The organism is Micromonospora sp. NPDC006431 (genome assembly GCF_042870725.1).
Taxonomy (GTDB): domain Bacteria; phylum Actinomycetota; class Actinomycetes; order Mycobacteriales; family Micromonosporaceae; genus Micromonospora.
Genome location: NZ_JBIAHQ010000002.1, coordinates 500,844 through 603,169, shown reverse-complemented (window position 1 = coordinate 603,169; position 102,326 = coordinate 500,844). Strand labels below are relative to the sequence as shown.

The 102,326-nt window shown below is 73.5% G+C and carries 101 protein-coding genes, 1 rRNA gene and 1 riboswitch (1 of these 103 only partly in view); of the genes, 68 read left to right on the top strand and 34 right to left on the bottom strand.

The window, feature by feature from the left end; genetic code table 11:
- Positions 1-134: 134 nt before the first annotated feature.
- Positions 135-251 (top strand): 5S ribosomal RNA (gene rrf, locus ACFYM6_RS06345).
- A 109-nt stretch (positions 252-360) separates the two neighbouring features.
- Here the strand turns inward: rrf and ACFYM6_RS06340 are convergent.
- A complete protein-coding gene (locus ACFYM6_RS06340) occupies positions 361-1,038 on the bottom strand; it encodes a hypothetical protein (RefSeq protein ID WP_387272772.1) in 678 nt (225 codons plus the stop codon).
- 69 nt (positions 1,039-1,107) lie between these two features.
- Here ACFYM6_RS06340 and ACFYM6_RS06335 point away from each other — a divergent pair, with 69 nt between their 5' ends.
- The 3 genes from ACFYM6_RS06335 to ACFYM6_RS06325 are packed head-to-tail and all read left to right on the top strand — an operon-like array spanning position 1,108 to position 5,497.
- A complete protein-coding gene (locus tag ACFYM6_RS06335) occupies positions 1,108-3,726 on the top strand; it encodes a valine--tRNA ligase (RefSeq protein WP_387272770.1) in 2,619 nt (872 codons plus the stop codon).
- Positions 3,723-5,057, top strand: a complete 1,335-nt coding sequence (locus ACFYM6_RS06330; RefSeq protein ID WP_387272768.1) for a bifunctional folylpolyglutamate synthase/dihydrofolate synthase — start codon at positions 3,723-3,725, stop codon at positions 5,055-5,057. The genes ACFYM6_RS06335 and ACFYM6_RS06330 overlap by 4 nt, the downstream gene beginning before the upstream one ends.
- Positions 5,054-5,497, top strand: coding sequence for a DUF4233 domain-containing protein (locus ACFYM6_RS06325; RefSeq protein WP_387272766.1), 444 nt, complete (start codon positions 5,054-5,056; stop codon positions 5,495-5,497). The genes ACFYM6_RS06330 and ACFYM6_RS06325 overlap by 4 nt, the downstream gene beginning before the upstream one ends.
- A 25-nt stretch (positions 5,498-5,522) precedes the next feature.
- On the opposite strand, the gene ACFYM6_RS06320 is transcribed toward ACFYM6_RS06325, so the two are convergent.
- Positions 5,523-6,767, bottom strand: coding sequence for a VOC family protein (locus ACFYM6_RS06320; protein ID WP_387272765.1), 1,245 nt, complete (start codon positions 6,765-6,767; stop codon positions 5,523-5,525).
- Positions 6,768-6,909: 142 nt separating this feature from the next.
- On the opposite strand from ACFYM6_RS06320, the gene ndk reads away from it, so the two are divergent.
- Positions 6,910-7,335, top strand: coding sequence for a nucleoside-diphosphate kinase (ndk, locus tag ACFYM6_RS06315; protein ID WP_387272763.1), 426 nt, complete (start codon positions 6,910-6,912; stop codon positions 7,333-7,335).
- A gap of 53 nt (positions 7,336-7,388) precedes the next feature.
- On the opposite strand, the gene sigJ is transcribed toward ndk, so the two are convergent.
- Together sigJ and ACFYM6_RS06305 are read right to left on the bottom strand one after the other, a co-directional pair.
- Positions 7,389-8,276, bottom strand: coding sequence for an RNA polymerase sigma factor SigJ (gene sigJ, locus ACFYM6_RS06310; RefSeq protein ID WP_387272761.1), 888 nt, complete (start codon positions 8,274-8,276; stop codon positions 7,389-7,391).
- Positions 8,273-8,713, bottom strand: coding sequence for a carboxymuconolactone decarboxylase family protein (locus ACFYM6_RS06305; RefSeq protein WP_387272759.1), 441 nt, complete (start codon positions 8,711-8,713; stop codon positions 8,273-8,275). Before ACFYM6_RS06305 ends, sigJ begins: the two co-directional genes overlap by 4 nt.
- Positions 8,714-9,185: 472 nt before the next feature.
- On the opposite strand from ACFYM6_RS06305, the gene ileS reads away from it, so the two are divergent.
- Both ileS and ACFYM6_RS06295 read left to right on the top strand, forming a co-directional pair.
- On the top strand, positions 9,186-12,374 hold the full coding sequence (gene ileS, locus ACFYM6_RS06300) for an isoleucine--tRNA ligase (protein ID WP_387272758.1): 3,189 nt from the start codon (positions 9,186-9,188) through the stop codon (positions 12,372-12,374).
- Positions 12,375-12,507: 133 nt separating this feature from the next.
- On the top strand, positions 12,508-13,206 hold the full coding sequence (locus ACFYM6_RS06295) for a lysophospholipid acyltransferase family protein (protein WP_357444006.1): 699 nt from the start codon (positions 12,508-12,510) through the stop codon (positions 13,204-13,206).
- A 4-nt stretch (positions 13,207-13,210) separates the two neighbouring features.
- On the opposite strand, the gene ACFYM6_RS06290 is transcribed toward ACFYM6_RS06295, so the two are convergent.
- Positions 13,211-13,579 (bottom strand): hypothetical protein, encoded by a 369-nt coding sequence (locus ACFYM6_RS06290; protein WP_387272756.1) that lies wholly within the window; start codon positions 13,577-13,579, stop codon positions 13,211-13,213.
- A gap of 136 nt (positions 13,580-13,715) precedes the next feature.
- Positions 13,716-15,443, bottom strand: coding sequence for a hypothetical protein (locus tag ACFYM6_RS06285; protein WP_387272754.1), 1,728 nt, complete (start codon positions 15,441-15,443; stop codon positions 13,716-13,718).
- A gap of 205 nt (positions 15,444-15,648) precedes the next feature.
- Between ACFYM6_RS06285 and ACFYM6_RS06280 the strand changes: the two genes are divergently transcribed.
- From ACFYM6_RS06280 to ACFYM6_RS06235, 10 genes are all read left to right on the top strand, one after another.
- Positions 15,649-17,634, top strand: coding sequence for a TIGR03960 family B12-binding radical SAM protein (locus ACFYM6_RS06280; protein ID WP_387272752.1), 1,986 nt, complete (start codon positions 15,649-15,651; stop codon positions 17,632-17,634).
- 201 nt (positions 17,635-17,835) lie between these two features.
- Positions 17,836-18,279, top strand: a complete 444-nt coding sequence (locus ACFYM6_RS06275) for a hypothetical protein (RefSeq protein WP_357443998.1) — start codon at positions 17,836-17,838, stop codon at positions 18,277-18,279.
- A gap of 11 nt (positions 18,280-18,290) precedes the next feature.
- The gene (locus tag ACFYM6_RS06270) at positions 18,291-19,742 is read left to right on the top strand and encodes a hypothetical protein (RefSeq protein ID WP_387272750.1); all 1,452 of its coding nucleotides are present in this window, start codon (positions 18,291-18,293) and stop codon (positions 19,740-19,742) included.
- 10 nt (positions 19,743-19,752) lie between these two features.
- The gene (gene mycP / locus ACFYM6_RS06265; protein WP_387272748.1) at positions 19,753-21,165 is read left to right on the top strand and encodes a type VII secretion-associated serine protease mycosin; all 1,413 of its coding nucleotides are present in this window, start codon (positions 19,753-19,755) and stop codon (positions 21,163-21,165) included.
- A gap of 284 nt (positions 21,166-21,449) precedes the next feature.
- Positions 21,450-22,145, top strand: coding sequence for a TIGR03936 family radical SAM-associated protein (locus ACFYM6_RS06260; protein WP_387272828.1), 696 nt, complete (start codon positions 21,450-21,452; stop codon positions 22,143-22,145).
- A gap of 129 nt (positions 22,146-22,274) precedes the next feature.
- Entirely contained in the window at positions 22,275-25,304 is a 3,030-nt protein-coding gene (locus tag ACFYM6_RS06255; RefSeq protein WP_387272746.1) for an Rne/Rng family ribonuclease, read from the top strand.
- Positions 25,305-25,621: 317 nt separating this feature from the next.
- Positions 25,622-25,936 carry a 50S ribosomal protein L21 gene (gene rplU, locus ACFYM6_RS06250; RefSeq protein ID WP_073838296.1) on the top strand — a complete coding sequence of 105 codons (315 nt, stop codon included), beginning with the start codon at positions 25,622-25,624 and terminating at the stop codon, positions 25,934-25,936.
- 11 nt (positions 25,937-25,947) lie between these two features.
- Positions 25,948-26,202, top strand: coding sequence for a 50S ribosomal protein L27 (gene rpmA, locus ACFYM6_RS06245; protein WP_073838295.1), 255 nt, complete (start codon positions 25,948-25,950; stop codon positions 26,200-26,202).
- Between the two features lie 88 nt (positions 26,203-26,290).
- Complete coding sequence (gene obgE / locus ACFYM6_RS06240; protein WP_387272744.1) at positions 26,291-27,751, top strand: GTPase ObgE; 1,461 nt, start codon at positions 26,291-26,293, stop codon at positions 27,749-27,751.
- 70 nt (positions 27,752-27,821) lie between these two features.
- Positions 27,822-28,271, top strand: coding sequence for a GNAT family N-acetyltransferase (locus ACFYM6_RS06235; RefSeq protein WP_387272742.1), 450 nt, complete (start codon positions 27,822-27,824; stop codon positions 28,269-28,271).
- A 52-nt stretch (positions 28,272-28,323) separates the two neighbouring features.
- Here the strand turns inward: ACFYM6_RS06235 and ACFYM6_RS06230 are convergent, their stop codons facing one another.
- The gene (locus tag ACFYM6_RS06230; RefSeq protein WP_387272740.1) at positions 28,324-28,983 is read right to left on the bottom strand and encodes a DUF6766 family protein; all 660 of its coding nucleotides are present in this window, start codon (positions 28,981-28,983) and stop codon (positions 28,324-28,326) included.
- A gap of 120 nt (positions 28,984-29,103) precedes the next feature.
- On the bottom strand, positions 29,104-29,586 hold the full coding sequence (locus ACFYM6_RS06225; protein WP_387272739.1) for a DUF4383 domain-containing protein: 483 nt from the start codon (positions 29,584-29,586) through the stop codon (positions 29,104-29,106).
- Between the two features lie 212 nt (positions 29,587-29,798).
- On the opposite strand from ACFYM6_RS06225, the gene ACFYM6_RS06220 reads away from it, so the two are divergent.
- The 3 genes from ACFYM6_RS06220 (at position 29,799) to ACFYM6_RS06210 (ending at position 33,948) form a co-directional block, all read left to right on the top strand.
- A complete protein-coding gene (locus ACFYM6_RS06220; protein WP_387272737.1) occupies positions 29,799-30,437 on the top strand; it encodes a cyclase in 639 nt (212 codons plus the stop codon).
- Complete coding sequence (locus ACFYM6_RS06215; protein WP_387272735.1) at positions 30,434-31,612, top strand: zinc-dependent alcohol dehydrogenase; 1,179 nt, start codon at positions 30,434-30,436, stop codon at positions 31,610-31,612. Before ACFYM6_RS06220 ends, ACFYM6_RS06215 begins: the two co-directional genes overlap by 4 nt.
- Positions 31,613-31,725: 113 nt before the next feature.
- A complete protein-coding gene (locus ACFYM6_RS06210) occupies positions 31,726-33,948 on the top strand; it encodes an NACHT domain-containing protein (protein ID WP_387272733.1) in 2,223 nt (740 codons plus the stop codon).
- Here the strand turns inward: ACFYM6_RS06210 and ACFYM6_RS06205 are convergent.
- A complete protein-coding gene (locus tag ACFYM6_RS06205) occupies positions 33,945-34,649 on the bottom strand; it encodes a response regulator (protein ID WP_387272731.1) in 705 nt (234 codons plus the stop codon). The two genes, ACFYM6_RS06210 and ACFYM6_RS06205, sit on opposite strands and share 4 nt — an antisense overlap.
- On the bottom strand, positions 34,598-35,905 hold the full coding sequence (locus ACFYM6_RS06200; protein WP_387272729.1) for a sensor histidine kinase: 1,308 nt from the start codon (positions 35,903-35,905) through the stop codon (positions 34,598-34,600). Before ACFYM6_RS06200 ends, ACFYM6_RS06205 begins: the two co-directional genes overlap by 52 nt.
- Positions 35,906-36,038: 133 nt before the next feature.
- Here ACFYM6_RS06200 and ACFYM6_RS06195 point away from each other — a divergent pair, with 133 nt between their 5' ends.
- Both ACFYM6_RS06195 and ACFYM6_RS06190 read left to right on the top strand, forming a co-directional pair.
- The gene (locus tag ACFYM6_RS06195) at positions 36,039-36,773 is read left to right on the top strand and encodes an ABC transporter ATP-binding protein (RefSeq protein ID WP_387272728.1); all 735 of its coding nucleotides are present in this window, start codon (positions 36,039-36,041) and stop codon (positions 36,771-36,773) included.
- The gene (locus tag ACFYM6_RS06190; RefSeq protein ID WP_387272726.1) at positions 36,767-39,265 is read left to right on the top strand and encodes an FtsX-like permease family protein; all 2,499 of its coding nucleotides are present in this window, start codon (positions 36,767-36,769) and stop codon (positions 39,263-39,265) included. The genes ACFYM6_RS06195 and ACFYM6_RS06190 overlap by 7 nt, the downstream gene beginning before the upstream one ends.
- Here ACFYM6_RS06190 and ACFYM6_RS06185 read toward each other — a convergent pair.
- On the bottom strand, positions 39,237-40,484 hold the full coding sequence (locus tag ACFYM6_RS06185; RefSeq protein WP_387272724.1) for a cytochrome P450: 1,248 nt from the start codon (positions 40,482-40,484) through the stop codon (positions 39,237-39,239). The two genes, ACFYM6_RS06190 and ACFYM6_RS06185, sit on opposite strands and share 29 nt — an antisense overlap.
- A gap of 245 nt (positions 40,485-40,729) precedes the next feature.
- Between ACFYM6_RS06185 and ACFYM6_RS06180 the strand changes: the two genes are divergently transcribed.
- Entirely contained in the window at positions 40,730-41,125 is a 396-nt protein-coding gene (locus tag ACFYM6_RS06180; RefSeq protein WP_387272722.1) for a hypothetical protein, read from the top strand.
- Positions 41,126-41,135: 10 nt separating this feature from the next.
- On the opposite strand, the gene ACFYM6_RS06175 is transcribed toward ACFYM6_RS06180, so the two are convergent.
- Positions 41,136-41,354: a DUF397 domain-containing protein gene (locus ACFYM6_RS06175; RefSeq protein WP_387272720.1), complete on the bottom strand. Its 219-nt coding sequence runs from the start codon at positions 41,352-41,354 to the stop codon at positions 41,136-41,138.
- 66 nt (positions 41,355-41,420) lie between these two features.
- Here ACFYM6_RS06175 and pepN point away from each other — a divergent pair, with 66 nt between their 5' ends.
- On the top strand, positions 41,421-43,937 hold the full coding sequence (gene pepN / locus ACFYM6_RS06170; protein ID WP_387272718.1) for an aminopeptidase N: 2,517 nt from the start codon (positions 41,421-41,423) through the stop codon (positions 43,935-43,937).
- A 50-nt stretch (positions 43,938-43,987) separates the two neighbouring features.
- Here pepN and ACFYM6_RS06165 read toward each other — a convergent pair whose 3' ends face one another.
- The gene (locus ACFYM6_RS06165; protein ID WP_387272716.1) at positions 43,988-45,199 is read right to left on the bottom strand and encodes an FAD-dependent monooxygenase; all 1,212 of its coding nucleotides are present in this window, start codon (positions 45,197-45,199) and stop codon (positions 43,988-43,990) included.
- Between the two features lie 157 nt (positions 45,200-45,356).
- Positions 45,357-46,004, bottom strand: a complete 648-nt coding sequence (locus ACFYM6_RS06160; protein WP_387272714.1) for a PadR family transcriptional regulator — start codon at positions 46,002-46,004, stop codon at positions 45,357-45,359.
- Between the two features lie 151 nt (positions 46,005-46,155).
- Between ACFYM6_RS06160 and nadD the strand changes: the two genes are divergently transcribed.
- From nadD to ACFYM6_RS06110, 10 genes are all read left to right on the top strand, one after another.
- Positions 46,156-46,752, top strand: coding sequence for a nicotinate-nucleotide adenylyltransferase (gene nadD / locus ACFYM6_RS06155; RefSeq protein ID WP_073838284.1), 597 nt, complete (start codon positions 46,156-46,158; stop codon positions 46,750-46,752).
- Positions 46,753-46,862: 110 nt separating this feature from the next.
- Positions 46,863-47,267 (top strand): ribosome silencing factor, encoded by a 405-nt coding sequence (gene rsfS, locus ACFYM6_RS06150; RefSeq protein WP_387272712.1) that lies wholly within the window; start codon positions 46,863-46,865, stop codon positions 47,265-47,267.
- The gene (locus ACFYM6_RS06145) at positions 47,264-47,893 is read left to right on the top strand and encodes a histidine phosphatase family protein (RefSeq protein WP_387272711.1); all 630 of its coding nucleotides are present in this window, start codon (positions 47,264-47,266) and stop codon (positions 47,891-47,893) included. The genes rsfS and ACFYM6_RS06145 overlap by 4 nt, the downstream gene beginning before the upstream one ends.
- Before the next feature lie 48 nt (positions 47,894-47,941).
- Positions 47,942-48,790, top strand: a complete 849-nt coding sequence (locus ACFYM6_RS06140) for a DegV family protein (protein WP_387272709.1) — start codon at positions 47,942-47,944, stop codon at positions 48,788-48,790.
- Positions 48,791-48,936: 146 nt separating this feature from the next.
- The gene (locus tag ACFYM6_RS06135) at positions 48,937-49,704 is read left to right on the top strand and encodes an SDR family NAD(P)-dependent oxidoreductase (RefSeq protein WP_387272707.1); all 768 of its coding nucleotides are present in this window, start codon (positions 48,937-48,939) and stop codon (positions 49,702-49,704) included.
- Positions 49,705-49,706: 2 nt separating this feature from the next.
- Positions 49,707-50,216, top strand: coding sequence for an alpha/beta fold hydrolase (locus ACFYM6_RS06130; RefSeq protein WP_387272705.1), 510 nt, complete (start codon positions 49,707-49,709; stop codon positions 50,214-50,216).
- A gap of 88 nt (positions 50,217-50,304) precedes the next feature.
- Positions 50,305-51,183, top strand: coding sequence for a helix-hairpin-helix domain-containing protein (locus tag ACFYM6_RS06125; RefSeq protein ID WP_387272703.1), 879 nt, complete (start codon positions 50,305-50,307; stop codon positions 51,181-51,183).
- Positions 51,180-53,570, top strand: a complete 2,391-nt coding sequence (locus tag ACFYM6_RS06120; protein ID WP_387272702.1) for a ComEC/Rec2 family competence protein — start codon at positions 51,180-51,182, stop codon at positions 53,568-53,570. Before ACFYM6_RS06125 ends, ACFYM6_RS06120 begins: the two co-directional genes overlap by 4 nt.
- Positions 53,571-53,701: 131 nt before the next feature.
- A complete protein-coding gene (gene holA, locus ACFYM6_RS06115; RefSeq protein WP_387272700.1) occupies positions 53,702-54,682 on the top strand; it encodes a DNA polymerase III subunit delta in 981 nt (326 codons plus the stop codon).
- On the top strand, positions 54,679-55,206 hold the full coding sequence (locus ACFYM6_RS06110) for a hypothetical protein (RefSeq protein WP_387272698.1): 528 nt from the start codon (positions 54,679-54,681) through the stop codon (positions 55,204-55,206). Before holA ends, ACFYM6_RS06110 begins: the two co-directional genes overlap by 4 nt.
- A gap of 279 nt (positions 55,207-55,485) precedes the next feature.
- Here the strand turns inward: ACFYM6_RS06110 and rpsT are convergent, their stop codons facing one another.
- Both rpsT and ACFYM6_RS06100 read right to left on the bottom strand, forming a co-directional pair.
- Positions 55,486-55,752, bottom strand: a complete 267-nt coding sequence (rpsT, locus tag ACFYM6_RS06105) for a 30S ribosomal protein S20 (RefSeq protein ID WP_387272697.1) — start codon at positions 55,750-55,752, stop codon at positions 55,486-55,488.
- A 113-nt stretch (positions 55,753-55,865) separates the two neighbouring features.
- Complete coding sequence (locus tag ACFYM6_RS06100; RefSeq protein WP_387272695.1) at positions 55,866-56,843, bottom strand: phosphotransferase family protein; 978 nt, start codon at positions 56,841-56,843, stop codon at positions 55,866-55,868.
- Positions 56,844-56,900: 57 nt separating this feature from the next.
- Between ACFYM6_RS06100 and ACFYM6_RS06095 the strand changes: the two genes are divergently transcribed.
- The 8 genes from ACFYM6_RS06095 (at position 56,901) to ACFYM6_RS06060 (ending at position 64,679) form a co-directional block, all read left to right on the top strand.
- Positions 56,901-57,506: a DUF4240 domain-containing protein gene (locus ACFYM6_RS06095; RefSeq protein ID WP_387272826.1), complete on the top strand. Its 606-nt coding sequence runs from the start codon at positions 56,901-56,903 to the stop codon at positions 57,504-57,506.
- Entirely contained in the window at positions 57,503-58,039 is a 537-nt protein-coding gene (locus ACFYM6_RS06090) for a DUF4240 domain-containing protein (RefSeq protein ID WP_387272694.1), read from the top strand. The genes ACFYM6_RS06095 and ACFYM6_RS06090 overlap by 4 nt, the downstream gene beginning before the upstream one ends.
- Positions 58,040-58,133: 94 nt before the next feature.
- Positions 58,134-60,011: a translation elongation factor 4 gene (gene lepA / locus ACFYM6_RS06085; RefSeq protein WP_387272692.1), complete on the top strand. Its 1,878-nt coding sequence runs from the start codon at positions 58,134-58,136 to the stop codon at positions 60,009-60,011.
- Positions 60,012-60,326: 315 nt separating this feature from the next.
- Complete coding sequence (locus tag ACFYM6_RS06080; RefSeq protein WP_073839853.1) at positions 60,327-60,608, top strand: GlsB/YeaQ/YmgE family stress response membrane protein; 282 nt, start codon at positions 60,327-60,329, stop codon at positions 60,606-60,608.
- Between the two features lie 227 nt (positions 60,609-60,835).
- A complete protein-coding gene (locus tag ACFYM6_RS06075; protein ID WP_387272690.1) occupies positions 60,836-62,128 on the top strand; it encodes a sugar ABC transporter substrate-binding protein in 1,293 nt (430 codons plus the stop codon).
- On the top strand, positions 62,125-63,108 hold the full coding sequence (locus ACFYM6_RS06070; RefSeq protein ID WP_357443931.1) for a sugar ABC transporter permease: 984 nt from the start codon (positions 62,125-62,127) through the stop codon (positions 63,106-63,108). Before ACFYM6_RS06075 ends, ACFYM6_RS06070 begins: the two co-directional genes overlap by 4 nt.
- Positions 63,108-63,938: a carbohydrate ABC transporter permease gene (locus ACFYM6_RS06065; protein WP_073839850.1), complete on the top strand. Its 831-nt coding sequence runs from the start codon at positions 63,108-63,110 to the stop codon at positions 63,936-63,938. Before ACFYM6_RS06070 ends, ACFYM6_RS06065 begins: the two co-directional genes overlap by 1 nt.
- Positions 63,939-64,034: 96 nt before the next feature.
- Positions 64,035-64,679 carry an MOSC domain-containing protein gene (locus ACFYM6_RS06060; protein ID WP_387272687.1) on the top strand — a complete coding sequence of 215 codons (645 nt, stop codon included), beginning with the start codon at positions 64,035-64,037 and terminating at the stop codon, positions 64,677-64,679.
- A gap of 43 nt (positions 64,680-64,722) precedes the next feature.
- Here ACFYM6_RS06060 and ACFYM6_RS06055 read toward each other — a convergent pair whose 3' ends face one another.
- On the bottom strand, positions 64,723-65,589 hold the full coding sequence (locus tag ACFYM6_RS06055; protein ID WP_387272685.1) for a hypothetical protein: 867 nt from the start codon (positions 65,587-65,589) through the stop codon (positions 64,723-64,725).
- A 131-nt stretch (positions 65,590-65,720) separates the two neighbouring features.
- Positions 65,721-66,506: an enoyl-CoA hydratase-related protein gene (locus tag ACFYM6_RS06050; RefSeq protein ID WP_387272683.1), complete on the bottom strand. Its 786-nt coding sequence runs from the start codon at positions 66,504-66,506 to the stop codon at positions 65,721-65,723.
- A gap of 19 nt (positions 66,507-66,525) precedes the next feature.
- Between ACFYM6_RS06050 and hemW the strand changes: the two genes are divergently transcribed.
- Entirely contained in the window at positions 66,526-67,749 is a 1,224-nt protein-coding gene (gene hemW / locus ACFYM6_RS06045) for a radical SAM family heme chaperone HemW (RefSeq protein ID WP_387272681.1), read from the top strand.
- Positions 67,750-67,792: 43 nt separating this feature from the next.
- Here the strand turns inward: hemW and ACFYM6_RS06040 are convergent, their stop codons facing one another.
- Positions 67,793-68,431: a DUF4870 domain-containing protein gene (locus ACFYM6_RS06040; protein ID WP_387272679.1), complete on the bottom strand. Its 639-nt coding sequence runs from the start codon at positions 68,429-68,431 to the stop codon at positions 67,793-67,795.
- A gap of 258 nt (positions 68,432-68,689) precedes the next feature.
- Here ACFYM6_RS06040 and hrcA point away from each other — a divergent pair, with 258 nt between their 5' ends.
- From hrcA to ACFYM6_RS06025, 3 genes are all read left to right on the top strand, one after another.
- The gene (hrcA, locus tag ACFYM6_RS06035; RefSeq protein ID WP_387272677.1) at positions 68,690-69,712 is read left to right on the top strand and encodes a heat-inducible transcriptional repressor HrcA; all 1,023 of its coding nucleotides are present in this window, start codon (positions 68,690-68,692) and stop codon (positions 69,710-69,712) included.
- Between the two features lie 73 nt (positions 69,713-69,785).
- Positions 69,786-70,928, top strand: a complete 1,143-nt coding sequence (dnaJ, locus tag ACFYM6_RS06030) for a molecular chaperone DnaJ (protein WP_387272824.1) — start codon at positions 69,786-69,788, stop codon at positions 70,926-70,928.
- 1 nt (position 70,929) lies between these two features.
- Positions 70,930-71,664: a 16S rRNA (uracil(1498)-N(3))-methyltransferase gene (locus ACFYM6_RS06025; RefSeq protein WP_387272822.1), complete on the top strand. Its 735-nt coding sequence runs from the start codon at positions 70,930-70,932 to the stop codon at positions 71,662-71,664.
- Between the two features lie 181 nt (positions 71,665-71,845).
- On the opposite strand, the gene ACFYM6_RS06020 is transcribed toward ACFYM6_RS06025, so the two are convergent.
- Complete coding sequence (locus ACFYM6_RS06020) at positions 71,846-72,607, bottom strand: SDR family NAD(P)-dependent oxidoreductase (protein WP_073839361.1); 762 nt, start codon at positions 72,605-72,607, stop codon at positions 71,846-71,848.
- A gap of 93 nt (positions 72,608-72,700) precedes the next feature.
- On the opposite strand from ACFYM6_RS06020, the gene ACFYM6_RS06015 reads away from it, so the two are divergent.
- From ACFYM6_RS06015 to ACFYM6_RS05980, 8 genes are all read left to right on the top strand, one after another.
- Positions 72,701-73,051, top strand: a complete 351-nt coding sequence (locus ACFYM6_RS06015) for a histidine triad nucleotide-binding protein (RefSeq protein WP_387272675.1) — start codon at positions 72,701-72,703, stop codon at positions 73,049-73,051.
- 21 nt (positions 73,052-73,072) lie between these two features.
- Complete coding sequence (locus tag ACFYM6_RS06010) at positions 73,073-74,443, top strand: serine hydrolase domain-containing protein (protein WP_387272673.1); 1,371 nt, start codon at positions 73,073-73,075, stop codon at positions 74,441-74,443.
- Between the two features lie 138 nt (positions 74,444-74,581).
- Positions 74,582-75,640, top strand: coding sequence for a PhoH family protein (locus tag ACFYM6_RS06005; protein WP_357443913.1), 1,059 nt, complete (start codon positions 74,582-74,584; stop codon positions 75,638-75,640).
- Positions 75,641-75,658: 18 nt separating this feature from the next.
- Positions 75,659-76,132, top strand: a complete 474-nt coding sequence (ybeY, locus tag ACFYM6_RS06000) for an rRNA maturation RNase YbeY (RefSeq protein WP_357443910.1) — start codon at positions 75,659-75,661, stop codon at positions 76,130-76,132.
- Positions 76,108-77,514, top strand: coding sequence for a hemolysin family protein (locus ACFYM6_RS05995; protein ID WP_387272820.1), 1,407 nt, complete (start codon positions 76,108-76,110; stop codon positions 77,512-77,514). The genes ybeY and ACFYM6_RS05995 overlap by 25 nt, the downstream gene beginning before the upstream one ends.
- Complete coding sequence (locus ACFYM6_RS05990) at positions 77,507-77,893, top strand: cytidine deaminase (protein ID WP_357443908.1); 387 nt, start codon at positions 77,507-77,509, stop codon at positions 77,891-77,893. The genes ACFYM6_RS05995 and ACFYM6_RS05990 overlap by 8 nt, the downstream gene beginning before the upstream one ends.
- Before the next feature lie 5 nt (positions 77,894-77,898).
- Positions 77,899-78,798: a GTPase Era gene (gene era / locus ACFYM6_RS05985; RefSeq protein ID WP_387272818.1), complete on the top strand. Its 900-nt coding sequence runs from the start codon at positions 77,899-77,901 to the stop codon at positions 78,796-78,798.
- A gap of 206 nt (positions 78,799-79,004) precedes the next feature.
- On the top strand, positions 79,005-80,171 hold the full coding sequence (locus tag ACFYM6_RS05980) for an acyltransferase (RefSeq protein WP_387272670.1): 1,167 nt from the start codon (positions 79,005-79,007) through the stop codon (positions 80,169-80,171).
- Positions 80,172-80,199: 28 nt separating this feature from the next.
- Here the strand turns inward: ACFYM6_RS05980 and ACFYM6_RS05975 are convergent, their stop codons facing one another.
- Complete coding sequence (locus tag ACFYM6_RS05975; protein WP_387272668.1) at positions 80,200-80,973, bottom strand: DUF4097 domain-containing protein; 774 nt, start codon at positions 80,971-80,973, stop codon at positions 80,200-80,202.
- 102 nt (positions 80,974-81,075) lie between these two features.
- Between ACFYM6_RS05975 and recO the strand changes: the two genes are divergently transcribed.
- From recO to ACFYM6_RS05955, 4 genes are all read left to right on the top strand, one after another.
- Complete coding sequence (recO, locus tag ACFYM6_RS05970) at positions 81,076-81,951, top strand: DNA repair protein RecO (protein WP_387272666.1); 876 nt, start codon at positions 81,076-81,078, stop codon at positions 81,949-81,951.
- Positions 81,952-81,959: 8 nt separating this feature from the next.
- Entirely contained in the window at positions 81,960-82,760 is an 801-nt protein-coding gene (locus ACFYM6_RS05965; RefSeq protein WP_387272664.1) for an isoprenyl transferase, read from the top strand.
- A gap of 68 nt (positions 82,761-82,828) precedes the next feature.
- Positions 82,829-83,014: a hypothetical protein gene (locus tag ACFYM6_RS05960; RefSeq protein ID WP_387272662.1), complete on the top strand. Its 186-nt coding sequence runs from the start codon at positions 82,829-82,831 to the stop codon at positions 83,012-83,014.
- Between the two features lie 126 nt (positions 83,015-83,140).
- Entirely contained in the window at positions 83,141-83,425 is a 285-nt protein-coding gene (locus tag ACFYM6_RS05955) for a thioredoxin reductase (RefSeq protein WP_387272660.1), read from the top strand.
- Positions 83,426-83,506: 81 nt separating this feature from the next.
- Here the strand turns inward: ACFYM6_RS05955 and gndA are convergent, their stop codons facing one another.
- Positions 83,507-84,949 carry an NADP-dependent phosphogluconate dehydrogenase gene (gene gndA, locus ACFYM6_RS05950; RefSeq protein ID WP_387272658.1) on the bottom strand — a complete coding sequence of 481 codons (1,443 nt, stop codon included), beginning with the start codon at positions 84,947-84,949 and terminating at the stop codon, positions 83,507-83,509.
- 404 nt (positions 84,950-85,353) lie between these two features.
- Here gndA and ACFYM6_RS05945 point away from each other — a divergent pair, with 404 nt between their 5' ends.
- Positions 85,354-85,596 carry a hypothetical protein gene (locus ACFYM6_RS05945; protein WP_387272656.1) on the top strand — a complete coding sequence of 81 codons (243 nt, stop codon included), beginning with the start codon at positions 85,354-85,356 and terminating at the stop codon, positions 85,594-85,596.
- A gap of 155 nt (positions 85,597-85,751) precedes the next feature.
- Here ACFYM6_RS05945 and ACFYM6_RS05940 read toward each other — a convergent pair whose 3' ends face one another.
- On the bottom strand, positions 85,752-86,447 hold the full coding sequence (locus ACFYM6_RS05940; protein ID WP_387272654.1) for a hypothetical protein: 696 nt from the start codon (positions 86,445-86,447) through the stop codon (positions 85,752-85,754).
- A gap of 154 nt (positions 86,448-86,601) precedes the next feature.
- Here ACFYM6_RS05940 and ACFYM6_RS05935 point away from each other — a divergent pair, with 154 nt between their 5' ends.
- On the top strand, positions 86,602-87,801 hold the full coding sequence (locus tag ACFYM6_RS05935; RefSeq protein WP_387272652.1) for a sensor histidine kinase: 1,200 nt from the start codon (positions 86,602-86,604) through the stop codon (positions 87,799-87,801).
- Positions 87,798-88,448, top strand: coding sequence for a response regulator (locus ACFYM6_RS05930; RefSeq protein WP_387272650.1), 651 nt, complete (start codon positions 87,798-87,800; stop codon positions 88,446-88,448). Before ACFYM6_RS05935 ends, ACFYM6_RS05930 begins: the two co-directional genes overlap by 4 nt.
- A gap of 9 nt (positions 88,449-88,457) precedes the next feature.
- Here the strand turns inward: ACFYM6_RS05930 and ACFYM6_RS05925 are convergent, their stop codons facing one another.
- From ACFYM6_RS05925 to ACFYM6_RS05915, 3 genes are all read right to left on the bottom strand, one after another.
- A complete protein-coding gene (locus tag ACFYM6_RS05925) occupies positions 88,458-89,258 on the bottom strand; it encodes an energy-coupling factor transporter transmembrane component T family protein (RefSeq protein WP_387272648.1) in 801 nt (266 codons plus the stop codon).
- A 34-nt stretch (positions 89,259-89,292) separates the two neighbouring features.
- Positions 89,293-90,708: an ABC transporter ATP-binding protein gene (locus ACFYM6_RS05920; RefSeq protein WP_387272816.1), complete on the bottom strand. Its 1,416-nt coding sequence runs from the start codon at positions 90,706-90,708 to the stop codon at positions 89,293-89,295.
- A 123-nt stretch (positions 90,709-90,831) separates the two neighbouring features.
- Positions 90,832-91,416, bottom strand: coding sequence for an ECF transporter S component (locus ACFYM6_RS05915; RefSeq protein WP_387272646.1), 585 nt, complete (start codon positions 91,414-91,416; stop codon positions 90,832-90,834).
- Between the two features lie 73 nt (positions 91,417-91,489).
- Positions 91,490-91,596: riboswitch (TPP riboswitch) on the bottom strand.
- An 88-nt stretch (positions 91,597-91,684) separates the two neighbouring features.
- Here ACFYM6_RS05915 and ACFYM6_RS05910 point away from each other — a divergent pair.
- From ACFYM6_RS05910 to ACFYM6_RS05890, 5 genes are all read left to right on the top strand, one after another.
- Positions 91,685-92,509 (top strand): alpha/beta fold hydrolase, encoded by an 825-nt coding sequence (locus ACFYM6_RS05910; protein ID WP_387272644.1) that lies wholly within the window; start codon positions 91,685-91,687, stop codon positions 92,507-92,509.
- Positions 92,506-93,318 (top strand): aminoglycoside N(3)-acetyltransferase, encoded by an 813-nt coding sequence (locus ACFYM6_RS05905; RefSeq protein ID WP_387272642.1) that lies wholly within the window; start codon positions 92,506-92,508, stop codon positions 93,316-93,318. The genes ACFYM6_RS05910 and ACFYM6_RS05905 overlap by 4 nt, the downstream gene beginning before the upstream one ends.
- Positions 93,315-94,064 carry an SIS domain-containing protein gene (locus tag ACFYM6_RS05900; protein WP_357443874.1) on the top strand — a complete coding sequence of 250 codons (750 nt, stop codon included), beginning with the start codon at positions 93,315-93,317 and terminating at the stop codon, positions 94,062-94,064. The genes ACFYM6_RS05905 and ACFYM6_RS05900 overlap by 4 nt, the downstream gene beginning before the upstream one ends.
- A gap of 181 nt (positions 94,065-94,245) precedes the next feature.
- Positions 94,246-94,749, top strand: coding sequence for a DUF6328 family protein (locus tag ACFYM6_RS05895; protein ID WP_387272640.1), 504 nt, complete (start codon positions 94,246-94,248; stop codon positions 94,747-94,749).
- A gap of 120 nt (positions 94,750-94,869) precedes the next feature.
- A complete protein-coding gene (locus tag ACFYM6_RS05890) occupies positions 94,870-96,918 on the top strand; it encodes an acyl-CoA dehydrogenase family protein (protein WP_387272638.1) in 2,049 nt (682 codons plus the stop codon).
- A gap of 132 nt (positions 96,919-97,050) precedes the next feature.
- Here ACFYM6_RS05890 and ACFYM6_RS05885 read toward each other — a convergent pair whose 3' ends face one another.
- From ACFYM6_RS05885 to ACFYM6_RS05850, 8 genes are read right to left on the bottom strand one after another with little or no spacing between them, the layout of a single operon-like run.
- Positions 97,051-97,221, bottom strand: coding sequence for a hypothetical protein (locus tag ACFYM6_RS05885; protein ID WP_357443870.1), 171 nt, complete (start codon positions 97,219-97,221; stop codon positions 97,051-97,053).
- 9 nt (positions 97,222-97,230) lie between these two features.
- Entirely contained in the window at positions 97,231-97,836 is a 606-nt protein-coding gene (locus ACFYM6_RS05880; RefSeq protein ID WP_387272636.1) for a hypothetical protein, read from the bottom strand.
- Positions 97,837-97,883: 47 nt separating this feature from the next.
- Positions 97,884-98,276 (bottom strand): Fur family transcriptional regulator, encoded by a 393-nt coding sequence (locus tag ACFYM6_RS05875; protein WP_387272634.1) that lies wholly within the window; start codon positions 98,274-98,276, stop codon positions 97,884-97,886.
- A gap of 43 nt (positions 98,277-98,319) precedes the next feature.
- Positions 98,320-98,622: a metalloregulator ArsR/SmtB family transcription factor gene (locus ACFYM6_RS05870; RefSeq protein ID WP_073839383.1), complete on the bottom strand. Its 303-nt coding sequence runs from the start codon at positions 98,620-98,622 to the stop codon at positions 98,320-98,322.
- Positions 98,623-98,665: 43 nt separating this feature from the next.
- Positions 98,666-99,538, bottom strand: a complete 873-nt coding sequence (locus ACFYM6_RS05865; protein WP_387272632.1) for a metal ABC transporter permease — start codon at positions 99,536-99,538, stop codon at positions 98,666-98,668.
- A 1-nt stretch (position 99,539) separates the two neighbouring features.
- Entirely contained in the window at positions 99,540-100,304 is a 765-nt protein-coding gene (locus tag ACFYM6_RS05860) for a metal ABC transporter ATP-binding protein (protein WP_387272630.1), read from the bottom strand.
- Complete coding sequence (locus tag ACFYM6_RS05855; protein WP_387272628.1) at positions 100,301-101,239, bottom strand: metal ABC transporter substrate-binding protein; 939 nt, start codon at positions 101,237-101,239, stop codon at positions 100,301-100,303. The genes ACFYM6_RS05860 and ACFYM6_RS05855 overlap by 4 nt, the downstream gene beginning before the upstream one ends.
- Before the next feature lie 54 nt (positions 101,240-101,293).
- The gene (locus tag ACFYM6_RS05850) at positions 101,294-101,542 is read right to left on the bottom strand and encodes a DUF6703 family protein (RefSeq protein WP_387272626.1); all 249 of its coding nucleotides are present in this window, start codon (positions 101,540-101,542) and stop codon (positions 101,294-101,296) included.
- Positions 101,543-101,569: 27 nt separating this feature from the next.
- Between ACFYM6_RS05850 and ACFYM6_RS05845 the strand changes: the two genes are divergently transcribed.
- Positions 101,570-101,911 carry an antibiotic biosynthesis monooxygenase family protein gene (locus ACFYM6_RS05845; RefSeq protein WP_387272624.1) on the top strand — a complete coding sequence of 114 codons (342 nt, stop codon included), beginning with the start codon at positions 101,570-101,572 and terminating at the stop codon, positions 101,909-101,911.
- 25 nt (positions 101,912-101,936) lie between these two features.
- Positions 101,937-102,326, top strand: the 5' portion of a protein-coding gene (locus ACFYM6_RS05840) for a hypothetical protein (RefSeq protein WP_387272622.1). Its footprint extends 171 nt past the window's final position; the window shows 390 of its 561 coding nt (coding positions 1-390); its start codon is at positions 101,937-101,939; the stop codon falls past the right edge of the window.

The following is a 102,326-nucleotide window of genomic DNA, read 5'->3' as shown; positions in this document are numbered from 1 at the left end:
CGGGTTCAGTTGACCGGTACTAATAGGCCGAGGACTTGACTACTAAGCTGCTACGCGTCCACTGTGCAACTCCCGACAAACGAACAATCACACCAGTGGTTTTGGTGGTTGGTTGTTTGACATGTCGATAGAGTTACGGCGGTCATGGCGGAGGGGAAACGCCCGGTCACATTCCGAACCCGGAAGCTAAGCCCTCCAGCGCCGATGGTACTGCACTCGGGAGGGTGTGGGAGAGTAGGACACCGCCGGACAATCTTTCCAGTCAGGGTCACCCGAATTCGGGTGACCCTGACTGCGTTTCCGGCGGGGGAATCGCTGGCCGCCGGCCGCCCGCCGTGAACGGTGTCCCGCAGCCCCTGGTCAGCGGCTCTGAATACCCTCGCGCAGCTGCCGGAACAGCACGGCCGAATCGTCCACCGGACGGCCCGCGAACATCGCCATCACCACGCTGCCGTGGTCGGCCCAGCCGCAGACCGCGAAGTCGCCGCCGTCGCCGCTGGTCAAACCGCACTTCATCACCCCGCCCAGGCGGCCGGCGTCCACCTCGTGCAGCCCGCTCACCTTTCCGGTCTCGTCGGCCATCAGCCCGAAGAGGGTGTCCAGGTCCCGCTCCGGCTGCCAGAGCAACGTGGTGCCGCCGAACACGAGCACCGCCCGCTTGGCGTCGGCCGGGTCGCTGTAGACGGTGCCGAAGCTCCGGTCCAGGTCGATGTCGGCGGCGAAGCCGTTGCGCAGGTAGTCCGCGGTGGTGCGGGCGCCCTCGCTGTCGTCTCGGGTCAGCCCGGCGACCTTCGCCGGCGTATCCAGCGTGGTGGCCTTCTGGGCCAGCACCCGCCAGCCGCCGACGCCGAGCGCCCCCAGACCGGCTAACCCGACGGCCAGCGCCGCGCCCAGCACGATGCGGCGCCGGCGCGAGGCGGGACGCCGTTCGGGCTCCATCGCCGGATCCCGGCGGCTCAGCTGGATCGGCTCGTCGGTCAGGTCGACCGGCTCGGACCCGTCGTCCACCGGGCGCTCGGTGAGATGTGCGTCGGACATGTCCGCCACCGTACGCGAACAAGAGGTGGCGCACGTCAGGTCTCCAGAAGCGCTCCGTAGACTTTCAGGGTGACCGAGAGACTGGATGCCCGACGCCCCGACGCCCCGACCCTTGCCGGCCAGTACCAGCCCGGCGAGGTAGAGCAGCGACGGTACGAGCAGTGGGTAGCCGCCGGCCACTTCCGGGCGTCGGCGGAGAGCGACAAGCCCCCCTTCACCATCGTCATCCCGCCGCCGAACGTCACCGGCTCGCTGCACATGGGCCACGCGTTCGAGCACACGCTGATGGACGCCCTCACCCGCCGCAAGAAGATGCAGGGCTTCGAGGCGCTCTGGCTGCCCGGCATGGACCACGCCGGCATCGCCACCCAGAACCTGGTCGAGCGGCAGCTCGCCACCCAGGGACTGTCCCGCCACGACCTGGGCCGGGAGAAGTTCGTCGAGCGGGTCTGGCAGTGGAAGGCGGAGTCCGGCGGCGCCATCCTGGGCCAGATGCGCCGGCTCGGCGACGCGGTCGACTGGGACCGCGAGCGCTTCACCATGGACGCGGGCCTGTCCCGGGCCGTGCAGACCATGTTCAAGAAGCTCTTCGACGCCGGGCTGATCTATCGGGCGAACCGGATCATCAACTGGTGCCCGCGCTGTCTCACCGCGCTGTCCGACATCGAGGTGGAGCACACCGACGACGAGGGTGAGCTGATCTCGATCCGCTACAGCGACGAGGTCGTGGTGGCCACCACCCGGGCGGAGACCATGCTCGGCGACACCGCGGTGGCGGTGCACCCGGAGGACGAGCGCTACCGGCACCTGATCGGCACCACCGTGGCGCTGCCGCTCACCGACCGGCGGATCCCGATCGTCGCCGACGAGCACGTCGACCCCAGCTTCGGCACCGGCATGGTCAAGGTGACCCCGGCGCACGACCCGAACGACTTCGAGATCGGGCAGCGGCACGACCTGCCGGCGCTGACGATCATGGATGAGCGGGGCATCATCACCGCGCCGGGCCCGTTCCAGGGACTCGACCGGTACGAGGCCCGCCCGGCGATCGTCGCCGCGGCGCGCGAGCAGGGGCTGATCGTGGCCGAGAAGCGGCCGTACCTGCACGCGGTGGGGCACTGCTCGCGGTGCAAGACCACGGTCGAGCCGCGGCTGTCGCTGCAGTGGTTCGTCAACACCGCCCCGCTGGCCAAGGCCGCCGGCGACGCGGTCCGCGACGGCCGGGTGCGGATCGAGCCGGCCGAGCTGGCCAAGCGTTACTTCGCCTGGGTCGACAACATGCACGACTGGTGCATCTCCCGGCAGCTCTGGTGGGGCCACCGCATCCCCGTCTGGTACGGCCCGGACGGCGAGATCGTCTGTGTCGGCCCCGACGAGGAGCCCCCGGCCGGCGAGGGCTGGCGGCAGGACGAGGACGTCCTGGACACCTGGTTCTCCAGCGGCCTGTGGCCGTTCTCCACCCTCGGCTGGCCGGAGCAGACCCCCGACCTGGCGAAGTTCTACCCGACCAGCGTGCTGGTCACCGGGTACGACATCCTCTTCTTCTGGGTTGCCCGGATGATGATGTTCGGCCTGTACGCGATGGACGGCGTGCAGCCCTTCGACGTCGTCGCGCTGCACGGCATGGTCCGCGACGAGCACGGCAAGAAGATGTCCAAGTCGTTTGGGAACGTGGTCGACCCGCTGGACTGGATCGACCGGTTCGGCGCCGACGCCACCCGGTTCACCCTGGCCCGAGGCGCCAATCCCGGTCAGGACGTGCCGGTCAGCGAGGAGTGGTGCCAGGGCTCCCGCAACTTCTGCAACAAGCTCTGGAACGCCACCCGGTTCGCCCTGCTGAACGGCGCACACACCGAGGGGCCGCTGCCGGCGGCGAGCGAGCTGTCGACGGTCGACCGGTGGATCCTGTCCCGCCTGGCGCATGTGACCGCCGAGGTGGACGAGCAGTTCGAGGCGTACGAGTTCGCCAAGGTGTGCGACCTGCTCTACCACTTCGCCTGGGACGACGTCTGCGACTGGTACGTGGAGCTCAGCAAGCCGGTGCTCGCCGAGGGCGGGGCGGCGGCCGTCGCCACCCGCCGGGTGCTCGGGCACGTGCTGGACCAGCTGCTGCGCCTGCTGCACCCGGTGATCCCGTTCGTCACCGACGAGCTGTGGAGCGCGCTGACCGGCGGGGAGACGGTGCTCACCGCGACCTGGCCGGTGGCCGACCGTACCGGAGTCGACGACGCCGCGGAGAGCGAGGTCGGCACCCTGCAGCGGGTGGTGACCGAGATCCGGCGGTTCCGCTCCGACCAGGGGCTGCGCCCGACGCAGCGGGTGGCGGCCCGGCTCGACGGCCTCGGGCCGGCGGGCCTCGCCGCGCACGAGCCGCTGATCCGGTCGCTGGTGCGGCTGGACGCCCCCGGCGACGACTTCCAGGCCAGCGCCACCCTCGCCATGCCCGGCGAGGTGAGCGTCGCGCTGGACACCCGGGGCTCGATCGACGTGGCCGCCGAGCGGGCGCGGCTCACCAAGGACCGGGCGGCCGCCGAGAAGGAGGTCGCCCAGGCGCGGGCGAAGCTGGACAACCCGGCGTTCGTCGGCAAGGCGCCCGAGCCCGTGGTCGCCAAGATCCGTGAGCGGCTCGCGGTGGCCGAGGCGGACCTGGTCCGGATCGACGCCGCGCTGGAGGCGCTTCCCTCGTGACCGACCGTACCGAATTCGCCGCGGTGGATGCCGCGCTCGGCGAGCGCGGCTTCACCCGCATGCATTTCGAGCTGGAGAAGATCGAGAGCCTGCTCGACCTGCTCGGCAGCCCGCAGCGGGCGTACCCGTCGATCCACCTGACGGGCACGAACGGCAAGACCTCGACGGCCCGGATGATCGACTCGCTGCTGCGGGCGTTCGGGCTGCACACCGGCCGCTACACCAGCCCGCACCTCGAGACCGTCCGGGAGCGGATCAGCCTGGACGGGGAGCCGGTCAGCGAGGAGCGGTTCGTCGCCACGTACCGGGAGGTGGCGCCGCTGGCCGAGCTGGTCGACCAGCGTTCCGCCGAGCCGCTGACCTACTTCGACATGACCACGGCGCTGGCGTTCGCCACGTTCGCCGACGCGCCGGTCGACGTCGCGGTGGTGGAGGTGGGGCTCGGCGGCGCCGAGGACTCGACCAACGTGATCCAGGCCGGGGTCGCGGTGATCACCCCGATCGGGCTGGACCACACCGAGTGGCTCGGCGACACCGTCGAGGACATCGCGCTGCACAAGGCGGGCATCATCCACAAGGGGGCCACCGTGATCGCGGCGGCGCAGGAGGAGGAGGCCGCCCGGCCGATCCTGGAGCGCTGCGCCGAGGTCGGCGCGACCATCGCCCGCGAGGGAGCCGAGTTCGGCGTGCTCCGCCGGGCGGTGGCGGTCGGCGGCCAGGTGCTCACCATCCAGGGCCTCGGCGGGGTGTACGAGGAGATCTTCATCCCGCTGCACGGCGCGCACCAGGCACAGAACGCGGCCGTGGCGCTCGCCGCGGTCGAGGCGTTCCTCGGCGCGGGCACCAAGCGGCAGCTCGACATCGAGGCCGTCCGGGAGGGCTTCGCCTCGGCCACCTCGCCGGGACGGCTGGAGAAGGTGCGTACCGCCCCGACGATCCTGCTCGACGGCGCGCACAACCCGCACGGGATGGCCGCCACGGTCACCGCGCTGCAGGAGGAGTTCGCGTTCAGCAAGCTGGTCGCCGTGCTCGCCGTGCTCGGCGACAAGGACGCGGCCAGCCTGCTGGAACTGCTGGAGCCGGTGCTCGACTCGATCGTGGTCACCCACAACAGTTCGCCCCGGGCCATGCCCGCCGACGCGTTGGCCGCGCTGGCCCGGGAGGTCTTCGGACCGGACCGGGTGCAGGTCGCCGAGGAGATGCCGGACGCCATCGAGGCGGCCGTCGCCGAGGCCGAGTCCGACGTACCGGGCGAGCTGGCCGGGGTCGGCGTGCTGATCACGGGATCGGTGGTGACTGTGGCCGACGCCCGCCGGCTGCTCAAGCGATGACCGGCCCGGTGGAGGAGCGCCCCGGCGCCGAGGACCACCCGGCCAGGCCTGCCACGTCCTCGCCCGGTGGTCCGGGCGACGGCGAGCCGGGCCCGGGGGAGCGCCGGTCCGGGTTGCGGAACCCGGACAAGGCCGTCCGCGGGCTCGGCGCGGGGACGCTGGCGCTGGAGGCGTTGGTGCTGCTGCTGGCCATCCAGCCGATCCGGGTGGTCGGCGGGCACCTCAGCGGCACCGCGGTCGGGGTGATCGTGGCGCTGGCGGTGGCCTGCGTGGTGCTCGCCGGACAGATGAAACGGTCGTGGGCCTGGCACGCCGGGACCGTGCTCCAGGGGTTGCTGATGCTGTCCGGGCTGCTGCACTGGTCGCTGCTCGTGCTGGGGGTCATCTTCGCCCTGGTCTGGGCGTACGCCCTGCACGTGCGGCGGGTCGTCCTCGGCTGAGCGCCCCGGTCGGGCCCCGCTCGGCTCAGGCGTCGGCGAGGGTGCGCCACTGGGTGAGGGCGACGCCGTGGCCGTCCGGGTCACGGAAGGCCGCCGCCCACACCTCCAGCTTCGTGCCCCGGTTGACCACCCGCGGGGCGTACGTGAAGCGCACGCCGGACCCGCGCAGCCGCTCGTACGCGGCCTGGATGTCATCGACCTCCAGGTTGACGTGGACCAGCCGCCGGCTGATCGGCGCGGCCCCGCTCACCTGGCGCAGCACCAGGCGGGTCGCCCCGGAGGAGAGGACGGCGTTGCCGGTGCCGCGGTCGAACTCCTCGAAGCCGAGGCGTCGGTAGAAGTCCAGCGACCGGTCCAGGTCGGTGACGAGCAGGGTGATTCCGACCCCGCTGATCGGGGTGGCCAGCTCGGCCGGCTCGTCCCCGGCCGGGCCGAAGATGGCCTCGTCCAGCTCCTCGGGGGTGGGCGGCGCCTCGGCGGCCGGCTCGTCCAGCGGGACGTCGATCGGGTCGACCGGCACGGTGTCGAACCGCTCATCGGCCGGCGTGCGCGGGGCCGGGGTGGCCCGGCGGGGCAGCGGGCCGCCGGCCGCCGGCTCGACGAGCTGGCCCTCCAGGACCACCGGGCCGCCCGGGCGCTGGTGCACCACCACCGGCTCGCGCGGCTCCGGCGGCGCCGTGACGTCGTCGAGGACCGGATCCGGCGCGGGCGGGAAGTCGTCCCGGAAGTCCTCCTCCGGGCGGTCCGCCCACGGCGGGGCCTCCTGCGCGATCAGCACCTCGTCGACCGGGTCGGGACCGGCGTACTCGGGCGGGAGGTCGGCGACCGCGGCGGCCGTCTCGGCGTGGGTGGGCACCTCGTCCCACAGCACGCGGACGTGTCGCTGGTCGTCGAGGGCGACCCGGACCGGCAGGGCCTGGCCCAGGGAGGGCCACTTGGCGACCGGGACCCGCGGCTCGATGATCTTCTTGGACCGGGGCGGCAGCCCGGGCGCGTCGATCACCAGCTGGAGCTCGCAGCGGCCGAACGCGTACTGGGTGGGCGGCTCGGAGGCGCTGTGCACGTGGCCCAGGCCGACCACCCAGGTGCGCCCGCCACCACGTACGGTGGCCAGGGCGATCGCCAGCACGAGCAGCGCGATGCCGAGCGCCACGATCGCCCAGCTCGTCATGCCCAGCCCGAACAGCACGATGAAGGTCGCCACGGTGCCCAGCACCGCGCCGATCAGCTTGCGCACCGGCGCGATGGGTCGGTTCCCGCCATTCGCCACAGTGGACCTCCCGGGGTCTAGGGCCAGGCTAGGCCGTGTCGGCGACCGGGGGAAAGAGCAGCCGCCGCGTCGGCGCCGGGACCGGGTCGCTACGCTGACCGTACCCAGCCCGACCCGCTTCCGCGCACAGGAGGAACCCAGCGTGTCCAGCAGCAGCCCGGACGAGCGCACGCTCGTACTGATCAAGCCTGACGCGGTGCGCCGCGGTCTGGTGGGCGAGATCCTCGGCCGTTTCGAGCGCAAGGGCCTGCGGATCGACGCGTTGGTCTCCCGGACGATGGACGGCGACTTCGCCGACCAGCACTACGCCGAGCACGTGGAGAAGCCGTTCTACCCGCCGCTGAAGACGTTCATGACCGGTGGTCCGCTGGTGGCCCTGGTGCTCTCCGGCGACCAGGTGATCGAGGTGGTGCGCGGGATGATCGGCAGCACGGACGGCCGCAAGGCCGCCGCCGGCACCATCCGCGGCGACTTCTCCCTCTCCAACCGGGAGAACCTGGTGCACGCCTCCGACTCGGTCGACAGCGCCAAGCGGGAGATCGCCCTCTGGTTCCCCGAGCTGGGCTGACGTCCTCGCCGACGGCCCTCGTCCCCCGCTGGGACGGGGGCCGCCGCGCGTGTTCAGCCGGGGACGCGGGTCAGCTTGTCGGGGTTGCCGACCAGGTAGACGCCGGTGATCCGGCCGTCGGCGGCGGCCACCGCGAGGGTGTAGCGGGTCCCGGCCGGCCAGCGCAGCAGCAGCGCCGGCGCGCCGTTCAGCTCGGCCGGCGTCGTCCGGATGCCGGGGCGGCGATCGCGGGCGTAGATGCCGGCGAAGAAGCGGGCGATCCGGTCCGCGCCGTGGACCGGGTTGCGCGCCGCGCGGACCCGGCCGCCACCGTCGGACCAGGCGGTGGCGTCGGCGGCGACGAGGTCGGTCAGCCGGGCCAGGTCGCCGTCGCGCGCCGCGGCGAGGAACGCCTCCAGCAGCCGCCGCTGCTCGGCCGGGCCCGCGGTGAACCGGCGCCGGTCGTCGGCGATCCGCGCCACGGCCCGGTGGTGCAGTTGCCGGCAGTCCGCCGCCGACCGGCCGAGCAGATCCGCGATCTCGGCGTACGGCAGGGCGAACGCGGTGTGCAGCACGTACACCGCCCGCTCCGGCGGGGTGAGCCGCTCCAGCAGGTGCAGCAGCGCGGTGGAGAGGGTGTCCCGCAGTTCGACGGTGTCCAGCGGCCCGAACGGCGACGGTGCGGTCGGCACCGGCTCGGGCAGCCACGGACCGACGTACGTCTCCCGGGCCGCCTGCCGGGCGCGTAGCCGGTCCAGCGCCAGCCGGGTCACCACCCGGGACAGGTAGCGGCGCGGCTCGGCGACCGACTCCCGGTCGACGTCCAGCCAGCGCAGGTACGTCTCCTGCAGCACGTCCTCGGCGTCGTGCAGGCTGCCCAGCAGCCGGTACGCCAGCCCGAGCAGCATCGGCCGGTGCGCGGTGAGCGCACCGGCCGCCTCCGCCGCCCCGGTCGTGGTCACACCTCGAGCGGCGGTTCGTTCCGGGTGCTCACCGAGATTCGGTTCCACACGTTGATTGTGGCGATCGCGACGAGCAGGTCGGCCAGTTCCTTCTCCGACCAGACCTTCGCGGCGGCGTCCCACACGTCGTCCGGCACGCCGTGCTCGCCGAGCCGGGTGACCGCGTCGGTCAGCGCCAGCGCGGTCCGCTCCCGCTCGTCGAAGAACGGCGCGTCCCGCCACGCGGCGACCGCGAACAGCCGCCGGCTGGACTCGCCGGCGGCGAGCGCGTCCCGGCTGTGCATGTCGACGCAGTACGCGCAGCCGTTGAGCATCGACGCCCGCAGCTTCACCAGCTCCAGCACGGTGTGGTCCAGGTTCTCCCGGACGTACTTCTCCAGCCCGAGCACCGCCTGGTACGCCCCCGGCGCCACCGCTGGCATGTTGATCCGACTCATCTCGGCCTCCTCGTGTCGTCGGTACGCCTACCCGACGGATCGGGGCCCGGGCGGCGTGACGATGCGGCCCTGTGACGGTGGTCATGCAAGCGGCCCGACCCCACCCGCTGACCTTCGTCGATCATGAGGTTGGCGGCGGTGACGATCTCGGGATCCGCCGCCAACCTCATGATCAATGGGGGTGGGGTGATACTCGGGGGCGGAGCGGCCGCGGGGTCGAGTACGCTTGTCGGGACACAGGCGACGACCCGGCCATCACCGGCGAGCCTCCGGAAGAACGGCCGGGTGACCGGCCCAGTAGAACCGGACGGGACCGGCCCGTCACAGCCGGCCAACGAGCGGGCGGTCGCACCTTGACCGCCAAGCGGGGTGGTACCGCGGGCCTTGCCCGGGCACGCCGGTGACGGCGTACCGGAAGGGTTCGTCCTCGCAGACCACACGACGAGTGAGCTGCTGAGGAGAGCGACCCCCGATGGCCTATCCGTTGCACGACCCGACCGCCGCCGGTGTCCCGGCGAGCCCGGACCTGCCCGCGGTGGAGCGCCGGGTCCTGGAGCACTGGACGGCCGACAAGACCTTCGAGGCCTCCGTCGAGGCAAGGCCGGCCTCCGGCCGGCAATCGGACACGGCGGCGGGCTCCGCTGGCGGCGGCGGAGCCGCCGACAACGAGTACGTCTTCTACGACGGCCCGCCGTTCGCCAACGGCCTGCCGCACTACGGCCACCTCTTCACGGGGTACGTCAAGGACGTGGTGCCGCGCTACCAGACCATGCGCGGCCGCCGGGTGGAGCGGCGCTTCGGCTGGGACTGCCACGGCCTGCCGGCCGAGGTGGTGGCCGAGAAGCAGCTCGGCATCACCAGCAAGGCCGAGATCCTCGACCTGGGCGTGGCCCGGTTCAACGAGGCGTGCCGCACCTCGGTGCTGGAGTTCACCCAGGACTGGGAGCGGTACGTCACCCGGCAGGCCCGCTGGGTGGACTTCGCCAACGACTACAAGACGCTCGACCTGGACTACATGGAGAGCGTCATGTGGGCCTTCAAGACCCTGCACGACAAGGGTCTGGTCTACGAGGGCTTCCGGGTGCTGGCGTACTGCTGGCGGTGCGAGACGCCGCTGTCGAACACCGAGACCCGGATGGACGACGTCTACAAGGACCGGCACGACCCGACCGTGTCGGTCTGGTTCGAGCTGACCCCCGACGAGGGCGCGCCGGAGCTGCTGCGCGGCCCGGTCCGGGTGGGCGTCTGGACCACCACGCCGTGGACCCTCCCGTCGAACCTGGCGCTCGCCGTCGGCCCCGACATCGAGTACGCGGTGCTGGAGCGCGACGGCGCGCGGTACGTCGTCGGCGCCGCCCGGCTCGGCGCGTACGCCAAGGAGCTGGAGGGGTACGCGCAGGTCGGCACGGTGTCCGGCCGCGATCTGGTCGGGCGCCGCTACGTGCCGCTCTACGACTTCCTGGTCGAGCAGGCCGGGCCGAACGCATACCAGGTGCTCGGCGCGGAGTTCGTCACGACCGAGGACGGCACCGGGATCGTGCACCTGGCCCCGGCCTTCGGTGAGGACGACCAGAACGTCTGCAACGCGGCCGGCATCCCGACCATCGTCACCGTGGACGACCACACCCGGTTCACCGCGCTGGTCCCGCCGTACCAGGGCGAGCAGGTCTTCGACGTGAACAAGTCGGTGATCCGGGAGCTGAAGGAACGGGGGGTGCTGCTCCGGCAGGACACGTACACCCACTCGTACCCGCACTGCTGGCGCTGCGACACCCCGCTGGTCTACAAGGCGGTGTCGTCCTGGTTCGTGGCGGTGACCCAGTTCAAGGACCGGATGGTCGAGCTCAACCAGCAGATCAACTGGACGCCGGGGCACATCAAGGACGGCTCGTTCGGCAAGTGGCTGGCCAACGCCCGCGACTGGTCGATCAGCCGGAACCGGTTCTGGGGCTCGCCGATCCCGGTGTGGAAGTCCGACGACCCGAACTACCCGCGGGTGGACGTGTACGGCTCGCTGGCCGACCTCGAGCGGGACTTCGGCGTACGCCTGACCGACCTGCACCGGCCGGCGGTGGACGACCTGGTCCGCCCCAACCCGGACGACCCTACGGGTGCGTCGATGATGCGCCGGGTGCCGGAGGTGCTGGACTGCTGGTTCGAGTCCGGCTCGATGCCGTTCGCCCAGGTGCACTACCCGTTCGAGAACCGCGAGTGGTTCGAGCACCACTACCCGGGCGACTTCATCGTGGAATACATCGGACAGACCCGCGGCTGGTTCTACACCATGCACGTGCTGGCCACCGCGCTGTTCGACCGGCCGGCGTTCCGCAACTGCCTCAGCCACGGCATCCTGCTCGGCTCGGACGGGCGCAAGATGTCCAAGAGCCTGCGCAACTACCCGGACGTGTACCACGTCTTCGACTCGTACGGGTCGGACGCGATGCGCTGGATGCTGATGTCCTCGCCGGTGCTGCGCGGCGGCGACATGTCGGTCACCGAGGCGGGCATCCGGGACGCGGTACGCCAGGTGCTGCTGCCGCTGTGGAACGTCTGGTACTTCTTCTCGCTCTACGCGAACGCGGAGGGCTACCAGGCGAAGCGGCGGGTGGATTCCACCCACCTGCTCGACCGGTACGTGCTGGCGAAGACGAACGAGCTGGTGTCGACGGTCCAGGCGCAGATGGACGCGTACGACATCTCCGGCGCCTGCGCCACCGTCCGGTCCTACCTGGACGCGCTGACCAACTGGTACGTGCGTCGCTCGCGGGACCGGTTCTGGTCCGGTGACGCGGAGGCGTTCGACACGCTGTGGACGGTGCTGGAGACGCTCTGCCGGGTGGTGGCGCCGCTGGCGCCGCTGACCGCGGAGGAGATCTGGCGCGGCCTCACCGGCGAGCGGTCGGTGCACCTGACCGACTGGCCGGCGGCGGCCGAGTTCCCGGCCGACCACGAGCTGGTGACCGCGATGGACGCCACCCGGGCGGTCGCCTCGGCGACGCTGTCGCTGCGCAAGGCCAAGGGGCTGCGGGTGCGGCTGCCGCTGTCGAAGCTGACCGTGGCCTCGTCGCGGGCGGACCAGTTGCGGCCCTTCGCCGACCTGGTCGCCGACGAGGTGAACGTCAAGCAGGTGCAGTTCACCGACGAGGTGTCCGCGTACTGCCAGCAGGTGCTGACGGTGGTGCCCCGGGCGCTCGGTCCGCGGGTCGGCAAGGCGGTCCAGCAGGTGATCAAGGCGGTCAAGGCGGGGGAGTGGGAACTGGTCGACGGTGCCCCGGTCGCCGCCGGGGTCACCCTCGCCGAGGGCGAGTACGAGCTGCGCCTGGTCGCCGCCGACGCCGAGCACTCCGCGCCGCTGCCCGGCGGCGAGGGCGTGGTCGTGCTGGACACCGAGGTCACCCCGGAGCTGGCCGCCGAGGGGCTGGCCCGGGACGTGGTCCGGGTCGTCCAGCAGGCTCGCCGGGACGCCGACCTGGACGTGTCGGACCGGATCGTGGTGGCGCTGTCGGCGTCCGATGAGGTGCGCGCGGCGGTGACCGCGTACACCGACTTCGTGGCCCGGGAGGTGCTGGCCGACACGGTCGACTTCGCCGAGGGGATCGAGGGCTTCGCCGGCGAGGTCGGCGAGGGCGAGCGGGTGACGGTCGCCGTGCGGCGGGTATGACCTGCTGAGGGTGGTGGTCCGGCGGGTTGAGATCCGGCGGACCACCACCCGGGCGGCCGGCCACCCGAGAGGGCCGGCATGGGGCCGTCCGCTACCGTGACACCGCCTGTCCCGTACGACCGCCGGAGGACCCGTGCCCCTGCTCTACACCATCGGCAAGCTCGCCGTGGCGCCCACGATCCGGTTGGCCTTCCGTCCAACCGTCGAAGGGCTGGAGCACATCCCGGCGACCGGTGGCGCCATCTTCGCGGGCAACCACCTGTCGGTCGCCGACGAGTTGCTCCTCGGCACGGTGGTGCCGCGGCACCTGGCCTTCTGGGCGAAGTCGGAGTACTTCAAGGGCACCGGCGTGAAGGGTGCGTTCTCGAAGTTCGTGCTCACCGGGCTGGGCGCCATCCCGGTGGAGCGGGCCGGCGGCCGGGCGGCGCTGTCGGCGTTCGACGCCGCCATCCCGGTGCTCAAGGCCGGTGACCTGGTCGCCGTCTACCCGGAGGGGACCCGCTCCCCGGACGGTCGGCTCTACCGGGGCCGCACCGGCGCCGCCCGGCTGGCGGTGGCGGCCGGCGTGCCGATCATCCCGGTCGGCGTGACCGGCACCGACAAGGCGCAGCCCATCGGCACGCGGGTGCCCCGGCCCGGCCGGGCCGAGATCGCCATCCGGTTCGGCAAGCCGCTGGACGTCACCGGCCGGTCGGACGACCGGACCTCGCTGCGCGCGATCACCGACGAGCTGATGAGCGAGATCCAGAAGCTCACCGGCCAGGAGTACGTGCCCCGCTACGCCCCGCCCCGCGCCCAGCCGGCGGTCAGCGGCGAGCCGCCGACCGCCTGAGCCGTCACGGCGGGTCGTTGCCGCGGCGCTTCTCCTGAACGACCACCGCGTTCAGGTCGCTGAGGCCTTCCAACTGCTTGATGGTCCGGGCCAGCCGGGCGTTGGCCGGGATCCGGGGGCGGTTGGTGGACAGGAACGCCCAGTAGCCGGCGGTGAACGGGCACGCGTTCTCGCCGAGCCGCTCTCTCGGGTCGTAGCGGCAGCCGCCGCAGTAGTGCGCGTTGACCACGTCGGCGTCCAGCTCGTTCCACCAGGCCGGCAGCGACCGCCGCGTGGCCAGCTCGTTGCGGTTGCGCCGGGCCGGCTCGAAATACCAGTACATGTGCCAGACGTAGTCCCGCCAGCCCATGATCTGCCGGACGAAGCCCTCCACGCCGGCCAGCGGCGCGCCCTCCGTGCGGTACGCCTGCTCGGCCCCCTGGACCGTCGCGTTTGTGAGTCAATCACCCATTATGGGCGGCGCGACGCGAGGAGCCTTTATGTGATCGATACCTTGCGCAGCGTGAGACTCACGACTGCTTCGGGGTCACCACCTGCTGTCGTAGGTCGTTCAGCAGGCGGCCGCTGTCGTCCACGGAGAGCCGGGTGAAGACGCCGGTGGTCAGGCTGCCGTGGTCGACCGAGGTGCACACCACCACCGCGTCGCCGTCCGACCGGCCGACCGCGCAGCGCTCGTACCGGCCCCGGACACCGGTCTCCACCGCTACGGCGTCGCCCAGCGCGTACCGGTCCCGGAGGCGGTCGATCTCGGCGTCGGCGTCCGCCTCGGGGCTCAGCCGGAACCCGGTGCCGCCGAAGAGGGTCACCCGCTTGCCGTCCTTGTTGGTGTAGATCCCGGCGAAGGTGTCCTCGGCGAGCAGGTGCGCCTGGCGTACCTGGGTCTCCAGCTCGGCCGCGTCGGCCTGGCTGCGCTGGTCCTGCCGCAGCTGCAGGTCCCTGATCTGGTCCGGCAGGGCCGCGCTGGCCGGGTACTGGGCGCGGAGCGGCTGGGCCCACCAGAGGGGCAGGCCGCAGCAGCAGGCGACGGTCAGCAGCAGCACCCAGGGCCAGCGGCGCCGGCGGCGGACCGGGACGGCCACGTACCCCTTGGGAGGTTGGAACCCGGGCGGCGGTGCGGCCGGGCGGCGGCGCTGCTTCGGCGGCGCGGGCCGGGGCGGCGACACCGGGGCCGGCGACGGCGACACCGGGCGGGCGGCGACCGGCGGCGGTGGGGTGACCGGCGGGCGTGCCTGTGGGTACTGGGCGTGCGGGTGCGCGACCGGTGGGTACGGGGCGTGCAGGTGGGCGACGGGCGGCACCGGACTGGCCGGCGGTGCGGCCGGATGGGGCAGGGTGTGGGCCGGCGGCGGGTAGGACAGGGTCGGCGGCAGCGCGGGGAAGTCGGCCGAGTGCAGGTCCCAGCCGGTGGTGTCGACACCCTCCCAGGGGTCGACCGGGACCAGGTGTTCGGGCGAGTCCACCGGCGGCGGGGTGGGCTCGGCGGATTCGCCCCAGGACCGCTTGCGGGGCGGCGGGGCCGGCACCGGCGCGGACCCGCTCCACCGGGGCGCGGGCGGCTCGGCGCGGGTCTCCACCCGGGTCGGGTCCGGTCGGTCCGCCTCCCGCGCCGGGTCGGGGCGGTCCGTCTGCCGCGTGGGGTCGAGGCGGCCGGGGACCGCGGCCGAGCCGGCCGGGCGGTTCGCGGCGGCCGGGCGAGGCGGTACGGCGGCCGAGCCGCGCGCCGGGGAGACCGGCGGGTCGGCAGGCGGCGCCGGTGCGTCCTCGGTGCCCGCCGACGCGTCGTCGCTGCTCGTTGGCGGCGTCGGCGCCCCGGCGGCCCGGTCGTCGATGTCCGGGTCGCTCGACGCGGGCTCGTGCGGGTCGAGGGGCACCGGTTCGTCGCCGGTCGGGGCCGGTTCGTTGGTGGCCGCCGGGGTGGCGGCCGGTGCCGGTTCGCGGGAGGCCGCGGGCGGCTCGTCGGGTCCCGGCTCGGCAGGGTCGCCGGCCGGGTCGGTCGGGGCCGGTTCGCCGGTGGTCGTGGCCCGGTCGGTCGATGCCGGTTCGTCGGTGGCCGGGGGTGGCTCGCCGGCGGGCGTGCCGCCGTCCGGTGCCGGCGGCGGCGGCGCGACCGGATCGGTGGCCGGGGTGGCCGCCGGTGCGGGGGCGCGGCTCGGCCCGTCGGTGCCCGGATCCCCGCCGCCCGTGGCCGGGGTGCTCCCGTCGGCCGGCCGGTCGGTGCCCGGCTGCGGCTCCGGCATCGCGGCTGTCTCCTCTCGCGCCGGTTGCGAGGCTAGTACCGGCGCGCCACCGCCGACGAATCCGCTCGTCAGCCCGTCCCGTCGCCGATCTCGGACGGCTGCGGTGCGCTGCGGACGGGACGTATCCAAGATCCAGAAGAGCCGGGCGGTGGGCTGCTGCGGTGCGCCGTGGTGGCCGGTGGCGCACCGCGTACCCTTGGGCATCATGAGTGCCCCGTCCACGACGCCGCGTCCTGCCGCGGCTCATTCCGTTTGGCCCCGGCTGGAGCCGCTGCTGCCGCAGGTGACCAAGCCCATCCAGTACGTCGGCGGCGAGCTGGGTGCGGTGGTCAAGGACTGGGACGCCGCGGTCGTCCGGTGGGCGCTGATGTACCCGGACGCGTACGAGGTGGGCCTGCCCAACCAGGGCGTGCAGATCCTCTACGAGGTGCTCAACGAGCTGCCCGACGTGCTCGCCGAGCGGACGTACGCGGTCTGGCCGGACCTGGAGAAGCTGATGCGCGCCCACGGCGTGCCGCAGTTCACCGTCGACGCGCACCGCTCGGTGCGCGACTTCGACGTGTTCGGCGTCTCCTTCGCCACCGAGCTGGGCTACACCAACCTGCTCACCGCGATCGACCTGGCCGGCATCCCACTGCTCGCCGCCGACCGCACCGACGCCGACCCGGTGATCGTGGCCGGCGGGCACGCCGCGTTCAACCCGGAGCCGATCGCCGACTTCGTCGACGCCGCGGTGCTCGGCGACGGTGAGGAGGCGGTGCTGGAGATCACCGGCATCGTCCGGGAGTGGAAGGCCGAGGGCTGCCCGGGCGGGCGGGACGAGCTGCTGCTGCGGCTGGCCCGCACCGAGAGCGTCTACGTGCCGCGCTTCTACGACGTGGACTACCTGCCGGACGGCCGGATCCAGCGGGTCGTGCCGAACCGCCCCGACGTGCCGTTCCGGGTGCACAAGCGCACGACCATGGACCTGGACGCCTGGCCGTACCCGAAGAAGCCGCTGGTCCCGCTCGCCGAGACGGTCCACGAGCGGTACGCGGTGGAGATCTTCCGGGGTTGCACCCGCGGCTGCCGGTTCTGCCAGGCCGGCATGATCACCCGCCCGGTGCGGGAGCGCTCGATCACCACGGTCGGCCAGATGGTGCAGCAGGGGCTGGAGTTCTCCGGCTTCCACGAGGTGGGCCTGCTGTCGCTGTCGTCGGCCGACCACTCCGAGATCGGCGACATGTGCTCCGGCCTCGCCCAGCAGTACGAGGGCACCAACGTCTCGCTCTCGCTGCCGTCGACGCGGGTGGACGCGTTCAACATCGACCTGGCGCAGGAGCTGTCCCGCAACGGCCGGCGTACCGGGCTGACCTTCGCCCCCGAGGGCGGGTCGGAGCGGATCCGCAAGGTGATCAACAAGATGGTGTCGGAGGACGACCTCATCCGCACCGTGGTCACCGCGTACACCAACGGCTGGCGGCAGGTGAAGCTCTACTTCATGTGCGGCCTGCCGACGGAGACCGACGAGGACGTGCTCCAGATCGCCCGGATGGCCCACGAGGTGATCAAGGCCGGCCGGGCGGCGACCGGGTCCAAGGACATCCGGTGCACCGTCTCCATCGGCGGGTTCGTGCCGAAGCCGCACACCCCGTTCCAGTGGGCGGCGATGGAGCGGCCGGAGGTCATCGACGCCCGGCTCAAGCTGCTCAAGCAGGCGATCAACGCCGACCGTTCGCTGGGCCGGGCGATCGGCTTCCGCTATCACGACGGCGAGCCGTCGCTGATCGAGGGCCTGCTGTCCCGAGGTGACCGCCGGGTCGGCGCGGTGATCCGCAAGGTCTGGGCGGACGGCGGCCGGTTCGACGGCTGGAGCGAGCACTTCTCCTACCAGCGCTGGGTGGACGCCGCCGCCGCGGTGCTGCCGGCCTTCGGCGTGGACCTCGACTGGTACACCACCCGGGAGCGCGACGAACTGGAGGTCCTGCCCTGGGACCACCTGGACTCGGGCCTGGACAAGGACTGGCTCTGGCAGGACTGGCAGGACGCCCTGTCCGAGTACGAGCAGGACGACTGCCGGTGGACCCCGTGCTTCGACTGCGGGGTCTGCCCGGCCATGGACACCGAGATCCAGATCGGCCCGACCGGTCGTAAGCTGCTGCCGCTGACCCCGGTCAACGGCCTGAAGCTGCCCACCGGCGCCCCGCAGTAGCGCCGCCGACGCGTCCGGAGCGCCGGGACCTCACCAAGGTCCCGGCGCTCCGCCGTTTCCGGCGCCCGTCAGCAGGGCCCGTCGCCGGCGATCCCATCTGGTGCCGTGACCCCGGGGTGGGGGTGCCTGGATTGGCGGCGACTCGATACGCTGCGTCCGACATGGACCGATCGGCGGGTCGGCAACGGGGAGGACAGCAACATGGGTGACATCAGGCCGCCGGCCACCGGCGACCTCCACGTCAGTGTCGAGGACCTGGACGCCGCGGCGGAGTACGTCGAGCGCTTGAAGCAGTACGTCGACGACACCATCGGCTACGAGATGGAGCGCATCAAGGAGCGGATGAAGGGCGACAGCAACAACGCCCAGACCGTTCCGAACGGCACCCCCTTCGGCGCGTACGAGGACGCCCGCATGCAGTGGCAGGCCCTGACCAGGTCGACGGCCAACATGGAACTCCACCTCAAGGCGATCTCCAACAAGCTCGCCGGGCTCAAGAAGGGCACCGAGGACATCGCCAAGGCGTTCCGGGACGCCGAGGCGCGCAACGCCGCCAACGGCAAGGAGATCGAGCGGATGCTGGAGTCCGCCACCCCGCCGCCCGCGCCCGGCGGCACGCCCACCACCTACCCGTACACGGCCTGAGGGGAACGGTCATGGCAGGAGGAACCTGGGAGAGCTGCGTCCGCGAGGTGACGCTGTCGGCGGACCCGGAGACGGTCGGCTCGGTGAGCGTGGGGTGGAACAACCTCTCCACGGCGCTGGGCTACCTGCGGGACTCGCTGGTCGGGCGGTCGTTCGTCGGCCCGATCGCCTCCGGCCAGGAGCGCCCGCACAGCGGCGGCCTGCCCGGCCTGCTGGCCGGCTGGAAGGGCAGCGGCGGCGACGCCTACCGGGAGCACCTCGGTGACATCGGCAAGGACATCGAGAAGCTGATCACCGACGCGAGCAACGTCAGCGGCGCGCTGTCCCGGATCGAGGGCGACATCCGCAAGTCGGTCGCCAGCATCCCGATCCCGCTGATGGACGACTTCGGGTGGAACGAGTGGAGCCTGCCGAACGGCACCGAGCTCGACGACGCCCGGGACGGCGAGAGCGCGTCCGGCTTCCTCGCCGCGCTGCGCAAGGACTACCAGAACAACCCCGCCTCGTACGCCGACGGCGCGTTCCGCGACAAGGCCGATGACCTCGAGGCGACCATGAAGGTCGACGGCAACGCCGAGGACCACAAGCGGGGCGGCTGGTGGGACACCAAGTCCCACCTGGACAACTGGTATCGGGACAACCAGCAGGCGGCCAACACCGCGATGTCGCCGCTGCCCACCGCGGTGGAGACCGAGCGGCCCAGGCTGGTCGTGTCGGCGCCCGAGGAGACCGGTTCGGACGGCTACACGCCCGACGACCGGAAGTCCCCGTCCAGATACCCCGGTGGGGGTGGTGGCGGCGGAGGGGGCGGCGGCTTCGGTGGCGGCGGCCCCTCCATCGGCAGCACGGGCATCGGCGGCGGTGGCGGCGGTTCATACGGTGGCGGCACCACGTCCATCGCGCCGCCCACCGGTGGCGGCTTCGGGGGCGGCCACGGCGGCGGAGGCGCGGGCTCCCTGACGCCGCCGTCGACCGGCTCCGGCTACCCGGGCACCGGCAGCCCCGACTACGGCAGCGGCCTGGCCGGCGCCGGTGGCCCGACCACCACCGCCGGCAGCGGGTACGGCGGCCCGAGCGGCCTGGGTAGCCCGGCGCTCGGCGGTGGCAGCGGCTTCAGCGGGGGCGGCCCGGGCGTGGGCTCGGCCGGCGGGTTCGGTGGTGGCGGCGTCGGCGCGGCCGGCGGGATCGGCATGGGCGGCATCCCGGGCATGGTCGGCGGCGGCAACGGCAAGGTGCCGCCGATGACCAGCGCGGCCAGCGCGCTGCGCAACGCGGCCGGCGCCGGCGGCGCGGGTGGCCCGCGGGGCGCGGGGATGATGGGCGGCGGCATGATGGGCGGTGGCATGGGCGGCCATGGTGCCGGCGGGCATGGTAGCGGGGCTGCGGAGCACTCGTCGTGGTTGACTGAGGACGACGATCCGTGGGGCACCGGCGACGCCGGGTCCCCGGGCATCCTGCGATGAGGACGGACGGATGAGGTTGCACGTCGGCGCGCTCCGGCCGGCCGTGGCCGGCCTGCTGGCCGGGCTGATGGTGCTGGGGGCCGCCCAACCGGCGGCCGCCGCGCCCCGCCGGGCCGAGCAGTGGTACCTGGACGAGCTGCGGATCGAGCAGGTGCACAAGCTCTCCACCGGGCGGGGCGTGATCGTCGGGGTGGTGGACAGCGGCGTGGACGCCACCCACCCGGACATCCGGGGTCAGGTGCTGCCCGGTGGCCGCAGCTACGGCGCCTCCGGCGACGGGCGCGCCGACGAGGAGGGTCACGGCACCCACATGGCCGGCATCATCGCGGCCACGAACGCCAGCCGCGACGGCGTGGACGGCGTCGCCCCGGGCGCGAAGATCCTGCCCATCAAGCTCAAGGCGGGCAAGGGCGCCAACCCCACCGGGGCGTCGGCCCGTGGCATCCGGATGGCCGTCGACGGCGGCGCGAAGGTGGTCAACCTCTCCTACGGTGGGCCGGGCTACGCCGACCCGGACGTGGAGAGCGCGATCAAGTACGCGCTGGACCGGGACGTGGTCGTGGTGGCCGCCGCGGGCAACACGGCCAAGGGGAGCGTCGCCGTCGACCAGCCCGCCAACGTCCCCGGTGTGATCGCGGTGACCGGCACGACCCGGGGCGGCGCCTTCTGGGGCGGCTCGGTCCGGGGGCCGGAGGCGGTGATCGCCGCGCCCGGCGACGGCATCTACAACGTCGGTCCCGAGCACGGCTACGGCTGGGGTGACGGCACCTCGGATGCCAGCGCGATCGTCTCCGGCATCGCGGCGCTGATCCGGTCGAAGTACCCGAACCTCGACGCGCCCAACGTGATCAACCGGATCATCGCTACCGCCCGGGACGCCGGCCCGCCCGGTCGCGACCCGGAGTACGGCTTCGGGCGGATCGACCCGGTCGCCGCGCTGACCGCGAACGTGCCGACCGTCTCCGCGAACCCGCTGCTCGAGGCGGCCGCCCCGGCCAGCCAGGCCCCCGGCCAGGCGGCCGAGGACGACAACTTCGACGTGACCAAGTACGGCGACCGGGGTGGCCCCACCGACCAGCAGGTGATGGTGATCGGCATCGGCATCGCCGTGGTGCTGGTGGTCCTGCTGGCGCTGGCGATCTTCCTGATCTGGAACCGGCGCCGGTACCGGCGTGACGCGGCCCGCGCGGCCGGCGCGGCGGACGAACTGCACAACGGGATCCCGCTCGGCGGCGGCTACGGCCCGCCCGGCGCCCCGCCGGTTCCGGCCGGCTACCACCCGCCGGGCGCTACGGCCGCCCCCGGCTACCCACAGCCGGGTGGCCCGCCCGCCCCGGGCGGCTACGCCCCGCCCCCCGGCAACATCCCGCCACCGGGACCGCCGGGGACGTATCCGCCGCCCGGGGGCGGCAACCGCTCCTGATCGGCGCACCGTTCACCGTCGTGGCCGGCCGGGTGACCTGCGCGTCACCGGCCGGCCACCGGCGTGTCCGGGGTGGGCGGTAGGAGCCCGGCTGCCTGGTTCGGACCGGCTTTCCGGACTCCTCCGGCCGCCCCGGCTGCGTACCGCCTGGGGGGCTGCGCCAGGATGGGACGGACACGCAGCCAGCACCCGAGGAGTTCACGATCGCCAGAAAGCCTCAACCCGAGGGCGGCCAGGCGCCGGTCGTCCAGCGGGTCCGGATCCGGTACGCCAAGCGCGGGCCGCTGCGGTTCACCTCGCACCGGGACTTCGCCCGAGCCTTCGAGCGCGCGCTGCGCCGGGCCGGCGTACCGATCGCCTTCTCCCAGGGCTTCACCCCGCACCCGAAGATCTCGTACGCCTCGGCCGCGCCGACCGGCGTCGCCAGCGAGGCCGAGTACCTGGAGATCGGCCTGCGCGAGCCGGTCGACCCGGAGCAGCTGCGGATCGCCCTGGACGCCGCGCTCTCGCCCGGGCTCGACGTGCTCGACGCGGTGGCGGCCACCGGCGGCAGCCTGCCCGACCGGATCGAGGTGTCGCGCTGGCGGATCGAGCTGCCCGAGGTCGACCCGGCCGAGCTGGAGCGGGCGGTGGCGGCCTTCACCGCCGCCGAGGAGATCCAGGTCGAGCGGATGACCAAGCAGGGCCGGCGGACCTTCGACGCGCGGGCCGCCGTCATCAGCATCGATGTGCTGGCCCCGTCCGAGACGCCTTCCGGGGCGACGGCCGTACCGTGTGCGATACTCGAAGTGGTCGTACGGCAGGTCACCCCGTCCGTACGACCCGATGACGTCCTTTCCGGCCTCCGCGTGGTGGCCGACCTGGAGCCGCCGGTCTCACCGAGGGTGATCCGGCTGGCACAGGGCACGCTGACCGCGCAGGGCGAGATCGTCGATCCGTTGGATGCGGATCGCGACGGGGCAGCCATCGGAGAGCGCTGACCGACGGTCGGCGCTCTGGCAGGCAGACTTCGGCGGTCGCGCACCTGCGCCCGGCGGAAACACCTTTTGCGGCGACCCTGCGTGGCAGCGCTCACCCGCGCCCGGGGTAGCCAGAACTGGAGAACGTCCATGCTCGAGAACGAGCCCGAGGGCGGCGAGCGGACCGGTTCGGAACCGGCCGAGGCAACCGCCAACAGCACCGACAGCACTCCCGAGGCCAAGCCGGCGCGCAAGCGGACCAGCCGGCGCAAGGCCGCCCCGCTCAACCAGCCGGAGCAGATCGACGCGCCGGCCGAGGCCCCGACCGGCGCCGGCACCACCAGCGGGGAGGCCCCGCAGGCCGAGGTCTTCGCCCCGGTCGCCGGCGAACTGGACGCCGCGCCCAAGACCACCCGGCGGCGCCGCAAGGCGACCAGCGCGAAGGCGGTCGAGGAGCCGATGGTCGCCACCGGCGTGGAGGCGACCTCGGACGAGGTCGTCCCGCCGGTCAAGGTGACCCGCAGCCGTCGACGGAAGGCCACCCCGCCGCCCGCTGAGACCCTCGAGGAGTCGCCCACCGAGGCGCCGGCCGAGGCCGCCGCGGCCGCCGAACCCGAGCCGCAGCGGGACGAGGAGGGCGGCGAACCCGCCGAGCCCTCGGCCGTCGCCACGCCGGCGGAGGACGAGGAGGTCGAGGGCGAGCCGGCCCCGGCCCGCGAGCTGGCTGCCGCGCCCACCCCGACCGCGGAGGGCGTGGCCGAGGTGCCGCCGGCCGCCGAGGCGACGCTGGCCCGCGCCGGTGGGCCGGAGGACCGGACCGGCGAGATCGCGCCGGGCGCCGCCGTACCGGGGGCCGGGCAGCCGGCCGAGGAGGAGCCCGCGCCGACCACGCGTCGCCGCCGGGCCGCGCTGTCCGCGCCGACCGTCCTGTTCATGGCGCCGCAGCCCGAGGAGGCGCCGATCGTCCGGACCACCGCCCCGGCCGCCGAGGAGCCGGCCGAGGAGCCGGTGGAGACCGGCCGGCGGCGCCGCCGCGGCCGCCGCGAGGCGGAGCCGGTCGAGGTCGAGGCCGAGGAGGAGCCGACCGCCGAGGCCGAGGAGGCCGCCGAGGCCGAGGAGGACGAGGACGAGACGGCCGCGGGCCGTCGCCGCCGCCGTCGGGGGCGCCGCGGCCGGGGCCGGGGCAAGGGCGGCGTGGAGGACCTCGAGGAGGAAGAGGCCGAGGAGGCCGTCCAGGCCGAGAGCGCCGAGGCCGAGGCGGACGAGGCCGAGGAGGAGGCCGAGGAGGAGGAGACCGAGGGCGACGGGATGACCCGGCGCCGGCGTCGCCGTCGCCGCCGTGGCGCGGGCGACGTCGAGGTCGCCGCCGAGGACGGTGTCCCCACGGTCGTCAAGATCCGCGAGCCGCGCCGCCCCGTGGACGAGGTGCAGGGCGTCTCCGGCTCGACCCGGCTGGAGGCCAAGCGGCAGCGCCGCCGGGACGGCCGGGAGCAGCGGCGTACCCGGCCGCCGATCCTCAGCGAGTCGGAGTTCCTGGCCCGCCGGGAGGCGGTCGACCGGGTGATGGCGGTCCGCCAGCGCGGCGACCGGACCCAGATCGCCGTCCTCGAGGATGGCGTGCTGGTCGAGCACTACGTCACCCGGAACTCCGCCGGCACCATGGCCGGCAACGTCTACCTGGGCAAGGTGCAGAACGTCCTGCCCAGCATGGAGGCGGCGTTCGTCGACATCGGCCGCGGCCGCAACGCCGTGCTGTACGCCGGCGAGGTCAACTGGGACACCACGGGCCTGGCGGGCCGGGCCCGCTCGATCGAGCAGGCGCTCAAGTCCGGCGACTCGGTGCTGGTGCAGGTCACCAAGGACCCGATCGGGCACAAGGGCGCGCGGCTGACCAGCCACATCGCGCTCTCCGGCCGGCACCTCGTGTACGTGCCCAACGGCAACGCCTCCGGCATCAGCCGGAAGCTGCCGGACACCGAGCGCAAGCGGCTGCGGGACATCCTCAAGAAGCTGGTGCCGGACGGTGCCGGGGTGATCGTGCGGACCGCCGCCGAGGGCGCCAGCGAGGACGAGCTGGCCCGGGACGTCAAGCGGCTCCAGGCGCAGTGGGAGGACATCCAGGCCAAGTCGGCCGAGGGCGGCGCCCCGGTGCTGCTCTACGAGGAGCCGGACCTGGTCATCCGGGTGGTCCGGGACCTGTTCAACGAGGATTTCCGCGATCTGGTCATCGAGGGTGAGCAGGCGTACGGCATGGTCGAGTCGTACCTGTCGCACGTCTCGCCGGACCTGGTCGCCCGGCTGCGCCGGCACGCCGGCACCACCGACGTCTTCGCCGAGTACCGGATCGACGAGCAGATCCTCAAGGGGCTGGACCGCAAGGTCTTCCTCCCCTCGGGCGGGTCGCTGGTGATCGACCGGACCGAGGCGATGACCGTCATCGACGTCAACACCGGCAAGTACACCGGCTCCGGCGGCAACCTGGAGGAGACGGTCACCCGCAACAACCTGGAGGCGGCCGAGGAGATCGTGCGCCAGCTGCGGCTGCGCGACCTCGGCGGCATCGTGGTCATCGACTTCATCGACATGGTGCTGGAGTCGAACCGGGAGCTGGTGCTGCGCCGGCTCACCGAGTGCCTCGGCCGGGACCGGACCAAGCACCAGGTCACCGAGATCACCTCGCTGGGCCTGGTGCAGATGACCCGGAAGCGGATCGGCGCCGGCCTGCTCGAGGCGTTCAGCGAGACCTGCGAGTGCTGCAAGGGCCGCGGCGTGATCATCCACACCGAGCCGGTGCCGGAGAAGCCGCGCGGCGGCGGTGCGGGGGAGAAGGTCAAGGCGGTGGCCTCGGCCGTCACCACCCCGGCCACCGAGGAGAAGGGCGGGCCCTCCCGGCGCCGGGGCCGCAAGGCCGAGCCGGAGAAGACCGTCGCCGAGGTGACCGACGCCCAGGCGGACGCCGACTACCACGACACGATGGGCTACGACCTGTCCCGGTACGAGACCGAGATGCCGGCCGCCCCGGCCGTGGCGGACAGCCAGGAGGGCGACTCGGCCCGGCTGGCCGCGCCGGACGACCCGGACGCGCTCGGCGAGGGCGAGACCGACGAGGAAGGCGCCGAGACCGGCATCGGCCGGCGGCGCTCCCGGCGGGGCGGCGCCCGGCGGCGTACCCGCCCGTGAGGCGCTGACCAGCGCGGCGTACGGCAGGGCCCCTTTCCCGGCAACGAGAGTCCGGGAGAGGGGCCCTGCCGTTCCGTCGCCCCGGTCGGGACGGCGCCGGGACGGCGTTCGACCGGCTCCGGCAGCGCCGCGATGAGCTGTGTGCGGGCTGACGGGCGGCCCGGTTTGGGTGCCGGGCCTGGTATGGCGTACGCTGGCCTGCGGCGCACTTTGGTGTGCCGAGTTCCCGCGTGCCCGCGCCGCCGGTGTCACGGCTACCCGGCGAGTCGCCGTGGGAACGACCGCCAGCAGCCTCAACGACAGGGAGTCCGCCTCCGATGTACGCGATCGTCAAGACCGGCGGCAAGCAGTACAAGGTCGCCGAGGGCGACGTGATCGAGGTCGAGAAGCTCGCCGGTGTCCCCGGCGACGCGGTGAAGCTCACCGCGGTGCTCCTCGTCGACGGTGACGACCTGGTGACCGACGCGGCGCAGCTTGCCAAGGTTGCGGTGTCCGGCGAGATCGCCGCGCACACCAAGGGCCCGAAGATCCGGATCCACAAGTTCAAGAACAAGACCGGCTACCACAAGCGCCAGGGTCACCGCCAGCCGCTGACCCAGGTCAAGGTGACCGGCATCTCCAGCGGGAAGTAGGTCGTCCTCCAATGGCTCACAAAAAGGGTGCGTCCAGCTCGCGTAACGGTCGTGACTCCGCGGCCCAGCGGCTCGGCGTGAAGCGCTTCGGTGGTCAGGTCGTCAACGCCGGCGAGATCATCATCCGGCAGCGTGGCACCAAGTTCCACCCCGGTGACCTGGTCGGGCGCGGCGGCGACGACACGCTCTTCGCGCTGGCCGCCGGTGCGGTCCAGTTCGGCACCAAGCGCGGTCGCAAGACCGTCAGCATCGTGCCGCAGCAGTAGTTCGCAGGCGTCGCGGGCCGTGGACCTCGGGTCCCGGCCCGCTTCGCTTTTCTCATGCGGGGTGGGCCCCGCTGGAAGGATTGAGATCGTGGCGATGTTCGTTGACCGGGTCGTCCTGCACCTGCAGGCCGGCGACGGCGGGCACGGCTGTGTCTCGATCCACCGGGAGAAGTTCAAGCCCTTCGGTGGCCCGGACGGCGGCAACGGCGGCCACGGCGGCAGCATCTCGCTGGTCGTCGACCCACAGGTGCACACGCTGCTCGACTTCCACTTCCGGCCGCACGTGAAGGCCGAGAACGGCAGGGGCGGCGCCGGCTCGAACCGGGACGGCGCCAACGGCCATGACCTGGTCATCAAGGTGCCGAACGGCACCGTCGTGCAGACCCCCGACGGTGAGGTGCTGGCCGATCTGGTCGGCGCGGGGACCACCTTCGAGGCGGCCCGGGGTGGCCGGGGTGGCCGGGGCAACGCCTCGCTGGCCAACGCCCGGCGCAAGGCACCCGGCTTCGCCGAGCTGGGCGAGCCCGGCGACCGGCTGGACGTGGTGCTGGAGCTGAAGAGCGTGGCCGACGTCGGCCTGGTCGGCTTCCCGTCGGCCGGCAAGTCGTCGCTGATCTCGGTGATCTCCGCCGCCAAGCCGAAGATCGCCGACTACCCATTCACCACCCTGGTGCCGAACCTGGGCGTGGTCCGGGTGGACAACCACACCTTCACCGTCGCCGACGTGCCGGGCCTGATCCCCGGCGCGGCCACCGGCAAGGGGCTGGGCCTGGAGTTCCTCCGCCACGTCGAGCGCTGCGCCGTGCTGGTGCACGTGATCGACACCGCGACGCTGGAGCCGGGCCGGGATCCTCTCGCGGACATCGACGCCATCGAGGCCGAGCTGGCCGAGTATGGCGGCCTCGCCGACCGGCCCCGCCTCGTCGCGCTCAACAAGATCGACGTACCGGACGGCCGGGACCTCGCCGAGATCGTCCGGCCCGACCTGGAGGCGCGCGGCCTGCCGGTCTTCGAGGTCTCCTCGGCCACCCGCGAGGGGCTCAAGGAGCTGACGTACGCGGTGGCCGAAGTGGTCGAGCAGGCCCGCAGCGCGGCGCCGCCGGCCGAGCCCACCCGGATCGTGATCCGCCCCAAGGCGGTCGACGACGCCGGCTTCACCATCGAGGCGGAGGAGGACGGCTCGTTCACCGTCCGCGGCACCCGCCCCGAGCGGTGGGTCCGGCAGACCAACTTCGACAACGACGAGGCGGTGGGCTACCTGGCCGACCGGCTCGCCCGGCTGGGCGTCGAGGAGAAGCTGGCCAAGGCCGGCGCCAACCCCGGCGACCTGGTCCGCATCGGCGACCGGGAGTTCGACTGGCAGCCGACCCTCTACGCCGGCGTCGACTTCGTCCCGGGCAACCGGGGCACCGACATCCGGCTGGAGGAGAAGTCGACCCGCGCGTCGGCGACCGAGCGGCTGGAGGCTCGCAAGGCCCGCCGGCAGCGCCCGGCCGACGAGATCGAGGCGGCGGCGCAGGACGCGGACGACGACGAGGACTGGGAGTAGTCCCTTTCCGTCCGTGATCGGGTCGTTGGCCGGAAACCTCCGCGAAAGCCGGCCGACCTACCGTGACGGAATGCTGATCGAAGCCCGTCCCGCCAACGATCCCGAGCTTGCCGCCTTGGTCGTCGCCCAGCAGCGTGAACTGCGGGACGTCGACGGGGGGCCGGCCGGCCAGGTGACGGTCACTCACGACGACATCCGTTACCTGGTGGTGGTGGTCGGCGGGCGGGCAGTCGCCTGCGGTGGGATCCAGTCGCTGGATGCCGAGACCGGCGAGCTGACGCGGATGTACGTCCGGCCGGCGTGCCGGGGGCGGGGCATCGGGCGGCAGTTGCTGGCCGCCCTGGAGGAGTTGGCCTTCCGGCAGGGGCACACCACGCTGTGCCTGCAGGCCGGCACCTACCTTCCGGCCGCCATCGGCCTCTACCGGTCCTGCGGCTACCAGCCCATCCCGGGGTACGGGGAGTACCTCCACAACCCGTACCGCGTGTGCTTCGCCAAGCAACTGCCGGTGGCCGCCTGACGGCTGGCGGCGGTGGCCGCCGGACGGGTGGCGGACCCGCGCGGCGGCCCGGTCAGGCGCCCGTCTCGGCGTGCGCGGCGGTGACCGGCTTCGACTCGGGGCTGGCGTGCTGGCGCAGGACGACGCTCAGCAGGATCAGCACGCCCACGGCGAGGAACTCGCTCTGCCAGTTCTGCATGGACTGGAACCAGAAGTCGCTGGTGCCGAGGAACTGCCAGGCGCTGATCGGGGCGGCCCCGCTCTGCAACGCCTGCTCCTCGTTGTACTGGGCAACGCCGCCGAACAGGTGGCCGAGGAACGAGCCGACGAAGATCAGCAGCAGGGCGAGGGACAGGCTGTTGCGGTAGACCACGAGTGGGAGGCCCCCGGCGCGGACCGGCCAGGGCGAGTCGGGCGTGGCCCGGCGCTCGTCGTCCTCCGGGCGGTCGCCCTGGTCCTCCGGCTTCGACTCGGCCGACCCCTTCTGCACCAGGTACGCGGTGAGCAGCACGTAGCCGCCCATCTGGAGGAACTCCGACTCCCAGTTCTCGAACACCGCCTCGGCGAAGTGCCCGGTGCCCAGGTACGCCCACCAGGTCAGCGGCGCCGCCCCGTACTGGGTCAGCTCCTCGTTGTGCGTCTGCCAGCCGAACACGCTCTGCAACAGCAGGAAGATCAGGAACGCGCCGAGCATGGCGACCGTGAGCGCGTTCTCCCGCAACCACCGCGGCATCGCTGGACCTCCTCGTCCCGGGGGCACTCCCCGTGGCGGTCCTCCTGCCCCGGCCGGTGACCGCGCAAACCCCCGCGGAGGGGGTCGCGCCAGCCGCCCCCGATCGGGTGAACGCACAGGTCAGGGCCGGTCGAACGGGGTGTCCAGCCGGCCGCCGGTGCCCGCGCGGGGGGACAGCAGCAGCCCCAGGAGCAGCATGCCGAAGCCGAGGAACAGGTGCAGCCAGTTGTCGGCGTCGTTGAACGGCACGAAGTTCGCCGGGCTCTCCCGGTCGACGCCGAAGCCGTACAGCCAGACCACCAGATAGATGGCGCCGCCACCGGCGAGGAACAGCCGCGCCCCGCCGACCCGGCGGGCCAGCACCAGCCCGACCAGGCCGAAGACCAGATGGATGAGGTTGTGCAGGATCGACACCTGGAACAGGTAGAACAGCTTCGCCTGGGAGTGGTGGCCGGCGAACGCCAGGTCGCCGGAGTGCTCGGTGACACCGGGGATGAAGCCGAGCACGCCGATCAGCACGAAGACGGCGGCCACCAGGAGGGCGAAATTCTGGATCGCCGGCCGCTGCCCGGCCGGGGCGGGTCCGCGCACGTCACGTGCCATCGCTGTCACCTCCGTTGCTCAGCCGCCGCCCGCGCGGGGCAGACCCACCATTGTGAGATCGGGGCGGGGCGGCTCCGCAGAGAAATGACGAATCAGGGCGTGGGCCGGACGCCGGGTAGGTCGATGGCACATCGGCCGCCGTTTCGACGCCTTCTCGCCGGGTAGCGCTGCGGGACGCGGGCGCGCTCCGGCGCCCGGGTGGAGGAGGCGTGATGACCAGCAGTGGGATGAGGTGGGTGCTCGGCGGCGCCGCCACCGTGACCGGGTTCGGGGTCGGCCGGATGGTGGCCCGGCGGCGGCGCCGGCACCAACCCGACCGGGAGGGGGGCTGGTACGTCGTCCACCGGGGGATCACCGTGCACCGGCCGAGGGATGCGGTGATCGGCTTCTGGACGGATCAGGAACGGCTGGACCGCGGGCTGGCCGAGTGGGCGACCCTGGAGCGGCTCGACGACAACCGGTGGCGCTGTGTGGCCAGCGACCCGGCGGGCGGCGGCACCGAGTGGCGCGCCGAGCTCACCGTCGAGGGTCCGGGCCGGCTGACCTGGCGGGTGACGGAGGGGCCGGTCGCCCAGCGGGGCCGGGTCGAGCTGGTCCCGGCGCCGCAGGACCGGGGCACCGAGATCCGCGCCGAGCTGCGCTGGCGGTCCGGCCGGATACGCAGAGTGCTCGGCCTGGCCAGCCGGCACGACCCCGACCTGGCCCTGCGCAGCGCACTACGCCGGATCAAGTCGCTGATCGAGACCGGCCAGGTGCTGGACACCCGGCACGACCCGTCGGGACGCAGCCCGAAGCAGGAGCAGGCGACGGACCGGATCCGGGAGACGCTGATGGTGGGGGGTCGACCGTGAAGGCGCTGTGCTGGGAGGGCGTCCGCAAGCTGGCGGTACGCGACGTGCCGGAACCGACGATCCGCTCGGCCGGCGACATCATCGTCAGGGTCCGGGCGAGCAGCGTCTGCGGCTCGGACCTGCACCTGATCAACGGCTACCTGCCGGCGATGCGGGAGGGCGACATCCTCGGCCACGAGTTCATGGGCGAGGTGGTGGAGACCGGCCCGGACGTACGCCGGATCAAGGTCGGTGACCGGGTCGTGGTTGGCTCGGTGGTGGCCTGTGGCGGCTGCTGGTACTGCCGTACCGAGCAGTACTCGCTCTGTGACAACTCCAACCCGCAGCCGGTCTTCAGCGAGAAGCTGTGGGGCCACGCGCCGGCCGGCATCCTCGGCTACTCGCACGCGGCCGGCGGCTACTCGGGCAGCCATGCCGAGTACATCCGGGTGCCGTTCGGCGACGTCGGGGCGTTCACCGTCCCCGTGGGGGTGCCGGACGACTCGGTGGTGTTCGCCTCCGACGCCATGCCGACCGGCTGGATGGGGGCCGATTTCTGCGGCCTGAAGGGCGGCGAGGTGGTCGCGGTCTGGGGCGCCGGCGGGGTGGGCCAGATGGCCGCCCGGTCCGCGCAGATCCTCGGCGCCGAGCGCGTGATCGTCATCGACCGGCTGCCGGATCGGCTCGCCGCCGCAGCGCACCGGTGGGGCGTCGAGACGATCAACTACGCGGATACCGACGTGCTGGAGGCGCTGCGTGAGCTGACCGCCGGGCGCGGGCCGGACGCCTGCATCGAGGCGGTCGGCATGGAGTCGCACGACGTGGGGCCGAGCTACGCGTACGACAAGGGGAAGCAGACGACCCGGCTGACCACCGACCGGCCGACCGCGGTCCGGCAGGCGATCATGGCCTGCCGCAAGGGCGGCACGGTGAGCATCGTCGGGGTGTACGGCGGTCTGGTCGACAAGTTCCCGCTCGGCGCGGCCATGAACAAGGCGCTGGTGCTGCGGATGGGGCAGATGCACGCCCAGCGCTACATCCCGATGCTGCTGGACCGGATCGCGGTCGGCGAGGTCGATCCGGGGTACCTGGCCACCCATCCGATGTCCCTGGAGCAGGGGGCCCGGGGCTACGAGATCTTCGAGAAGAAGGAGGACGGCTGCCTGCGTACCGTCCTGCACCCGCAGGCGGCCTGAGCAGACCCCTCCACGTCGACCACCTGGCGGGCCGATCGATCGTCCACGCGCATGGGCAGCCCGGAGCGCAGCCCGCGTCGATACAGTTAGGGTCCGCTGACCGGGAGATGTACATGCGGCGATTCCTTCTCGCTCTGGCTGCGGCCTCGCTGTCCGCCGTGCTCGCCGTCGTAGTCAACCTGGCCACCACGGCGATTCGCCTACCGTCCTGGTTGGACAAGGCCATCTGGATCCCGTGTGGCCTCGTGGTACTCGCCTATGCGGTGGTGGAGTGGCGGCGCGGTTCTGAGGAGCCGCAGCTACCGGCGGCGGAGCAGCTCGTGGCGGCAGCCGACGTACTGGCCCGGGCCACCCTGTCGCTGTGGTCGGCGCAGTCCGATGCCTGGGGCATCGGGACGGCCGCCGACCCGGTTCGGGTCACCTGGCACTGGGACCACGAACGGTCACTGCCGATACACGAGGTGTTCGACCGCCTCAGTGGGAAAGATCGGCGGATTGCGCGCCGTCGAAACGCTGGCCGCCGGAACCGGGCCGAAGACAGTCGGGGCGAACAGGGCGTCGTCAGCGACCTACATGCAGACCTTTACCGGCGGATCCAGCGCCAGCAACTGGTCCTGCTCGGTCCGGCGGGTAGCGGGAAGACCGCGGCGATGCTGATGCTACTGGTGAAGGCGGCCGAGGAGTGCGTCAAACCGATCTTGACAGGGGGGCATGCCGGCACGCCGGTGCCGGTCTGGGTCACCCTCGGCGGCTGGATCCCGGACGAGAGGTCGCTGGTTGACCACCTGGTCAGAGAGATGGAAGCGAACTTCCGGGCCCTGCGGCACCCGCGTTACGGCGCGCACGCCGCACGCCGCCTGATCGAGGAGAAACGGGTGGCGCTCTTCCTCGACGGCCTCGACGAGATGCCGGCGGCGGGGCAGCGGGACGCGCTCGCCGCGATCGCGCGCGAGGCTGCCGGGCTGCGGGTCGTACTCACCTCCCGGATCGAGGGGTACGACCGTGCGCGCGCCAGCGGGCGGTTGCCGCGCCCGGTCGTCCTCCAGCTCGACCCGGTTGAGCCAGACACTGCCGCCGAGTACCTGCGCCGTGGCCATGACAGCGACCGGCAACGTCGGCTCTGGCGGCGGCTCACCGAGCAGCTGCGCAGCCAACGTGACTCGCCGGCCGCGGAAGCATTCGCCATCCCGCTGATCCTGAGTTTGGCCCGGGACGCGTTCGACGGGCCGGACGGTGAGGCATCCGACCCGGCGGAGCTGATCGAGCTCTCCTCGGTGGCGGAGGTGAAGGCGCGCGTGATCGGCCAGTTCCTGGAGCGGGCCTACCCGTCTGATTCCGGCCCGCGCGGTAGGCGCGACCGGCGGCGGAACCGGCGCCACCTGTTCTACCTATCCTGGGTCGCCTACCACCTGCGGGGGCGCCGCGACCTGCGCTGGTGGGAGCTTCCGACCTGGGTTCCCGTCGGGCCCCTGTCGATCGCGGTCGGAATCGGATTCGGACTGCCGACGGCCGTGCTGGCTGGGGCATGCGTGGCGTTGGCCCACGGGGCTGGGTCCGACCTGTTGTGGGCGCTGCTGGGCGCGTTTCTCGCGGCCGTCGGCACCGCCGCCGTGTTTGCCCTACCGTCTACCCCTCCCGGCTCGGCGCCGGCGCCGGCCCAACCGATCGGCATGGACCTGCGGTGGCCGACCCGGGCGGAGATGCGGACGCTGTTGGTGGTCGGGTCGGGACCGCCGCTGACCATCGGCGTAGCCACCGGACTCCTCCTCGGCCCGTTCGCCGGGGTGCTGGTCGGGTCGAGTCTGATGGGCCTCTTGATCGTCGGTACGTCGATCGGCCGAGCCAACGTGGCGTCCGGTCTGCTCGGCATCTGGCTGAAGCCATTGGCCGACTCACCAGCGAGCACCCCGGACGGTACGTTCCGGGCCGACCGCCGCCGGACGGTGGTGACGGTCACGTCTGGTGTCGTCCTCGGTGGAGTCCTGTTCACGCTGTTCAACGTCGTGGATCCGCCTCGGCCCGGGATGTGGTCGGTCGGACCGGAGTTCGGCATCGTGGCCGGCATGATGTACGGCATCGCCAGCGGCCTCGGCCCGGCGGTCTTGACCGGCTTCGCTCAGGTTGTGCTGCTGCCTGGGCGTCCGCCGGTACGGTTTCCGGTGCTGTTCCGGGAGGCGCTGCGGCGGCAGGTGCTGCGCCAGGCTGGCGTGGTTTACCAGTTCCGGCACGCCGAACTCCAGGACCATCTAGCCGCCGCCTACCAGCGACGGCAGGATGCAGGACCGGCCCGCCGGATGAAGCAGGCGGCCCCGCAGGCGCTCGTGGTGGCCGACTAGCTGTTCTGTCCAGTGCGGTTGGGGACGCGGCCGGCGGGTGGTTGGCCGCGCAGGTAGGCGAGGACGGCGAGGACTCGCCGGTTGTCCTCCTCGGTCGGTGGCAGGTCGAGCTTGGTGAAGATGGTGGTGATGTGTTTGCCGATCGCGGCCTCGCTGACCACCAGCGTCCGCGCGATCGCCGCGTTCGACCGGCCCTCCGCCATGAGCGCCAGCACGTCACGCTCCCGTTCGCTGAGCCGCTGCAACGGATCCCGGCGCCGACGGAGCAACTGCTGGACCACCTTCGGGTCGATGATCGTGTCACCGGCGGCGACGCGGCGCACCGCCTCGGCGAACGTGGTGACATCGGCGATCCGGTCCTTGAGCAGGTAGCCGACCCCGGCGTCGCTGCCGATGTCCAGCAGCTCCCCGGCATAGGTCAGCTCGATGTACTGGCTCAGCACGAGCACCGCGAGATCCGGGTACGTCGTGCGCAGGGTGATCGCCGCGCGCAGCCCTTCGTCCGTGAAGTCGGGTGGCATCCGTACGTCGGTCAGCACCAGGTCCGGCCGGTAGGCCGAGACGGCGGAGGCGAGCGTTGCGGCGTCCCCCACGGTCCTGACCACGTCGTACCCGAATCGGCTGAGCAGGCCGGCGATGCCCTCCCGGATCAGGACACCGTCCTCGGCGAGGACGACTCGGATCGGCTGGTCCGATGGCATGGCAGCTCCACGCGTAGCAGGGTCGGCCCGCCGGGCGGGCTGGTCAGCGTCAGTCTGCCGGCCACCACCGCGATCCGGTCGGCGAGGCCGGTCAGCCCGCTGCCCCGGGCCGCGTCGGCACCGCCGCAGCCGTCGTCGCCCACCTCGACGACCAGCCGGTCCGCCTGCATGCGACCGCTGACCTGGATCCGGGTCGCGCCGCTGTGCTTGGCGGCGTTCGCCAACGCCTCGCAGACCACGAAGTAGGCGGCCGTCTCGACGGCGGATGGTGGGCGGGTCGGCAGCGCGACGTCCACCTCGACCGGGATCGGCGAGCGGTCGGCCAGTTCGGCGACGGCGGCGAGCAGGCCCCGGTCGGTGAGGATCCGCGGATGGATGTCCCGGATCAGGTCACGCAACTCCTCCAGTGCCAGGTTCGCCTGGTCGTGCGCCCGCTGCATCAGCGCTGGCACCTCGGCGGGCGTGGCCAGCCGGGCCAGTCCGAGGGTGATGCCGAGGGCAACCAGCCGCTGTTGCGCGCCGTCGTGCAGGTCGCGCTCGATGCGGCGCCGCTCGGCGTCGAACGCGTCGACGAGCCGCGCGCGTGACCGGGTCAGGTCCTGTACCCGCCGGACGAGTTCGTTGTCGCGGGGTGCCAGCAGCGCCCGGGCGAGGGCGGCGCGCGCCGCACCGTACCCGGTGACCAGGTAGGCCGCGGGCACCAGCAGAACCACGCCGATCGGCACCGCCGCCCACGCGGCGGCGGGCGAGGTCAGCAGTATGGCCTTGAGCAGCTTCACCTCGCCGTCTCCGCCGAGGGCCTGCGCGGCGGGCGCGGTGAGCAGTGAACCGGGTACGCCGAGCGCGCAACCGACCACCAGCAGATCGAGCGGCCAGAGCAGGGTGGCCAGCAGGACCGTGTAGCCCAGTTCGCGCCAGGTGGCCGGCTCGCGGTACCGCTGGCGTAGCCAGGCGCGCAGTCCAGGGCGTTCGGGCACCTGGTGCGGGTCGGCGATCGGCTCGGCGTCGACCAGCCACAGCCGGCGGCGCTCCACCGCTCCGACGGGAAGCCCGACCAGCGTGGCGGCGACCAGCAGCGGCACGCCGACCAGCGCGACGGCCGACACCACACCCAACACGATGAGGGTGGCCAGGACCGCGAGCACGACGACGCCGACCGGCAGCCCGCTCAGCAGGTACGCGGTCGCCCGCCACGGCCAGGTCGACGCCATCAGGTCGCGGCGGTACATGGCCTTTCCGGCGCTCCGAACGGGCATGCGGGTGACGGTACGGCCGGTCGACGCCGGCTCGGAAGCCGGCCAGCCCGACGGTGGGGGTAGCAGAAGTTCTACCCCGAGAGTCGATCGTGACCTACTGCCCCGGCCTCGGCGAACCGGTGTGCTTGCCGACATGGATGAAACAGTGCGGCTGCGGTGCGTGCGTCGGACGTACGGCACCGGGGCCGGCGCGGTCACCGCGCTCGACGGCGTCACGATCGGCTTCGCCGCCGGGACCTTCACCGCGATCATGGGTCCGTCCGGCTCCGGCAAGTCGACCCTGCTGCAGTGTGCGGCCGGCCTCGATCGGCCGGACAGCGGCAGCGTCGTGGTAGCCGGTGTGGAGCTGACCGGGCTCAGCGAGAAGCGGCTGACCCTGCTACGGCGGGAGTCGATCGGGTTCGTGTTCCAGACGTTCAACCTCCTGCCGATGCTCACCGCCGCGCAGAACGTGGCACTGCCGGCGCGGTTGGCCGGCCGGCGACCCGACCGCGCCGCGATCGCCCGGGCGCTCGCCGAGATGGGGCTGGCGGGGCGGGAACGCCACCGGCCCAGTGAGCTGTCCGGGGGTCAGCAGCAGCGGGTCGCCATCGCCCGCGCGCTGGTCACCCGGCCCGCGGTGGTGTTCGCCGACGAGCCGACCGGCGCCCTGGACAGCGGCGCCAGCCGGGACGTACTGGCCAAGCTGCGCGACCTCGTCGACACCCAGCGACAGACGATCATCATGGTGACCCACGATCCGGTCGCCGCCGCGCACGCCGACCGGGTCGTGTTCCTCGCCGACGGCAGGCTCGTCGGCGAGCTGACCGCACCGACGGCCGAGACCGTCGCCGCCCGGATGACCCGGTTGGAGCTCGCCCCGTGCTGAGCCTTGCCGTGCGCACCCTCGTCACCCGGTGGGTCACCCTGGTCAGCACCTTCATCGCGCTCGCCGTCGGGGTCGGCCTGGTGGGCGCGACAGGCCAGGTCATCGGGGGTACGCTCGCCGCGCCGCCGCGCCCCGCCCAGCGGTACGCCGCCGCGCCCGTGGTGGTCAGCCCGGTCGACGAGTTGCGGGTGACCACCGTCAACGGCGCCGCCGCCAGGCCCCTGGCCGAGCCGCGCGGATTGCCGGCGGAGCTGGTCGCCCGCCTCGGCGCGCTCGGGCCGGTCGTCGTCGACCGCACGTTCTACGCCCAGCTCCCCGACGGTGGTGCCGACCAGGTCGGGCATCCGTGGTCGGCAGCGGGCTTCACGCCGTACCGGATGATGGCCGGACGCCCACCGGCGGCGGCCGGCGAGATCGTGGTCGCCGAGCGGGCCGCCCCGGTCGGAGCCCGGGTGACCGTGCTGACCGGCGCGGGTGCCCGCGCGTACACGGTGGTCGGCGTCACCGCCGCGGTGCCCTTCGAACGCGCCGTCTTCTTCACCGACGCCGAAGCCGCGCGGATCTCGCCCCGGATCGACGCGCTGGTGGTGTCCGCGCCCGCGCAGCGCGTCCGGCAGGCGATCGGTGCCGCCGACGCGGTGCTGCACACCGGGCCGGGGCTGCGCCGGCTCGACCCCGACCTGCGCCGCGACGCCGAGGCGCTGACCGCAGCGAACGCGCTCGCCGGTACGGCCGGGGGGATCGCGGTCTTCGTTTCGATCTTCGTGGTCGCCGGCACGTTCGCGTACGCGTTGGCCCAGCGCCGGCGGGAACTCGCCCTGCTCCGGATGGCCGGTGCCACCCCCGGGCAGGTACGCCGGCTGATCTTCGCCGAGGCGGCGGTCGTCGCGATCCTGGCGTCCGCCGCAGGCTGGCAGCTGGCCCGGCTCGGCGGCCCTCGGCTGGCCGGCTGGCTGGTCGAGCTCGGCCTCGCACCGCCCTGGTTCACCGCGTCCCAGTCGCTGATCCCGCTGGTCATCGCGTTCGCGGTGGGGATGGCCGCCGCGGGGGTCGGAGTCTGCTCCTCCGCCTGGCGGGCCGGGCGGATCCGGCCGGTGGAGGCGATCCGCCAGGCTGTGGTCGAATCGGGGGCGATGAGCGTGGGGCGCTGGATCGGCGGACTCGGCGTGCTCGTCGGGGCCCTGGCCATGCTGCTCTGGCCGCTGCTCGACGCGCCGGCCGATGCGCTGAAACGCAAGCAGTACACCCCCATGATCATGCTGTTGGTGGTGGCCTTTGCGCTGCTCGCTCCGGTGCTCGTACCGTGCGTGGCGCGGCTGTTGGCCGGCCCGCTGGCGAACCGTGGCGGCGTCACCGGGACAGTGGTGGGCCAGACCGTGCTGACCGCGGCCCGGCGCGCGGCCGCGGCAGCGGCACCCGTGCTGCTCACCGTGGGCCTGGCCGCCGGACTGCTCTCGGTCACCGCGACCGTGGACCGGGCCCGGGCCGTCGAGCGGCGGGCGCAGCTCGCTGGTGACTACCTGATCCTGCCCGCCGGTACGCCGGGCCTCAACCGCGAGGTGGTCGACCGGGTGCGCCAGATCCCCGGCCTGCGAACCCGGGTGGTCTACCCGACCTCGGTGTACGACGTGGAGGACGGCGAGGCGCTCATCCGACACGGCGCCCACGCGACGACCGGGGACGCCCCGCTCGACCTGCTGGCCCTCCCGGTGCTCGACGGATCCCTCGACGATCTGCGCGACGACACCATCGTGGTCGACCAGGAATGGGACCGCCGGGTCGGGGAACCGGTACGGATCTGGCTCGGCGACGGCACTCCCGTGTCGCTCCGGGTCGCGGCGGTGATCCGGGACGGTGCGGGCGGCAACGGCGCCTACCTGACCGGCCGCTACGCCGGCGCCGCGCTCGCCGAGCGCGTACAGGTGCAGCTGCCGACGGACGTCGACCGGGCGGCGGCGGAGCGGGCCCTGCGAGCGGCGATCGCCGGGCTGGGGGCGACCGTGACCACGCCGGACCAGTGGTCGACCGCGACCGCCGCGCACCGCAACCGGGCCAGCGCGGTCGGGCTGCGGGTCGTGCTCGGAATCGCGCTGCTCTACGCGATTCTCGCCATCACCGGCACCATGCTCATGGCGGCCCGGGACCGCGCACGTGACCTGGCCCTGCTGCGGCTGGCGGGCGCGACGGCGCGCCAGATCCTCTGGATCGTCGCCGCGGAGGCCCTCCTCGTGGTGGCGTTGGGCGTGGCGCTCGCCGGCGGCGTCGCCGGACTCACCCTCGGCGGCCTGTGGGTGGCACTACTGCAACTGGTCGGCCCGGCCGCGGTCGTAGTGCCCTGGCAGCCGGTCGCGGGGGTGGTGGCGGCCTCGGCGCTGGTCGCGCTGCTCAGCTCGGTGCTGCCGGCCGCTCTCGGTCGGCGGCGACCCGGGCCACGGCGGCCGGCTCCCGCGCGCGGCCGGAGGTTCATTCCGCCCGGCGTATCCCGTCGATGAGGAACCCGCTGGGCGGCTGGGCGGGCATCCGGGTCAGGTCGAGCGCCAGGTCCTGCGGCGGGACCCGGTAGCTCATCGCACAGGTCAGGTTGATGACCGCCCGCTTCATCAGCTCGATGGTGAGCCACTCGCCGGGGCAGCGGTGGCCGGTGAAATGGTCTCCACCGCCCTGCGGGATGAAGCTGAACGGGTCGCCCCGCCAGCCGGTGAACCGCTCCGGCCGGAACTGTTCCGGCTCCGGCCACAGCTGAGGGTGGTGGTTGGTGGCATACAGGTCGAGCACCACCCGGCGACCCTGCGGGAAGTGGTGCCCCTGCCACTCGAAGGAGCGCCGGACCCGGGCGATCACCACCGGGAAGAAGGGGTAGTAGCGCCGTACCTCCTGCACGAAGTTCTCGGTGGCCGCGTCGTCGCCGCGGACCCGTTCCCGCCACTGCGGATGGTCGTGCAGGGCCAGCGCGGCGAACATCACGAAACGCCTGACCGCGACGGTCGGGCGGAGGACGTTCAGCAGCTCCACCGCGGCGATCCGGCGGGGCAGCAGCTGCCCCTGCTCGTCGCGGTGCCCGGCGACCATCCGCAGCGCGCTGCCCTCCGGCGCGGGCAGGGCCCCCGACCGGGTCCGCTCGATCAGGTCGCCGATCCAGCGTTCGGCGCGGCGGCGGCCCAGCAGACCCCGCCAGTGCCGCGGACCGACCGCGGCCGGCGCCTCGATCATCGCGTGCAGGTCGTCATTGCGGCGCACCACGTCGGCGCCGGCCAGCGGCACGCCCGTCCAGGCGCAGACCGCCCGGGTCAGCATCCGGTCGACCTCCTCGCAGAGCGCCACCGGGCCGGCTTCCGCCCAGACCGGGATCCGGGCCCGCCACTCGTCGTCGAAGAGCTGCCCGAGTTGCCGGATGGCGGCGGACGTCATCATCGACATGAGCATCGCCTTGCGCGCCTGGTGAGCCGCACCGTCGAGCCCCTGGACGCCGCCGACCCCGGTGAGGGTGAGCTGCCCCCGCATCGGCATGGCCCCCCGGCGGACGAACCGGTCGTTGTCGTAGAACAGCTCGGCGCCCGGGCGGCCGCGCAGGCAGATGGTGGGTTCCAGCAGCAGCCGGGTCTGGAAGATGTCGCTGCCGTACCGGTTGCAGCGGTCGCCGACGAACCGGTACCCCTCGCGGAGAAAGGCCAGCGTGCTGTCCGGACTGCGGTCGGTGGGGATGGTGCTCATCTGCTGCTCCTGACGCGGCTCGGCGACGGTGCCCGTCTACCCGTGCCGGGGCGGGCGAATCCCGCCCGTTGAGGCGTTGGTGTAGCAGCTGCGGCGGGCCCTGGGAGGGGCCAGCCGAGAGCACCGGAGCTGGCCCCTCCCAGGGCGCGGAAAAGCTGGTTCGCTCAGCCCGGAGACCGGCGGCGGGCCGGTCGCGGATCCGCCGGGCACGACCGGCGGTGGTCACCGGCGACGGGGGAGGACGGATGCGGGACAACAGGGCGGCGCACTGGCGGCAGCGGCGGGCGGTGACCGGGCTGAGCCTGCGCCCCGGCGACCGCGAGGAGCCACTGATCGCACCGCCCCGGCGGTCCGGGGCCCGACCGCCCCGGTTCTTCACCGTGCACCTCGGCTTCGAGGCCGTCGATCCGGCTGTCGCCCGGGAGTTGGCCGTCGCGTACGCCGAGGCGCTGGGGCTGCTCCGCCCGGAGTTGGCGCTCGGTGCCGCGGCGCTCTCTCCGGCCGACGCCTGGCACCGCGCGGAGCGGCTGTTCTGCGGGGCGCTCGGGCCCGACGGCGAGCGGTGCGCGGATGTGGCCGGCCACCCGGGCTTCCACCACGCGCCCGGCCTCGGCGGTCTGGGTTGGGGCGACGGTGACTGAGCGCCGGGGCTCACTCCAGGTCGAACTCGCCGTCCTGGGCACCCGCGACGAAGGCGTCCCACTCGCCCTGGGTGAAGACCAGCACCGGCCCGTCCGGCTCGGCCGAGTTGCGCATCCCGATCAGGTCGTCGACGAAGGCCACCTCGACCGCGCCGTCGGAGGCGTCACCCTCGGCCCGCTGCCAGATCGCCCGGGAGAGGTCGAAGTCGCCCTTGGGGTGCTGACCCATGTCGTTCCTCCATCGCCACGCGTCACCGGGGAGCCCGTCCGGATCCCCATCGGGCAGGATAAGCGGATGCCGAGCCTGACCCGTGTAGAGGCGACCGCGCGTGGCGCGTTGATTACCGTCGAGTCCTACCAGGTGGACCTCGACCTGACCGGTGCCGGCGAGCGGTTCCGCTCGACCGTCACGATCCGGTTCCGGGCGACCCCCGGCGCCGACACCTTCGCCGAGTTGAAACCCGTGAACCTCCTCGGCGTACGCCTCAACGGCCGGGACCTCGACCCGACCGTCCTCGACGACAACCGGTTGCCGCTGACCGGGCTGGCCGCGGAGAACACCCTGACGGTCAGCGCCGAGATGGCGTACTCGAACACCGGCGAGGGCCTGCACCGGTTCGTCGACCCGGCCGACGGCGAGACGTACCTCTACGCCATGTCCTTCCTCGACGACGTGCAGCGGATCTTCGCCGCGTTCGACCAGCCCGACCTGAAGGCGCCGGTGACCCTCTCGGTCACCGCCCCGCCGGAGTGGACCGTGGCCGCCAACGGGCGGCTCGCCGAGCGTCCGGCGCCCGGGCGCTGGGAGTTCGCCCCCACCGAACCCCTGGCCACCTACTTCTTCACGCTGATCGCGGGCCCCTGGCACGTCCGCCAGGACGAGCACGACGGCATCCCGCTCGGCCTCTACTGCCGGCGGTCGCTGGCCGCCCACCTGGACGCCGACGCCGACGAGATCTTCACGGTCACCCGGCAGTGCTTCGACCGGTTCCACCAGCTCTTCGCCGAGCGCTACCCGTTCGGCAAGTACGACCAGGCGTTCATGCCGGAGTTCAACGCCGGAGCGATGGAGAACCCGGGTCTGGTCACCCTGCGCGACGACTACATCTTCCGCTCCGCGGTCACCGACACCCAGCGGGAGCTGCGGGCCACCACGATCGCGCACGAAATGGCGCACATGTGGTTCGGCGACCTGGTCACCATGCGCTGGTGGGACGACCTCTGGCTGAACGAGTCCTTCGCCGAGTACCTGGGCACCCGGGTCACCGCCGAGGCCACCCGGTTCGACCGGGCGTGGACCACGTTCGCGATGCGCCGCAAGGCGTGGGGGTACGCGGCCGACCAGCGCCCGTCCACCCACCCGGTGGCCCCGGCGGAGGTGGCCGACGCCGCCCAGGCCCTGCTCAACTTCGACGGCATCTCCTACGCCAAGGGCGCCAGCGTGCTGCGCCAGCTCGTCGCCTGGGTCGGCGACGACGCCTTCCTCACCGGCTTGAACGCGCACTTCGCCAAGCACCGGTTCGGCAACGCCACCCTCACCGACCTGCTGGAGAGCCTGAGCACAGCGAGCGGGCGGGACCTGGCCGACTGGGCCGCCCGCTGGCTGCGCCGCCCGCAGGTGAACACGCTGCGGATGGTGACCGCGGTGGACGCCGACGGCCGGTGGAGCGAGGCGGCGGTGGTGCAGACCGCGCCGGAGGCGTACCCGGTGCTGCGCCCGCACCGCATCGGCGTGGCCCGCTACGCTCCCGACGCCCCGGTGCACCGCTTCGAGGTGGACCTGGACCCGGACGCCGACGGCGGGCGCACCGAGCTGACCGAGCTGATCGGGCAGCCGGCCGCCGGCCTGCTGCTGCCCAACGCCGGTGACCTCACCTTCGCCAAGATCCGGCTCGACCCCGCCTCCGCGGACGCGGTGCCGATGCTGCTCGCGGGGCTGGACGACCCGCTGGCCCGGGCGCTGCTCTGGGGCGAGGCCCTGGACGCCGCCACCGACGGCGAGCGTCCGGTGGCCTCGGTGATCTCGCTCATCGCGGCGGCGCTGCCGGCCGAGACTGAGGTGATCATCGCCGAGGACGTGCTCGCCCTCAGCCGTGGCCTGGTCGACCGCTACCTGGAGCCGCTGGCCCGGGACGCGGCCCTGCTCCGGATCGCGGAGGCGTGCGCCGCGCTGTTGGCCGGCGCTCCGTCCGGGGGCTCGCTGCAGCTCGCCGCGGCCCGGGGCCTGATCGGCGCCACCGCCGACGCCGGGCTGCTCGCCGGTTGGCTGGCCGGCGACGGCGTGCCGGAGGGGCTGGCCGTGGACGCCGACCTGCGCTGGGCGCTGCTGCACCGGCTGGTCGTGCTCGGTGCGGCCGGCGAGCCGGAGATCGCCGCCGAGGCGGCCGCCGACCGCAGCGCCACCGGCGCCGAGCGGGCCGCGAGCTGCCGGGCGGCGCTGCCCGACGCCGACACCAAACGGGTCGCCTGGGAGATCATCACCAGCAACACCGAGCTCTCCAACCGGCTCGTCGAGGCGACCGCGGAGGGCTTCTGGCAGCCGGAGCAGGCCGAGCTGACCGCCGGATACGTCGAGCGGTACTTCGCCGACATGCCGGCGACGGCGCGGCTGCGTACTCCCTGGATGGCCGACCGGGTCGCCGCCCTGGCCTTCCCCCGCTACGCCGTGGCGCGGTCCACCCGGGACCTGGCCGCGGCGCTGCTGGCCCGCGACGACCTGACGCCGGGCCTGCGTCGGCAGGTCGTCGACCGGGACGACGATCTGCGCCGCGCGCTGGTGGCGCGCACGGCGGTGGCCGCCGCCTCGGCCTGACCGGTTCGTGGGCGGCGCGCCGAAACGGGCGCGCCACCCACGGCGCGGGTTCAGCGTGCGGCCGTCGTCACGGGGGCGTCCCAGTCGATGGCGTACCGCTGCTCCGGGCCGAGCGTCTTCTCCGGGTTCATCGCGATCCGCATCAGCATCGGCATGAGCACCGGCATGAGCACCGGCATCAGCGCCCGGGCCACCGGGCCCGGTGCCTTCGTGCGGTTGATCTTCGCCGCTCGCGCGGCGACCGCTTCCACCCGGCCGCGGCGCAGCTGCTCGTAGGCGGCGAACGCGGACGGGATGTCCGGCAGGTCGCGCAGGCAGCGGGCCAGCTGCACGGCGCTCTCGATGGCCAGCGAGGCACCCTGGCCGGAGCTGTTCGACGGCGCGTGCGCCGCGTCGCCGACCAGCACCATCCGCCCGCGGTGCCAGTGCCGCACCGGCGGCATGATGTGCAGCGAGCCCACCACCTGCAGCTCGTCCTCGCGGCTGGTGAGCATGAGTTCGCGACCCGGGTCGTCGTCGGCGTACGCGGCCCGAAGCGTCCGCATCCAGTCGGCCGGCGGCACGGCGCGGGCCTCGGTGAGGCTCATCGGCCGTTGCTGCGGCAGGTTGACGCCCCACCGGGTGCCGCCGCCCGGCTCCGGCCAGTAGAGGTAGTAGCCGCCCCGGCCGAAGGCGAACGTCATGGTGCCTGGTTCCACCTCGACCTCGTGCCGGGCCACCGCCTCGAAGCCGAGCAGCCCGGTGAACTTCGGTCCGACGGCGTCCGGGTCGATCAGGGCGCGCACCGCCGACCGGATGCCGTCGGCGCCGATGAGGACATCCGCCGTCGCCGTGCTGCCGTCGGCGAACCGGGCGGTGATGCCGCTGCCCGTCTCCCGCACGTCGACCAGGCGCTTCCCGTGCTCGATGACCACCCCGTCGGCGTGGGCGCGGTCGTGCAACACGCGGTGCAGTTCGTTGCGGTGCACCACCTGCAACGGCGGCACACCCGCCAGACCCGGCAGGGCGATGCGCTTGCGCCCTACCGCCATCACCATTCGAACCATCGGATTGCCGATCGCGGTCACGGCCCGGTCCGCGTCGACGGCGCGCAGCGCGGCGACGCCGTTGGGCGCGAGCCCGAGCGTGCCGCCGGCGCCGTCGGTGGTGCTCGGGTACGCCTCGTACACGGTCGCGGTGATGCCCGCCCGGTGCAGCGCCAACGCGGTCACCGGGCCGGCGATGCCGCCGCCGATCACGATCGCTGTTCTCACTCTGGTCACGGTTCCCTCCCAGGGATCGTCGGTTGCGATGCGTGCGAACCGACGTGGAGGGAGCCCAGCTATCCTCGTGGTTGCCGCTTCGGGCCGGGCACCTTCGGGTGTCGGTTCGAGGTAAGGGCCCCGGCCTGGTGTTGGCGCACCGTGCCGGGGCCGTCCATCACGGTGCGGAGCCGCTCCTCTCCCCGGGCCCGTCCGGCTCGGCCGGCAGCACGCCGGTCTCGTGGAAGGCCCGCCACTCGGCCAGGCCCGGGTAGCTGCCCGAGCCGAGCTCGGCCAGCAGGGCGCGGACCCAGGCCACCTCCGCCTCCCGGATGGCCATGTCGTATTCCGACTCGACCAGGAACAGGCGTGGCAGGGTGCGCAGGTGCTCCGCGAGGGCGGCGCGTTCGGCCCCGACCTCCTCCTCCAGCAGCGCCAGCCGCCGGCGCAGCAGGGCCGTCGCCTCCTCGGGATGCAGCACGGCGAGCACCGAGAGGCCGGCGCGGAAGCGGGACTGCTCGGCGACCGGGGTCGAGACCAGCTCGCGGGTCCAGTCGACCAGCTCCGCCCGGCCGGCGTCGGTGATGCGGTAGACGGTGCGCTCAGGGCGCCGCCCCGCGCGGACGCTCTCCACGGCCGCGATCAGGCCGTGCCGCTCCAGGTTGCGGACCACGGTGTAGAAGGACCCCCACTTGATGCCCATGTCGTGGTCCTTGCCCCAGCCGCGGAGCGTGGTGGCGATCTCGTACGGGTGCATGGGCCGCTGGACGAGGGCGGACAACACGGCCAGGGCCAGCAGGTTGCCGACCTTCCGCCGCCCCGACATGCCGCCCTCCCGTGATGCTCGCTTCCGATTACTCGCAGGCGAGTATATGGCCAACCGGACGATCGGGGAAGCCCGGCCGGAACCGCCCCGAAGCGCGGGCGCCGGCAAGGGGCGAGACTGCCGACACCCCGCACCGGCCTACGATCGCGGGGTGGAGGAAGACATCAGGCGGATCGGGATCATGGGCGGCACCTTCGACCCGATCCACCACGGTCACCTGGTGGCGGCCAGCGAGGTGGCGGACCGGTTCGGCCTGGACGAGGTGGTCTTCGTCCCCACCGGCCAGCCCTGGCAGAAGGCGGACGAGGTGGTCAGCTCCGCCGAGGACCGCTACCTCATGACGGTGATCGCCACCGCCTCCAACCCCCGCTTCCAGGTGAGCCGGGTCGACATCGACCGCGGCGGCCCGACGTACACCGTCGACACCCTGCGCGACCTGCACGCCGAGTACGGCCCGAAGGTCCAGCTCTTCTTCATCACCGGTGCGGACGCGCTGGAACGCATCCTGTCCTGGAAGGAAGTGGACCGGATGTTCGAGCTGGCCCACTTCATCGGGGTGACCCGCCCCGGGTTCGAACTCTCCGACAAGCACCTCCCCGCGGACACGGTCAGCCTGGTACAGGTCCCGGCCATGGCCATCTCCTCGACCGACTGCCGCGCCCGGGTGGCCCGGGGTGAGCCGGTCTGGTACCTGGTGCCGGACGGTGTGGTGCAGTACATCGCCAAGCGGCGCCTCTATCAGCGGTGAAATCTTCCCGAACGCGAGCGTTTGTCCGGGTAATCGGCCAGAACTGACAAGTCGTCGCGCGGCCCGGTGTGAGAGGCTTGGAGGATCGCACGGTTGATCGAAGGAGTACGGTGACAGTTTCCGAACGCGCTCACGAGCTGGCGATGGCCGCCGCCCAGGCCGCGGCCGACAAGAAGGCGCAGGACATCGTCATCATCGACGTGGGCGACCAGCTCGCCATCACCGACGCGTTCCTGCTGGCCGCCGCTCCGAACGAGCGCCAGGTGCTCGCCATCGTCGACGCCATCGAGGAGCGTCTGCTGGAGCTGCCGGAGAAGGCCAAGCCGGTCCGGCGCGAGGGCGAGCGGGGTGGCCGCTGGGTGCTGCTCGACTACGTCGACATCGTGGTGCACGTGCAGCACACCGAGGAGCGCGAGTTCTACGCCCTCGACCGGCTCTGGAAGGACTGCCCGCAGATCCCGTTCGTGGACCGGGACCTGGCCGACTCCACCGCAGGCACCGTCAGCGCGGAATGACCCGCCTGATCATCTGGCGGCACGGCAACACCGACTGGAACGCCGCCGACCGGGTCCAGGGGCAGACCGACGTCCCGCTCAACGACCTCGGTCGTGAGCAGGCCCGCGCCGCCGCGCCCGTGCTGGCCGCGCTGCGCCCGGACGCCATCGTCGCCAGCGACCTGCGCCGGGCCGCCGACACCGCCGCCGCCCTCGCCGCGCTGACCGGGCTTCCGGTACGCACCGACGCCCGACTGCGGGAGCGTCACTTCGGCCAGTGGCAGGGCCTTGCCCTCACCGAGGTCGCCGAGCGCTTCCCCGACGAGTACGCCCGCTGGCGCGCCGGCGACCCCGACCCGGGCGCCGGCATCGAAAACCTCGACGACCTGGGCAAGCGCCTCGGCGCCGCCATGCAGGACGCGGCCGACCTGGCCCTCGGCGGCACCGTCGTGGTGACCACGCACGGCGGCGGCGCCCGGCAGGGCGTCGGCCACCTGCTCGGCTGGGACCACGCCGTGCTGCGCAGCGTCGGTTCGCTGGCCAACTGCCACTGGACCGAGCTGCGCAACAACGACGTCCGGGGCTGGCACCTGCGCGCGCACAACGTCGGGCTCATCACGCAGCCGGCGCTGACCGACGCGGTCTGACTCATCCGGCCCGGGCGTGCCGGGCCGGCATCGGCTAGCGTGCCGGTCATGCCCGTCGCGGTCGTCACCGACTCCACCGCCTACCTCCCGCCCGAGCTGGTGCGCGCGCACCGGCTCACCGTCGTCCCGTTGACCGTCGTGCTCAACGGCGTCGAAGGGCGCGAAGGGGTCGAGACGTTCCCGGACGACGCCGCCCGGGCGCTGAGCGGCCGGCGGGTCTCGGCCAGCACCTCCCGCCCGGCCCCGGAGCAGTTCGCGCAGGTCTACCGCGAACGGCTCGCCGCCGCCGACGGCGTGCTCTCGGTGCACCTGTCGGCCGAGCTGTCCGGCACGGTGGAGGCCGCCCGGCTGGCCGCCGCCGAGTTCGGCGACCGGGTCGCCGTGGTCGACAGTCGCTCGACGGGGATGGGCCTGGGCTTCTCGGCGCTCGCCGCCGCCGCGGCCGCCGCCGGGGGCGCGGACCTGTCCGGGGTACGCCAGGCGGCGGTCGACGCCATCGCCCGGACCACCATCTTCTTCTACGTGGACACCCTGGAGTTCCTGCGTCGGGGCGGCCGGATCAACGCGGCCGAGGCCCTGCTCGGTACCGCCCTGTCGGTAAAGCCGATCATGCACATGCCGGACGGCACGATCGCGCTCCGGGACAAGGTCCGTACCGCCAGCCGGGGTGTGGCCCGCCTGGTCGACCTGGCTGTGGAGGCGGCCGGCGACGCCGAGGTGGACCTGGCGGTGCACCACCTCGCCGCCCCGCAGCGCGCCGAGCAACTGGTCGCGGCGCTGACCGAGCGCCTCGGCGCCCGCGTGCACGACACGTACGTCACCGAGGCCGGGGCGGTCGTGGCGGCGCACGCCGGACCGGGACTGGCCTGCGTGGTCATCCATCGCCGCCCGTCCTGACCGACGCCGCCTCGGCGTGGTACCGGCGCCACCCGGCGAGTGCGCGGCTTCGGTGAGGTGGCGGCATCCAGTGCACCCGGACACCGCAGTTTCCCCGATGCGGCTCCGGATGGCGCGCGGCCATCCGGGCCCGGGAGAATGACGTCGTGTCGTACGTGGTGACCGGCGGGGGCCGGGGCGTCGGACGGGCCATCGTGGAGCGGCTCGCCACCGACGGCGGCACCGTGGTGGTCGTCGAGCAGGACCAGGACGCGCTGCGCTGGCTGGCCGAGGATCCCGCCGCCGACCGGCTGCGGCCGGTGCTCGGCAACGCCGCCGACGAGGAGGTCGCCGGGCGGGCCGCCGACCTGGCCGAGGCGGCCGACCCGCTGGCCGGCTGGGTCAACAACGCCGCCGTGTTCCGGGACGCCGCCCTGCACACCGCGCCCGCGGCCGAGGTGTTCGAGCTGATCGCGCGGAACCTGCGCCCCGCCGTGGTCGGCGCCGGCACCGCGGTACGCCGGTTCCTGGCCGCCGGCATCGGTGGCGCGATCGTCAACGTCTCCTCCCACCAGGCCCGCCGGGCGGTGCCGGGCGCCCTGCCGTACGCCACGGCGAAGGCCGCCCTCGAAGGGCTCACCCGCTCGCTCGCCGTCGAGTACGGCGTCCGGGGCGTACGGACCAACGCCGTCGCGCTCGGCTCGATCCACACCGAGCGGCACGCCGCCTTCCTCGCGGGAAGGGAGCCGGCCGAGGCGGAGTGGATCACCGCCGAACTGGCTCGGCTGCACCCGCTGGGCCGGATCGGGCGTACCGGGGAGGTGGCCGAGGTGGTGGCGTTCCTGCTGTCGGAGCGGGCCAGCTTCGTCAACGGGGCGACGGTGCCGGTGGACGGCGGCCGGGCGGTGTTCGGCATCGACCCCGAGGCGAGGTGAGCATGGCCCGACCACCGATCGTCCTGGTGCACGGCACCCGCTTCGCGCGGGGCCAGTGGCAGCCGCAACTGGCCGCGCTCGCCGCGGAGTTCCCGGTGGCCGCGATCGACCTGCCCGGGCACGGTCGCCGGTCGGCCGAGCCGTGGGACCTGGACCGGGCCGCCGACGTGGTGGCCGAGGCGGTCCGTGACCTCGACGCCGGTCCCGCCCTGGTGGGTCACTCGCTCGGCGGGTACGTCTCGCTGCACGTCGCCCGACGGCACCCGGACCTGCTGGCCGGGCTGGTGCTGATGGGAGCGAGCGTGGCCACCACCGGGCCGCTGACCGTGCCGTACCGGCTGATCGCGGCACTTGTCGCGCGGCTGCCGGCGGCCCGGCTCACCGCCTGGAACGACCGGCTGCTGCGCCGCCTGTACCCGCCGGAGGTCGTCGGGGCCACCGTCGAGGCGGTACGCCGGTTCGCCCGCGAACTGTCGCCTGCCGCCCCGCCCGATAGCACGGTTCGGGCATGATCAGGTCGTCGTCCACAGGGGATCCGTCTGTCCACAGCCTGCCTGGTCCTTCCTGAACACCACCCGTCGTGCGACCTAGCCTCGCGCCGTGTCAGACGACGACGAGAGCGCGGTGCGCCGGCGGCTGTCCCGGCTGTTCACCCGGGACGCCCGCCGCGAGCCGGACTGGCCGACCTTCGACCTGCTCCCGGCGGCACCCGCCACGCCCCGACCGCGCGTACCCGGGGAGCCGGGCCGGCGTTCCGATGCGGTCGTGCCGCCGGTCACCGGCTCCGCCGAGGCGGACGGGCCGGAGCCCAGCCCGGACCCGTCGTCGCGGCTCTCCCGGCTGCCCGGGCCGGGCGCGTTCGATCCCGGTCGGCGGGGTGTCCGGGCGCTGGCCGTCGTCGCCGTCGTCGTGGTGCTGGTGGCCGGGGTCTGGGCCTGGCGGTCCCGCCCGCACGCCGAGCCGGTCCGGCCGGTGTCGACGGTGGCCGCCGCGGACGAGCCACCGCCGTCCCCGGTCGCCTCGTCCGGGGCGAGCGGCGAGGTGGTGGTCGCGGTTGCCGGCAAGGTACGCCGACCGGGCCTGGTCCGGCTGCCCGCCGGCTCGCGGGTCGGCGACGCCCTCGAGGCGGCCGGTGGCGCGCTGCCCGGTGTGGACGTGGCCCTGCTCAACCCGGCCCGCAAGGTCACCGACGGCGAGCTGATCCTGGTCAGCGTGGCCGCACCGCCCGGCCAGCCGGCGCAGCCCGACCAGGCGGCGGGCCCGGCGGCCCAAGGTGGGGCGCCCGCCGGTCCGGTCAACCTGAACACGGCCACGCTGGCCCAGCTCGACGCGCTGCCCGGCGTCGGCCCGGTGCTCGCCCAGCGGATCCTCGACCACCGGGAGCGGCACGGCGGCTTCCGGTCGGTCTCCGACCTGCGCCAGGTCGAGGGCATCGGCGATGCCCGGTACGAGCAGCTCAAAGAACTGGTGACGGTGTGAACCCCGCGACCGACACCGAGGCTCGCGAGGTACCCGATCTGCGGCTGGCCGGGCTGGCGGTGGCCGCCTGGCTGGCCGCCCTGGCCGGCCTGCACCTCACCGCGGCGGCGACGGCCACCGTGGCCGCGGTCGCCGGCGGCCTGGCCACCCTCCTCGGCCTCCACCTGTGCGGCCTGCTGGGCCGGCCGGCCGTCCCGGTCCGCCGGCTCGGCTGGATCGCGGTGGCCGTGCTGCTCGGGGTGGTCTGCGGCGCAACCGTCACCGCGGCCCGGGTCGCGGTCCGCGACGCCGCCCCGGTGCGGGCGCTCGTGCAGGAGCGGCCCCTGGTCACCGTCGAGCTGGTGGTCCGGGACGACCCGCGCCCGATCCGGGGCGTCGCCGGCCGGCCGGCCACCGTGCTCCTCCGCGCCGACCTGCTCCGTCTGACCGACTCCACCGGCCGGCAGGTGGCCGGATCGGTGCGGGGCCTGGTGCTGGCGAGCGATCCGGCCTGGCGGACCCTGCTGCCGGGGCAGCGGGCGACCGCGCGGGGACGGCTGATGGCCCCGCGCGGCGGGGACCTGACCGCAGCCGTGCTCTCGGCGACCGGGTCGCCCACCCTGCACGGCCCACCGCCCTGGGTGCAGCAGGCCGCCGGCGCCCTCCGGGCCGGGCTGCAACGCGCGTGCGAGCCGCTCCCCGACGAGCCGGGCGGGTTGCTGCCCGGCCTGGTCGTGGGCGACACCAGCCGCCTGCCGCCGGCGGTGGAGGAGGACTTCCAGACCACCGGGATGACCCATCTGAACGCGGTGTCCGGCTCGAACGTGGCCATCGTCGTCGGGGCGGTGCTGCTGCTCGCCCGCTGGGCCCGGGCCGGTCCCCGGACCGCCGCCGCGCTCTGCGTAGTCGCCCTGGTCGGGTTCGTGATCCTGGTTCGGCCGTCGCCGAGCGTGGTCCGCGCCGCGGCGATGGGAGCCATCGGCCTGGCCGCGCTCGCCGCCGGCCGATCCCGGGCCGCGCTGCCGGCCCTCGCCGCCGCGGTCACCGTGCTGGTGCTGGTCGACCCGGAGCTGGCCGGGGACCCCGGTTTCACGCTCTCCGTGTGCGCCACCGCCGGGCTGCTGCTGCTCGCTCCCGGGTGGCGGGACGGCCTGCGCCGGCGGGGCGTACCGGCAGGGCTGGCCGAGGCGCTCGCCGTGCCGGCCGCCGCCCAGCTCGCCTGCGGTCCGGTGATCGCCGGCCTGTCCGGCACGGTGAGCCTGGTCGCGGTGCCGGCGAACCTCCTGGTGGTGCCGGCCGTCGCGCCCGCCACCGTGCTCGGCGTGCTCGCCGCCGTGGCGTCGCCGGTCTGGCCGGCGGGTGCCGAGTTCGCCGCCTGGCTGGCGAGCTGGCCGGCCTGGTGGTTGGTGACGGTGGCCCGGCAGGGGGCCCGGTTGCCCGCCGGGACGCTGCCCTGGCCGGGCGGGGTGACCGGCGCCCTGCTGCTGGCCGCCCTGAGCGTGGCCCTGCTGCTCGCCACCCGCCGGCCGCTGCTCCGGCGGCTCGTCGCGGTCGGCGCGGTCGCCGCGGTGCTCGGCGCGCTGCCCGTCCGGCTGCTGGCCGCCGGCTGGCCACCGGCCGGCTGGGTGGTGGTGGCCTGCGCGGTGGGGCAGGGCGACGCCGTGGTGCTGCCGGTGTCCGCCGGCCGGGCGGTGGTGGTTGACGCCGGCCCGGACCCGGCCGGGGTGGACGGGTGCCTGCGCCGGCTCGGTGTACGCGAGGTCCCGCTGCTGGTGGTCAGCCACTTTCACGCCGATCACGTGGGCGGCATCGCCGGGGTGTTCCGGGGCCGACGGGTGGCGGACGTGGTGACTCCGCAGTGGGCGGAGCCGCCCTACGGCGTGTCCCAGGTACGCGCCGCCGCGCGCGATGGCGGCGCCGCGCTGCGTGCCGTCCCGGCGGGCTGGCGGTGGCGGGCCGGGGGAGCGGAGCTGGCCGTGCTCGGTCCGCCGTACCCGCTGCGGGGCAGCCGGTCGGATCCGAACAACAACTCCCTGGTGCTGGCGGCCACGGTGGCCGGGGTGCGGATCCTGCTGCCCGGCGACGCCGAGACGGAGGAGCAGCGGGCCCTGCTGGAGAGCCTGCCGCCCGGTGGCGTCCGGGCCGATGTGCTGAAGGTGGCCCACCACGGGTCGGCCTACCAGGATCCGGAGTTCCTGGCGGCGGTCCGGCCCGCCGTCGCCCTAGTGTGCGTGGGCGCGGACAACGACTACGGGCACCCCAACCCGGGCCTGCTGGACCGGCTAACCCGGGCCGGCGCGCGGGTGCTGCGGACCGACACGGACGGGGACGTCGCCGCGGTCCGGGACGGGTCCGGCCTCGCGGTGGTGGCTCGGGGCGTGGGGCCGGGACGCCGGGGTGGCCGGTGACCCCGGCGGATCGAAGCGGATTGTTGGCATAGCAGGCGGATCGACTCAAATGTCTGGATTCGCGCTGAGTGCAGGCTGTGCCGTCACAGTCACCGATGAGCAGGCACGATCCGGTCGGGGGCCGTGCGAATATGGGCGACGTGACCCCCGCCAGCCTGCCTCCTATTCTGCTCGTTCTCGGCGACGAGGAACTGCTCGCCACGCGAGCGGTCTCCGAAGCCGTCGCCCGGGCCCGCAGCGTCGACCCGGACGTGGACGTCCGCGAGTACCAGGCCGGCTCCCTGACGGTGGGCGAGATCGCCGAGATGCTCAGCCCGTCGCTGTTCGGCGGCTGCCGAGTGCTCGTGCTCCGCTCCGGCCAGGACGCCCGCAAGGATCTGGTCACCGCGCTGCTGGCATACGCGAAGAACCCGGACCCGGACGTGCAGCTCGTGGTGTTGCACCTCGGTGGCGCGAAGGGGAAGGCGTTCGCCGACGGGCTGCGCGCGGCGGGCGCGACCGTGGTGCCCGCGGCGAAGCTCAAGGGGCACCGCGAGCGGGTGGCCTTCGTGCGGGACGAGATCCGCCGCAGCGGGGGCAGGTGCACCGAGGACGCGGCCGAGGCGCTGATCGCCGCCGTCGGCACCGACCTGCGGGAGCTGGCGGCCGCCTGCGCCCAGCTCGTCGCCGACACCGACGGCCGGATCGGGGCGGACACGGTGGCCCGCTACTACCGGGGCCGGGTGGAGGTGACCGGCTTCACCGTCGCCGACGCGACCATGGTCGGTGACGTCCCGGCCGCCCTGGAGGCGTTGCGCTGGGCGCTGCACGTCGGTGTCGACCCGGTGCCGATCGCCGACGCGCTCGCCGACGGGGTCCGGACGGTGGCCCGGGTCGCCTCCGCCGGGCGGGGCAGCCCCTATCAGCTGGCCAGCAGCCTGGGCATGCCGGCGTGGAAGATCGAGCGGGCCCAGCGGCAGGGGCGGGGCTGGACCCCGGAGGGCCTGGTGGCGGCCATGCGGGCGGCCGCCGAGTGCAACGCGGCCGTCAAGGGTGGCTCCGACGACCGGGCGTACGCGCTGGAGCGGGCGGTCTTCTCGGTCGCTGCGGCCCGCCAGGGTGGCGCCCGGTGACCCGACCCGCCCGGTCCTGGGCGACGGTCCCGGCCGACGCGGAGCGGTACCGCCCGCTCTATGCCCGGGTCCTCGGGCTGCGCTTCGTCAACCCGGGCGGGGTGCTCTGCTTCCTCTTCTTCGAGGGGGCGGTGGCGCTCGCCGTGCTGCTCGCCCTCGCCGAACTGGTCACCTGGTGGGCCGTGCTGGTGCTGCCGGCGGCGGTGGCGTTGATGGTGAAGCTCAACGACATGGTCGCCGAGATGGTGATCCACACCGCGGCCCAGGTGCCGGAGCAGGAACGGGACCGCTTCCGCCGGCAGATCGAACCGGTGGTCGGGCGGGCCCGCGTGCCGTCGACGGCCCGGGCGCTGCCCGGCGCGGCCCACCCGGGCGACCTGACGCTGCGAGCGGCCCACCCCGGCGACCCGGCGCTGCGAGCGGCCCACCCGGGCGACCCGGCGCTGCGAGCGGCGGCCCACGCCGGCGACCCGCTGCGCCGCCCAGAGGGAGCGGACCCCACCCGCCCCGACCCGTTCCGCTGACCAGCCCGCCCGTCGCGCCGACCCGCCCCGACGCCCCGCCGGCCGCCGGCGTTCAGGCAAGGTCCGGGCAACTTCCCTGAACCTGCTGCCTCCCAGCCTGGTGAGACGGCAGGTTCCCTGATGTTGCTGAGGCGGCAGGTGCCCGACCGTTGCCGCCTCGCCGAGACGGCGGCAGGGTCCGGTGAGATGGGCGGAAGGCCGCCGAGGGCCCGGAACGCGGACAGCCGGAAGCCCCGGGGCGGGTGCCCCGGGGCTTCCGGTCAGGTCTGAAGGCGCTCGTCAGGCCGAGAACGTGGCGACGCGCTGGGCGATCGCCGACTTCCGGTTGGCCGCCTGGTTGGCGTGGATGACGCCCTTGCTGGCAGCCTTGTCCAGCTTGCGGGTGGCATCCCGCATCAGGGTGGTGGCCAGCTCGGTGTCGCCAGCCTCGGCAGCCTCGTTGAACTTTCGGATGGCGGTCTTCAGCGACGACTTGACCGACTTGTTACGCAGCCGGCGCTTCTCGTTCTGCCGGTTGCGCTTGATCTGGGACTTGATGTTCGCCACGCGACAGCCTCGTCTTGATAGCTCGGGTTGGTCTGCTTTCGCGCACGACGAGCATGCGTCATCGCCGCGCGAAAAGCCAGGTTACCAGGTCGGCCGGGACGAGCCAAAACGGCTCAGGTCCAGCCCCGCCGTGCGGCCAGCCAACCGAGTGCCTGCTCGCCGCTCCACCGCTGGTGGGCGCGCATGTGCGGGGAGGCGGTCGACGGGCCGGCGGCGGCGCTGGTCAGGAAGTATCCGGACAGCGCCGCGAGGGTCACGTCCAGCGCGTCGGCGGGGGCGTCGGCGGCCGCCGGGTGGGTGGCGAAGGCGACGTCCACGGCCAGGCCGCTGGCGTACCCGGTGATCAGCAGGCTGACCAGATCGAACCAGGCCGGCCCGTGACACAGCCAGGTCCAGTCGCAGAGCCACGCGCGGCCGGCCGGGTCGATCAGGAGGTTGTCCACCCGCAGGTCGCCGTGGACCAGCCCGCCGGTGGCCGCGTACCCGGGAAGGCGGGACTCCAGCGCGACCAGCGCCGGGAGCGGGGCCCAGGCCGGCAGCTCCGGCGCGGGCTCGCGGCCGGCGGCCACCTCGCCCCACCAGAGGATGTCGTCCCGGGCCAGGTCGGCGAGGCGGGGCAGCCCGAGCGCCACCAGCTCCGCCGGCGGCTCGGCGAGCGCGGCGGCCACCTCGGCGTACGCGGCGAGGGCGGCGTCCAGCTCGGCCGGGTCCCAGGGCAGCCGGGGGATCCGCCCGTCGACGGCGTCCAGGGCGAGCGCGTACCAGCCGGCCTCGGTCAGCGCCCAGCGCGGGCGGGGGACCGGCAGCCCGGCGGGGAGCCGGGCCAGGATCGCGGCCTCGTGGAAGTACCAGCCGGCCAGCTGCCGCTGGGTGTCCAGCGCCGCCGCCTTGACGAAGGTCCGGCCGCCGTCGGGACCGGTGAGCACCGCGGCGAAGCCACGGGTGAAGCCGGCGCCGGCCACCCGGACCGCCACCGGGGGCCCGCCGAGCCGGGCGGCCACCGCCTCCCGCAGCCCGGCCGGCAGCCCGGCCCAGTCGGGGCGGACGGCGGTCGCCTCGTACGGCACCGGGGGCAGCGAGATCGGTGGCACGTTCCCATGCTGCCGGACGGAGTGTCGTACCGCGCTGGCAGCATCCGGGCCGTGGAGATGGACGAGTTCTGGGCGCTGGTCGAGGCGTCCGCCGACGGCGCTCGGACGCCCGACGAGCGGCTGGCCTGGCTCACCGACCGGCTGGCCGGCCGGCCCGCCGCCGAGGTGGTCGACTTCGCGCTGCGGCTGGACGAGCTGCGGGGTCCGGTCGACACCTGGCGCCTCTGGGGTGCCGCGACGCTGATCTTCGACGGGTTCTGTTCTGACGACAGCTTCCACTACTTCCAGCCGTGGCTGATCGGCCTCGGCCGGGGGGCGTACCACCGGGTGGTGGCCGATTCGGACGCGCTCGCCGACCTGCCGCAGGTCCGTCGGCTGGCCGGCCGTCCTTCGCGGGACTGGGCCGACGACGAGTGGCCGGACTGGGAGTGCCTCGACTACGTGGCCGACGAGGCGTACGAGCGGATCACCGGCGTGCCGGAGAGCCTGGACGACGCGGTGTCGGCCCGGGGTCGTGAGCTGCGCAGTTCGCCGCAGCCGGTGGACGAGGCGTGGGCCGTGTCGGACCCGGCCGAGCTGAGTCGCCGGTACCCACGACTCGCCGCGCTGTTCCCGCTGCCCGGCCGGGGCCGGGGGTCGGTCTGGGAGACTGCCACGCCATGAGGACCGACGACTTCTGGCAGCTGATCGACCGCGCCCGCGCCGGCGGTGGGGGCGAGCCCGCAGCGGTCGCGGCCCGCGCGGTCGCCCTGCTCGCCGAGCGGGACCCGACGGAGATCGTCGGGTACGCCCACCACCAGCGGCGGGTGCTCGCCGCCTCCTACCGGGTCGACCTCTGGGGCGCGGCCTACCTGATCAACGGGGGCGCCTCCGACGACGGCTTCGAATACTTCCGGGGCTGGCTGATGACCCAGGGCCGGGCGGTCTTCGCCAAGGCCGTCGCCGACCCGGACTCCCTGGCCGAGCTGCCGCAGGTCCGGGCCGCCGCGCTCAGCGGCGAGGAGTTCGAGTGCGAGGACATGCTGGCGGTGCCCTGGGAGGCGTACCGGAAGGCAACCGCGACCGAGCTGCCGGCGGACCGTGACCCGGTGCCCGTGCCCGACCTGAACGACTTCTGGGACTTCGACGACGAGGAGGAGGCGCGGCGGCGGCTGCCCCGGCTCGCCGCCCTCTTCGTGGAGCCGCCGGAGGAGTGACCGGGGGAGGACCGGCTTTCCCGGCGACGTGGGAGCATAGAGGGGGCCGGCGTCGCGCCGGCCCGCTCACGTCAGCCGACCAGAACGGACCGCTGTGCCACCGACGCTCGATCCCGGCGCGAACGCTCCTGGTGCCACCGACCCGGCGCGCATCAGGAATTTCTGCATCATCGCCCACATCGACCATGGGAAGTCGACCCTGGCCGACCGGATGCTGCAGCTCACCGGCGTGGTCGATCCGCGGCAGATGCGTGCCCAGTACCTCGACCGGATGGACATCGAGCGCGAGCGCGGCATCACCATCAAGAGCCAGGCCGTCCGCATGCCGTGGACCGTCCGGGAGGGCGACCGGGCGGGCGAGAGCGCCGTGCTCAACATGATCGACACCCCGGGCCACGTGGACTTCACGTACGAGGTGTCCCGGTCCCTCGCCGCGTGCGAGGGCGCGATCCTGCTGGTCGACGCCGCGCAGGGGATCGAGGCGCAGACCCTGGCCAACCTCTATCTGGCCCTCGAGAACGACCTGCACATCATCCCGGTGCTCAACAAGATCGACCTGCCGGCCGCCCAGCCGGAGAAGTACGCCGAGGAGTTGGCCCACCTGATCGGCGGCGACCCGGCGGACTGCATCAAGGTCTCCGGCAAGACCGGCGAGGGCGTGCCGTACCTGCTGGACGAGATCGTCCGGCAGTTCGTGCCGCCGGTCGGCGAGGCGGACGCCCCGGCCCGCGCGATGATCTTCGACTCGGTGTACGACGTCTACCGGGGCGTGGTCACCTACGTCCGGGTGATCGACGGCCGGATCGAGGCCCGCGACCGGATCAAGATGATGTCCACCGGCGCCGTGCACGAGCTGCTGGAGATCGGCGTCATCTCGCCGGAGATGGTGAAGGCCAACGCGCTCGGCGTCGGCGAGGTGGGCTACCTGATCACCGGCGTGAAGGACGTGCGCCAGTCCCGGGTGGGTGACACGGTCACCATCAACACCCGGCCGGCGACCGAGGCGCTGGGTGGCTACAAGGACCCGAAGCCGATGGTCTACTCGGGCCTCTACCCGATCGACGGGTCCGACTACCCCAACCTCCGTGAGGCGCTGGACAAGCTCAAGCTCAACGACGCGGCGCTGACGTACGAGCCGGAGACCTCGGGGGCGCTCGGCTTCGGCTTCCGCTGCGGCTTCCTCGGCCTGCTGCACCTGGAGATCATCCGGGAGCGGCTGGAGCGGGAGTTCAACCTCGACCTCATCTCCACCGCGCCGAACGTGGTCTACCGGGCCATCCAGGAGGACGGCGAGGAGATCGTGGTGACCAACCCGAGCGAGTACCCGACCGGCAAGATCGCCGAGGTGTACGAGCCGACGGTCCGGGCCACCGTGCTCACCCCGAACGACTACGTCGGCGCGGTGATGGAGCTGTGCCAGGGCCGCCGGGGCAGCCTGCTCGGCATGGACTACCTCTCCGCGGACCGGGTGGAGCTGCGCTACACCCTTCCGCTGGCCGAGATCATCTTCGACTTCTTCGACCAGCTCAAGAGCCGCACCAAGGGGTACGCCTCGCTGGACTACGAGCCCTCCGGCGAGCAGGCCTCCGATCTGGTCAAGGTGGACATCCTGCTGCACGGCGAGCCGGTGGACGCGTTCAGCGCCATCGTGCACAAGGACAAGGCGTACAACTACGGCACGACGATCGCGGCCAAGTTGCGCACCCTGATCCCGCGCCAGCAGTTCGAGGTGCCCATCCAGGCCGCCATCGGCAGTCGGGTGATCGCCCGGGAGACGATTCGCGCCATCCGTAAGGACGTGCTCGCGAAGTGCTACGGCGGTGACATCAGCCGTAAGCGCAAGCTGCTGGAGAAGCAGAAGGAAGGCAAGAAGCGGATGAAGATGGTCGGCCGGGTGGAGGTTCCGCAGGAGGCCTTCATCGCCGCCCTCTCCTCCGACTCCGGCGACGGCAAGCCCGCCGGCAAGAAGTAGGCCCTCGCCGTACGCCGACGCATGGCCGGCGCCCCGCCACGGTGACCTGTATCCGGGTCCCGCGGGCGGGGCGCCGGCCTTTTCGCGTACCCGGAGGTGAATTTCCGTCCCGGGGACGCCGCACCGTCCGATCGGGTCGGCACCCCACGCCACCTGCGCAACCGTCCCGTCGGGGAAACGGATCCGGGCCCAGGTATCGACCGGGTGCCATCGGTCGGGCGGCAGATCGGTTTGGGTTTTCGGCCGGTCGGGAACTTAGCGGTCACGACAGACAACACACGACAACGTGTGGCAGATATTAGGAGGAGAGCGACCATGACCGTCACCGGAATCATCACCGCGCTCATCGTCGGTCTGATCGTCGGCGCGCTGGGTCGCCTGGTCGTGCCGGGCCGCCAGAACATGCCGATCTGGCTGCACATGCTGATCGGCGTGGGCGCGGCGCTGCTCGGCACGGTGCTGGCCCGGGCCCTGGGCATCGCGACCGAGACCGCCGGCGTCGACTGGATGGAGTTGCTGGTCCAGGTGGTGCTGGCCGCGATCGCCGTGGCCCTGGTGGCCGGGATCGGTGGTCGGCGCAGCGTCTCGCGCTACTGACCCACACCCCCGACCCCCGGAAACGCTGAAGCGGGCGCCCGACCTGGTCGGGCGCCCGCTGGCGTGTCCGGCCTGACCTGCCTGGACGTCACCCCTGCCGCCGGAGCCGCGGGCTGCGATACCGTCGCCAGGCCCCGCCCGCACACTGCCCCCTGTCGTAAAGGAATTTTTCCTACTAAGGTGCGGCGGAGAAGGTTAGTGCCAAACGGCGCGAGGGAGATATAGGCGTGAACAGGTGGAAGCGGCTGGCGCCGGTCACCGCCATCGTGGCCTCGGCCGCGATGGTGCTCGCCGGTTGCGGTGGCTCCGGGGACGACGAGAAGGCCGCGGACAACAGCAAGCTGACGGTCTGGATGATGGGCGAGGGCGGCGACGCCCAGACCAAGTTCCTCGACAGCGTCGAGGCCGAGTTCAAGAAGAAGCACCCCGAGACCGACGTGGTGGTGCAGTACATCCCCTGGCTGGAGGCGCCGAAGAAGTTCCAGGCCGCCCTGGCCGGCGGTGAGGGACCGGACGTCACCGAGCTGGGCAACACCGAGACCCAGGGCTGGGCGGCCCAGGAGGCGCTCGCCGACGTCACCGACAAGTTCAACGGCTGGGCCGAGGGCAAGGACATCCTGCCCGACCTGGTGAAGAACGCCCAGCTCGACGGCAAGCAGTACGGCGTGCCGTGGTACGCCGGCGTACGCGCCATCTACTACCGCACCGACTGGTTCGCCGAGGCCGGCGTGCAGCCGCCGACGACCTGGGAAGAGCTGGTCGCCGCCGCCAAGACGGTGCAGGCCAAGAAGCCGGGCAAGTACGGCATCGCCCTGCCGGGCAACTCGGAACTGCCGTTCTACTCCTTCCTCTGGGCCGCCGGCGGGGAGATCGCCACCAAGCAGGGCGACACCTGGAAGTCTGGCTACAACACCCCGGAGGCGCAGCGGGCGGTCAAGTTCTGGACCGACCTGGTGACCGTGCACAAGGTCGCCCCGCCGGCCGCCGCCGGCTGGAACGAGGTCGACGCCCGGACCCAGTTCGCGACGGGCAACGCCGCCATGGCGTTCGCCGGTAGCTGGCAGGGCGGCGCGATGAAGAAGGACAACCCGGACATCGAGAAGGTGTGGGGCACGTTCCCCATCCCGGGTCCGGACGGCAAGCCGGCCCCGGCCTTCGCCGGCGGTTCCGACATCGCCCTGTGGAAGGACAGCAAGCGGCAGGCCCTGGCCTGGGACTACCTGACCGTGCTGCTGAGCAAGCAGAAGGACCAGGAGTTCGCCAGCAGCCTCGGCTTCTTCCCGGTCTACAAGGACCTCGTCGGCGGCGGCAACTACGCCAACGACAAGGTGATGGGGGCGTTCGCCACCGCCATGCAGAACACCAAGCTGACCCCGCTCACCCCGAAGTGGGTCGAGGTCAGCCGGACCAAGACGGTGACCCAGGCCATGAACAGCTCGGTCATCAAGGGCCAGAAGACGGTCGAGAAGGCCACCGCCGACGCGGCCACCGAGATGGAAAGCATCCTCAACGCCAAGTGACGACGCTGACCGAGGCCACCGGGACGGGCGCCGCGCGGGAGACCCCCGCGCGGCGCCGCCGCCGGGTGGACCATCTCCCGTACCTGTTGCTCCTGCCCTGTCTGGCGGTCATCGCGGTACTGCTGCTCTGGCCGCTCGGTCAGGTCGTGATGATGTCCTTCTACAAGTTGGACAGTGTCCGACAGTTGCGGGGGGACCGCGAGTGGCCGTGGGTGGGCCTGGCCAACTACGCGCAGATCCTCGGCGATCCGTTCTTCCGTACGGTGCTGCGCAACACCGTGCTCTTCGCCGTGGTGACCGTGGTGCTCACGATGATCATCGGCACCCTGGTCGGGCTGCTGCTCAACCGCCTCGGCAAGAAGATGGCGACCTTCGTCGCCAGTTGCGTGATGCTCGCCTGGGCCACCCCGGCGCTGACCGGCACCATCGTCTGGAAGTGGATTTTCGACGACACCAGTGGCCTGGTCACCTGGCTGTTCAACAAGCTGCCGGACGGGCTCTCCACCACGCTCTTCGGGCGCAGTGACTGGACCGGCTACGGCTGGTTCAACGACCCGCTGCTGTTCTTCGCGATCCTGACCCTGGTGGTCGTCTGGCACTCGTTCCCGTTCATCGCGGTGAGCGTGCTGGCCGGGCTGAAGAGCGTGCCGAGCGAACTGCAGGAGGCGGCCCGGGTGGACGGGGCCGGGCCGTGGCGGGTCTTCTGGTCCGTCACCTTCCCGATGCTGCGCCCGGTCTTCGGCATCCTGGTGGTGCTCTCCACCATCTGGGACTTCAAGGTCTTCACCCAGCAGTTCGTGCTGGCCGGCGGCACCCAGGACCGGTCGACGTTCATGCTCTCGATCTACTCGTACGCGGAGGCGTTCTCGCCGCCGCCCAAGTACGGCCTCGGGTCGGCGATCGCGGTCATCCTCACCCTGATCCTGCTCGCGGTGACCGCCCTGTACGTCCGCATGGTGCTCCGGCAGGAGGACGAGTAGTGAAGAAGATCGCCCTCAACGGTGCCGGCCTGCTGGTCGCGCTCTTCGCGGCCTTCCCGGTCTACTGGATGGTCGCCACCTCGCTGAAGCCCAACCGGGAGATCTTCTCGGCGACCCCGCGTCCGGTGCCGGCCGAACCCACCCTGGAGCACTACCGGGAGATCCTCACCGGGAACCTGATCCCGGGCGTGACGTTCACCGACTTCTTCCTCAACAGCGCGCTGGTCGCGGTGGCGACCGTGCTGCTGAGCGGACTGGTCGCGCTGCTCGCGGCGACCGCGGTGGCCCGGTTCCGGTTCCGGCTGCGGACCACCTTCCTGATCCTGCTGCTCGTGGTCCAGATGATCCCGCTGGAGGCGCTGGTCATCCCGCTGTTCCTGATGATCCAGCGGCTCGGGCTCTACAACACCCTGCCCAGCCTGATCCTCACGTACCTGGGCTTCTCGCTGCCGTTCGCGGTGTGGATGCTGCGCGGCTTCGTGGCCGCGGTGCCGAAGGAACTGGAGGAGGCGGCGGCAATCGACGGCGCCAGCCGGGCCCAGACCTTCCGCCGGATCCTCTTCCCGCTGGTCGCGCCCGGGCTGGTGGCGACCAGCATCTTCTCCTTCATCACCGCCTGGAACGAGCTGATCTTCGCGCTGACCTTCGTCAACGACCAGCACAAGTACACCCTGCCGGTGGCGATGACGTTCTTCTTCGGCCGGGACGACACCGCCTGGGGTTCGGTGATGGCCGCCTCCACACTGTTCACCCTGCCGGTGATCGTCTTCTTCCTGCTGGTGCAGCGCCGGATGGTCTCCGGCCTGGTCGCCGGGGCGGTCAAGGGCTGAGGGGCACGGAACGCGCCCTGCTTGACGCGTCCCGTCGAGCAGGGGCCCCGCTCGGCGCGGTTCCTGCGCCGGGAGTGTGCCCGTAGGCTGACCGCCATGACGGGCAGGCTGGCGGCGGTGAACCTCGGCGTGGTGACCGAGGCGGAGTGGGCGGGCGACCCGAGCGGCCGTAGCGGGATCGACAAGCGGCCGGTCGACGGCCCGGTGCTGGTCCGGTTCGACGGGGTCGCCGGCGACTTCATCGGCGAGCGGGCCCACCACGGCGGCCCCGACCAGGCGGTGTACGCGTACGCCGCGGAGGACGCCGGCTGGTGGGCCACCGAGCTGGGCCGGCCGCTGCGTCCGGGCGCCTTCGGCGAGAACCTCACCACCTACGCGGTGGACGTCACCGGGGCGGTCATCGGCGAGCGGTGGGCGGTCGGCTCCGCCCTGCTGGAGGTGACCAAGCCGCGCACCCCGTGCACCACCTTCGCCGGTTTCTGGGGCGTACCGGACCTGATCAAGCGGTTCACCGTCCGGGCCGCGCCCGGGGCGTACCTGCGGGTGCTGCGCGAGGGGGAGACCGGCGCGGGCGACCTGGTGGAGGTGGTGGAACGCCCGGCGCACGGGGTGACCATCGGCGAGATGTTCCGGGCGACCACGCTGGAGCCCGAGCTGCTGCCCCGGCTGGCCGACGTGCCGGAGCTGCCCGAGCCGATCCGGGCGAAGGTCCTTCGCCGCCTCGGCGCCGCCGGCCGCTGACCGGCGTCGGCCCCGGCTGGCGGCCGCGCTGCCCGGGCCCGGGTCACGTGGCGGCGAAGACCTCCGCCAGCACCTGGGTCGACGCGGTCCGGCTGCCCTTCACCTTGTCCCAGGTGCCGTGCTCGGCGGTCCACTCCAGGTCGCCGAAGCGGACCCGCTTCACCCCGTGGTCGTCGGCGTGGGAGACCAGCCAGTGGGCGTACCGCCAGCCGTTGCGGCTGTCCGCCGCCGGGACGGCGAACCCGGTCAGGTCGGTCGGTGGGGTGAGGCCGGACAGCCCCCAGTCCAGGGTCAGGCTCTCCACCAGGGCCGTCGCCGCGGCCGGCCCGCGCATCGTCGGCGTCAGCCCGACGGTGCAGGCCACCGCGGCGGTCGCGTCGCCGAGCAGCGCGCGGGTGAGGACCTCCGACTCGTCGGCCCACTTCTGGTACGCCTCGGGGTAGGCCGACCGCTGCACCCGCTGCGCGGCCTCGGTGACCCGCATCTCCTCCCAGCCCCGGACCTTCTTCAGCGCGGCATAGAACTTCCTCGCCGCGTAGCGCGGGTCCTGGACCTGCTCGGGGGTGCCCCAGCCCTGGCTCGGGCGCTGCTGGAACAGGCCCAGCGAGTCTCGGTCGCCGTGCGCGATGTTGCGCAGGTGCGACTCCTGGTACGCGGTCGCCAGCGCCACCACCACGGCCCGCTCGGGCATCCGCCGCTGCACCCCGATCGCCGCGATCGTGGCCGCGTTGGCCATCTGCTCGGCGCTGAGCACCACCCGCCCGTCGGCCTGCACGGTGCAGGTCCGGCTGGCCATCGGCAGGCGGAGGTGCTGCCCGAACTGCTTCGTGACGAACCAGACGCCGAGCAGGGCGACGACCGCCACCACCACACCGCCTGCCACGACTGCAACCCGAGTTCGCACCCGCACCCCCTGTCCCGACAGTCCGACAAGCGTACGTCCCGCGCCGCACCAACCGGGTCGTCCGACCGGTTGTCTCCCGTTCCGTCACCGCCCCGCCACCGACCGCGTCCGGCCCCACGTGCGGAGGCCCGTCGGCCTCAGTCTCCGGTGGGCACCCAGGCGGCGGGCCGCTTCTCCCGGAACGCAGCCACGCCCTCCCGGCCCTCCGCCGAGAGGAAGTACCCGGTGGACAGCGTGGCCAACTCGGCGATCTCCGCGCGCAGGTCGGTCGCGGCCGGCCGGCGCAGCAGCTCCTTGGTGCCGGTGAGGGCGGTCGGCGCCCCCTTCACCAACGAGGCGCAGTAGCCTGCCACCGCGGCGTCTAGGTCGTCCGCCGGCACTGCGGCGGTGACCAGGCCGATCTCGGCGGCCCGCCGGCCGTCGAAGGTGTCGCCGGTCAGGTACAGCTCGGCGGCGGCCCGGGGGTGCAGCCGCGGCAGCACGGTCGCCGAGATCACCGCCGGGATCACCCCGATCCGGACCTCGGTGAAGGCGAACGTCGCCGCCTCGGCGCAGACCGCCAGGTCGGCCGCGGCGATCAGCCCCAGCCCACCGGCCCGCGCCGGCCCGGCCACCTTCGCCAGCACCGGCTTCGGGCACTCCCGGACCGCCACCAGCACGTCGCCCAGCATCCCGGCCGGCACCGTCCCGCTGGCGTACGCGGCGGCGGTCTCCTTGAGGTCCGCCCCGGAGCAGAAGACCGGCCCGGTGTGGTCCAGCACGATCACCCGGACCGCGTCGTCGGCGACCGCCGCGGCGAGCCCGGCCAGCAGCTCGGTCATCAGCGGGGTGGAGAGCGCGTTGCGGTTGTGCGGGCTGTCCAGGGTGAGGGTGGTCACCCCACGGGCCGTGGCGACCCGCACGAGAGCGTCCGGAGAGGTCATGCCGGGCACACTAGTGGCCATGCCCGGCGTCCTTCCAGAAGGCGAATCCGTCCCGCGTGACGGATCGCTGCCCGCTGCCGCCCGCCGCGCCGTCGGCGCCCACGGCTTCGGGGTTTACGTGCACGTCCCGTTCTGCGCCAGCCGGTGCGGTTACTGCGACTTCAACACGTACACGACGGCCGAACTGGGCGGCGGGGCCAGCCGGGAGAGCTACGCCGACAGGGTCCTGGCCGAGCTGGCCCTCGCCGGCCGGGTGCTGGGCGACAGCCCGCCGCCGCGGGTGGACACCGTCTTCGTGGGCGGCGGCACGCCCACCCTGCTCCCCGCCGACGACCTGGCCCGGATCCTCGACGGCATCGACCGCACCTGGGGGCTGGCCGCCGACGTCGAGGTGACCACCGAGGCCAACCCCGAGTCGGTCACCCCGGAGTCGCTCAAGGCGCTGCGGGCGGCCGGCTACACCCGGATCTCGCTCGGCATGCAGTCCGCCGCGCCCGGGGTGCTGGCCGTCCTCGACCGGCGGCACAGCGCCGGCCGGGCCACCGCCGCCGCCCTGGAGGCGCGGGACGCCGGATTCGACCACGTGAACCTGGACCTGATCTACGGCACGCCGGGGGAGACCGCCGAGGACTTCGCCGCCTCGCTGGAGCAGGTGGTGGCGGCGGGCGTGGACCATGTCAGCGCGTACGCCCTGATCGTGGAGGACGGCACCCGGCTGGCCGCGCGGATGCGCCGCGGCGAGCTGCCGTACCCGAGCGACGACGTGGCGGCGGACCGCTACCTGGCCGCCGAGGCCGCCCTCCACGCGGCCGGCTTCTCCTGGTACGAGGTCTCCAACTGGGCGCGCTCCGCGGCGGCCCGGTGCCGGCACAACCTGCTCTACTGGACCGGTGCCGACTGGTGGGGCCTCGGCCCGGGGGCGCACAGCCACGTCGGCGGCGTGCGCTGGTGGAACGTCAAGCACCCCACCGCGTACGCGCAGCGCCTGGCCGCCGGGGAGTCGCCCGGCCTGGCCCGGGAGGTGCTCACCCGGGACGAGGCGCACATGGAGGACGTGATGCTGCGGCTGCGGCTCGCCGCCGGCCTGCCGCTGGACGTGCTGGACCCGGCCGGCCGGGCCGGCGCCGAGCGGGCGCTGGCCGAAGGCCTGCTGGCCCCCGACGCGTACGCCGCCGGCCGGGCCGTGCTGACCCTGCGCGGCCGGTTGCTGGCCGACGCGGTGGTCCGCGACCTGCTGCCCTGAGCGATGCCGGACCCGGCCGACCCGGAGGCCGGCCGGGTCAGGGTCACTTGATCAGGCTGAGGCTCATCGGATACTGGTAGAGCTGGCCCTCGTTGGCCTTGACCCCGGCGAGGATGCCGAACACCACCCCGAGGATGACGGCCGCGCCGACGCCGAGGAAGCCGATCAGGATGCAGCTCAGGATCCAGCCGACCAGGCCCACGATCGACCAGAGCAGCTGGAAGTTGAGCGCCGCGACCGCGTGCTGGCGCACGGTCGGGGACTGGTTGCCCCGGGCCAGCATCGAGACCAGCGGCGGGAGCCAACCCAGCACACCGGCGCTGATGAACATCGCCGCCGCGCCGCCGAAGTGCGCGACCAGGGCCCAGGTCTTGTCTTCGTTGTTGGCGTAGCCGGCGGGCGGCCCGTACCCGCCGCCGGTCGGGTAGCTGGCGCCGGGCGCGGCGTGGCCGCCCGGCGGAGGATGACCACCCGGAGGTGGGTAGCCACCCGACGGCGGCTGGCCGCCGGAGGGCGGCGGATAGCCACCGGGCGGGGGATAGTCGCCCCCCGCCGGTGCGCCGGACAGTGGTGCGGTGGGGGGCTCGTCCGCCGACGAGCCGAACGGTGCCGACGGCGGGGGCGCCTCCGGCGGCTGGGCGCCGGAGTCCCCCGCTCCCGGAGGGCGAGGAGGTTCAGTCATGGACGTCACGGTAGGTCCCGTGGGCAAGGGCGCGCCAGGGGGAGATCGCCCGGGATGTCCGGCTGTTCGGCCCAGGGGGCGTGACTGCGTGGCGGCCCGCACCGGGGGTCCGTCGCTGATCATCGCGTCGGCGGGCACGCCGACGTAGACTGGCACTCGCTACAGTCGAGTGCCAGACGCTCAGTCGGCACCGCGTGCCGCTGATCCGATCGGGTGGCGACGCGCGCCGGCGGGCCGAGGCGCGTCAGGAGGTGGGAGATGGGTCTCGACGACCGCAAGCTCGCCGTGCTGCGCGCGATCGTCGAGGACTACGTCGCCACGCAGGAGCCCGTGGGCAGCAAGGCCCTGGTCGAGCGGCACCAGCTGGGCGTCTCCCCGGCCACGGTCCGCAACGACATGGCGGTGCTGGAGGAGGAGGGCTACATCCGGCAGCCGCACACCAGCGCCGGCCGGGTGCCCACCGACCGCGGCTACCGGCTCTTCGTCGACCGGCTCTCCCGGGTCAAGCCGCTCAGCCCCGCCGAGCGCCGGGCCATCGAGCGCTTCCTGGTCGGCGCGGTCGACCTGGACGACGTGGTGCACCGCACGGTCCGGCTGCTGGCCCAGCTCACCCGGCAGGTCGCCGTGGTGCAGTACCCGAGCCTGGCCCGCTCCAAGGTGCGCCACCTGGAACTGGTGCCGATCTCCACCACCCGGCTGATGGTGGTCATGATCGCCGACACCGGGCGGGTCGAGCAGCGGCTGGTCGAGCTGCCCGGGCCGATCCCCGCCGAGGACGTCACCGACCTGCGCCGGCTGGTCAACGAGAAGCTGGTCGGCACCCTGCTGGCAGACACCCCGCCGCTGGTCCAGGCGCTGGTGGACGAGTCCTCGCCGCAGCTGCGCCCGGCCATGGCCACGCTCTCCAGCGTGCTGCTGGAGACGCTGGTCGAGCGGCACGAGGAGCGCCTCGCGCTGGCCGGCACCGCCAACCTCACCCGCGGTGGTCTGCTGGACTTCCAGGGTTCGCTGCGCCCCATCCTCGAGGCGCTCGAGGAGGAGGTCGTGCTGCTCAAGCTCATCGGCGAGGCCGAGCCGAGCACCACCCGGGTGCTGATCGGCGACGAGAACGAGGTCGACAACCTGCGCGCCGCCTCCGTGGTCAGCACCGGCTACGGCCCCGGCAGCACCATCGTCGGTGGACTCGGCGTGCTCGGACCGACCCGGATGGACTACCCCGGCACCATCGCCACAGTGCGGGCCGTGGCACGCTACGTGGGCGATCTGCTGGCCCAGAACTGACCAGTCAGGGCCGCCGGCCGGAAAGTGGCCGACGACCGCGCAACGCGAGACGAACATGAGGACACGGAACGCAGTGGCCAGGGACTACTACGGCATTCTCGGCGTGAGCCGGGACGCCTCCGACGACGAGATCAAGCGCGCCTACCGCAAGCTGGCGCGGCAGTTCCATCCGGACGTCAATCCGGATCCGGAGGCACAGGAGAAGTTCAAGGACATCAACGCCGCGTACGAGGTCCTCTCGGACGACCGGAAACGGCAGATCGTCGACCTGGGCGGCGACCCGCTCGCGCCCGGCGGTGGGGGCGCGGGTCCGGGCGGCCCGGGCGGCGCCGGCCCGTTCGTCGGGTTCCAGGACATCATGGACGCCTTCTTCGGCGGGGCGGCCGGCGGCAGCCGGGGGCCGCGCCCGCGTACCCGGCCGGGCGCCGACGCGATCCTGCGGCTGGAGCTGGACCTGCACGAGACCGCGTTCGGCGTCGAGGCCCCGATCACCGTCGACACCGCGGTGCTCTGCACCACCTGCTCCGGCGCGGGCACCGCGGCCGGCACCCACCTGGCCACCTGCGAGGCGTGCGGCGGCCGGGGTGAGGTGCAGTCGGTGCAGCGGACCTTCCTCGGCCAGGTGGTCTCCGCCCGGCCGTGCACGGTCTGCCAGGGCTACGGCACCACCATCCCGCACCCCTGCCCGACCTGCGCCGGCGACGGCCGGGTGCGGACCCGCCGCTCGCTCACCGTCAAGATCCCGGCCGGGGTCGAGGACGGCATGCGGATCCGGCTGGCCCAGCAGGGTGAGGTCGGCCCCGGCGGCGGCACCGCCGGCGACCTCTACGTGGAGATCCACGAGCGGCCGCACGACGTCTACTCCCGCAAGGGCGACGACCTGCACTGCCGGGTCACCGTGCCGATGACCGCCGCCGCGCTCGGCACCCGGCTGACCATCAAGACGCTGGACAGCGAGGAGACCTTGGACGTCAAGTCCGGCACCCAGCCGGGCAGCACGCTGCGGCTGCGCGCCCGGGGCGTACCGCACCTGCGCGGCACCGGCCGGGGCGACCTCTACGTCCACCTCGACGTGCGCACCCCGACCAAGCTCGACGCCGAGCAGGAGCGGATGCTGCGCGAGTTCGCCAAGACCCGCGGCGAGGAGGTCGCCGAGCTGACCAAGCAGGGCGGCTTCTTCTCCCGGATGCGTGACGCCTTCAACGGGCACGCCTGAGGTGTCGGCGCCGCTGTTCCTGGTCGAGGCGCTGCCCACCGGTGACACGCTGACGCTCGACGGCCCGGAGGGGCACCACGCCGCCACCGTGCAGCGGCTGCGGGTCGGCGAGGAGGTGCTGCTCGCCGACGGCCGGGGCGGCACCGCCGCCGCGGTGGTCACCGCCGTCGGCCGGGGCACCCTCGACCTGGCGGTCACCTCCCGGGGGTACGTCGACGCGTCCGTCCCCCGGCTCGTGGTCGTGCAGGGCATCGCCAAGGGCGACCGGGGCGAGCTGGCCGTGCAGGCGATGACCGAGGTCGGGGTGGACGAGATCGTGCCCTGGGCGGCGTCCCGCTCGGTCGTGCAGTGGCGGGGCGACCGGGGCGTACGGGCCCGGGAGAAGTGGGCGGCCACCGCCCGGGAATCGGCCAAGCAGGCCCGCCGCGCCTGGCTGCCGATCGTGGCCGGTACGCCCGACGAGTCGACCCCGACGGTGGCTCGGCGGATCGCCGGGGCGGCCGCCGCGGTCGTGCTGCACGAGGAGGCCGAGGAGCGGCTGGCCACCGCCGAGCTGCCGGAGACCGGCGAGATCGTGCTGGTGGTCGGCCCGGAGGGTGGCATCGCCCCGGCCGAGCTGTCCGCCTTCCGCGAGGCCGGCGCGCGTACCGTCCGGCTCGGTCCCTCGGTGCTGCGCACCTCCACCGCCGGCGTCGCCGCCCTCAGCGTGCTCGCCGCCCGACTCGGCCGCTGGTAGTTCGCGAGTCGTTCTCCGCCGCGGCGCGGGTCGCGGCACCCGCGGGATGCCCCTCGCCCGCCTTTGCTCTGCGGCCACGGGCGCAGCACTCCCGACGACGGGCGGTGCTGCGCGGATGGCTGCAGAGCAAAGGCGGGCGGCGGAGGGTGTCGGGCCGGCCCGGGATCGGGCTCTGCCGCGGTCAGCTGCGCAGGTAGGAGGCGCCGTTGAGGTCGACGATGGTGCCGGAGGCCCACTCGGCCTCGGGGCTCGCCAGCCAGTGCACCGCGGCGGCGATCTCCTCGGGGCGCGCCACCCGCCGGAACGGGCTCTGCGCCCGGATCGCGTCGCCGCGCTCGCCGCTGAGGTGGGTGGTGGTCATGTCCGTCTCGACGAAGCCGGGCGCCACCGTGGCCACCGCGATGCCGTACGGGGCCAGGGCCAGCGCCAGCGACTGACCGAGCGCGTTCAACCCGGCCTTGCTCGCCCCGTACGCGGGCTGCTCCGGCTCGCCCCGGAAGGCGCCCCGCGAGGAGACGTTGACGATCCGACCACCCCCCGCACGCATGTGCTGGGCGGCGCACCAGGTGACGTTGGCGGCCCCGGTCAGGTTGGTCTCCAGCACCAGCCGCCACTGCTCGCGCCACTGCTCGTAGGTGTTGCCGAAGACCGGGTGCGGCAGGTCCCGGGGGCCGTACACGCCGGCATTGTTGACCAGCACGTCCAGCCCGCCCAGGCGTTCCGCCGCCGCGTCGACCATCGCCCGGACGGCGTCCGGGTCGGTCAGGTCGGCGCGGACCACCACGTGGCCCTCGCCGGGCAGTTCGGCGCGTACCCGCTCGGCCAGCTCCGCCGAGTCCCGGTGGTGGATCGCCACCCGGTCCCCGCCCGCCGCGAACGCCCGCGCCACCGCACGCCCGATGCCGCGCGAGGCCCCCGTCACCAGTACCGCCCGTCCCGTCATGCGCGCCATCGTGCCGCACCGGGCGCGCCGGCTGACAACGGGGCCCGCCCCAGGCGGAACCCGTCAACAGGGCCGCTTCCTTACACTGCCCGAATGGGAACCGACTGCCTGTTCTGCCGGATCGTCGCCGGGGAGATCCCGGCCACCATCGTGCGGGAGACCGCCACCACCCTCGCCTTCCGGGACATCAACCCCCAGGCGCCGACGCACGTGCTGGTCATCCCCAAGGAGCACTACGCGGACGTGGCCACCCTGGCCCAGGGCGACCCGGGGCTGGCCGGCGAGGTGCTCGCCACGGCCGCCACGGTGGCCGAGGAGGAGGGGCTGCTCGCCGACGGCTTCCGGCTGATGTTCAACACCGGGGCGTACGCCGGCCAGGAGGTCTTCCACGCGCACGCGCACGTGTTCGGCGGTGCGCCGCTCGGCCCGATGCTCTGCCGCTGAGGCCGTCCCTAGACTGCACGCATGATCACGGTGCATGACCGGCTCGACCGGATGGTGCGGCAGGCGCAGGTCCAGGGGCGGATCCCGGCGGTCTCGGCCGCCCTGCACCGGGCGGACCGGCCGCTCTGGACCTGCACGGTCGGCGGGACCGGCAACGACAGCCCGCTCGGCCCGGAGACGGTGTTCCGGATCGGCTCGGTCACCAAGACCTTCACCGCCGTGCTGGTCATGCAGTGCCGCGACGACGGGCTGCTGGACCTGGACGACCCGATCGGGCGGCACCTCGACCTGCCGGCGCACGGCGAGCTGACCGTACGCCGGCTGCTGTCGCACACCGCGGGCCTGCAACGCGAGCCGCACGGCGACGTCTGGGACAGCCTGCGGGCGCCCGGCGTCGACGAGCTGCTTGCCGACCTGGCCCGGGTGGAGCGGGTGCTGCCGACCGGCCGCCGTTACCACTACTCCAACCTCGGCATGGCGCTCCTCGGTGAGCTGGTCGCCCGGCTGCGCGGCGGCACCTGGGCGGAGGTGCTCGCGGAGCGGGTGCTCGCCCCGCTCGGGTTGACCTCGACCGGCCGTACGCCCGGTGAGCGGGCGGCCACCGGGTTCCTGGTCGACGCGTACTCCGACGAGGCGCACCCGGAACCGCCGACCGACTTCGGCGCGGTGGCCCCGGCGGCGCAGCTGTGGAGCACCGCGCCGGACATGGCGCGCTGGGCCGCCTTCCTGGCCGACCCGGCGGCGCTGGACCCGGCCGGCGCGGTGCTCGCCCCGGCGACCCTCGACGAGATGCGCTGGCCGCTCACCACGACCGACGAGACGGTGTGGGCCGCCGGCTTCGGGCTCGGCCTGATCCTGGTGCCGCAGCCGCAACGGGTGGTGCACGTGGGGCACGACGGGGCGATGCCCGGTTTCCTGGCCGCCGTCTACGGCCGGCGTGGCGGGGACGGTACGGCGGGCGCGATGGGCTGCGCCGTGCTCGGCTCGTCCGGCACGGGCGTGCCGGTGTTCGAGCTGCCCCACCAGCTGCTCTCCGCCGCCGCCGAGCACGACCCGGCGGAGATCGAGCCGTGGCGGCCGGGCCCGCCCGCCCCGGCGCACCTGCGCGGGGTGCTGGGCCGCTGGTGGGGCGAGGGCTTCGAGTACGTCTTCTCCTGGCACGACGGGACGCTGCGGGCCCGGGGCGCGGACGACCCGGCCGGCAAGCCGCCGGCGGTCTTCGCCCCGCTGCCCGACCGGCCGGACGTGTTCCGGACCGTGGCCGGCCGGGAGGTGGGCGAGCTGCTCCGGCTGACCCGCGACGAGCGGGGCGCGGTAATCCGGATGCACTGGGCCACCTACCGCTTCACCCGCCACCAGGAGACCTTCGACCGGTACGACTTCCGCGGGTAGTTGATCTCCTACCGGCGGAAATGCACGCGGTGCGGCCGGTGTTGACCCGATACGATGGGCGTAACGTCCGACCGCCGCGCCAGCAGGGCCCGGCGCCGAGATCGAGAGCAGGTGGCGCAGGGCCCGACGGCCCGACCTATGACCGGCACCCCACCTCCCGGCCCGCCCCGGGTGCAGACCAGGATCACGGTCCCCGACCAGAAGATCATGGTGAACCTGCTCGGCGCGGGCGACGAGATCCTGCGACTCGTCGAACGCTCGGTCAACAGTGACGTCCACGTGCGGGGCAACGAGATCACCATCACCGGCGCGCCCGCGGACAACGCCCTCGCCGAGCGCCTCTTCAGCGAGCTGCTCGAACTGATCGAGAAAGGCGAGACCCTGACCACTGACGCAGTCCGGCGTACCGTCGGCATGCTCGAGCAGGGCAGCGCCGAGCGGCCCGCCGAGGTCCTGACGCTCAACATCCTCTCCCGGCGCGGCCGCACCATCCGTCCCAAGACGCTCGGGCAGAAGCGGTACGTCGACGCGATCGACGCCAACACGATCGTCTTCGGCATCGGCCCCGCCGGCACCGGCAAGACCTACCTGGCCATGGCGAAGGCGGTCCAGGCGCTCCAGGCCAAGCAGGTCAACCGGATCATCCTGACCCGGCCGGCGGTCGAGGCGGGCGAGCGGCTGGGCTTCCTGCCCGGCACCCTCAACGAGAAGATCGACCCCTACCTGCGGCCGCTGTACGACGCGCTGCACGACATGCTCGACCCGGAGTCCATCCCGAAGCTGATGGCGGCCGGCACGATCGAGGTGGCGCCGCTGGCATATATGAGGGGTCGCACGCTTAATGACGCGTTCATCATTCTCGACGAGGCGCAGAACACCACGCCCGAGCAGATGAAGATGTTCCTCACCCGGCTCGGCTTCGGTTCCAAGATCGTGGTCACCGGTGACGTCACCCAGGTGGACCTGCCCGGCGGGACGACCAGCGGCCTGCGGGTGGTCCGGGAGATCCTGAGCAACGTCGAGGACGTGCACTTCGCCCAGCTCTCCAGCGCCGACGTGGTCCGCCACAAGCTGGTGGGCGAGATCGTCGACGCGTACGCCCGCTGGGACGCCGAGCGGGAGAACCAGCAGGCACAGGGCGTGCACGCCGTGCCCGGGCGGACCGCCCAGGGCGGCCGGGCCGGCCGGCGCCGCTAATCCACCAGAGGAAGACAGTTGTCCATCGAGATCGCCAATGAGTCGGGTGTCGAGGTCGACACCGACGCCGTGCTCGCCGTCGCCCGGCACGCCCTCGACGAGATGGGGGTCAACCCGCTCGCCGAGCTCTCCATCCTGCTGGTCGACATCGACTACATGGCCGAGCTGAACCATCGCTGGATGGGCGGCGACGGACCGACCGACGTGCTCGCCTTCCCCATGGACGAGGGCAGCGTCGACCACGGTCCGGGGGAGAGCAGCCCGGCCGGCGGCGAGCCGGCCCTGCTCGGCGACATCGTGCTGTGCCCCGAGGTGGCGGCCAAGCAGGCGGCCACCGCCGGCCACTCCGCCGCCGACGAGCTGCACCTGCTCACCGTGCACGGCGTGCTGCACCTGCTCGGGTACGACCACGCCGAGCCGGAGGAGGAGCGGGAGATGTTCGGTCTCCAGGCCCGGCTGCTGGCGAGCTGGCGGTCGACCCGGTCCAAATGATGACCACCCTGGCGGCCGGCACTCCGGCGGGACTGCCCGATCTCCAGCTCATCTTCGTCGCGGCGGGGCTGGTGGTGCTCGCCGGCCTCATCGCGATGACCGAGGCGGCGCTGGCCGCCGTCTCCCCGGCCCGGGCCGCCGAGCTGGCCCGGGACGGGGCGCGCGGCGCGCGTACCCTCCAGGCGGTCGCGGGCGACGTCGTCCGCCATCTCAACCTGCTGCTCCTGCTCCGGCTGCTGGCCGAGCTGACCGCCACCACGCTGGTCGCGCTGGTGGCGGTGGACAGCTTCGGTGCGGGCTGGCGGGCCGCCCTGGTCACCGCCGGGGCGATGACCGTGGTCAGCTTCGTGGTGGTCGGCGTGGCACCGCGCACCCTCGGTCGGCAGCACGCGTACGCGGTGGGCCGCACGGTGGCGCCGCTGGTGCGCTGGCTGGGCCGGGCCCTCAACCCGCTCGCCTCGTTGCTGATCCTGATCGGCAACGCGGTCACCCCGGGGCGGGGCTTCCGCGAGGGGCCGTTCGCCAGCCAGGTGGAGCTGCGCGAACTGGTCGACCTGGCCGAGCAGCGCGGGGTGGTGGAGCACGGCGAACGCCAGATGATCCACTCGGTCTTCGCCCTCGGCGACACCATCGCCCGCGAGGTGATGGTGCCGCGTACCGAGATGGTGTGGATCGAGGAGCGGAAGACCCTGGCCCAGGCGCTGGCGCTCTTCCTGCGCTCCGGCTTCTCCCGGATCCCGGTGATCGGGGAGAGCGTGGACGACGTGCTCGGGGTGCTCTACCTCAAGGACCTGATCCGGCGGATCCAGGGTGCCCCGGAGGCCCGGCAGATGCCGGTGGCCGAGCTGATGCGCCCGGCGACCTTCGTGCCAGAGTCGAAGCCGGTCGACGACCTGCTGTCGGAGATGCAGGCGGCCCGCAACCACCTGGTCATCGTGGTCGACGAGTACGGCGGCACCGGCGGCCTGGTCACCATCGAGGACATCCTGGAGGAGATCGTCGGTGAGATCACCGACGAGTACGATGTCGAACGCCCGCCGGTCGAGCACCTGGCGGACGGGGCCGTGCGGGTGGCCGCCCGGCTGCCGGTGGAGAATCTGGGCGAGCTGTTCGACACCGAACTGCCCACCGACGAGGTGGAGACGGTCGGCGGCCTGCTCGCCCAGTCGCTCGGCCGGGTGCCGATCCCGGGCGCCGAGGCCGAGGTCGCCGGGCTTCGGCTGATCGCCGAGGGCACCACCGGGCGGCGCAACCGGATCGACACCGTGCTGGTGCGCCGGGTCGCGCCGAGCGACGCGTCCGACAGCGGGGGCCGTGGCGAGCACGCCGAGCCCCGTGGCAACCACAACCGTTCCGAGGAGAGGCAACCCGCCGATGCCTGAGTCACCCGCCGTGCCGGCTGCCCGGCCCACTCCGTCCGACCTGGCCGAGCTGAGCGCCGAGGACGGCAAGCTGGTCGTCCTGGCCCGGGGCGCGCGCGGCCGGGTGGGCGCCGTGGAGGGCGCGGCGGTCCGCGACCAGGACGGCCGGACGTACGCGGCGGCCAGCGTGGCACTGCCGTCGCTGGCCCTGACGGCGCTGCAGCTCGCGGTCGCCTCGGCGGTGGCCGCCGGCGCCAGCCGGTTGGAGGCCGCCGTGGTGGTGACCGAGGCCTCGACGCTGGACGGCGCGGGGCACGCCGCCGTCCGGGACCTCTCCGCCGACGCGCCGATCCACGTGGCCGCCCCGGACGGCACCGTCCTCGGCACGGTGGTCGAGTGACCGGGGTGCCGGACCCGGAGGAGCCGCGTCCGTACCGGGCGGGTTTCGCCTGTTTCGTCGGGCGGCCGAACGCCGGCAAGTCGACGCTGACCAACGCGATCGTCGGCACCAAGATCGCGATCACCTCGAGCAAGCCGCAGACCACCCGGCACGTCATCCGGGCCGTCCTGCACCGCCCGGAGTCGCAGCTCGTGCTGGTCGACACCCCGGGCCTGCACCGCCCCCGTACGCTGCTCGGCGAGCGGCTGAACGACCTGGTCCGGGAGACCTGGAGCGAGGTCGACGTGATCGGCCTGTGCATCCCGGCCAACGAGCCGATCGGCCGGGGCGACCGGTTCATCACCGGTGAGCTGGCCAGCCTCAAGGCGACCGTGCTGGCCGTGGTCACCAAGACCGACCTGGTGGACCGCGGGCGGCTCGCCGAGCAGCTCCTCGCGGTCAGCGAGCTGGCCGACTTCGCCGACGTGGTGCCGGTGAGCGCGGTCTCCGGCCACCAGGTGGACACCCTGGTCGACGTGATGACCGGCTACCTGCCCGAGTCGCCGCAGCTCTACCCGGACGACATGCTCACCGACGACCCCGAGCAGGTGCTCGTCGCCGAGCTGATCCGTGAGGCGGCGCTGGAAGGCGTACGGGACGAGCTGCCGCACTCCATCGCCGTCGTGGTGGAGGAGATGATCGCGGAGGGTCGGCTCACCAAGATCTACGCCGACGTGTACGTCGAGCGATCGAGCCAGAAGGCGATCATGATCGGTCACCGGGGCAGCCGGCTCAAGGAGGTCGGCACCACCGCGCGCCGGCAGATCGAGGAGCTGCTCGGCGCCCGGGTCTATCTGGACCTGCACGTCCGGGTCGCCAAGGACTGGCAGCGCGACCCGAAGCAGCTGCGCAAGCTCGGCTTCTGAAACGGACGTCCGACCGGCGGCCCGGATCTTTCCGGCGCCGCCGGTGCGGCTTTTTAGGGCCTGGTGACCGGTCCTCGACGGCTGGTCCGGATCGGTCGCCTTTATGGGATGTTTCACTTTTGGTCCCGGCGCCTCGCCGTTTCGCCGCCTCAGGTCAGAGGGTAGGGAGAGGTTGATCCCCAGCCCCCGGACATAGATGCAGGCTTATGCGAAACCGATACCTGGACCTGCTCCGCTTCCTGGCCATCGTGCGAGTCGTCGTCTACCACGTGATCGGATCGGCGACCCTGACGCTGATCTTCCCGGCGATGTCGGTGATGTTCGCGCTCGCCGGCTCGCTGATGGCGGCCTCGCTGGACCGGACCGGCGCGCCGGCCGTGGCGCGGCGGCTGCGTCGCCTGCTGCCGTCGCTCTGGGTGCTCGCCCTGGTCTTCGTGCCGGCCATGCTGCTCAGCGGGCTGCCGTTCAGCCCGAAGGTGCTGCTCTGGCTCTTCCCGGTCAGCGACCCGCCGGCCAACTACTGGGGTGGCCTGGCCCTGAGCCCCATCTGGTATCTCCGGGACTACCTGTGGTTCGTGCTGGCCTCGCCGCTCGCGTTGTGGCTGTTCCGCCGGGCGCCGCTACCCACCCTGCTCGCCCCGTACGCGCTGCTCGTGCTGATCGAGATGGGCGTCTACCCGGACGCGCCGGGCGTGCTGCGCGAGTTCGGCCTGTACTTCGGCGCCTGGCTGCTGGGCTTCGCCCACCACGAGGGCATGCTGCGCCGGATGAGCAACCGGGTCCTGGTGCCCGTGGCGCTCGCCCTCGGCGCCGCCGGCCTGGGCTGGATCTTCACCCACCCCGGCCCGCGCGGCTACGACCTGAACGACATCCACCTCGGCAACGCGCTCTGGTCGGCGGCGTTCATCCTGGTGGCGATCGGCCGCGCCCCGGCCGAGGCGGCCTGGGTCGACCGCGTCCCCCTGCTGAGCCGGGCGGTCACCGTGCTGAACCGTCGGGCGCTGACCGTCTACCTGTGGCACATGCCGTTCGTGGTGGCGCTCACCCCGCTGGTCGGTCTGGTCGGCTGGACCCCGCGCGACCCGCTCGGCCTGGCGATCCGGGTGGTGCTGGTGTTCGCGCTGGTCGGCGTGGTCACCCTGCTGGTCGGCTGGGTCGAGGACGTGGCGGCCCGGCGTACGCCGGAGCTGGTCCCCGGCCGGCCCCGGCCGGCCCTGGCCGAGCGGGCGGCCGCCGTGCCGGCCAGCCCCGCGCCCGCCGGAGCGGAGAGCGAGCTGGCGGCGGCCGGGGTGGCCCGCCCGACCGCCCCGCGCCGGGTTCCCGAGCCCCGGCGCGCCGGCGACCGGTCCGGCACCGAACTCGGCGCCGGCTGACCGTCGCGCCGAGGGTCCTCGGGGTGGCTCAGCGTCGGGTGATCGTCACGTTGCCGCTGCCGGTGCTGGCGTCCAGCAGCAGGGCGGCGCCCGGGTCGTCGACCACGCCGAGGTCCCGGTCGCCCGAGCCGGTGCTGGTCCGCACCCGGTACCGGCCGTCCGGCACGGTCAGCTCGACGTCGCCGCTGGCGGCGTGCACTCGGGCCGACGCCGGCTGGGCCAGCTCGGCCGTCACGTTGCCGGAGGACGTCTCGGCGTCCACCCCGGCGGCGAGCCGCTGCGCGGTGATGTCGCCGGAGGCGGCGCGCAGCCGCACCGCACCGGCCGCGTCGATCACGTCGATGTTCCCGGAGCCGGTCTCGGCGCGGACGTCGCCGGTTGCCCCGCGGACCGAGACGTTGCCCGAGCCGAGCGTGAACTCCACCGCGCCGACCCGGCTCAGCTCGACGTCCCCGGAGCCGGTCTCGCCGCGTACCGCCACGCCCTCCGGGGCGGAGATCTCCCAGGAGACGCTGCAGCGGGGGCCGCATTCGGTGCGCAGCACCAGTTCGTCGCCGTTGATCTCGTATCGTGTGTCCGGCTGCCCGCCCTGGTAGCGGACCACCCGCTTGATGCGTACCTGGGGGGCGGAGCCGGCGGCGCGGACGGTGACGTCGCCCGAGCCCGGCTCCACGGTGATCCGGGTGATCTTCACCGCCTCGGTGTTGTCGTAGTCGAGCCGGCGGAACGAGATGGTGTCACACCCGCAGAGGAGGATCAGGGAGGCCGCCGCGGCGGCGGCGACGGTCCGGTGCACAGCCATGGTCAGCACGCTACGGGCGACTTCAGGGGCGGCACATCCGGGTTCGACCGCCGATCCACCCCGAACCGACCCTGAGATCGCACCCCGAGGGAGAATGACCCGATGGCCGGGTACCGCCGACAGCTCTACCGCGACGACGCGGTGGTGCTGCGCGTGCAGAAGCTGGGCGAGTCCGACCGGATCATCACCCTGCTCACCCGCCGGCACGGCCGGCTGCGCGCGGTGGCCCGGGGCGTCCGGCGCACCAGCAGCCGGTTCGGCGCCCGGCTGGAGCCGTTCGGGCACGTGGACCTCCAGCTCGCCGGCGACCCCACGGGCAACCTGGGCAGCTCGCTGCACACCGTCAGCCAGGTCGAGGGGATCGACCTCTACGGCAAACGGTTCCTCGGCGACTACCCGCGCTACACGGCGGCCAGCGCGATCGCCGAGACCGCGGAACGGCTCACCCCGGTCGAGCGGGAGCCGTCGCTGCGGTTGTTCCAGCTCACCCTCGGCGCGCTGCGCTCACTGGCCGGTGGCGAGCACGCCACCACCCTGGTGCTGGATGCCTACCTGCTGCGCGGGATGGCGTTCGCCGGCTGGGCGCCGGCGCTGGCCGCCTGCGCCGTCTGCGGCACCCCGGGGCGGCACCGCGCGTTCTCCGTGCCGGCCGGGGGAGCGGTCTGCCCGGACTGCCGGCCGCCCGGCGCCGCACACCCCGCCCCGGCCACCATCGCGCTGATGTCCGCGCTGACCACCGGCGACTGGGCGTACGCCGACGCCACCGAGACCGGCGTACGCCGGGAGTGCAGTGGCCTGGTCGCGGCGCACCTCCAGTGGCACCTGGAGCGCGCGCTACGCTCGCTGCCGCTGGTCGACCGGGGTGCCCCGGCGTCCGGCACGGTCCCACCGCCGAGCGGCACGGGGCCGGGCGCGGTCCCGCCGGCCAGCGGCGTCGGGCCCGCCGCCGCTGGTGTGAACAGGGAGAAGACCGAGTGATCCGATCGATGAGGGCCGTCCGGCGCGAGCCGGTGCCACCGACTCCACACCCGTCCGGGGCCCGGCCGCCGGCGCTGCCGACGGAGGCCCTGCCGAAGCACGTCGCCATCGTCATGGACGGCAACGGCCGCTGGGCCAAGGAGCGCGGGCTGACCCGGACCAAGGGTCACGAGCAGGGGGAATACAGCCTCTTCGACACCATCGAGGGTGCGATCGAGCTGGGCATCCCCTACCTGTCGGCGTACGCGTTCTCCACCGAGAACTGGCGGCGCTCACCGGACGAGGTCCGCTTCCTGATGGGTTTCAACCGGGACGTCATCCGCCGCCGCCGGGACCAGCTCGTCGACCTGGGCGTCCGGGTGGTCTGGTCGGGCCGGGCCGGGCGACTCTGGAAGAGCGTCATTTCCGAGCTGCAGACCGCCGAGGAGATGTCCCGGGGCAACTCGACGCTGACCCTGCAGTTCTGCGTCAACTACGGCGGCCAGGCGGAGATCGCCGACGCCGCCGCCGCGATCGCCCGTGACGTGGCCGCCGGCCGGCTCGACCCGGGCAAGGTCAACGAGAAGACCGTCGCGAAGTACCTCTACCACCCCGAAGTCCCCGAGGTGGACCTCTTCCTGCGTCCCTCCGGGGAGCAGCGCACCTCCAACTTCCTGCTCTGGCAGAGCGCGTACGCCGAGCTGGTGTTCCTCGACACCCTCTGGCCGGACTTCGACCGGCGCCACCTCTGGTACGCCTGCGAGCTCTACGCGCAGCGGGACCGCCGGTTCGGCGGCGCCTTGCCCAACCCGGTCGCCCCCGCAGTCTGAGCTCACGCTTACCGCCGCGGCCGATGGGGTACCAACCGGACAGCAGCCGATCGCGGAGGTGAACCAACATGCTGCAGAAGCGGATCGCCCAGTGGGCACTCATGGCGGTCGCCGTGCCGCTGGCGGCGGCCGGTGCACGCCGGCTGAGCCACTCCCTGGAGGCCCGTCGCGGCCCGACCGGAGTGAGCCGACTCCTCACCAGAGGCGCCGACCTGCTGCGGCCGCAGAAAACGCGGCGTCGTCGGTTCTGGTGACGACCAACGTCGACGCCGTCCCCCACCCGGGCGGCGTCGACGCGTTTCCGGTGGGCGGCGCGGCCTCGGCGCATACCATCGGCGCGAGGGCGCGCCGCCCGGTCGCGTCCGGCCACGGGGGTGGGCATGCGGGATCTCCGGTACGAGATGACGGCCGCGCTGGCCGGCGCGGGCCTGGTTGACGCCGCGCACCGGGAACGGGTCGCGGACCTCTGCGCCGGCGTCGCCGAGCGGTACTGCGCCGAGCTCGGGCACACGCCGGCCGTCCGCTCCGGCGAGATCGCCGAGCTGGCACAGGGCGAACCGGCCGCGGACTGGGCGCCGACTCCTGCCGACGACTCCAGCTCGGCGCGTTTGGCGCCGCGCGGCGACCTGGAGCCGTCGTCGGACGCCGCTGAACGGGCCTGGTGAGCGACGCCACGGGAGGCGGCATGCCGCGGTGTCTCGAGCGACGAACGCGACCTGCGGCACATCGAGTGGATCAGGCTGCGCTCAGGCCGCCACTTCGGAGCGGTTCCCGGCCCACAGGGTGTGGAACGTGCCGTCCCGATCCACCCGGTGGTAGGTGTGCGCCCCGAAGTTGTCCCGCAGCCCCTGGATCAGCGCCGCCGGCAGCCGTTCCGCGCGCAGGGCGTCGAACCAGGCCAGCGACGACGAGAAGGCCGGGGTCGGCACGCCCGCCCGGGCCGCGTCGGCCACCACCCGCCGCCAGGCCGGGATCCCGGCGCTGACCCGGTCGGCGAACCACGGCGCCACCAGCAGCGTCGACAGCTCCGGCTGCCCGTCGTACGCCTCCCGGATCCGGTCCAGGAAGCGGGCCCGGATGATGCAGCCGCCCCGCCAGATGGTCGCGGTGCCGCCCAGGTCGATGCCCCAGTCGTACTCCCGGCTGCCGGCCCGGATGTGGTCGAAGCCCTGCGCGTACGCGACGATCTTGCTGGCCAGCAGCGCGCGCCGGACGTCCTCGACGAAGGTCTCCCCGTCGTCGACCGACCACTTTGCGCCCGCGTCGGGGAAGGCCCGGCGGGCGGCGGCCCGCTGGTCGGCGTGGCCGGACAGCGACCGGGCGAAGGTGGCCTCGGCGATGCCGGTGATCGGGACGCCGAGGTCGAGCGCGCTCTGCACGGTCCACCGCCCGGTGCCCTTCTGCTCGGCCTGGTCGAGCACCACGTCGACGAAGGCCCGGCCGCTCGCCGCGTCGGTGTGCGCCAGCACGTCGGCGGTGATCTCGATGAGGAACGACTCCAGCTCGCCCGTGTTCCACTCGCGGAAGATCTCCGCGATCTCCGCCGGGCTCGCCGACAGGCCCGCCCGCAGCAGGTCGTACGCCTCGGCGATGAGCTGCATGTCGGCGTACTCGATGCCGTTGTGGACCATCTTGACGAAGTGGCCGGCGCCGTCCGGGCCGATGTGCCGGCAGCACGGGGTGCCGTCCACGTGCGCGGAGATCTTCTCGAAGATCGGACCGAGCTTCCGGTAGGACTCGGCCGAGCCGCCCGGCATGATGCTCGGGCCGTGCAGCGCGCCCTCCTCGCCGCCGGAGACGCCGGTGCCGACGAAGTGCAGCCCGTGCCCGCGCAGCGCCTCCTCCCGCCGCCGGGTGTCGGCGAAGTGGGCGTTGCCGCAGTCGACGACGATGTCCCCCGCCTCGAGCAGGGGAACCAGCTCGTCGATCACCGCGTCGGTCGGCGCGCCCGCCTTCACCATGACGATCACGGCGCGCGGGCGCTCCAGCGAGGCGACGAAGTCGGCCAGCGACTCCGCCGGCACGAACCGGCCCTCGTCGCCGTGCTCGGCGATCAGGCTGCGGGTGCGCTGCGGCGAGCGGTTGTGGACCGCCACGGTGAAGCCGTTGCGGGCCAGGTTCCGGGCCAGGTTGCGGCCCATCACCGCCAGGCCGGTCACGCCGATCTGCGCCGTCGCCTGCTCTGCCATGCGTACCGCCACCTCTCGTCGGGCTGCCCGTCCTGCGACGGTATCGCGGTCGATGCGAGCGCGGGCGGGGACGCCGACCGCGGGTGAGGACCCGGTCGCGGTCCGTCCTCAGCCCTCCGCGAGGCGGGCCTCCACGTGGGCGACCTTCGCGGTCATCGCGTCGGTGACGCCGAGCGTGCCGGTAAATCGGGTGCACGGTGCGGCGACGGTCGGTTAGCATGCCGTCATGCGTAACTGACGCCCTTCTTCCGAGCCCTGGTCCGCCGCCGTTCGCGCCGCGGATCCGTCCCGCTCCGGGCGTCCGCATCCGCACCGCCGTTGTCGCGGTGGCTTTCCTGTCGGACCTGCCGGGGCTTGCCCGCTCGCCGCGCCCACCCGGCGCCCCGACAGTCAGGAGGCAGCGTATGCCCGCCAAGCGCAGTCCGAAGAAATCCCGTAAGCCCGCGTCGACGCCGTCCCTGGTGGACGTGACCCCACCGGACCTCGACGCGCTGGCGGTGGCGCCCCCGGCACCGGTGGCCCTGCCGGGTCGGGCCGACACCCCGCCAGCGCCGAAGGCCGGCCCGCCGGTCGGCCGGGCGCCCCGTGCCGCCGGGCGCAGCCAACGCGCCGGCCAGACCCGGTTCTACGCCTTCCGGCGGAGCTGAGGCCCGGGCGGGCCACATGTCACCGCCACCTCGCCGATGTTGCGGTGTCCCGGCTGCCCGGATGCCGCGAGTTCGCCGAAGCGGCGGTGACAAGCGGCCCGCACCGGCCGGTCCGGGGCGGGGCGGCACAAGCCGTCCCGCCCCGCTCCCGCGGCTCAGGCCGCAGCGGTCGCCGGGGTCGCCGTCCCGGTCGGCGCCTCGGCGGCACGCGACCGCTCGACGCCGAGGGCCAGGCCGACGAAGCCGGCCACCATCAGCACGCTCACCGCCACCTTGACCGGGACGCCGGTGCCGACCAGGTCCAGCACCTGTCCGGCGGTGAGGACCAGCGGCACCCAGAGCGCCACCAGCCGGGCGCGCCAGGCGCCGAAGGCGAGCACCAGGAGGCCGACCAGCCAGCCGAGCAGCCACACCGCGAACGAGGCCATCACGAACGGGTCCCCGTCGATGGCGGTGGTCACCGGCCGAGCGGTGTCGGCTTCGACGCCGCCGCCGGCCAGGGCCCCGAAGAAGGCGTTGTACTGCCACAGGTGGACGGTGGAGAAGTAGAGCCCGAGAAGGCTCGCCGCGCCGCCGACGGTGGCCACCACCGGCTTGCGCCGGCCCAGGGTAGCGGCCAGCCCGAGCATCGCCGGCAGCAGCAGCAGGTGGGCCAGGGCGAACAGGACGGTCTCCACCCGCCAGGCGCCCAGGTGCCCGGCGGCCACCGTGACGTTGTCGGCGGTGTCGGCCACGTCGTCAGGGAACATCACCCAGTAGAAGGCGTTCGCGGCGCCGTACATTACGCCGCCGGTGAGCAGAGCGCCCGCCGTGAGCCGCCGGCTCCGCCGCCGCCCGGTGCTGTCGTCCATCAGTGTCTCCTTCCGAAGTCGTGGCAGGGACGCTAGGAGCAGCACCGGGGCCGGGTCGTCGGCGCGGAAGTTGATCCGCGGGTGGAGCTCCGGCCGCCCTCGCTACACCCGTGGGTGGACGCGGAAGGGCGGCCGCCGTCGCTACCCTTCCGGCATGTCAGCCACCCCCGCCGTCCAGGCCCGGTGGCGCGAGGTGGCCACCTCGCTCGCCGGTGCCGCGTTACTCGCGTTCGGCCTGGCCGAGCTCTACGTCCCGCTGGCGGGCTACGTGGAGGGGGAGGGTCCGGACCTCGCCACGCTCTCCGCCGGTTGGCTCGCCGTCCTGACCGTGCTGCTGGTCGGCTACTGCCTCGCGGTGGCCGGCTGCACGGCGTACCCCCGGGCGGCGGCCGTCCTCGCCGGCACCTGCTTCACCGCGCAGAGCTTCACGCCGGTCCTGCCGGAGTGGCCGGTGGTGCCACTGCTGGCGTTGCTCGCCGCGGCCTTCGGCTGTGTCGCCGTGGGCGGCCGGGCTGCCTTCACGGTCGCCGCGGTCAGCTATTTTCTCCCGCTCGGGATCGAGAACGCGGTGGCCGGCGACTCCGACTGGGTGTTCATCCTGTTCGTCGGGCTCGCCGTGCTCGGCCCCGGTTACGCCGTGCGGATGCGGCGGGCGCAGGCGGCCCGGCTGGTGGCGCTGGCCGCCGAGCGGGAGGCCGCCGCCCGGACGGACGAGCGGCTGCGGGTGGCCCGGGAACTGCACGACATCGTCTCGCACGGGGTCTCGGTGATGGTGCTGCAGGCCGCCGCGGCGCAGGCTGTGCTCGACTCGGACGCGGCGCAGGCCCGCACGTCCCTCGACGCCGTGCAGGATGTCGGGCGTGAGGTGGTCACCGAGCTGCGCCGGCTACTCGTCATCCTCCGCGGCGCCGAGCCGGCCCCGGAGGCGCTGCCCTCGCTACGCCGGCTCGAACCGTTGACCGCCGGGGTACGCCTCGCCGGCGGGCAGGTCGACGTGGATGTCACAGGCGACCTCGACATGATCCCGGCCGCCGCCGATGTCAGCGGGTACCGGATCCTCCAGGAGGCGCTGACCAACGCCGCCCGGCACGCGGCGGGCGCGGCGGTCCGCGTCTCGATCGAGGTGACCGGCGACGCCCTCCGGCTGGAGGTGACCGACGACGGCACCGGCCGGGCCCGGCGGAGCGCCGGCACCGGGCACGGCTTGACCGGCATCCGCGAGCGGGTGGAGCTGTTCGGCGGCACGGTCACCGCCGGCCCGCGCCCGCAGGGCGGCTTCGACGTACGCGTCGAGCTGCCCTTCGACGCCGAGGCGTCGGTCGGCACGCTCACCACGACGGGAGTCATCGAATGACCCGGGTTCTCATCGCCGACGACGAGGCGTTGGTGCGGGGCGGCCTCCGGCTGATCCTCACCGCGCAACCCGACCTCGAGGTCGTCGCCGATGCGGCCGACGGTGAGGAAGCCATCCAGCTCGCGAACCGGTTCGCACCCGACGTGGTGCTGATGGACATCCACATGGCGCCCACGGACGGGATCGCCGCGACCGAGCGGATCCTGGCCGCGCGTGGCGAGACCCGGATCATCATGCTGACCACCTTCGATCTCGACGAGTATGTGTACCGGGCGCTGCGCGCCGGCGCCTCCGGCTTCATGCTCAAGACCACTCCGCCTGGGGAACTGGCCGAGGCGGTGCGGACGGCGGCCCGCGGCGACGCCCTGCTCTCCCCGTCGATCACCCGGCGCCTGATCGACCACTACACCGCGACGGCGTCGGTGGCCGGCCACCCGGGCCTGGCGGAGCTGACCGCCCGGGAGACCGAGGTGTTGCGGATGATGGCTCTCGGCCTGTCCAACCAGGAGATCGCCGGCCAACTCTTCGTCGGCGAGGCGACCGTGAAGACGCACGTGAACCGCATCTTTGCCAAGCTCGGAGTGCGGGACCGGGTGCAGGCGGTCGTGCTGGCGTACCAGAGCGGCGTGGCGCAGCTCCGGCGGTAGCGGACGTGGTCAGCCAATCAGGGGGCGGAACGTGTCGAGCGCGACGCTGACCGCGAGCGCCGCGCCGGCCAGCACCGCCGCGCCGGCGACCAGCAGCCCGTCCGCCCGGGTGAAGCGCTGCCGCCGGGCGACCGTACGCGGGATGCCGGCGTCGAAGCCGCGGGCGTCCATCGCGACCGCCAGTCGGGTGCCCCGGCGGATCGCCCCGACCAGCAGGGCGAACGCCGTCGACACGAAGAGCCGCACCTTGGCGACCGGGTTGCGGCCGGCGTCCACGCCGCGGGCCCGCCGGGCCATGCTGATCATCCGCCACTCCTGTTCGAGCAGCGGTACCAGCCGGAACGCAGCCAGCGCGCCGATGGCGAACCGGGCCGGGGCCTTCGCGTTCTGGATCAACGCGTCGGCCAGGTCGGTCGGGTCGGTGGTGGCGAAGACGATCACCCCGGGCAGCGCCACCGCGAGCATTCGCAGGACCAGGCCGAGCGCGGTGAGCAGCACCCCTTCGGTCACCAGGATCGGGCCGGCCTCGACCAGCACCCGGCCGGACCGGTCGGCGGCGAAGAGCACCAGGGTGACCAGGATGCCGCCGGCGCTGGCCAGCAGCGGCCAGGCCCGCCGGGCCAGCATCCGGTAGCGGATGCCGAACAGCGGCAGCACCACCAGTTCGATGGCGATGGCGATCGCCGGGGTCACCGGGTCCAGGGTGGCGATGAGGAGCAACGAGAAGACCAGCGCGGCGGCCAGCTTCGCCACCGGGTTGCGGCGGGCCATCGGCGCGCCGGGCCGGGCCATCGGTGCCACGCTGATCATGCGCGCTCCCCGCTACGGTTCGGGACGGTGGCGGTCATCGGCGGTCCAGGGCGACGGTGCGGTCGGCGAGCGCGGCGACGAAGTCCGGGTCGTGGGTGACCGCGACGATGCCGTGGCCGGCGTCGCGCAGCTCGGCGAAGAGGTCGACCAGTTCCGACCAGGTCCGCCGGTCCTGGCCGAAGGTGGGCTCGTCGCAGATCAGCAGGTGCGGTGCGGTGGCCAGGGCGGTCGCCACGCTCAGCCGCCGCGCCTCCCCACCCGAGAGGGTGTACGGGTTGGTCCCGGCCAGCCGGGCCAGCCGCAGCCGGTCCAGCAGCCCGTCCACGGTGGCCCGTACCGCCGCCTCGGGCTCGCCGGTCCGGCGCGGGCCGAGCGCCAGCTCGTCGTAGACGGTGCCGGTGACGAACTGGTGCTCCGGGTCCTGGAAGACCGAGCCGATCCGCCGGGCCAGCAGGGGCGCGCGCCAGCGGTGCGGGGGAGTGCCGGCGTCCTGCCCGGCCAGGGCGGTGGTGGCGGTGGTCGTACCGGTGCCGGGGCGGAGCAGGCCGCCGAGGAGCAGGGCCAGGGTGGACTTGCCGGCGCCGTTCGGGCCGAGGACGGCGAGCGCCTCGCCGGCGCGTACCTCGAGGTCGACGGGGGCCAGCCGGGGCGGCAGGCCGAGCCGGTCGGCGGTGAGCAGCCGGTCGCCCGGCGGCGCGGTGGCGTGCCGGGGCGGCACGGTGCGACCCGGCACCCAGACCCCGGCGGCGGCGAGCGCGTCGCCGTGCGCGGAAAAGACCGTGTCGGGCGGCCCGTCGGCCCGCACCCCGCCGCCGGCCTCCAGCACCACCACCCGGTCGACCAGCGGCAGCGCCTCGGCGACCCGGTGCTCGACCAGGATCAGCGTGGTGTCCGCGTCGAGCGCGTCCGCGACGGCCTGCCGGACCAGCGCGGCGCCGGCCGGGTCGAGGTTGGCGGTGGGCTCGTCGAGCAGCAGCAGCCCGGGCCGCGGGGCGAGCACCCCGGCGAGGGCGAGCCGCTGCTGCTCGCCGCCGGAGAGCGCCGCGGTGGGCCGGTCCCGGTGGTACGGGAAGCCGACCCGGCGCAGTGCCTCGTCCACCCGGGGCCAGATCTCCTCGGCGGGTACGCCCCGGTTCTCCAGCCCGAACGCGACGTCGTCGCCGCAGCGGGCCATCACCAGCTGGGTCTCCGGGTCCTGGAAGACGATGCCGACCCGTTCCCGGGCCTTGCGCGGGTCGAGCCCGTCGATCTCGACGGTGCCCTCCTGCTCGCCGGAGTCCTCGGGCAGCAGCCCGGCGAGCGCCGCCAGCAGGGTGCTCTTGCCCGCCCCGGACGCCCCCAGCAGCAGCACCCGCTCCCCGCGCTCGACGCGCAGGTCCACCCCGCGGACGGCCCACCCCTTCCGCCCCGCATGCCGCCACCCGAACCCCCGCAACACCACCCCACTCACACCCACACCCCTCCCACCCGTCCCCGCCCCACCCCGGCCCACCCCGTCGATCATGAGGTTGGCGGCACCTTCAGAGATCCACATCGCCGTCAACCTCATGATCAACATGATCGGATCGGGCGGTCAGACGGCGGCGCGTTCGCGGCCGGCGGGGAAGCGGTCGAGGACGCCGGTGTTCGCCAGGGCGCGGGTCAGCGCGACGCCGCCGAGGCCGGCCACGACCAGTGCGCTGACGGCGGTGATGAGGATGTACGGCAGCCGGAAGCTGCCCCACGCGGTGTCCGGGTACCAGACGAAGACGTCGTAGATCGCGGCGGCGAGGCCGGCCAGGGTGGCGGCCAGCAGCGAGACCGGGAGCCGGTAGGTGCGGTAACCGAAGAGCGCGAAGGCCAGTTCGCCCGCCGCCGCCTCCAGCGGGCCCTGCACCACCAGGGTCCAGCCCCAACTGCTGCCGAGCGCGACCGACACCAGCGCGGCGAAGGTCAGCGTGAAGAACGCGGCGCCGGGCTTGCGGACGATCAGCGCGCCGAGCACGGCCGGCACCAGCCACACGCCGTACAGCGCCGCCCGGCCGGGCAGCGGGATGGCGTCCGCCGGCCCGTTCCAGAGCAGGCCCCACGCCCAGAAGATGACGCCGAACGCCACCCCGAGCACCGAGGCGATGACGATGTCGATGGTGCGCCACCGGTTGGCGGTTGGGTGAGTCATGGTTGCTCCCAGTTCGTCGAGGGTGAACCAGGAGAAGACGCACGCCGCGTCCGGATGCCCGGACGGCGGCGCGGCTGGAGGTCGACCGAACTCCCTGCGCTGGCATTACCCAGATCAGGTTCGAGGGTCTGCGGGCACCGGCCCGCACTCTCAGCGCTGTGCGCTCCCCTGTCGGATGTGAAGTTGTCTGCGGCAGACGCTAGCACCGGTGCCCGCCGCCGGCACAGCAGGGCGAGCGGTGCCGGTCCGGCTGGGTAGGCTGCCGATCATGCGGGTGGACGCGCGAGGTCTGACGTTCGAGGTACGCACCGGCGGCCCCGAGGACGGCGCCCCGGTCCTGCTGCTGCACGGCTTCCCGCAGCACGGCGGCGAGTGGGACGAGGTGGTGCCCCTGCTGCACGCGGCCGGGCTGCGCACGTACGCGCTCGACCAGCGGGGCTACTCGCCGGGTGCCCGGCCGGCGGCGGTCGAGGCGTACCGGATCCCGGAGCTGCCGGCGGACGCGGCGGGGGTGCTCGACGCGCTCGGCGTCAAGGCCGCGCACGTGGTCGGGCACGACTGGGGCGCGATCGTGGCCTGGAGCCTGGCGGCGGTGCACCCGGAGCGGGTCCGCAGCCTCACCGCGGTCTCGGTGCCGCACCCGGCGGCGATGGCCCACGCGCTCGCCACCGACCCGCGACAGAAGGCCCGCTCCGCCTACATCACCCTGTTCCGCAAGCCCGGCAAGGCGGAGCGCGTGCTGCTCGCCCTCAACGCCGTCGCGCTGCGCCGGATGCTCGGCGGGGTGGGCGATCCCGCGCAGGTGGCCCGCTACGCCGACCCGATGTGCGAGCCGGGCGCGCTGACCGCCGCGCTGAACTGGTACCGGGCGATGACCGGGGCGGACCTGAAGGCCGTCGGGCCGGTCGGCGTGCCGACCACCTTCGTGTGGAGCGACCGGGACATCGCGATCGGCCGTGCCGCCGCCGCGGCCTGCGCACCCCATGTGACCGGCGACTACCGCTTCGTCGAGCTGCCCGGCGTCACGCACTGGATCCCGGACGAAGCGCCCGCCCCGCTGGCCGCCGCGATCCTCGCCCGGGTGGGCCGATGATCGCCGGTGCCGCACCGGCCCGGCCGCACACCCGCGCGTCGCTCGCCGCCCAGTTCCGCGCCATCGGCGTACGCCCCGGCGGGACCGTCCTGGTGCACGCGTCCCTGCGCCCGCTGGGCTTCCTCTGCGGCGGCCCGGAGGCGGTGGTGCTCGCCCTGCGCGACGTGCTCGGCCCGGCCGGGACCCTCGTGGTGCCCACCCACACGTCGGACAACAGCGACCCCGCGGGCTGGACCAACCCGCCGGTGCCGGCCGACTGCTGGCCGGTGATCCGGGACGAGCTGCCCGGCTTCGACCCGGCGGTCACGCCGAGCCGGTTCATGGGCGCCCTCGCCGAGCTGGTCCGCACCTGGCCCGGCGCGCGGCGCAGCGACCACCCGCACGTCTCGTTCGCCGCGCTGGGACCGGCGGCCGACCGGGTCGTCGCCGACCACGCGCTGGCCGACATGCTCGGCGAGGGCTCCCCGCTGGCCCGCCTCTACGAGCTGGACGCCGACGTGCTGCTGCTCGGGGTGGAGCACGACAGCAACACGTCGCTGCACCTGGCCGAGTACCGGCAGCCGGCGCCGCCCCGGCAGCGCTGCGGCGCGGCCGCGCTGACCGGCGACGGCGGCCGGGCGTGGGTGTGGTGGGACGACATCCGCCTGGACGACGACGGCTTCGCCCGGCTCGGCACCGAGCTGGAGGCCACCGGAGCGGTACGGCTCGGGCCGGTCGGCGACGGGACGGGCCGGTTGATGAGGCAGCGGGTGGCGGTCGACTTCGCGGTGGACTGGCTGGCCCGGAACCGACGGACGGAGGAATCATGACGGTGAGCGCCGAGGCGTACCTGGCGGTGGTGACCGAGACGATCGGCCGGGTGGCCGCCGGCCAGCGGGACGGGGTGGCGCGCGGCGCCGACCTGATCGCCGAGTCGCTGCGCGCCGACGGGGTGGTCCACGCGTTCGGCACCGGCCACTCGGAGGCGCTGGCGATGGAGATCGCCGGCCGGGCCGGTGGGCTGGTCCCCACCAACCGGATCGCCCTGCGCGACCTGGTCCTGTACGGGGGCGAGCCGGCCGACGTGCTCGGCCCGAAGCTGGAACGCGAGCCCGAGGTGGCGCACCGCCTCTACGAGCTGGCCCCGATCCGCCCGCAGGACGTCTTCGTGCTCGCCTCCAACTCCGGCGTGAACGGCGCGATGGTGGAGTTCGCGTCCATCGTCAAGGAACGCGGGCACGCGCTGATCGCGATCACCTCGGCGGCGCACTCCGCCCGGATGACCTCGCGCCACCCGTCCGGGCGCAAGCTCGCCGACTTCGCCGACGTGGTGCTCGACAACGGCGCCCCGTACGGCGACGCCACCCTGCCGCTGCCCGGCGGTGGCGCGGTCGGTGCGGTCTCCTCGATCACGGCCGCACTGCTGGCGCAGCAGCTCGTGGCGGAGGTGGTGGCCCGGCTGCTGGCGGCGGGGGAGCGGCCCCCGGTCTACCTGTCGGCGAACATCACCGGCGGCGACGAGCACAACGCCGAGCTGGAGGCCCGGTACGCGGGCCGGATCCGCCGGGGGGCGTGAGCGCGAGGAGTGAGCCGGGTTTGCGAGCCCCGCAGTCGCGAACTGAGGAGGCATCGTGAGTCCCGCAGTCGTGAACGCGGGGCGGCATGGTGAACCGGTTTCGCGACGGTGCGGACCGGGCACCGGCGGTACTGCCGACGGATGCTTCCGCCGGCAGTACCGTCATCCCTGGAGGTAGCGCGTGTCCAAGGAAACCGAGAAGCAGCGGTGGCAGCGCAACTTCGCCGACCTGCTCCAGGAGCTGCGGGTGGCGCAGACCGGCGTGCAGATCCTCTTCGCCTTCCTGCTCACCCTGCCGTTCAGCAGCGGTTTCACCCGGACCACCAACTTCCAGAAGGACACCTACATCGTCGCTTTGCTGGCCGCCGCCGCAGCCACCGCGATGATCATCTCGCCGGTCGCCTTCCACCGGGCGCTGTTCCGGCAGGGCCGCAAGCCGGAGCTGGTCCGGTTCGCCCACCGGGTGGCCATCGGCGGCCTGGCCTTCATGCTGATCTCGATGGTCAGTGCGGTCCTGCTGATCACCGACTTCGTGCTGGGTCGGCTGGCGGCCCTGGTGCTGACCGCGGTCACCGGGGCGTGGTTCCTGACCTTCTGGCTGGTCCTGCCGCTCGCCGCCCGGCGCAACTGGGGCGACGACATCGACGACGAGGACGACAACCTGCGGGTGATGCCCGGCGACTGACCGCGCCGATCCCGCCAAATCGGACGTGCACCGAACGCTACCCCTGGGTAACAACCGGGGGTAGCGTCGTTTTCGTCGCGCACGTCGACGCAGCCGGACCGAGGTCTCCAGGAGGCAGCCGTGACCACGACACAGAACAGCCGACCCGATCCCGCCGGCCCCGGCGGCCCGACCGGCCGGGTGGCCCCGATCGACGACACCGATCCGCCGGCCGCCGCCGGCGACCGGGTGGACGGGGTGGGGCCGCTGCCCACCGAGGCCGGCCAGGTCTCCGAGAAGGAGGCCCGCGAGGTCGCGGAGGCGGCCCGCGAAGCGGCCTGGGACCGGCCCAGCTTCGGCAAGGAACTCTTCCTCGGCCGGTTCCGCCTCGACCTGATCAGTCCGTGGCCGCACGCGAAGCCGGAGGACGTGGCGCGGGCCGAGGAGTTCCTCGGCGCGTTCGGGGCGTACCTGGACGCCGAGGTGGACGGTGCGGCGATCGAGCGGGACGCGCGCATCCCGGACGAGGTGTTCCACGGGCTGGCCCGGCTGGGCGCCTTCGGCATGAAGATCGACCGGAAGTACGGCGGCCTCGGGCTGAGCAACCTGCACTACTGCCGGGCGCTGATGCGGGCCGGCTCGGTCAACCCGGCGATCAGCGCGCTGCTCTCCGCGCACCAGTCGATCGGCGTGCCGCAGCCGCTGAAGATGTTCGGCACCCCCGAGCAGAAGCAGCGCTTCCTGCCCCGGCTGGCCGCCGGTGAGGTGTCCGCGTTCCTGCTCACCGAGCCGGACGTCGGCTCCGACCCGGCGCGGCTGGCGACCACCGCCGAACCGACCGAGGACGGTACGGGTTACCGGCTCAACGGGGTGAAGCTGTGGGCCACCAACGGCACGGTCGCCACCCTGCTGGTGGTGATGGCCCGGGTGCCGGCGGCCGAGGGGCGGCGCGGCGGCATCACCGCCTTCGTGGTGGAGGGCGACAGCGAGGGCATCACGGTCGAGCGGCGCAACGCCTTCGTGGGCCTGCGCGGCCTGGAGAACAGCCTCACCCGGTTCCACGACGTGTTCGTGCCGAAGGAGAACGTGATCGGCGGCGAGGGCAAGGGCCTGAAGATCGCCCTGACCACGCTGAACACCGGGCGGCTGTCGCTGCCGGCCATGTGCGTCGGCGCCGGCAAGTGGTCGCTGAACGTGGCCCGGGAGTGGGCCGCCGACCGGGTCCAGTGGGGCCGGCCGGTCGGCGAGCACGAGGCGGTGGCCAAGAAACTGGCCTTCATCGCCGCCACCACGTACGGCATGGAGAGCATGCTCGACCTCTGCTGCCTGCTCGCCGACGACGACCGCAACGACATCCGGATCGAGGCGGCGCTGGTGAAGCTCTACGCCAGCGAGATGGCCTGGAAGATCGCCGACGAGCTGATCCAGATCCGGGGTGGCCGCGGCTACGAGACGGCCGAGTCCCTGGCCGCCCGGGGCGAACGGCCGGCCGCGGTCGAGCAGTTGCTGCGCGACCTGCGGATCAACCGGATCTTCGAGGGCTCCACCGAGATCATGCACCTGTTGATCGCCCGCGAGGCGGTCGACGCGCACCTCTCGGTGGCCGGCGACATCATCGACCCCGACGCCGGGCTGGGCCGCAAGGCGAAGGCGGGTGCCCGGGCCGGCGTCTTCTACGCGAAGTGGCTGCCCACCCTCGCCGTCGGCCGGGGCCAGGCACCCCGGGCGTACGCCGAGTTCGGCCCGCTCGCCGGCCACCTGCGACACGTCGAGCGTGCCTCCCGCAAGCTGGCCCGCGCCACCTTCTACGCGATGTCCCGCTGGCAGGGGAAGATGGAGCGCAAGCAGGCGTTCCTCGGCCGGGTGGTGGACATCGGCGCGGAGCTGTTCGCGATGGCCGCGGTCTGCGTACGGGCCACTGCCGAGCGGGCGGAGCACCCGGAGCACGTCGAGCTGGCCGACCTGTTCTGCCGGCAGGCCCGGCTGCGTGTCGACGAGCTGTTCACCGGGCTGTGGTCCAACACCGACTCGGTTGACGTGGCGGCCGCGAAGCGGATCCTCGCCGGCCGGTACGCCGCCCTGGAGGAGGGCGTCGTGACTCCGCCGGCCGACCGGCCCTGGGTGGCCCGCTGGCAGCCTGGCCCGTCCACCGCCGAGGATGTCCGCCGCCGCATCCCACCCGCCGGCTGACCGCGCCACGCACCCGCGCGATGGGTCAGATTCACGGAAAGTGTGGCCTCGCCGCCCCGCGAGACCACACTTTCCGTGAATCTGCGCGCACCCGGGGCCCGGCCCGGGCGAGGTGCGGCGGCGGGTGGCGGGTCAGCTGGCGGCGATCGCCCAGGCCAGCACGCCGGCCAGGATGAGCCCGTTCAACGCGGCCAGCACCAGGTACGCGGCCGGCGGGATCTTGCGGCCCTTGCGGACGTAGCTCACCAGGACGCCCGCGTACGCCAGCAGCAGCACGGCGACGGCGATCAGGAAGTACAGCACCGCAATACCCTACCGGCCGGCCCGCAGGCCGAGTCTGCGCAGCTCCAGTGCGGCGAGCGCGTCGACGGTCGCGTCGTCGCCGCGGCGCCACGCCTCGGCCGCGTCGGGCGCGATCCGGGCCAGCCGACCGAGCGGCTGGCCGGCGAGCGCGCGCAGCGCCAGCAGGTCCCGGCCGCCGGGGGCGGCGGCGAGCGCCTGCGCCGCGCCGGCCCGGCGCATCCAGCGCACCCGCAGCGGCAGCCAGCCGAAGAGCACGAGCCCGAGCGGGAAGACCAGCACCGCGATGCTCAGTCCGAGGGCCAGCTGGCCGACCAGTTCCTGCTGGTCGCGGCCGGCCTCGGCGACCGCGCGGGCGGCCTCGGCGGCCTTGGTGAACGGGGCGGTCAGCTCGTCGCCGACCAGCGGGACCCGGCCGACCTTGCCGCCGGCGTCGGCCAGGTTGTCGGCGAGGCCTCCGCCGGCCCCCTCCAGCTTCTGTCCGGGTACGGCCAGCTTCTCGATCAGGTCGTGCAGCCACAGCGCGAAGCGGATCGCCGCGTACACCCAGACGACCACGAGCAGATCGGTGAGGAGCTGGCGGAGGGCGGTCGGAAAACGGTCGGCGTAGATCTTCACGCCGGACAGCGTGCCACGGCTCAACGGTGCCGGCACGGGCGGATTTCTCAGCCGGCGCAGGCCGGGCAGGTGCCGAAGATCTCCAGGGTGTGGCTGACCTCGGCGTAACCGTGCTCGGCGGCGACCCGGTCCGCCCAGCGCTCCACCGCCGGCCCGGCCACCTCCACCGTCCGGCCGCAGGCCCGGCAGACCAGGTGGTGGTGATGGCCCTCGCTGCACCGGCGATAGAGGTGCTCGCCGCCGGGCGGACGCATCACGTCGATCTCCCCGGCGTCGGCGAGCCCCTGCAACGTCCGGTAGACGGTGGTGAGGCCGATCCGCTCGCCCCGCTCACGCAGCATCGCGTACAGGTCCTGGGCGCTGTGGAAGCCCGCCACCTCCGCCAGCAGCGCGCTCACCGCGGTCCGCTGGCGGGTGTTTCTCAGCGCCCCTTCGGTCATGCCGCCACCCGGTGGTCGGCGCGGGCGCTGGTGGTCCGCGCGGTCATGCCGGCCCCTCCCCGGCGTGGCTGACCGCGTCCGCCACGATGTGCGCGACGTGCTCGTCCACCAGGGCGTACGCGATCTCCCGGCCGCGCCGGGAGCCGCGGACCACCCCGGCACCGCGCAGCACCCGCAGATGCTGGGAGACCAGCGGCTGCGGGGCGCCGAGCTTCTCCACCAGTTCGTGCACGCAGCGCTCACCCTGGGCCAACTCGCTCACGATCGCCAGCCGGATGGGTGCCGACAGGGCGCGCAGCAGGTCACCCGCACCCTCGAAGGCGTCGTATCCGTGCGTGGTGGTCACCCCGTAACGGTAACCAATCCCAGCTGCACCGGCCCGGACGGGCTCACCGCAGCACCACCTCGTGCTCGTGCGGCTCGACGGCCGGCGCGCCGGCCGGCCGGGCCCGCCGGCGCAGCGCCCGCCAGCCGGCCGCGACGAGCGCGACCACCAGGAACGAGCCGATGGCCAGCAGCACCACCGAGGCGCCGGGCGCGGTGTCGGCGGTGGCGGCCACCCAGACCCCGGCCCCGGCCGCGAAGAGCCCCAGCGCCATCGCCGCCGTCATGGTGCTCCGGAACCCCCGCGTCACCTGCTGGGCGGTGGCCACCGGCACCACCATCAGGGCGCTGATCAGCAGCACCCCGACGGCCCGCATGGCGATGGTCACGGTCACCGCGGTGGTCACCGCGAGCAGCAGGTTGAGCGCCCGGACCGGCAGGCCGGAGACGCGGGCGTACTCCTCGTCGTGGCAGACCGCGAAGAGCACCGGGCGCAGCGCCAGCATGGCCACCAGGATCGCCACGCCGAGCACCAGGATGGTGATCAGGTCGCCCGGCGACGTCGTGGTCAGCGACCCGAAGAGGTAAGAGTTCAGCGACGCGCTGCTGGCGTCGGAGAGCCCGACCAGCAGCACGCCGCCGGCGATGCCGCCGTAGAAGAGCAGCGCCAGGGCCAGGTCCCCGGAGGTACGGCCGCGCGCGCGGACCAGCTCGATGGCGATCGCGCCCAACGTCGCCGTGATCACCGCCACCAGCACGGGGGAGCGGTTGAGCAGCAGGCCGGCACCCACGCCGGTGAGCGCCACGTGGCCGATGCCGTCGCCGATCAGCGCCAGCCGCCGCTGCACCAGGTAGATCCCGAGCGCCGGGGCGGCCAGCCCGATGACCAGCGCGCCGACCAGGGCGCGCAGCATGAAGTCGTACTGGAAGAGGTCCATGTCACATGCTCCACAGCCCGGCGGGCTCCTCGTCGCAGTGCGGGTGCACGTGCTCGTGGTCGGGGTCCGCGTGGTGGCCGGCCGGTTCCGGCACCGCGCCGTCGTGGGCGATCCCGCCCTCGTGGACCACCACCGCCCGGCTGATCAGCGGGCGCAGCGGCCCCAGCTCGTGGGCGACCAGGAGCACTGTGCCGCCGCCGTGGACGAAACCGCGCAGCGCCCCGGCGAACGCCTCCTGGCTGGTCGCGTCCACCCCGGCGGTCGGCTCGTCGAGCACCAGCAGCTCCGGCCGGCCGGCGAGCGCCCGGGCGATCAGGGTGCGCTGCTGCTGGCCGCCGGAGAGGGTGGCGACCGGGTCACCCGCCCGGTCGGCGAGCCCGACCGCGCGCAGCGCCGCGGCGACCGCCTCCCGGTCGGCCCGTCCCGGTGGGCGCAGCAGGCCCCGGCGGGCCAGCCGGCCCGACGCGACCACCTCGGCCACCGTGGCCGGTACGCCGCTGCCCGCGCCGAGCCGCTGCGGGACGTACCCGATGCGGTGCCACTGCCGGAAGCGGCGTTGCGGAGTGCCGAAGAGGGCGACCGACCCGGTGCTCAGCGGGACGAGGCCGAGCACAGCGCGGATCAGGGTCGACTTGCCGGAGCCGTTGGCGCCGAGCACGGCGACCACCTCACCGGCGGCTACGGCCAGCGAGACGTCCCGCAGCACGGGGCGGCCGTCGTAGCCGACAGCGGCATGCTCGACCTGTAAGACAAGGGGTGCGGTCATGAACAGTCCAAGGCGGTGCGCAGGGTCTGGAGGTTGGCCCGCATGGCGGAGAGGTAGTCGCCCTCGGCCGGCGGGCCCTCAATCGGGTCGAGCACGGCGGTCTTCGCGCCGACCTCGCGGGCGACCGTCTCGGCCACCTTCGGGCTGACCAGCGTCTCGAAGAAGATGGTGGTGGCCCCGTGCTCCCGGGCCTCCTGTGCCACCTCAGCGAGCCGCTGCGGGGCGGGCTCGGCGTCCGGGGTGAGGCCGGTGATGCCGACCTGCTCCAGGTCGTAGCGGGCGGTCAGGTAGCCGAACGCGGTGTGGCTGGTCACGATCTCCCGGCGCGGGCAGGTCCGCAGGCCCGCGGCGTAGTCGGCGTCGAGCTTCTCCAGCGTGGCGCGCAGGGTCTTCGCCCGGGCGGTGAACTCGGCGGCCCGGCCCGGGTCGGCCTTGCCGAGCCGCTCGGCCAGCCGGTCGCCGATGGTGGCCAGCCGGGTCGGGTCGAGCCACACGTGCGGGTCCTTGCCGCCGCTCTCCTCCGCGTGCCCGGACTCGCCCTCGTGCTGGTGACCGCCGTCGGCCGCGTCACGCAGCGGCTGCACGGTGGCCACGTCGAACGCCCGGTCACCGCCGTTCTGCTGGACCGCCTCGTCGACGGCCGGCTGGAACCCGGCGAGGAAGACGATCAGCTCCGCGTCGCTGACCTGACCGACCTGGCGGGGGTTGAGCTCCAGGTCGTGCGGCTCGGCGCCGGGCTTGGTGAGGTTGGTGACCTTGACCGCGTCCCCGCCGATCTGCTCGGCGAGGAACTGGAGGGGGTAGAAGGCGGCCACCACGTCGACCCGCTCCGGGTCGCTCCCACCGCCACCGCCCTCCGAGCAGGCGGCGGCGCCAAGGGTGAGCAGGGCTGCGGTGGCTGCGGCGAGGGCGCGCGGGGCGGAGCGGACGGTCATGTGACCAACTGTCCGCGATAACGAAATTGATTGTCAAAAACGCATGATTGCATGTCAGAGCAGCTTGGCCAGGGCGACCGCGAGCAACAGCGTCAGCATCAGGAGCCGCAGCATCCGGGTCCCCGGCGTCTGCACCGGCCAGGTGACGCTCATCAGCCAGACCAGCCCCGCGGCCAGGGCGAGCAGCAGGACGCCGCCGACCGGGCCGGGCGTGAACAGGGCGACCAGCACCAGGACCAGTGTGGCCAGGAACACCGCGGTCGGGTTGAGCCGGGCGGGAAGGGGACGCTGCGTACGCTGCATGGCACAGACTCTACGAGGAGGACCCGGGTGCTGGTCACCAACCGGTTCGTGGTCGACGCCGATGTCGCGTCCGAGTTCACCGAGCGGGCGCACGCCGCGCTCGCCGCGCTCGCCGCCCGCCCCGGCTACCTGCGGGGGGAACTGCTGCGGGCGCTGGACGACCCGACGCACTGGTGCCTGGTCACCGAGTGGGAGTCGGTCGGGGCGTACCGGCGGGCGCTGGGCGGCTTCGACGTCAAGGTCACCGCCGTGCCGCTGCTGGCCCAGTCCGTCGACGAGCCCTCGGCGTACGAGACGCTGGCCAGCGCCGCGCCCGAGGGCGAGATCGTCGTCGTCGCCAGTGATCGGGCCGCAGGTCCTTACCGCTGAGGCCGGGGGCACTACCCTCTGGCGTATGACCGCTCCCGGACCGGCCGCCCCACCCCCGAATCCTGTGCCGTCCGGCGCGCCGCCGGTACCGGGCCCGCCAGCCGAGCCCGGCGTCCCCGCGCCGCCGGCGGGTCCCGGGGTCGCCCCGCCGTTCGCCGCCCCGCCCACCGAGGGGGGCCGGGCCCGGCTCTGGCTCGGTCTCGGCGTCGGCGCGCTCGCCGTGCTGCTCTGCTGCGGTGGGGGCGGCGCCGCCATCGTCGGGCTGGCGGTCAGCAACCTGCAGGCCGTCCAGGAGCAGGGCCGCGCGGTGACCGACAACTACTACCGGGCGCTGGTGCGGAAGGACTGGTCCAAGGCGTACGACCAGCTCTGCGACGACGCCCACCGGCGGGAGTCCCGGTCGGAGTTCGAGCAG

Coding starts and splice junctions, on each gene's coding strand:
- ACFYM6_RS06340 (WP_387272772.1), bottom strand. CDS start 1,038: ATGTCCGACGCACATCTCACCGAGCGCCCGGTGGACGACGGGTCCGAG.
- ACFYM6_RS06325 (WP_387272766.1), top strand. CDS start 5,054: ATGACCGGCCCGGTGGAGGAGCGCCCCGGCGCCGAGGACCACCCGGCC.
- ACFYM6_RS06305 (WP_387272759.1), bottom strand. CDS start 8,713: ATGAGTCGGATCAACATGCCAGCGGTGGCGCCGGGGGCGTACCAGGCG.
- ileS (WP_387272758.1), top strand. CDS start 9,186: ATGGCCTATCCGTTGCACGACCCGACCGCCGCCGGTGTCCCGGCGAGC.
- ACFYM6_RS06285 (WP_387272754.1), bottom strand. CDS start 15,443: ATGCCGGAGCCGCAGCCGGGCACCGACCGGCCGGCCGACGGGAGCACC.
- ACFYM6_RS06280 (WP_387272752.1), top strand. CDS start 15,649: ATGAGTGCCCCGTCCACGACGCCGCGTCCTGCCGCGGCTCATTCCGTT.
- ACFYM6_RS06275 (WP_357443998.1), top strand. CDS start 17,836: ATGGGTGACATCAGGCCGCCGGCCACCGGCGACCTCCACGTCAGTGTC.
- ACFYM6_RS06270 (WP_387272750.1), top strand. CDS start 18,291: ATGGCAGGAGGAACCTGGGAGAGCTGCGTCCGCGAGGTGACGCTGTCG.
- mycP (WP_387272748.1), top strand. CDS start 19,753: ATGAGGTTGCACGTCGGCGCGCTCCGGCCGGCCGTGGCCGGCCTGCTG.
- ACFYM6_RS06255 (WP_387272746.1), top strand. CDS start 22,275: ATGCTCGAGAACGAGCCCGAGGGCGGCGAGCGGACCGGTTCGGAACCG.
- rplU (WP_073838296.1), top strand. CDS start 25,622: ATGTACGCGATCGTCAAGACCGGCGGCAAGCAGTACAAGGTCGCCGAG.
- rpmA (WP_073838295.1), top strand. CDS start 25,948: ATGGCTCACAAAAAGGGTGCGTCCAGCTCGCGTAACGGTCGTGACTCC.
- ACFYM6_RS06235 (WP_387272742.1), top strand. CDS start 27,822: ATGCTGATCGAAGCCCGTCCCGCCAACGATCCCGAGCTTGCCGCCTTG.
- ACFYM6_RS06230 (WP_387272740.1), bottom strand. CDS start 28,983: ATGCCGCGGTGGTTGCGGGAGAACGCGCTCACGGTCGCCATGCTCGGC.
- ACFYM6_RS06225 (WP_387272739.1), bottom strand. CDS start 29,586: ATGGCACGTGACGTGCGCGGACCCGCCCCGGCCGGGCAGCGGCCGGCG.
- ACFYM6_RS06220 (WP_387272737.1), top strand. CDS start 29,799: ATGACCAGCAGTGGGATGAGGTGGGTGCTCGGCGGCGCCGCCACCGTG.
- ACFYM6_RS06210 (WP_387272733.1), top strand. CDS start 31,726: ATGCGGCGATTCCTTCTCGCTCTGGCTGCGGCCTCGCTGTCCGCCGTG.
- ACFYM6_RS06205 (WP_387272731.1), bottom strand. CDS start 34,649: ATGCCATCGGACCAGCCGATCCGAGTCGTCCTCGCCGAGGACGGTGTC.
- ACFYM6_RS06200 (WP_387272729.1), bottom strand. CDS start 35,905: ATGCCCGTTCGGAGCGCCGGAAAGGCCATGTACCGCCGCGACCTGATG.
- ACFYM6_RS06195 (WP_387272728.1), top strand. CDS start 36,039: ATGGATGAAACAGTGCGGCTGCGGTGCGTGCGTCGGACGTACGGCACC.
- ACFYM6_RS06185 (WP_387272724.1), bottom strand. CDS start 40,484: ATGAGCACCATCCCCACCGACCGCAGTCCGGACAGCACGCTGGCCTTT.
- ACFYM6_RS06180 (WP_387272722.1), top strand. CDS start 40,730: ATGCGGGACAACAGGGCGGCGCACTGGCGGCAGCGGCGGGCGGTGACC.
- ACFYM6_RS06175 (WP_387272720.1), bottom strand. CDS start 41,354: ATGGGTCAGCACCCCAAGGGCGACTTCGACCTCTCCCGGGCGATCTGG.
- pepN (WP_387272718.1), top strand. CDS start 41,421: ATGCCGAGCCTGACCCGTGTAGAGGCGACCGCGCGTGGCGCGTTGATT.
- ACFYM6_RS06160 (WP_387272714.1), bottom strand. CDS start 46,004: ATGTCGGGGCGGCGGAAGGTCGGCAACCTGCTGGCCCTGGCCGTGTTG.
- ACFYM6_RS06145 (WP_387272711.1), top strand. CDS start 47,264: ATGACCCGCCTGATCATCTGGCGGCACGGCAACACCGACTGGAACGCC.
- ACFYM6_RS06140 (WP_387272709.1), top strand. CDS start 47,942: ATGCCCGTCGCGGTCGTCACCGACTCCACCGCCTACCTCCCGCCCGAG.
- ACFYM6_RS06130 (WP_387272705.1), top strand. CDS start 49,707: ATGGCCCGACCACCGATCGTCCTGGTGCACGGCACCCGCTTCGCGCGG.
- holA (WP_387272700.1), top strand. CDS start 53,702: ATGGGCGACGTGACCCCCGCCAGCCTGCCTCCTATTCTGCTCGTTCTC.
- ACFYM6_RS06095 (WP_387272826.1), top strand. CDS start 56,901: ATGGACGAGTTCTGGGCGCTGGTCGAGGCGTCCGCCGACGGCGCTCGG.
- ACFYM6_RS06090 (WP_387272694.1), top strand. CDS start 57,503: ATGAGGACCGACGACTTCTGGCAGCTGATCGACCGCGCCCGCGCCGGC.
- ACFYM6_RS06080 (WP_073839853.1), top strand. CDS start 60,327: ATGACCGTCACCGGAATCATCACCGCGCTCATCGTCGGTCTGATCGTC.
- ACFYM6_RS06060 (WP_387272687.1), top strand. CDS start 64,035: ATGACGGGCAGGCTGGCGGCGGTGAACCTCGGCGTGGTGACCGAGGCG.
- ACFYM6_RS06050 (WP_387272683.1), bottom strand. CDS start 66,506: ATGACCTCTCCGGACGCTCTCGTGCGGGTCGCCACGGCCCGTGGGGTG.
- hemW (WP_387272681.1), top strand. CDS start 66,526: ATGCCCGGCGTCCTTCCAGAAGGCGAATCCGTCCCGCGTGACGGATCG.
- ACFYM6_RS06040 (WP_387272679.1), bottom strand. CDS start 68,431: ATGACTGAACCTCCTCGCCCTCCGGGAGCGGGGGACTCCGGCGCCCAG.
- hrcA (WP_387272677.1), top strand. CDS start 68,690: ATGGGTCTCGACGACCGCAAGCTCGCCGTGCTGCGCGCGATCGTCGAG.
- ACFYM6_RS06020 (WP_073839361.1), bottom strand. CDS start 72,607: ATGACGGGACGGGCGGTACTGGTGACGGGGGCCTCGCGCGGCATCGGG.
- ACFYM6_RS06015 (WP_387272675.1), top strand. CDS start 72,701: ATGGGAACCGACTGCCTGTTCTGCCGGATCGTCGCCGGGGAGATCCCG.
- ACFYM6_RS06010 (WP_387272673.1), top strand. CDS start 73,073: ATGATCACGGTGCATGACCGGCTCGACCGGATGGTGCGGCAGGCGCAG.
- ACFYM6_RS06005 (WP_357443913.1), top strand. CDS start 74,582: ATGACCGGCACCCCACCTCCCGGCCCGCCCCGGGTGCAGACCAGGATC.
- ACFYM6_RS05990 (WP_357443908.1), top strand. CDS start 77,507: ATGCCTGAGTCACCCGCCGTGCCGGCTGCCCGGCCCACTCCGTCCGAC.
- ACFYM6_RS05980 (WP_387272670.1), top strand. CDS start 79,005: ATGCGAAACCGATACCTGGACCTGCTCCGCTTCCTGGCCATCGTGCGA.
- ACFYM6_RS05975 (WP_387272668.1), bottom strand. CDS start 80,973: ATGGCTGTGCACCGGACCGTCGCCGCCGCCGCGGCGGCCTCCCTGATC.
- recO (WP_387272666.1), top strand. CDS start 81,076: ATGGCCGGGTACCGCCGACAGCTCTACCGCGACGACGCGGTGGTGCTG.
- ACFYM6_RS05965 (WP_387272664.1), top strand. CDS start 81,960: ATGAGGGCCGTCCGGCGCGAGCCGGTGCCACCGACTCCACACCCGTCC.
- ACFYM6_RS05960 (WP_387272662.1), top strand. CDS start 82,829: ATGCTGCAGAAGCGGATCGCCCAGTGGGCACTCATGGCGGTCGCCGTG.
- ACFYM6_RS05955 (WP_387272660.1), top strand. CDS start 83,141: ATGCGGGATCTCCGGTACGAGATGACGGCCGCGCTGGCCGGCGCGGGC.
- gndA (WP_387272658.1), bottom strand. CDS start 84,949: ATGGCAGAGCAGGCGACGGCGCAGATCGGCGTGACCGGCCTGGCGGTG.
- ACFYM6_RS05945 (WP_387272656.1), top strand. CDS start 85,354: ATGCCCGCCAAGCGCAGTCCGAAGAAATCCCGTAAGCCCGCGTCGACG.
- ACFYM6_RS05940 (WP_387272654.1), bottom strand. CDS start 86,447: ATGGACGACAGCACCGGGCGGCGGCGGAGCCGGCGGCTCACGGCGGGC.
- ACFYM6_RS05935 (WP_387272652.1), top strand. CDS start 86,602: ATGTCAGCCACCCCCGCCGTCCAGGCCCGGTGGCGCGAGGTGGCCACC.
- ACFYM6_RS05930 (WP_387272650.1), top strand. CDS start 87,798: ATGACCCGGGTTCTCATCGCCGACGACGAGGCGTTGGTGCGGGGCGGC.
- ACFYM6_RS05925 (WP_387272648.1), bottom strand. CDS start 89,258: ATGATCAGCGTGGCACCGATGGCCCGGCCCGGCGCGCCGATGGCCCGC.
- ACFYM6_RS05915 (WP_387272646.1), bottom strand. CDS start 91,416: ATGACTCACCCAACCGCCAACCGGTGGCGCACCATCGACATCGTCATC.
- ACFYM6_RS05910 (WP_387272644.1), top strand. CDS start 91,685: ATGCGGGTGGACGCGCGAGGTCTGACGTTCGAGGTACGCACCGGCGGC.
- ACFYM6_RS05905 (WP_387272642.1), top strand. CDS start 92,506: ATGATCGCCGGTGCCGCACCGGCCCGGCCGCACACCCGCGCGTCGCTC.
- ACFYM6_RS05900 (WP_357443874.1), top strand. CDS start 93,315: ATGACGGTGAGCGCCGAGGCGTACCTGGCGGTGGTGACCGAGACGATC.
- ACFYM6_RS05875 (WP_387272634.1), bottom strand. CDS start 98,276: ATGACCGAAGGGGCGCTGAGAAACACCCGCCAGCGGACCGCGGTGAGC.
- ACFYM6_RS05865 (WP_387272632.1), bottom strand. CDS start 99,538: ATGGACCTCTTCCAGTACGACTTCATGCTGCGCGCCCTGGTCGGCGCG.
- ACFYM6_RS05860 (WP_387272630.1), bottom strand. CDS start 100,304: ATGACCGCACCCCTTGTCTTACAGGTCGAGCATGCCGCTGTCGGCTAC.
- ACFYM6_RS05855 (WP_387272628.1), bottom strand. CDS start 101,239: ATGACCGTCCGCTCCGCCCCGCGCGCCCTCGCCGCAGCCACCGCAGCC.
- ACFYM6_RS05850 (WP_387272626.1), bottom strand. CDS start 101,542: ATGCAGCGTACGCAGCGTCCCCTTCCCGCCCGGCTCAACCCGACCGCG.